The sequence below is a fragment of the Streptomyces sp. XY006 genome (assembly GCF_002237655.1).
GTDB classification, from domain to species: Bacteria; Actinomycetota; Actinomycetes; order Streptomycetales; family Streptomycetaceae; genus Streptomyces; species Streptomyces levis.
This window is the reverse complement of the sequence record NZ_NOKT01000006.1, coordinates 172,088-264,215: the sequence shown is the minus strand read 5'-3', so window position 1 is coordinate 264,215 and position 92,128 is coordinate 172,088. Positions and strand designations below refer to the sequence as shown.

Sequence of the window (92,128 nt, the reverse complement as noted above, 5' to 3'; positions counted from 1 at the left end):
ACGAGCGGCCACGCGGCGGGCCCGTCACCTCGGAGCCGCGCCCGCCGGCGCCCGCGCCCGCGCCCGCGCCCGGGCACGCCCCCGACCCCGACCCCGCCGCCCCGCCGCGACCCGAGCGGTCCTCCTCCCTCACCTCCCGCATGGACCGCGGCTCGGCAGGGGCGGCGGCCGGACTCGCCGTGCTCCTCCAGCCGTGGGGCCTCGTCGCCGCCGGAGCCACCACGGTGGTGAGCGCCGACACCTCCCATGCCACGACCTGGCCGGTCCTGCTCGCCTTCTGCCTGCTCGCCAGCAGCACCCTGCTCGCCGCGGAGCTGTACGTCGTGTTCAGACCGGCGCAGGCGCGCAGCCGACTGCTCAGGCTGCGCACCTGGATGCAGAACCACGCGGAACGGGCGATCGTCGCCGGCAGCATCGTCATCGGCCTGTGGCTGACGGGCCGGAGCATCTACGGGCTGGCCTGACCACCCTCGGCGCCCCGCCCGACGGCCGGGCCGGGTACGGGGCCCAGCGACACCAGGGTGTCGTGCCGCGCTCCCGCGACCCGCCCGTCCTCGGTGGCGGGCTCCAGCCGGCCGTCCCCGCGGACGACGAAGAGCGGGTCGTGGCCCGGCGGGAGCGCGTCCGACGCGGGCTGCAGGTGGAAACGCGCGCCGCCTTCGTGGCGGGCCGCCAGGACGCGACGGACGAGACCCCGGCCGAACAGGGTCTGCCCGGAGCCGTGCAGCGCCCCCACACCCCGGCCGCCGGGCGACGGACCGACCCGGTACACCGGCCCGTCCACGCTGTCCCGCAGGACCACCGAGACGAGTGCGTTGAAGTCGTCGTCGTCCGTCAGCAGGTACACCGAGGTGATGCCTTCCAGCCGGGCCCGCGGATCGGTGGCCACGGCCGGCAGTTCCTCGGCGGCCGGTTCGATGCCCGCCGCCTCGATCCTGGCCCGCTGCTCCGCCGGCCCCGCCCACATCAGCACGTCGACCCCGGCGGTACGCAGCGCCCGGGCGAGGTCCACGGCCCACGGGTCCCCGCCCAGCAGCAGCGGCCGGGCCCGCGGGGCGCCCACCAGGCCCAGCCGCCCGGCCACGGGCCGCGCGGTCAGCCCGTAGACGAGGACGGTTCCGACGATGACCAGGAACGTGACCGGGAGGATGGTGCCGGCGTCGCGCAGCCCTTCCGAGGCGAGCGCTCCGGCGAAGGTGGTGGCCGTGGCCGCGGCGACGATCCCGCGCGGGGCCATCCAGCCGACGAAGGCGCGTTCCGCCGCCGCGAGGTCCGTCCTCGATGTGGACAGCAGCGCGACCAGGGGCCGCACGGCCAGCACCAGCGCCCCGACCAGCGCGAGGGCCGGCAACAGCACCGGCACGAGGCTGCTCGGCGTCACCGTGGCGGAGATGGAGACGAAGAGCAGACCGATGATCAGCCGGACGAGCGTCTCGAAGAACGGCCGCCGTACCGGCATGTCGAAGCCGGGGACGTTCGCGGCGATCAGGCCCGTGACGATGGCGGCGATGAGCCCGGTGTCGTCGTACACCGCGTCGCAGCAGGCGGCCACCACCACGACGACGGCCAGCTGCGCGAGCGTGCCGAGGGTCTCCCCGAGGCGCAGCAGCTGCAGCGTGAGCCAGAGCAGGGCAGCACCCACCACGCCGCCCGCGAGCCCGACGGCGATGCCGCCGAGGAACGCGCCGACCCGGAAGTGCCCCGGCTGCAGACCGCCGGAGACCAGGGAGTGGAAGACGACGGCACCGAGGATGCCGCCGACGGCGTCGATCAGGGAGCCCTCCCACACCAGGACGCGGCGGACCTTGTCCGACGGCCGGACATGGTCGAGCAGCGGGCCGACGACGGTCGGCCCGGACACCACGAGGATGACGCCGATCATGCTGGCCACGGCTGCCGGCACGTCGAACAGCACCGGTGCCAGAGCCATGACCGCGGCCCAGGTCAGCACCACCTGGAACACCAGCAGCCGGACGACCGCCCTGCGGGTCGCGCCCTTGAGCAGGCGCAGGTCCAGACCCAGTCCGGCGTCGTAGAGGATGAGCGCCACCGACAGCGACACCAGGGCCGAGAAGTCCTGGCCCACCAGCTTGTCCGGATGGACGACGTCGGTGAGGGCTCCGGCGGTGAACCCCGCGGGCAGCAGGACGATCAGGGCCGGGATGCGCAGACGGCTCGCGAGGATCTGGGAGCCCACGGCCAGGGCCACCGTCAGGGCCAGGCCCAGCAGGATCTCGTCCTCGCTCACCGTGCTCCCGTCCCGTCCGGTGCCGTCGCCGGGGGGCGGGCCGCCCCCGAGCCCCGGGCCGAGCCGGCGGGCTCAGCCGCGCGCGGCACGGTTCCGGGCCGGCTCGGCGGCCGGTGCGGCCGGTGGCCCTGCGGGCTTGCCCAGCGCGGGGACGGCATGACCGGCGGGAAGCAACTGGACCGTGACGAAGGACGCCACGGCGGCGAGGATCACGACGGGCGTCATCCCCGTGTCGCCGAGGACGAGGACGACCAGCACCACACTGCTCACCGGCAGGCGCAGGGTGGCCGCGGAGGCGGCCGCCATGCCCGCCGCCATGCCGGGCACGATCCCCAGGCCGGGCAGCGGCGCCAGCAGCACGCCCAGCGCGGCGCCGAGGAACAGCGACGGGAAGATGGGACCGCCGCGCAGACTGCCCAGGCACAGCGCGTAGGCCGCCGCCTTGCACAGCAGGACCGCGACCAGGGCGCCCACACTCCAGGCGTGCGGGTTCTCGGCGAGCCGGCCCAGGGTGGCCTCGCCGGACGACGCCACGTCCGCCGGCGTCCGGTCCGTGGTCAGCGCGTAGACCGCGGCGCACCCTCCCGCCGCCAGGGCACAGACGGCCGTGTGCACGACGGGGCGCCGCGCGACGAACGCCGCCGTCAGCCGCCCGGCGTCCAGGACGAAGTGCAGGGCGAAGGCGATCCCCACGGCCATGAGGACCGACCACACCACGTCGCCGGTGTCGAGGCGGGGCGCGGAGACCCCGAGGTCCACCGACAGGTTGCCGGTGGACAGGCCGGTCCAGCGGCCGAACCCGGTGAAGACCAGCGAACCGATCCCGCTGGACAGCAGTGCCGGCAGCATCACCGCGAACAGTTGCGGGCCGCCCACGCCCGCCACCTCGATGAGGATCACTGCGCCCACCAGCGGGCTCCCGAAGATCGCCGGCAGTGCGGCCGCCGCCCCCGCGGCGCCGAGCAGCGCCGCGCTCTGCGGATTCACGGGGGCCCGGGCCAAGTGGGCGAAGAGCAGGGCCAGACCGCCGCCGAGCGCGATCAGCGGAGCCTCGGGGCCCAGGGTCGCCCCCAGCGGCAGGCTCGCCAGGGCGGCGAGGATGACGCCCGGCAGGGCGGCCGGCACCATTCCCGGCGCGTGCAGACCGGCGGCGGGGACATGGCCGCCCGCTCCCCTCAGGTGCCGGACCACCAGCCCGACCGCCAGCCCGGCGAGGGTGAGCAGCGGCAACGGCCACCACCACGGCGGGCTGTCCCAGCCCAGTTGTGCGGGCAGTTCGTCCCAGAGCTGGTGCTCCAGCTCGTGCAGACCGGCCAGGAACCAGAAGGCGGCCAGCGAGACCGGGACGCCGATGAGCGCGGAGAAGACGAGCGCCTTGCGGTACGCCGGACTGCGCAGCAGCTCCCGCAGGCGTTCGGCCTCCTCCGGCTGCGTGCCGCCGCCGGGCGCGGACGGGCGTTCCGGCTCCACGCCGATTCCCTCCGCCTCAGCCGAGGAGCCGGCTCTTCTGGGCCGCGAACTCCTCCTCGGTCAGCACCCCTTGCGCCTTGAGGTCGGCGAGTTGCCTGAGCTGTTCGATCCTGGTGGTCATGGCGTCGTCCGGCGGTGACGCGGCGGCGCTCTGCGCCGGGGCGGCCGGCTGGGGTGCGGCCGGCTGCGCCGCGGGCTGCTGGTAGGCGAGCGCGCGTGCGCTGTCCTGCTCGGCCCAGCGGCCGGCCTGTCGCCGCGAGACGCGGTTGGACACGGCTGTGGCCGTGCCGGAGATGACGGCGGTGCGGGCGATGCCGCGAAGGAGTCCTGGCATGTCACTCGTCTCCCGGGTCGGGTGCGAGAAGAGGCGGCGCCGGGCCGGCGCACGCCCTCGTCTCACGGGGTCGTCACGGCTCCGCCGGGTGCCGCCTCGACGGCGTCCAGCGAGGCCAGCAGCGCGTCCGCGGGGATACGGCCGCTCGCCACCATCTGCGCCCCGCCCCGTCGCAGCGCACGGGCCAGGGGCGCGGCCCAGACGTTCTCGTACACGAGGACGGCCGCGGAGTTGCCGGGCTCCAGCGCGGCGCCCGCCTCGTCCAGGTCGCCCTGGTCCAGCAGACCCGAGGAGGCTCCCTCGAACACCGTGAGCTCGGTCTCCTCTCCCAACTCCCGCAGCTCCACCCCCACGACCGATCCGTCGGTGTCCTTCCGGACGAAGACGAGGTCGAGGATGCGGATGACACCGCGTTCGACCAGGTCGACGAGGAGGGGGAGGCCCTCACCCGTCATACGGCTGCCGGGGAACTCGACGATCAGGTAGTCCACGGGCCCCATGTCCTCGATGTCCTGCTGCATGGCCACTCCTTCGAGGTGGGTTCGGCCTCGGCCACGCCTCCTGGGGCGCCGGTCGGCCTCGGCGCGTCCGGAAGGACGGCTCCTCAAGCCATTGCAGCACTCGGCCTGGGCCCCTGCATGTCCGGACGGCGGCGATCAGTGCGCGGCGGCTCGCGTCGGGGAGTCGGCGGGCGGCGCCTGGGGAGCGTCCAGGAATTCGCGGATCGCGAAGCCCACGAGGGTGAGCACGGCGGTCCACACCACGACCGCCGTGGTCGGGTAGCTCCAGGTGAACAGGACGACGACGGCGATCAGCAGGATGGCCGCACCGATCCAGCGCTTGAAGCGGTGGACGAACCGCCCGACCCCACCGAGACGCAGCCCCGCCGACGTCGCCACCTCGCGCAGACCGCCGATGCTCCTGCGGCAGCCCGTGCGGGTGAGGACGGCGATCCGGGACGGCCCGGCGAGGAAGGCGCCGGCGGCGGTGAACAGGGCGACCGCGGCGAGCGCGCGCACACCGGCGCGCAGGAATCGGACCAGCGCGTCGTAGACCGAGCCCGCGGCGCCCTGCGAGGTACCCGGGGGCAGGTGGTCGAGATAGACGTCGCGGGCGACGGTGAGGCCGATCCCCAGCACCAGCATGGCGACGAACACGGCCAGCGCGGCCCCGATCAGCGCATGACGGCGGTTGAAGGCCACGAAGACTCCCGCGGCGGCGACCAGCAGTGTGATGACGGGCAGCCAGCCGCCGAGGATCTGCAGGACGCGCACGTAGGTCTTGATGTCGCCGACGTCCTCGGAAGCGAAGACCACGAAGTTCGTCTGCACGTCCGGGATCTTCTCGGCGACCGAGAGACCGGCGTCGACCAGGCGCTTCTTGACGTCGGCGACAATCGGTCCGAGGTCGACGACGACCTCGTTGTTCTCCAGCTTGACCACGCTGTCGGACTGGCCCGTCAGCGCCTTGTCCAGTGCCGCGTGCGCCCTGCGGTTGGCGTTCACCCACACCGTCTCGAAGGCGCTGCTGGTGACCACCCGTTCCACCGTGTTGCCGACCAGTTGCTTGAGTCCGCTCTCGATCGGGCCGTCGAGGTCGTTCAGCAGCTGGGCGACCCGGGGCGGGACACCCTGCTGTGCGGCCGCGTCCGTCAGCTCCTTCACCAGCGCGTCCACGTCGATCTGTGCCAGGACGGCGTTGGTGATCCGGTTGGTGGCCGCCTGCTGCACATCGGGATCGCTCGCCAGCGGGCCGACGGTTTCGACGTAGCGGTCCGTGTCCTCCACGACGCTGTTCGCCCAGACCGCGACGACGGACAGCAGGGACAGCAGCGCGGCGAGGAGGATGAGCAGGACCGAGCCGAGCGAACGGAACGGGTGGTGCCGGGCAGCACGGGAAGCCCCGCCGCTCTCCAGGGCGTTGACCCGCTGTCGCAGGTCGTCCAGCTCGTCGCGCTCGCGGGCGGAGAGCTCTTCGTCACCGCTGTGGCTCATGGCCACCAGCAGATCCGTCGCGGGCGCGGTGCGCGAGCCGGGTGCAGCCGGGCGGGTGACCTGGGGGAGGGGCGAAGGTCACAGAATCATATCGGGCGTTTCGGGCTTCGATCTTCACGGAAGGCTCACAAGTTGGCTAAGTTGGGCACCGCGTGCACGACTTCCGCCATCAGGCAGGCGATCTCGTGCACTCCCGGACGGAAGGAGCGCGCTTGCCCATGGCGCCGGAACGAACCTCGCGCCCCGAGTTGGCCGACATGGAAGAGCCGAGTCCCGAAGAGGTCCGGCGGTATGTCGACCGCCTCTACGACCGGGCCGAGAGCGACACGGGCACCTTCAACGCGACCCGCGCCGCGGCGATCCCGCGCCAGCGGGGTACGGCCGTCCGCGGCCGGTCCGAGGACGACGTCGAACCGGCGATCGGAACCCTGGCCCGGCAGTGGTTCGACGCCGCGCGGGCCAAGCTGGGCCCCACCGTCTCGGCGTCGCAGCCGGACCGGAGGCCGCCGGCGCTTCCCGAAGGTCCGCCCCGGGCGGCACGCCCCGAGCGCTCGGTGGAAGCGCGCCCGGAACCCCTGGCCCTCGAAGCACCCAAGGCGCCCACCGGGGTCGCGCGCGAGCTGCCCGCCGGGCCGGAGCGGACGCCGGCCACCGGTTCCCTCCCCCAACTCCCGCAGCAGCGCGTCTCATCCACAGTGGTGGGGGAGTCCCGGTGGGACGAGAGCGAGTGGCGCACCGGCGCACAGCCGGTGCCGGGCGGGGGCGACGCGGCGGCGTGGCCGGTGTACGAGCCCGCACCGGCGTCCGCCCCGGAGACGGGTGCGCTGCCCACCGTCCCGGAACCCGCCCCGGCTGCCTACCTGGCGGATCTCCCGCTGAGCGGGGCCGAGTTGTACGGGGACGTGCCCGCGACCGGCGCGCCCGCGCCGTACGCCGACCTCGCGGGAGCGGCTCTGCCGGCGGACCCCTCCGCGTACCTCACCACCGGTTCCCCGGTCGACGCGCTCACGGCGACGTACGGCGCAGGTCTGCCGGACGTCTCAGCGGTCCTCGAAGCTCCCGCTCCGACGGTGCTCCCCGCGTCGGCCGTCGCGCCCGCCCCTGCCGCCCCTGCCGCCCCGACGGTGCCGGCCGGTTCCTGGCCGGCGCCAGCGCCAGTGCCGTCACCGGAGGTCGGTCATCGCACCCAGGCCGAGCGCGTGATCGCCTTCGCCCGGGCACAGATCGGCCGGCCCTGTGTGTGGGGCGCGGTCGGTCCGGGGTCGTACGACGCCCCCGGGCTCACCCAGGCCGCGTGGAAGGCCGCCGGTGTCACGCTTCCCCGGAGCGCCGAGGCCCAGTGGACAGCGGGCGTGCAGGTCCCGCTCGCCGAGGTCCGGGCCGGAGACCTGGTCTTCTTCCACGACGACCTCCGCCATGTCGGCATCTGGAGCGGCGACGGCATGATGATCCACGCCCCGGGCCCGGGAGCGCTCATCCGTGAGGAGTCGGTGTTCTTCGCGGGCCAGTCGGAGATCAGGGGCGCGGTCCGCCCGGCGTGACGCGGCCGGAGGGAAGTGAGACGCGGGGTTCCGCCATGTCCCCGGGGGAGTCGGGGCACTTGAGGGCTCATGACACTGCCCAAACCCCTGAAGAACGCACTGATCGTCGCGCTGACCTATGTCTGTGTCGTCTTGATCATGCGCTACCGAAGAGACGGCATGGACTGGGGCCCGGCACTCCTGATCGGCCTGCTGGTCACGCCCCTCGCTCTCCTGCTCTCCGCGGGCCGCGACCGGCTCATGGCCAAGGCGACGAGTGCGGGACGACGGGCGCGGGCCCGTCGCCGAGGGGAAGCGGCCGAGTGACGCGGGGCCGGCGCCACACCGCGACACACGGGGCGGCGCCCCACCGCGCCACACCGGGCGGCGCCAGGACGCGGCGCCGGGACGCGTGCCCTGGTGCGGCGCCGGGGCGTGTGTCGCGGAGTGACGTCCGCGGCTTCAGCGCACTGATCGGCGTCGGGCAGCCGTGACCAGGTCCGCGACGGTCGCGAGCTTGGCGCGCGGTCTGCCGTCGCGTCCGCCGCGCAGGCGCTCGGCCCGGTCGATGGCCGCCAGGCCGCGCGCGTCCACGAGCCGGGGCGCGCGGCGCCGGGCCAGGCGCCGGAAGGCCTTCGCGGGCCGGGCGGGCGCGGGAAGGACGCCCTCGACGGCGTCGGCGAGCAGACTCGTCACGGTCTCGGCGGCACACGCCCGGTTGGCGCCGATGCCTCCCGACGACCCCCGCTTGATCCACCCGACGACGTAGGCGCCCGGCAGCCCGGCCACCCGTCCCTTGTCGTGGGGAACCGTACCGGTCGTCTCGTCGAACGGCAGTCCCGGCACCGGTGTGCCCCGGTAGCCGATGGCTCGCAGCACCGTCGTGGCGGACACCGACGTGTCGCCGCTCGCGCCGGTCACGCGTACGGCCCGCACCCTCGCGTCGTCGCCCCCGACGATCTCCGCGGGCGCGGAGTGGAAGCGCAGCACGATACGGCGGCTCGGGCCCGGCGACTGTGACCAGTCCACCTTCTCGCGCCGCACGTCCCGCAGCACGGCGGCGAGTTCGTGCGGCCCGGCGGCGTCGATGGCGCTGCCGATGCGGGGGTCGTGGTCGTCGACGACCAGGTCGACGCCGGGCAGGCCGGTCAGGGCGAGCAGTTCGGGCCGGGTGCAGGCGGCGTCCTCCGGGCCGCGGCGGCCCAGGAGCACGACCTCGCGGACGGCGGCGTCGCGCAGGGCGCGCAGCGCGTGGTCGGCGATGTCGGTGCCGGCCAGCCGCTCCGGGTCGCTGACCAGGATGCGGGCCACGTCGAGGGCGACATTGCCGTTGCCCACCACGACGACGCGTTCGGCCGACAGGTCCACCGCGTCGGGGGCCACGTCGGGATGCGCGTTGTACCAGGCCACGAACGTCGTCGCGGACACGCTGCCCGCCAGGTCCTCCCCGGGAACGCCCAGCCGCCGGTCGCCCGACGCCCCCACGGCGTACACCACGGCGTCGTGGTGCTCGGCGAGTTCCTGCGCCGACACGTGCGCGCCGGCCTCCAGGCCCAGCAGCATCCGTACCCGGGGATGGGTGTGGAGGCGGGCGAAGGTGTCGCCGATCTTCTTGGTCGTGGGGTGGTCGGGCGCGACTCCGTAACGCACGAGGCCGCCCGTCACCGGCAGCCGGTCGATCAGCGTGACCTCGGCGTTGGTGTGCAGGAGCAGGTCCTGGGCGGTGTACATCCCGGCCGGCCCCGTGCCGACGACGGCGACGCGCAAGGGGCGGAAGTCGGCCGGCAGCGCACGGTCGAACGTCGGCCGGTCCCAGGCGTGGAAGTTCGGGCTGTCCGCGGCGGGTTCGGGCGTCGGGGTGCCGGCGAAGTAGGCGGCGTTGATCTCGGCGTACGCCTTCTGCGGGCCGGTCAGCTGATCCACGGGGACGACGGCGTCGACCGGGCACGCGTCCGCGCACGCGCCGCAGTCGATGCAGGCCCGGGGGTCGACGTGCAGCATCTCGGTGCTGCCGAAGGCCCGTTCCTGTGGTGTCGGGTGGATGCAGTTGACCGGGCAGACGGCGACGCAGGTGGCGTCGGCGCAACAGGTCTGGGTGATGGCGTAGGTCATGGGGTCCGCTCTGTTCGAACAGCGCTGCCGGCGGGCCGGTCAGATCAGGTGGGCACGCTGGTAGAACACCAGGGCCGGTTTGGTCAGCAGCCCGGCCGAGGCCAGGAACTCCATCAGGCCGGCGCAGCTGGAGCGCATCATCGCCTTGTGGTGCTCGTTGGCGCGGGCCTCGGCGAGTGCCCGCTCGGCGTCCAGTCCGGCGTGGGCGTACACGGACTTGTTCACCATGCTGGTCACGATGACGTACGCGGCGACGGCGATGACGAACGCGTGGATGTGCCGGCGGACCGGCCCCGCCTTCTCCAGGTGCCGCCGCGTCTCCTCGCGGGCGAACTTCATGTGGCGGGACTCCTCGACCACATGGATGTTGTTGATGGTCCTGACGAACGGCACGACCCGCTCGTCGCGCATCCAGTCGCGCTGCATGACGTCCAGGACCTCCTCGGCGACGAGGATCGCCGCGTACGCGGCCTCCCCGAACGCCAACGTCTTGAACACGCGGCCCAGTTCGATCGCCAGGCGGGGCGGGCGGTAGGCCGGTGCCCCGAGCTTCTTGGCGCCGCGGGCGAACATGATCGAGTGCCGGCACTCGTCCGCGATCTCGGTGAGGGCCCACTGGACGGTCTCGTCGGTCGGGTCCTCGGCGTAGACGTCCCGGAGGATCAGCTGCTGCAGGATCATCTCGAACCAGATGCCGGTGCTGGCCACGGAGGCGGCTTCCTGCCGGGTCAGCTCCTTGCGCTGGGCTTCGGTGAGCTCGTTCCAGTACGAGGTGCCGTACAGGGTGCTCCATTCCGGGCTGGCGCCGTGGAAGTCCTTGTCCAGCGGCGTCTCCCAGTCGACCTCCGTGAGGGGGTCGTAGGACAGTGTCGCGGCCGAATCGAGCAGCCGGCCGGCGACTTCACCGGCCTGGGTGCCGTGCTCGACTCGCGGCCGGGCGGTGCTGCTTGCCATGCTCCCAACTCCTCAGTCTCGAGTGACGGACCGTCTCCGTCGTGGCGCATGCGATCGCGGGGGCTCCGGCAGCGTCCCGAAGCCGGAGGGCTCCTTCGTCCGTCCGCGCGGAGACCGGGGGTGTGCCGCCGGGCGGGACGGGCCGAGGGCAGCGTGCGGTACGCGTCGCCGCCCGGCCCTTGTTAGACGGAATGTATAACAAGGGGGCGCGCTGAGCCTACCCCCGAGTAAGGAGGAGTACGCCGGATCTTCGCGGACCCGGCGTTGTCAGTGGTGGGTGCGATGCTGGCCTGCATGGACTGGGCGGAGATCATGCGGGGCCGGGTGTACGGCGCCGATCACGACGATGCCGGGCCCCGGCCGGACCGTGTCTACGCAGAACTGGTCGGCGGCCCGCTGGACGGGCTGCTGCTGGACGTCACCGGCCGGCCCGAGCGGGAGCTGCGCGAGGGAGTGGCCCTGCGCACCGAGATAGGGGCCCACGGCCCGGGCGGCCGTGCGCGGTACGCGCTCCGGACGGCGGACGACCGTCACCTGGACTGGCGGGGCGACAGCCCTTGACCCGCCTCCTTCGCGGCGACGCCGGCCATCCCTGAGCCGGCCGCTTCGCGGCGCCGCCGACAGCCCCTGAGCCGGGCTGTCGGCGGCGACGGCGACCGTGCGCCCCGCCCCTCCTGGCGCGACGGGCGGGGCCGTGTGGAGCGGGGTCGGACGGAGTGGGGCCGTGCGGAGCGGGGTCAGCTGGTCGGGAAGTCGTCGGGCGTGCGGATCTGGTCCCTGATCCACACCCCGGCCTGCTTCAGCTGAGCCGTGCCGGTCCAGGGGCCGTTGGCGTTGCAGGTGCCGGGCTTGAACACGGCGCCGGAGCGCTCGTCGTCGGAGAAGTTCCAGTTGACCCAGCTGATCTTCTTCGCCGCCATCAGGTCGAGGTAGCGCTTGGCCATGGTGAAGTCGTTCGCACCCTCACCGGCGGAGTTCTGCGTGCCGAACTCGGTCACGAACACGGGCAGTTTGTCGGCGGCGCGCGACAGGGTCGCGAGGTACTCGTCGCGGTGTGAGGACGCGTAGAAGTGGAACGTGTACGCGATGTTCGTGGCGTTGACCGGGCTGGCCGTGATCTCGTTCTCGTTGCTGCCGTCGGAGACGCCGAGCGAGGACCAGGCACGGGTGCCGACCAGGACCGGGGTCTCGGGGTCCTGCTGCCGGATGACCGGGATCAGCTGCTCCGCGTAGGACTTGATCCTCGACCAGCTCACGCCGTTGGGCTCGTTGGCGATCTCGTACAGCAGGTTGGTCTTGCTCCCGTGCCGTTGGGCGATCTCGGTGAAGAAGGTCCGGGCGCGGGACAGGTTGTGGTGGGGGTCGCCCGGGGTGAGCTGGTGCCAGTCCACGATGACGTAGAGGCCCCGCGCGGTGGCCTGCTCGATCAGACTGTGCACGAGGTCGGTGAAGCGCCGGGGGTCGGTCTCGTAGCCGCCCTCCTGTACATAGGTGGACACGCGCAGGACATCGGCGTTCCAGTCCTTGGCCAGGGCGTCGAGTGATCCGCTGGTGAGGCACTGGCTGTACCACTGCGTGCCGTGACTGCTCATGCCGCGCAGCTGTACGGGCTTGCCGTACTGGTTGCACAGCTTGGTGCCGCACACCCGCAGCTGCCCGTTGACGGCGGCGGGCGTGTCGCCGGCCGGGGCGCCGGGGGTGTCCAGGGAGAGGTGGTCGACGTTCGGGCCGCCGCCGGAGGTGGTCGCGGTCGCCCTGATGGTGTTCGCCCCGGCCTTGAGGTTCACGGTGAGCGTGCTGGTGCTCCAGGTGGTCCACGCGCCCGTGCCCGGGAAGGCCCGGCCGGCCGAGACCACCGCACCGTTCACCGCGATGTCCAGGGGGCGGTCGGTGGTGGTGCCATTGGCGAAGCGCAGGGTGAGAGCGGCGGGGCCGGCCTGCGGTGCGTTGACGCTCCACTGCACGTAACTTCCCTGTGCGTTCTCGTAGTTGACGAAGCCGCTGCCGGTGAAACCGGCGTGGTTGGACTCCACGGCCCCGCGCGAGATGGTGGCGGACTCCGCTTCGTACACGGTGGCGGCCCGGGGCGTGGGGGTGGGTGCCCTGTCGTCAGGGGCGGCGGCCGTGGCCGGAAGGGCGGCGGCCAGGGCCAGAGCCAGGGTCACGGCACCGGCCGTACCGGCGCGGCGCAGGGCGGGATGGGACGAGCGTAGCCAACTCATGGTCAGACTCACTCCATCGAGGTGGGGGGTAGGGCGGTCGCGGTGCAGAGGGCCGACCGCGTCTCCCTGGAAGGAAGGAAACGTTCCTAACTATTCAAAGGAGTAGCGCACGTTCAGCATGCTGAGCAAGAGGCGGGATGGCTGTCATGTGCACGGGTCGCATTCCCGGGTGCAAGAAGCGGCCGGCTGGGTACCTGCGTCCGGCGGCCCGTCGTCGGCGGGCGGACGAGCGGTGCGAGTGTGCGGAGTGGGGAGTTCGAGGTGGGACTGCGCGAGGTGGGGGACGTCCGGACCTTCAAGGGCTGTGCCCGGATACTGGCGGGCCGCTACCGTCTGGACACGCTCATCGGTTCCGGGGGAGCGGCCGACGTGTACCGCGGCCTCGACCTGCGGTTGCGGCGGCCGGTCGCGGTGAAGGTCTTCCGAACCGGCACCGGCTTCGACACGGAGGACGCCTTCCGCAGCGAGACGGTCATCCTGGCCCGGTTGCAGCATCCGGGACTGGTGACCGCGTTCGACGCCGGGCACCACGGCGGTGACGCCTTCCTGGTCATGCAGCTGATCGACGGGCCCACCCTGAAGTCCCGCCTCGCCGAGGCCCCCCTGTCGTGGGAAGCCGCGGCCGCCCTCGGCACGGCGCTGGCCGATGCCCTGGCGCACGCCCACGAGGCGGGGATCGTCCACCGGGACGTCAAACCGTCCAACATCATCCTGGACTCCGCCGGCCACCCCCATCTCACGGACTTCGGCATCTCCCGGCTGCTGGACGCGACCACCCGCACGGCCACCGGCACCCTGACCGGCACGGCGGCCTATCTCTCTCCGGAACAAGTGCTGGGCCGTCCCGTAGGCCGGCCCGCGGACATCTACGCCCTCGGCCTGGTCCTCCTGGAGAGTGTCACCGGCCGGCTCGAATACGACGGCGGTCCCCTGGAGTCGGCCATCGCCCGGCTGCATCGCCCGCCGGCCCTCCCGGACTTCCTCCCCGACGGCTTCGCCACCCTCCTGCGGGACATGACCGGACTGGACGAACAGGACCGCCCCACGGCGCGCGACTGCGTCCGGGCCCTGACCCGGCTCGCGGGCACGGCCACGACGGTCCCCGCCGCGTCCGGTGCCCGGCCGGTGCTCAGCGTCGTCGAGCCCACCGCCGCTTCCGGCCGCACCGATGCCACGCACCGGAGCGCGCCGACCGCCGCGAGGACGCCCTGGGTCCCGAGCGCCCCGCCGGCCGGCCCGCGGCAGACGTCCCGCGTCACCTCCCTGCGGGGCCGCCTCCGCGTCCAAGGGGCGGCAGCCGCACTGGCCGCGCTCGTCGCCGCCGGCGTCCTGGCCACCGACGGCTCCGCACGTCACGACACCGCCGACGGAGCCGCGCCGGAGGCGGCCCCGACCGCCCCCGATCAGGCCGACTCCGCCACGCCCTCGGACACTCCGGCGCGCCACGAGACCACGCCCTCCGCGTCGTCGGCCCGGCCCTCGCGCAGCGCTTCGGAGCCCACCTCCCAGCCCGTCGAGGCCGCCCCCGCGCACACCGAGTCCGCCACGCGTCCGGACTCCACTGCCCGCAGGCCCGCGCAGCCGGCGGCCAAAGCCGAGACGAAGGCCAAGATCAAGGCCGACTCCGACGCCAACGCCGACGCCGACGCGGCGGGCCAGGGCAGGGAGAAGGCCCCCGCCCAGCCGGATGCGGCGTGGACGAAGCGGGCGGGCAAGAAGGCGGCCCACGCCAACTAGGAGGCACACTCCAACTAGGAGGCGAACGCGCCACCCGGCGCCGCTACCGGGGCGACTTGTGCGGGGCTGCTTGCTCGACGGTCTTGCTGCGGACGCCGAGGAGATCGGTCACCGCCCGTGCCGGCAGCCCGTCCGACCCTCGCTCCTCCAGTACGTGGAGCGCGCTGCGCTCAGTACATGGACCGCGCGCTCAGTACATGGACCGCGCGCTCAGTACATGGACCGCGCGCTCAGTACATGGACCGCGCGCTCAGTACATGGAGCGCGCTTCGATCACGGTCGCGCGGCTCTGTTAGGCCGCGTTGTCGTGGTCGGCCTCGTCCGGAGACCCCATCGGGCGTGTCGGCCCCTCGTCCCGCACCGCCCTGCGTCCGGGCTCCGTCTCGTCCAGTTCCCAGTGATGCCGGCACTCCTCGCACCGGGGACCGTCCACCGCCACGTCGAGCACCTCCCCGTTCGGGCAGTCCGTACCGTCTCCGCGGCCCACACAGGCTTCCTCGCCTTCCCCCATGGAGCGACCGTGCGCCGCCCGGTCGCGTCGGGGCAGGGCGCCGACGGGGCGCACAGGCGCTCAACGCCCGTACGACGCCTCAGCACACGTCAACAGCCCCACCGGCGGCGCCCGATGGGGCGGGCAGGGTGCCGTCCGAGCCCGGAGTGGCCGTTTCCTATCACACGAGGTCCACGCCGCATCGGCCGGTCCGGGTGATGCGCAGGCGGTGTGTTGTGACGATGATGGGGAGGTGGTTGAGAGAAGCGGAAAACGGGGGGAGGCGCCCGGTGACGCGGGGCGTCGCACGGCGGGCGTCGCGGGCGCCCCGGCGGGAACGGTGAAGGAGCCGCCGGCCCCGCCGCCGGGGCCCGTGCCGGGACGCGGCAGCGGCAGCGGCACCCCCCATCGGCCCGTGCCCGGCCCCGCCCTCCTGGGCCGGCAGGCCGAAGTCGCCCACGTCCTCGGCCTGGTCGGCGAGCGGCGCACCGAGCAGCGGCTCCTGCTCCTGCTCGGTGAGGCGGGCACGGGCAAGTCGAGACTGCTGGCGGCCGCCGCCGAACACGCACGGGACAGCGGCGCGCTCGTCCTGGCGTCCCAGGGCATCGAGGCCGAGTCGCGGCACTCCTTCGCGTCCCTGCACCAGTTGCTGCTCCCCGTCCTCGCCGGGACGGCCACGCTGCCCGGCCATCTGCGCACGGCACTGGAGACCGCGTTCGGCATCGCTCTCGACGAGGGACCACCCGACTCCATGCTGTTGCGCACGGCCGTCCTGACGCTGCTGGGCGGCGTCTCGGAGCGGCAGCGCGTGCTGCTGACCCTCGACGACGTCCAGCACGTGGACCGGGACTCCCTCGACGTCCTCGGCTTCGTGATGCGCCGCCTCACGGCGCACGACGTGACCGTCCTGATGACCGCACGCGGATGCACCGCCCCCGCCGGACTCCCGGCCGACCTGCCCGCCGTACTGCTGGGGCCGCTGACCGAACAGGCCGCCGCCGAGCTGATGGACGCCCAGCCGCACGCGCCCACCGGCCGGACCCGCATCGAACTTCTGCGACAGGCCGGCGGCAACCCGCTGGCCATCATCGAACTGTGCCGCGCCGCCGGCACGGGCGGCGCCGGCGTCCTGCCCGGCGGCGGCCTGCCGCGCACCGAGCGCATCCAGGAGCTGTACGCCGCCCGGCTGCGCGCGCTGCCGGAGACGGCACAACGGCTGATCCTCTACGCCGCCGCGTCGCAGGGCGAGGACCTCGCCACCGTCATGACCGCCGCCGGTGCCGGGTCCGATCTGGCGGCGTGGGCCCCGGCCGAGGAGATCGGCCTTGTCGCCGTCATGGACGGGCAGGTGCACTTCCGGCACCCCCTGGTCCGCGCGGGCGCCTATCACGCGGCACCGGCCCACGTACGGCAACAGGCGCACCGGGACCTGGCGGCCGCCCTCACCGCCGAACCGGCCCGCCGCGCCTGGCACTTGGCGGCGGCGTGCGTCGGCCGGGACGAGTCCGTGGCGACGGCCCTGGAGGACACCGCCGAACTCGCCGAGCGGCGCGGCGGCTTCTACGCGGCGGGCCAGGCGCTGCAACGCGCCGCCGAGTGCAGCCCGGCACCGGCCGACCGGGCGCGCCGCTACACCAAGGCCCTCAGGGCCGCCCAGAACGTCGGAGACCCCCTGTGGGTGTCCGAGCTGTACGACCAGATCACCGCGCTCACCGAGGACCGCGACCTGCTGGGCATGGCGGCCTGCGGCGCCGGCATGGGACTGTCCCTGTTCGGGCACCAGCGGCAGGCGTTCCGGGTGGTGACGAGGGCGCTGGAACCCGAGCCGCCCGCGAACGGCATGACCGTGGTCGCGCTGACCAGTATTCTCGCCGCGATCGGTTACCAGTCGGGCCTGCCCGAGATCAGGGATCCGGTCACGGCCGCGCTGGAGGGCGCGGGGAGCGACGGCCACGCGACGCCCTACGCCGAGCTGGCGACGAGCGACAGCTCCGACGCGGTGCGGGCCGCCTCCCTGGCGGGCGCCGACCCCACCCGGGCGCCCGAGCTGTTGCGGCGCATCCGCCAGGAGCCGGCCGTGCGGGAACCGGCGCCCGACATCGCCGAGATGACACGGCTGCTGGGGCTGGGCGGGGTCGCCTGGTACGCCGACGAGTCCGACCTGTGCGTCGAGGCACACCGGCAGGGATACGCCATGCTCAGCGCCTTCGGCGCCATGGGCTCGGCCGCACCCTCCCTCGCGGCGGTGGGCGCGGCGCTGATCGACACGGGCCGTTGGGCGGAGGCCGAAGAACACCTCGACAGGTCCGCCGCGTTGGCGGCGGTGCACAAGTGGGCGCACCTGCAGAGCGACGTCGAGGCCCTGCGGACGACGCTGCGGGCCCTGCGCGGCGAGAACGCCGGCAGTCCGGCCGACTCCGCCTGGACGGCCGTCGGTCTGGAGGAGAACCGGGCGACCCACGCCCGCCTCCTGCGCGCCGCGGGCACCGCCGCCGCGGCGGCCGGCGACTTCGACGGCGCCTTCCGGCATTTCCGGTCCCTCTTCGCCGAGAACGGCACCCCGCTGCACTACTTCCTGTCCCCCCGGTTGATCGCGGACCTCGCCTCGGCCGCCCAGCGGACCGGCCGGGAGCGCGAGACCGCGCCCGTCGTCGAGGTCGTACGCGCCGCGGTGGGGCCCCGGCCCACGACGCGCATGACGCTGCTGCTGCACCACGCCGCCGCGCTGACCGGTGCGCCCAAGGACGCCGAGCACCACTTCCGGCTGGCCACGGTGAACCCCGTGGGCGACCAGTGGCCGCCGGCCCGGGCGCAGGCGAGGCTGCACTACGCGCAGTGGCTGCGCAGGAGACGGCGCCCGCTGGACGCCCGTCCGCTCCTCGTCACGGCGCTGGAGACGTTCACCCGGCTCGGCGCGGCCGGCCTCGCGGAGGAGGCACGGATGGAGCTGCGGGCCAGCGGCGTCACCACCGGCACCGCCCCCGCCCAGGCCGACCCGCTGGCCGAACTCACCGCGCAGCAGCGGGAGATCGTACGGCTCGCCGCGCGAGGGCTGCGCAACCGGGAGATCGCCGAGCAGCTGCTGCTGTCTCCCCGCACGGTCAGCTCCCACCTCTACAACGTGTATCCGAAGCTGGGCGTCAGCAGCCGCAACCAGCTCCGCGGCCTGTTCGAGGACCTGTGAGGCCGCCACCGGGAGCAGTAGGGTGGCGGCACTTCCGCGGCGCCACCTCGCACGCCGCGGCCTCGCACGACGACGCGGCGCACGCCGTGGTCCCCCGGTGCGAGGCCATGGAGCGACCACCCGTGACCGTGCAGGGAGCCGTGTGAACCCCGAACCCCCCGTGGACGACGGCGGGCACGAACTCCCCGCCGTCGTCCTCGACCCGCTCGTCCAGCGGTTCGTGGACGCGTCGGCCGCACCGCCGTACCTGCACCAGCTCGGCCCGTCCGACGGGCGCCAGGCGTTGCTGGAGATGCAGGGCCTGGCCTTCGACGACTTCGCCGTGGACGCCGAGTTCGCCGTGGCGCCCGTGGGCCCCTCGGGGTTGGTGGGCTTCTGGCTGTTCCGGCCGGCGCGCACCCCCGGGCCCCTGCCCGTGGTCGTGTACCTGCACGGCGGCCGGTGGATGCTCGGCGACGCGCGGACCCACGCCCGGATGATCAGCGAGCTGGCCACCCTGAGCGGCGCCGCCTTCGTGGTGCCCGAGTACACCCGCACGCCGGAAGCCCGCTACCCGGTCGCGCTGGAGGAGTCGTACGCGGTGCTGACCTGGCTGACCGGGCAGGCGGCCGCACTCGACCTGGACGTCCGCAGACTCGCGGTGGCCGGGGACTGCGCCGGTGCGACCATCGCCACGGCCCTCACCATGCTGGCCAAACAGCGCGGCGGCCCGCGCATTCGCGCACAGCTGCTCTACTACCCGCTGACCGACCCCGACTGCGACAGCGCGTCGGCGGAGCAGTTCGAGTCCGGCTACCTGCTGACGCGGGCGGCCGTCGAGTGGTACTGGCAGCAGTACACCGACGACGAGCGGGAGCTGGCCGAGCCGACGGCCGCGCCACTGCGGGCCACCCCCGAGGACCTCGCGGGGCTGCCGCCCGCCCTCGTCGTGTCGGCGGAGGCGGACGTCGCACGGGACGAGGGCGAGCAGTACGCCCGCCTGCTGCACGAGGCGGGCGTGCCGGTCACCGCCGTACGCTACCTGGGCACCGTGCACGACTTCGTCTCCCTGACGCCCTTGCGCAACAGCCCGCCCACGCGGGCCGCGCTGCGGCAGGGCGGCCACTTCCTCGCGGACGCGCTGGCCGGCGGGAGAAAGCCACCGTCAACTTACTGATGCCTGGCGAGGAAGCGCTTGCCAGGCTGAGGGGCGTCCCGCTGTCCGCCGTGCCGCTGTGGAGAAGCCCTGATGAACAAGCCGACCCCGCCGTACGGGGGCATCGCGATCGTCCCCGCCGTACCGGAGGAGGGGGACGAGGAGTTCCTCCACCTGGGGATGATCGTCCGTACCTCGGCGGTCACCACCCGGGAGGGCGACCAGGTCGTCCTGGAGCCCAAGGACCTCGTCTTCTGCGATCCGGCCCGGCGCGACGAGCCGCAGTTCGACCACGACTGCCGCATGACGGTGTTCCGCATAGCCCGCCGTCACCTCGGCGTCTGCGCGTCGGACCTGGACCGTGTCCTCGGGGCGACCGTGCCGGGCCGCGGACACCCGGGCGCGCTGGTGTCGGACTTCCTGACCGCGTTCGCCGCCGAGGCGCGGTCCCCGAGGCCGCTGATCGGTGACCGGCTCACCCGCAGCGCCCTGGATCTCGTCGCCGTCCTCGTCATGGAACTCCTGGAGACGGAGACCGCACAGGAGGCGTCACGCGCGGAACTGGCCGGCCACGAGCTGCTGTCCCGGATCCGGGCCTACATCGACCGGCGATTGACGGAGCCGGACCTGTCGCCGGGATCGATCGCGCGCGCCCACCACATCTCGGTCCGCTACCTGCACAAACTCTTCCAGAACGACGGCACCACGGTGGGCCGGTGGGTGCGGCAGCGAAGGCTCGACTCCTGCAGGCGCGAACTGAGCCGGACCCGCAGCCGCGGCATCACCGTGGCCGCTGTCGCGAACCGCTGGGGCTTCCCCAGCCCGGCCCACTTCAGCCGCACCTTCCGGGAGGCATACGGCATGACCCCCAGCCAGTGGCAGGCCCTGGCGACCTCGGGCACCGGGTCACCCACAGCCCACTGACCGTCCCGGACCACGGCGAGGATCCAACGGCCCTGCACGCCGTCGGAGTTCAGGCGATGGACGCCGAGATGATGGCGGAGACGGCCAGGTTGCAGGAGGCGGTGACCCAGACCGCGGGGTGGGGCTCCGTCTCGACCAGCGTCGCGCCCAGGCGTCCGGGCGTGATGAGGTCCACCACCAGGAACGCCACGGCCATCATCACCAGACCGAGCAGCCCGAAGGCCGCGGTCGAGACCAGTCCCTTGCCGAAGTCCTCGTACGTCGTCCAGATGGACGTGAAGACGATGCCCCCGATGCCGAGCAGCGCTGAGCTGAGCACCATCGCCGCGTTGCGGTTGCGCTGCTCCCAGATCTGTCGGCCGAGCTTTCCGGGCGTCAGTACGTCGACCAGGACGATGCCGAGGACGAGCAGGACCAGCCCCAGGCCGCCGTACGCGGTGGCCCGTCCGAGTCCGTTGACGATGTCGCTCATGGGGTTGCCGACTCCGTGGTGTGAGGGATCGTGAGTGATCGCGGTCAAGGAGAGGCAAAGGTAGCGCACGTGTTCGGCCTGCTGACCGGCGCCCGGACGGAAGGCGAGCGGACCCCGTCGGCTCAGGTCGTGGACGGGGTCCGCTCGGTGGCGTTGCCGCGGGGTCAGGCGGTGTGCAGCCTCAGACCGTAGCGGTTGAGGATCTCGTTGACGGGCTGGTGCCAGGTCTGGCCCCCGGTGCTGCAGTTGCCCCAGCCGCCGGAGGTGACGCCCTGCGCCTGGTCACCGCTGATGAAGGAGCCGCCGGAGTCACCGGGCTCGGCGCACACACTCGTCTTGGTCATCTGATGGACCGCGCCCTGGCTGTAGTTCACCGTCTCGTTCTTCGCCAGCACGGTGCCGCAGTGCCAGCGGGTGGTGGAACCGGAGCGGCAGACGGAGGCCCCCACCGGGGCTTCGGCGGAGCCGCGCACGAGCTGGTCGGGGACGGTGCCCCAGCCGAGCACGACCGGTACGGTCCACCAGCCGCTGCCGACGTTCACCCACGCGTAGTCGTTGTCCGGGAAGGACGAGCCCTGGAAGTTGCCGACGTAGGACCGGTCCCAGCCGTAGACGGCCGAGCCCGGCGAGCCGCAGTGCCCGGCGGTGACGAAGCCGCCGTGCACGGAGAAGCCTATGGAGCAGCGGACGTTGCCGGTGTAGTAGGGGTCGCCGCCCACGGTGCCGGCGGCGAACGTGCGCGGCGCGGCCGGGGTCTGACGCACCGTCACCGGACCCGCCTCGCGGGCCCGGGCGAGGAAGGCCCGGACATCGTTGTCGTCCCGCTGCGCGGCGACGACGTTCACGACGACGGTGTTGGCCTTCGCGTCCACGTGCCAGCTGCCGACTCCGTCGGGCGCGGAGAGGGCGTCGAGGCGCTTCTTCGCCGCGTCGAGCTGCGCCGCGCTGTGGCGCACCAGGCGCACGCTCGCTCCGGTCGCGCGCACGGCTTCGGCCCGTGCGGCGCTCGTGACGGCGACCGTGAGCCGGCCGCGATCGGCGTCGAACCAGGAGCCGGCGTACGCCGAGCCGGCGGCGCCGCGCGCCTTGGCCTCGACGGCCGTCGCGGTCTTCTCGGCGGCCAGGCGGCTCTCCGCCTCGTCCCGGGTGAGCCCCAGGTCGCGCTGCATCGCCGCCAGGAGCTCGGGGGAGGCCGGTGCCTGCCGCGAGGCGGCGGGGGCGTCGGCGGCGGAGGCCGGCAGGGCGCTCGCGGTGGCCCAGGTGCCGAGGAGGAGGACGGCGGACAGTCCGGTGCGCAGGAGTGTGATGCGTCTCAAGGGAATGACCCTTCGTTGTTCCAGCAGGGTGGGGGAGGAACAGCAGTGCTTGAGAGCGCTCTCGGTCGTGCGCGGCAGATCCTAGCCCGTGATCATGGAAGGGTCTATACCTGCTGTGAACGCCGTGGCTCACCTGACGGAACCGGCCACACAGTCACCTCGTTGGTGTCCATGGAGTGCCACTGCTTCCCCAGGGACCGCACGGGCCGGAGGAGTTCCGGACAATGGGGGAAGGGGCCGGGACGCCGTACCCGCCGGACGTCCGAGAGCAGTGACGGCGGGACGGGGACATGGACGACGGCGAACCGGCCATCCCGGGTCTGCTCCCTGCTCGCCGTCGCGGCCTGCCCGGAAGGGCACTACTGGCACGGCCGTTCCCCCGGCAGCATCGCGGCCTGCTTCTATCCCACCGCCACTCAGTGGAACGCCGGCGCGCCCACGGCCGCCTACCAGGACGTCACCAGCAGCTACCAGAACCTCGGGCCCAACAGCCGAGGCGCCGACTACGTCCACAACACGCGCAAGCCTTGTGCGTGAACCCCAACACCACCGCGGTCTTCAACTCCGACTTCACGGTGACCGGCATCATGATCCAGACCGCGTCCAGCTGCCCGTAGGGCCGGGGACCGGCCGAGTGGACCGGGGCGACGGCCGGGCGTGCATCCCGCGGTACGGGGGACACGGGGCGGTATGGCGAGAAACAGCGGGAACAGAACGTTGGCGCAGGCCGGGCAGGAGGGAGGGGCATCGGAGGGGACGGCGCTCAAGCGTGCGCTGACCACCCCGCTGCTGTACTTCTTCATCCTGGGAGACGTGCTCGGTGCCGGGGTGTACGTCCTGGTCGGGCAGGTCGCGGCCGACGCCGGCGGAGCGGTGTGGGTACCCCTGGTCGTCGCACTGCTGCTGGCGCTGCTCACCGCGGCCTCCTACGCCGAGCTGGCGACGAAGTATCCGCGGGCGGGCGGAGCCTCCCACTACGCGACGCGCGCCTTCGGACCCTTCGCCGGCTTCGTCGCGGGCTTCTGCATGCTGGCCGCGGGCATCGTCTCGGTCGCCGCGCTCGCCCGCGGCTTCGGCGGCGACTACCTGTCGGCCTTCGTGACCCTGCCCGTGGGGCTCGTGGCCGTGGTGTTCCTGGCCCTGCTCGCCCTGGTCAACACGCGCGGCATCAAGGAGTCGACCCGCGCCAACGTCGTCGCCACCGTCGTCGAGGTGGGCGGACTGGCCGTCATCGTCGTGCTCGGCGCATGGCTGCTGCTGCGCGGCGACGGCGACGTAGGGCGGCTCACACAGCTGGGCACGCCGGAGAAGGGCGCGGCCGCGGCCGTGCTGAGCGGCTCCGTTCTGGCGTACTACTCGTTCGTCGGGTTCGAGACCTCGGTGAACGTCGCCGAGGAGACCCGCGACCCGCGGCGCTCCTACCCACGCGCGCTGTTCGGCGCCCTCGCCACCGCCGGTGCCGTGTACGTGCTGGTGGGCCTTGCGGCCTCCGCGGCTGTCCCGACCGATCGGCTCGCCGGATCGAGCGGGCCGCTGCTGGAGGTCGTCCATGAGGCGGGCGGCGTACCGCCCCGCCTGTTCAGCGCCATCGCGCTCGTCGCCGTGGCCAACGGCGCCCTCCTCACCGGCATCATGTCCTCCCGCCTGGCCTACGGGATGGCGAAGGACGGGCTGCTGCCCGCGGCGCTGACCAAGGTGCTGCCGGGCCGTCGTACGCCGTGGGCCGCGATCGCGGTCACCACGCTGCTGGCGATGCTCCTCGCGCTCACCGGCAGCGTCGCCACCCTGGCGTCCACCCTGGTCCTCCTGCTGCTTGTCGTCTTCCTCATGGTCAACACGGCGGTGCTGGTCCTGCGCCGGGACCCGGGCGAGACCGACCACTTCCGGGCCCCGACGGCACTGCCGGTGCTGGGCATCGCCTCGTGCCTCGTCCTCGCGACGCAGATCGAGGCCCAGGTGTGGCTGCGCGGGCTGGCGATCGTGGCGGCGGGCATGGTGCTGGGCGCACTCACCGCGACACGGCGCACCGGACGGACGGGCCGGGACCCGCGGGACGCCGGCTGAGGGGCCATGCGAAAACCCGGGTGGAGACGCGGCCGATCTCTTCCCGTTCGGGAGTGCCGCTCGATGCCCGGATAGAGACGGTGGCCGAGGGTACCCGGGCGGCTCTGTGGAGGGAGGCGCCCGTGGGCGGGAGCGGCGCGATCCGGCACGAGCACCTGCGGCTCGGGGACACCTTCTCCGACCATGAGGCCGAGGCCGAGGCCGACGAGCGGGAGGGCGGGGGGCCCGGATCATGAGCGCGCCCGACGTGTCCCGCGGCACCGTCCGTACCGCCGACGGACATGCGCCCACCACCTCCGGGCCCGTCGCTCTGGTCGAGGCCGGATTCCGTGCGCTGGCCCGGCTGCGCCGGGCCCCCGCCCTGCACCCCCAGGGGCTGACCTGCGGCGGCGAGGTGGAGGTGGTGGACGACGGGGGCGGACCATGGGACGTGCCCTGGCTGGACACGCCCCGGCGGCTCGACGTCACGGTCCGCCTCTCCCGCGCCGGCGGTCTGCCCCGGCGGCTGCCGGACGGGCTGGGCCTGGCCGTGCGGGTGACCGACGCCGACGGCCCGGACCGCACCCTCGACCTCCTCATGACCGGCAGTGGCCGCGGCCGGGCCGGACGGCATCTGCCGCTGCCCCGCGCCGACGCGCTGCGCGGCCCGTACTCCAGCCTGCTCCCGTACCGGGTGGCCGGCCGGTCCCGACTGCTGGCGGCCTTTCCCCGCCGGACCCGGCAGGCGCCGGTCCCCGGAGACCCCCGGAGCATGGCCGCCGCCCTGGCCGACGGGCCGCTCGTCTACGACCTGTGCGCCGAGACCGGCGACCGGGCCTGGCGGCGGTTCGCGGTGCTGACGGTGCGGACCGTGCTGCCGGTCGGGCAGAAGGACACCCTGGACTTCGACATCTACCGCCACAGCGTGCGCGGGTTCGTCCCGGGCGGTGCCCTGGCCGCGACCCGCCGTGCCGCCTACCGCGGATCACGGTCGGGCCGGAACCGTGCGTGATCCCCGCCGGTGCCGCGGTCGGCGGCGTCCCGGCCGACCGCACCCGGCGCGCAAGTCCCTGCCGAGGGACGCGTCTTCCTGACAGATGTCAGGACGACGCCGAACGGCGGGCCCAGTACGTTCCCTCCGGGCCTCACGGAACCACGGGGCTGCGGAATCCAGCGGAAGGCACGAGGAGCCCGTACGTCGTCCCGTGCCTCGTCAGGAAGGAACGGCGTGTCCGGACTCAAGAGGTACGCATCCCTCGCGGCGGCAGCCGTGGCCCTGTTGACCGCGGGTCTGGCCGGCCCGGCGGCCGCGCAGACCACGCAGGCACCGGGGGTCTTCGAGGTACAGGCCCGCGCCGCCGGCCTGAGCAGCGCCGGCGCCGACGCTCTCCAGGCGAAGGTGGACCGTTACCTCGCCCGCCACGGCGGACGGCAGGTCGCGGCGAACGAGATCGTCAGGGCGGACGGTGCCACGCTGACGGTCACCGTTCCCGGCGAGAAGTCCGTGCGCGATCTGAGGACGACGGCCGGTACCCGTGCGGCGACCCAATGGGAGTGCGACTACGGCTACTTCTGCATGTACCGGCAGCAACTCGGCCTGGGCGACCGGCTCGCCTTCTACCACTGCCAGGACTACGCGCTGCAGTACTGGACCGGCTACGGCTCCTACTACAACCACCAGACCCCCGGCACACGCGCCCTGTTCAAGGGGCAGAACCGCAACGTCATCTTCACCACGCCCGAAGCCACCTACAGCGAGCCCAGCTACGACTGGACCCACGTCTGGTTCGTCCGCCCCTGCTAGACACGGCAACGGTCCCCGTAACGGCGGACTTCGCCGATGCGGTGGCCGGTCCGGGCGGCGATCATTGCCGGTGGTGCGGCGGCGGCGACGCGTCGCAGCGCACACCGGCCTCGTCGCCCGCGGGACGGTCCAGGCCCTGGAGCCGGGCGCGGACCTCGTCGGCTTCGGGGCGGCCCAGTGCCTCCAAGGTGATCAGTGCGTGCTGCCACGCGGTACGGGCCCTGGCCGTCTCGCCGGTCGAGTGCAGCACGTCGCCGAGACGGGCGAGGGTGCCGGCTTCGTTGGGGGTGTCCTGGAGGTGGCGGAACAGACCGATCGCGTACCGGTAGCAGGTGGTCGCCGTCCGGTCGTCCCCGAGCCCGTGGTGGGCGTACCCCAGGGTGTTCCAAGTGGCCGCCTGCCACCTGAGGTTGCCGACCTCCCCGTGCAGGGTGAGGGCGTACCAGCACAGGGCGACGGCCCGTCTGTGATCGCCGAGCATGGTGTGGCACCAGGCGATCGCGGAGATGCTCTGGGCCGTGCCCGCGCGGTCTCCGGCCGCCCGGTACAGAGCCAGGGCCCGCTGGGCGTGGTCGCGTGCCTGCCGGTTGTCGCCCTTGCGGTGCAGTGCCATGACGAGGAGGAGACAGACACCGGCCTGTGCGGCGGTGTCCCCGAGCTTGCCGTACAGCTCGAAGGCACGGTCGATGTGGCTGCGGGCGTCCGCGTGGCCCAGCTGGGTGTAGGCCGCGCCGAGGCACTCGTGCGCTCTGGCCCGGCTGGCGAGGTCGCCGCGCCGCTCGGCGGCGGGCAGCGCCGTGTGCTGGACGGTGACCTGGTCGTGCCAGTAGCCCCTGCGCTCCAGGTAGGGCTGGAGCAGCCAGGCGAGTTGCCATGCGTGGGAGTCCAAGCCGGTCTCACCGGCCAGGTGGACGACGGCCATGAGCACCTTGTGCTCGGTGGTGAACCACTCCACCGCCTGCCCGTGGTCGACGGGCTCCTCCGGCAGCACTCCCGCACCGAGGGGGCCGGGGTCGACGTCCGCCCGGTGGGGAGCGATCAGTCGGGCGGCCGCCCGGGCGGAGCGCAGGTAGTGCTCGCACATCCGGTGCAGGGCGGCCCGTTGCTCCTCGGCCGGGGTGTTCGGGTCGAGCAACTCGGCGGCGTAGGCGCGCAGGAGGTCGTGCAGGACGTACCGGCCGGGTTCGTGCTCGGTGAGCAGGTGCGCCGTGGTGAGCTCGGTGAGCAGCGGCCGGGCCTCGCGGGCGGGGAGCCCGGCGAGCGCGGCGGCGACCGGTTCGGACACGTCGGGCCCGGGGTGCAGGGCGAGCATCCTGAAGAGGCGTGCGGCCGGGGGAGTGAGCACCCGGTACGACCAGGAGAACACGGTCCGCGCGTCGCTGAACGCGTCCATGTCCCGGAAGCCTTCGAGGCTGCCGTGCGTCCGGCGGAGCACGGCGGCGATGGAGGCGAGGCTGAACGTGGGGTGCGCGGCGGCCCGCGCGGAGACCACCGCCAGCGCCAAGGGCAGCTTCGCGCACAGGGTGACGATCTCCTGCACCGCGTCCGGCTCCGCCGCGACCCGGTCGGGGCCGAGACGGCGGGCCAGCGCTTCGCGCGCCTCGGCGGCCGTGAGGGGCCCGAGGGCGAGCGGACGGGCACCGCTCGCCGCGACCAGGCCCCGCAGCTGGTCGCGGCTGGTGATGATGACCAGACAGTGCGGCGCGCCCGGCAGCAGGGGCCGGACCTGCTCGGCGTCCCGGGCGTTGTCCAGCACGATCAGCATCCGCTTGTCCGCGATGAGGCTGCGGTACAGGGCGGTCTGGGCGTCGAACCCCGCCGGGATCCGCTGGGGTGCCACCCCGAGGGCGTCGAGGAAGCCCCGTACCGCCTCGGCCGGGCTCATCGCGGACTCCTCCGGGCCGAAGCCGCCCAGGTTGACGAAGAGCTGGCCGTCGGGGAACCGGTGGGCGATGCGGTGGGCCCAGTGGACGGCGAGGGTCGTCTTGCCGACACCGCCCATGCCGTTGATCGCGCTGATCACCACGGTGGAGGCGGGGTGCCCGCCCGGCTCGGGGAGCAGCGCGAGGGCGCGGTCGAGTTCGGCGCGGCGCCCGACGAACGTGGGCAGATCGGCGGGGAGTTGGGCCGGCCGGGTGAGGGCGGGCGGGGGCGCCGCCGCCTCGGCCGCCGAGGGTACGTCCTGGGGCCGGGGGACGTCGTCGGTGGTGTCCGGCCGGTCGTGTGGCGGCCCGTCGGTTTCTCCGGTGGCGACGTCCGGCAGGTCGTCCGGCACACCCCCTCCGGTGAGCGGGAGCCGGGTCGCCGAGGCGCCGTCGCCCGGCTCCGGGAGGGAATCCGGAGCCGCGTTCGGGCAGAGCGCGGAGGTGTCGTGGCGGAGGACGGCCAGGTGGATCCGCCGCAGGGCGGGGCCGGGTTCCAGCCCGTGGTCCCGGGCGAGGAGCCGACGGACCGCCTCGTAACGCTGCAGGGCCTCCGCGGTCCGGCCGGACAGGTAGAGGGCGCGGATCAGCAGGCTCCACGCCGTCTCGCGCAGGGGATGTCCGGCGGTCAGTTCCTCCGCGACGACGACGGCCTGTTCGAGTTGGCCCGCCCGCGCCATGGCCGTGGCGCGTATCTCCTGTGCGGCGAGCCGCACTTCGTCGAGCCGGGCGATCTCCGCCAGGGCGAACGCGCGGTCGTCCGCGTCGGCCAGCGGTGCTCCGCGCCACAGCCCCAGCGCCGTCTCGATCTGCCGGCGGGCGCTCGCCACGCTCCCCTCGTCGAGCAGCCGCCGCCCCTGCGCCACGGCCTGCTCGAAACGGACGCTGTCGCGGGCCTCCACGGGGATGCGCAGGGCGTACCCCACCGGATCGCTGACCAGGACACGTGACCGGCCGCGCCGGCGACGGTCCGGTTCGAGAGCGGCCCGCAGCCTGCTGATGTGGGCGTGCACCGAGGAAACGGCACCGGCCGGGGGACGGCCCTCCCAGAGGTCCTCGCACAGTCGGTCCATGGCCACGGAGCGGCCCTCTTCCAGCAGCAGACGGATCATCAGCACCCGCCGCATACGGGGCCCGAGATCCAGCGGCACACCGGCGCGGACCACTGTCAGGGGGCCGAGAAGTCCTATCGCGTAGTCGGATGCGGGACCTGACGCATTTCGGCCTTCTGTGGAATCGTTTTTCGTCATGAACGCTCAGGGCCGGCTCTTTCGCGGCGCCGGCTACCTCCGTTTCTCCCCTTCTTGGCGCGCGGGACAAGCAGCGCACAAAGCGTGTTTACGCGGTCGTCACGTTTCCTTGAATGTCACCGTGTCCCGCACCCGCCCGAACCTGCCCGTGGGACAAGAGCCGAGCGTTCCTCACGCAGCGGACTGCAAGAGGAGAGCAAGACGTGACCAAGACCCCCCATGCAGCATACGAGGTGAGAGCGGAACGCGAAGTGCCCTGGTGAAGGGGGTCCCTGCATGATTGACGCTGAATCGCCCTTGTCAGTTTGCGACATGTGCGGTAAGCGATTTCACAAGGAAGGCGCGGGCGGTGCGGGGACCAGGAAAACGCCTCCCAGATATTGCTCGAATGCGTGTCGTCAGCGCGCCTACCGTCGGCGGCTGAAAACCGACGCGGTGAGCGGAGCGGCATCACCGGGAATGCCGGACCGATTGAGCAGCTTCATCGGCCGGGCCGACGAACTGGTGGAGTTGCGGCGCCTTCTGCGTACCACACGACTGCTGACCCTGACCGGTCCGGCCGGTGTGGGCAAAACCCGCCTGGCGCTCGAACTGGCCGGGCTCGAACAGCGGGGCGGGCGCAGCGCGGTGCACCTGGTGGATCTGGGCTCGGCCGGCACCGGGGAGCAGGCGCGCAAGCGGATCCTCGCCGGCCTCGCCGACGCCGGAGCCGAGGCCGGGGCCGGATCCCAAGCCGGGACCGGATCCCAAGCCGGGGCCGGCTCCCGAGCAGGCGAGGAAGAGGGAGACCCGGGCGGGGCAGAGGACGGCCCGAGCGCACTCCCGGCCACGCGCGGTGCCCCGGACGCCGAGGGGGAACGGCTGCTGATCCTGGACAACTGTGAGCACCTGCTCGACGCCTGCGGTCCGCTCCTCGGCGAGTTGCTCCCCGGCCGTCCGGAACTGCGCGTGCTGGCGACCAGCCGCGAGCCGCTGCGGCTCCCCGGCGAAACGGTGTTCTCGGTGACCGGTCTCGGACTGCCCGACGCGGAAGGCGGTGGCTCACCCGGCGCCCTGCTCGGCTCGGACGCCGTCCGGCTCTTCGTCGACCGGGCGCGAGCCGCTTCCAGCGCGTTCGAGCTCACCGAGGACAACGTGGCGCACGTGGCCACGCTGTGCGCCGGCCTCGACGGGCTGCCCCTCGCGCTGGAACTGGCGGCCGGCCTCGTCCGGGCCTTCCCGCCGGCCGCGCTGTGCGACCGCCTGGACGACCGTCTCTCCCTGCTGACGTGCGGCTGGCGTACGGCCGACCCACGCCACCAGAGCCTGCGGTCCGCGCTCGCGTGGAGCTACGACCTGCTGACACCGGCACAGCAGTCGCTGTTCCGGTCGCTCTCCCTCCTCCCGGGCCGTTTCGGGCCGGGCGAAGCCGCGGCCCTCGCCACGGGCGGCGGCATCCCCCCTGCGGCCGTACCGGAAGTGCTGGCCGCCCTGGAAGCCAAGTCCCTCATCATCGCCTGCGCCGACAGGGGAGGCGCCGCCCGGTTCCGGATGCTCGCCTCGATCCGCTGTTACGGCCGCGAGCGGCTCCGCGACGAGGGGGAGGAGGCCGCGGCGATCGACCGGCTCGCCGATCGGCTGACCCATCTCGCCCGCCCCCTGCGGGAGACGGCGATGACACCCCTCGCCACGCGTCGCCGGCTGGCCGAGGAGCGCGACACCCTCACGTGCGTGCTGGACTCGCCGATCACCGGCGACGACCCGCGCCGGCTCCTGCTCGCCGGTGCGCTGGGCGTGGCGGACCTCCACCTGGGACGGGCCACGGGGCAGGCGCGGGCCCTGCTGGCCGCGGCCCTGGACGCCACGGACCCGGGAGCCGACGACCGCGGTGTCGCCCTCGCCACGGCGGCGGGTCTCGCGGCGGAGCAGGGAGAGCCGGACGAAGCGATCAGGCTGGCGGCCGAGGCCGTCGCACGCGAGCGCCGACGTGCGCACCGGAACGACCGCCTGCTCTGCCGGGCCCTGCTGGTGCTGAGCGCCGCACGGACGCGCCGCGGCGACCAGGGCACGGCCGCGGACCTCCGGGAGTGCCAGGAGCTCGCCGCACGCGTCGGGGACCCGGTCGCGACCGCGTTCTGCCTGACCCTGCTCGCCTGGCAGTCGCTCCCGGCCCGCGACCTCACCCGCGCGGCACGTCGGCTCGACGAGGCCCTGCCGGTGCTCAGGGCCCACGCGGCGCCCCTGCCGCTGCGCATGACGCTGTTCGCCGCGGGCGTCCTGGCCCTGGAACGGAACGAACCCGCGCGGGCCGAGGCACACTTCACCGAGGCCCTGCGCGGCACGACCCACCCGGGCGGCGGGCGCCTGGCGCTGTGGGGGCTGGCCGTCGCGGCGGTGCGCGAGGGGCGCCACGAGCGCGCGCTGCGGCTGTGCGCGGCCGCCGAGACACACGGCGAGACCGCGATCGCCGCGCTGCCGCCCTGGTTCCGGACCCGGGTGGAGCAGGCGGCGGACACGGCGCGCCGGGCCCTGCCGAAGGCCCGGGCCGAGAACGCGCTCGCGGCGGGAGCGGCGCTCGCGTCACGGCAGGTCCTCTCCTACGCGCTGCACGGACGGCCGGGAGCACCAACCGGGTCGCAGAACGTGGTGGGCGGCACCGCGGGCGCGACCGCCGGCGACGACCCGCTCAGCCCGCGTGAGTGGGACGTCATCACCCTGGTCACCACCGGGCTGACCAACCGCCAGATCGCGGCCCGTCTGCACCTGTCGGTGCGCACCGTCGAGACGCACGTCCGCAACATCCGCACGACGCTCGGTCTGCGCTCGCGGACCCACGTGGCCGCGTGGGCGGCCAGGCAGGCGGGATGACGTACATGATCGCCGAGACCACCGGAGCGAGGGCATGAACCGGGCGGAGAACAGGGCATCGGCCTGGATACGGCCGATGGGGCCGCGCGCAAGGGGGCGGGGACACCTGCGTCTCTTCTGCTTCCCGTACGCGGGAAGCGGCGCCAGGGTGTTCCGCGGCTGGGCGGAAGCCCTGCCGGACGACGTGGAGGTGTACGGGATCCAGCTGCCCGGCCGTGACGACAGGCTGGCGGAAAGACCCCGGGACGACGTCCCGGAGCTCGTCGCCGAGCTGGTCGCGGCGCTCGAGCCCTGCGCCGACGCTCCGTTCGCCTTCTTCGGCCACAGCATGGGTGCCCTGCTGTGCTGGGAGACCGCCCGGTCCCTGTGGCGCACGCACGGTCTGCTGCCCCGCCACGTCTTCGTCTCCGGCTGCCGGCCGCTGCCCCTGGTCGGCGACCGGACGGCATCCGGCGCGGTCGCTCCCGCACCGGCCGACGACGCTTCCGGTTCCCGCGGCATCGCTCCCGTGCCCGGCGACGACGAACTGATCGAGCAGCTGCGCACGTTGGGCGGCACGCCGGAGGAGATCCTCGGTGACGCGGGCCTGATGAGCGTGGTGCTGCCGGCCTTCCGGGGCGACACCACCCTGCTCGCCCGCTACCGCCACGCACCGGGGGAGCCGCTGCCCTGCCCGGCCACCGTGTTCGGCGGGGACCGGGATCCACGCGTCGCTCCGGAGGAACTGGCCGGCTGGACCGAGCTGTTCGAGCGGACGCCGGACGTGTGCGTGCTGCCGGGCGGCCACTTCTTCCTGCACACCCAGCGCGAGCGGCTGCTGGCGGAGATCGAGGCACGCCTGGTGAGAGGGCGCGCACCGCGTCATGTGTGAGGGTCGTGTGACGTAACGGCGGTGATTGCGGATGTGGTCGCTCCTCGTGCGGCGGATTCTTGCTACAGCACGACGCTCCAAGGTTCAACCGGAGGACGACCACCCGCCATGCACCCTTTCGACGACGCAGGGGGCGCGTGCGTGGACCTGGCGAACCGCGCGGAGTCCGCGCGCCCCACCTCCCCGCCGACGGCCTGCCACTCCCGCTGACCGCCGGCCGCCCCCCCAGTCCTCGTCCCCCCTGCCACGACCGCGGGGTCCGGCCGGCCCGCGCCCGCCGCCTTCCCGCCCGGCGAAGTCGCCGACGGTACCCATCTGTCCTGCCGCCCGGCGGGCGTCGCGAAGATTGGATGAGCAGTGTCCGGTACTCTGCCCCGCAGTTGGCCCCTGTCGTCGGCGCAGCGCGGGATCTGGTTCGCGCAGCAGCTCGATCCCCGGAGCCCGGCGTACAACACCGCGGAGTACCTGGAGATCGACGGCCCGGTCGACGTTCCCGTACTCGAAACCGCTGTGCGGCGGGTCGTCGCGGAGACCGACACGCTCAATGTGGGCTTCGTCCAGGACGACCAGGGTCTGCGCCAGGTGTACGGCCCGGTGGGCGACTGGCCGTTCGCCGTGCTGGACGTCAGCGCCGAGCCCGACCCGCGCGCCGCCGCCGAGAGCTGGATGAGGGCGGAGACGGCCCGGCCGGTGAGCCTCGACGCCGGCCGGACCTTCACCCTGGCGCTGTTACGGACCCGGCCGGACCGGTACTTCCTCTATCTGCGGGGACACCACCTGGTCACCGACGGCTTCATGTGCGCGCTGTTCGCGCACCGGGTGGCCGAGGTCTACACGGCCCTGGTGACCGGCGCCCCCCAACGCCAGGACGACAGCGGCTCGCTCGACCTGCTCCTGGCCGACGACGCCGCCTACCGGGGCTCGGAACGTTTCGCGCGCGACCGCGACTACTGGACGGACCGAGCGGCCGGCCGGCCCGACGCCGTCACCCTGGCCGGACGGGCGGGCGACCTCTCGCACGGCTTCCTGCGGCACACCGCACACGTCACGCCCGCGACCTCCGACGCCCTGCGCGCGCTCGCCCGCCGGTCCGGGGTGGGCCTGCCGGTCCCGCTGATCGCCGCCACCGCGCTGTACCTCAGCCGCATGACCGGCGCGGAGGAGGTCGCCCTCGGTGTGCCCGTCGCCGCGCGCACCGGCACCGGACGCGGCCTGCGCGGCCCCATGTCCAACGAACTGCCGCTCTGGCTGGACGTCCGGCCGGATATGAGCGGCCGCGACCTGATGCGCCAGGTGTCCTACGAGACCCGGCAGTTGCTCAAGCACCAGCGGTACCGGTACGAGGACCTCGGCCGCGACCTCAACACCACGGGCAGCGGCCGCCGCCTCGTCGGCCCGACGATCAACATCATGGCCTTCCCCTACGACCTGGTCTTCGGCACGGCCCGCGCCACCACGCACAACCTGTCGATCGGGCCCGTGCACGACCTCTCCGTCCGCTTCGACGGCCGCGCGGGCGACGGCACGCTGCGCCTCGACTTCGACGCCAACCCCGCCCTCTACGATGCCGCCGCCAACGCAGCCCACCAGCAGCGCTTCGTCCACCTGCTGGAGAACCTCGCGAGCACCGACCCGGACCGGCCCGTCGGCGGGCTCGACCTGCTGCTCCCGGGCGAGCGCGACCTCGTGCTGCCGGCTCCGGCCCCCTCCACCGCCGCCGGCGGGGAGGCCGGCACCCCGGCCCGCGCCCTGCCGGAGCTGTTCGAGGCCCAGGCGGCCCGCAGGCCGGATGCCGTGGCCGTGATCTCCGGGGACACGGAGCTGTCCTACGCGGAGCTGAACGCACGCGCCAACCGGCTGGCTCGCCTGCTGGTGCGGCGGGGAGCCGGACCGGAACGGCTCGTCGCCGTGGCGCTTCCGCGCTCCACCGACCTGGTGGTGGCCCTCCTGGCGGTGGTGAAGACGGGCGCGGCGTACCTGCCGGTCGACCCCGCGTACCCGGCGGACCGGATCGCCTCGGTGCTCGGCGACGCCGCCCCCGTGTGCGTCGTCACCACGACGGACCTGGCCGCGCGGACCTCGTCCGGGGCAGCAGCTCCCGTACTCCTCGACGAGGAGACCACCGTCCGTGCCCTCGCCGGCGAGTCCGCGGACGACCTGGCCGACGCCGACCGGACCGCCCCTTTGGACCCCCGGCACCCGGCGTACGTCATCCACACCTCCGGCTCGACCGGCACACCCAAGGGAGTCCTCGTCCCGCACCGCAACGTGGTGCGGCTGTTCACCGCCACCGAGCAGTGGTTCGGGTTCGGCCCGGACGACGTGTGGACGCTGTTCCACTCCTTCGCCTTCGACTTCTCCGTCTGGGAGCTGTGGGGGCCGCTGCTGTACGGCGGCCGGCTGGTCGTGGTCTCGCAGGAGGAGTCCCGTTCCCCCGAGGCCCTGCTCGACCTGCTGGTGTCCCGGCGGGTGACCGTGCTCAACCAGACGCCGTCGGCGTTCTACCAGCTGATGCGCGCCGACCGGGACGCCCCGGAGCGCGCGGCCGGTTCGGCACTGCGGTTCGTGATCTTCGGCGGTGAGGCGCTCGACCCGGAGCAACTGCGGGACTGGTACCGGCGGCATCCCGACGACGCGCCGCGGCTGGTGAACATGTACGGCATCACCGAGACCACGGTGCACGTCACGTACGCGCCGCTCGGCGGGGACGACGCGGACACCTCGGCGCACCGCGGCATGATCGGCGAGACGATCCCCGACCTGAGCGCCTACGTGCTCGACGCCGGGTTGCGGCCGGTGCCGCCCGGTGTCGTCGGCGAACTCTACGTGGCGGGCGCGGGTTTGGCGCGTGGGTATCTCGATCGCCCGGCCCTGACCGCGGGGCGGTTCGTGGCGAACCCCTTCGGCCGCCCCGGTGAGCGGATGTACCGGACCGGGGACCTGGCCCGCCGCGCCCAGGACGGCCGGCTCGCCTACGCGGGACGCGCGGACGACCAGGTGAAGCTGCGCGGCTTCCGGGTCGAGCCGGGTGAGATCGAGGCCGTGCTCGTCCGGCACGAGACCGTGGCCCGGGCCGTCGCGGTGGTGCGGGAGGACCGCCCCGGCGACAAGCGGCTGGTGGCCTACGCCGTCCCCCACGCGGGCGCCCGGCCCGACCCCGAGGAACTCCGGGCGCACACCGCCCGCAGCCTGCCCGAGCACATGGTCCCGGCAGCCGTCGTCGTGCTCGACGCGCTCCCCCTGACCGTCAACGGCAAGCTCGACCGCGCCGCCCTGCCCGCCCCGGTGTTCACCGCGCGGGAAGGGCAGCGCCCGGCGCGCGACGCGACCGAGGAACTCCTGTGCGCCCTGTTCGCCGAGGTCCTCGGCGCCGACGGCGTGGGCGTCGGCGACAGCTTCTTCGACCTCGGCGGGGACTCCCTGCTGGTCACCCGGCTGCTGAGTCGGATCCGGGCCACGCTGGGCGCCGAACTGCCCATCCGTACCGTCTTCGAGACACCCACGGTGGCGGGCCTCGCCGCCGCGCTGCAGCGGGAACGCGGACACGCGCGCCCGCCCGTACGGTCCGTCGAACGGTCGGAAACCCTGCCGCTGTCCTTCGCCCAACGCCGGCTGTGGTTCCTGAACCGGCTGGACGGGCCCGAGGCCGGCGCCGCCTACAACATGCCGTTCCTGCTGCGACTGGAGGGCGCACTCGACCCGGAGGCCCTGCGCGCGGCGCTCACCGACGTGGTGGCGCGCCACGAAAGCCTGCGCACGGTCTTCCCGGAGACCGACGGGGCACCACGCCAGGTCGTCCTCGACCCCGGGACGAGCACCGTCCCCCTGCCGATTCGCCCCCTCGCCCCCGCGGAACTGGACGAGGCACTGGCCGCCGGCGCCGCCACCGGCTTCGATCTGACCACCGAAACACCGCTGCGCGCCGAACTGTTCGCCTGCGGCCCGGACCGGCACGTGCTGCTGGTGGTGGTGCACCACATCGCGGGCGACGCGTGGTCCATGGTGCCCCTGGCCCGCGACCTGTCCACGGCCTACGCCGCCCGCCGCCGCGGCGAGGCCCCGCAGTGGCTCCCGCTGCCGGTCCAGTACGCGGACTACGCGCTGTGGCAGCGCCGACTCCTGGGGGACGAGGGCGACGCGGACAGCGTCGTCTCCCGGCAGGTCGCCTACTGGGCGCGTGCCCTGGCCGGCCTCCCCGCCGAACTGGACCTGCCCACCGACCGCCCGCGCCCCGCCGTCGCCGGCCACCGCGGCGGCACCGTCCCGCTGCGCATCGACGCCGACCTGCACGGACGGCTCGCGGCCCTGGCCGAGCGCCACGGCGTCACCCTGTTCATGGTGCTCCAGGCCGGTCTTGCCGCACTGCTCACCCGGCACGGCGCGGGCACCGACATCCCGATCGGCTCGCCCGTCGCGGGACGCACCGACGACGCCCTCGACGACCTGGTCGGCTTCTTCGTCAACACCCTGGTCCTGCGCACCGACACCTCGGGCGACCCCGCCTTCGGCGAGCTGCTCGCCCGGGTCCGCGAGACGGACCTGGCCGCCTACGCCCACCAGGACGTGCCCTTCGAGCACCTGGTCGAGGTGCTCAACCCGGCCAGGTCGCTGAGCAGGCACCCGCTGTTCCAGGTGATGCTGACCTTCACCAACGGCTTCGACGCCCGCATCGAACTGCCCGGCCTGCACGCCGCCGCCGAACCGCTCGACCCGGGAGCCGCCAAGTTCGACCTGGCGCTCAACCTGACCGAGTCCACCACCGGCCACGGCACTCCGGGCGGCATCGACGGGCACGCCGGGTACAGCGGCGACCTGTTCGACCGGGCCACCGTCGAGGCACTCGTGGGCCGCTTCACGCGCCTGCTGGACGCCGCCGCCGCAGAGCCGGACCGGCCCATCGGCGCCCTGGACATCCTCGGCGAGACCGAACGGCACCGCATCCTGACCGAGTGGAACGACACCGGCACGGCGGACACCGCGCCCCTGCTGCTGCCGTCGCAGTTCGAGCGGCAGGCCGAGGCCACCCCGCACGCCCGCGCACTGGTCGCACGGGACGCCGAGTTGACCTACGCGGACACCGACGCGCGCGCGAACCGCCTGGCCCACCTGCTGATCTCCCGGGGCATCGGCCCCGAGCAGATCGTCGCCGTCGCGCTGCCCGGCTCCGCCGCACTCGTCGTCACCCTCCTCGCGGTGCTCAAGTCGGGCGCCGCCTACCTGCCCCTCGACCTCGCGCACCCCGCCGCCCGCATGTCCCACCTGCTCGCGGACGCCGCCCCCGCCCTGCTCGTGACGACCACCGAGGCAGCCGCCGGCCTCCCGGAAACCCCCGGCACCGTCCGACTGCTGCTCGACGACCCGGCTGTCACGGGCGGGTTGCGGCGGCAGCCCGCGCACCGCCCCACCGACGCCGACCGCGTCACCGCCCTGCTGCCGGACCACCCCGCCTACCTCATCCACACCTCGGGCTCCACGGGCACGCCGAAGGGCGTCGTGGTCGCACACCGCGGCCTGGCCGCCTACGTGACCCGCGCCCGGCGCACCTACACCGGCCTGGACGGGACGGTGCCGGTCCCCACCTCGCTGTCCTACGACCTGTCCGTCACGGGCCTGTACGGCGCGCTGACGTCCGGCGGTTGCGTCATCGTGGCCGAACTGGACGACGACCCCTGGCTGACGGCCCGGTTGACCCGCACCCCGGCGACGTTCATGAAGGCCACCCCGAGCCACCTGGGCATCCTCGCCGCCCTGCCCTCCGGGTTCGCCCCGGTCAAGCAGCTCATGCTCGGCGGCGAGACTCTGCCGGCCGGACCGCTGCGCGCGTGGCGCGAGAAGCACCCCGACGTGACCGTCGTCAACCACTACGGCCCGACGGAGACCACCGTCGGCAGCCTCGACCTCCACCTCGCTCCCGGCGAGGAGACACCCGGCCCGGTGGTCCCGGTCGGACGCCCGATGACGGCCATGCGGGCCTACGTCCTCGATGCCCGGCTCCGGCCGGTGCCGCCCGGCGTGACCGGAGAGCTGTACCTCGCAGGGCCACAGCTCGCCCGCGGCTACCTCAACCGTCCCGGCACCACCGCCGAACGGTTCCCGGCGAACCCCTTCGGCCCGGCGGGTTCCCGTATGTACCGCACGGGCGACCTGGCGCGCTGGACCGCCGACGGGCAACTGGTGTTCGCGGGCCGCGCCGACGAACAGGTGAAACTGCGGGGACACCGGATCGAGCTCGGCGAGATCGAGGCCGCCCTGTCCGGCCACCCCTCGGTGGCATCGGCGGCGGTCACCGTCCGCGAGGACCGTCCAGGCGACCAGCGGCTGGCGGCCTACGTCGTCCCGGCCGGCCCCACCGGCGCGGACCCCCGGGACCTGCGCGCCCACCTGGCCGGCCGGCTGCCCGAGGTCATGGTCCCCACCGTGTTCACCACCCTCGCCGCGCTGCCGCTGACCAGGAACGGCAAGGTGGACCGGCGGGCCCTGCCCGCACCCGCCCGGGCACACGCGAACCCGGGCCGGCCACCGCGCACCCCGGAGGAGGAGATCCTCTGCGGGCTGTTCGCCGAACTGCTGGACGTCACCTCCGTCGGCGTCGACGACGGGTTCTTCGCCCTGGGCGGCCACTCCCTGCTCGCCACCCGTCTGGTCAGCCGCATCCGCACCGTCCTCGGCGCCGAACTGCCCATCCGTGCCGTCTTCGAGACACCGACGGTCGCCGGACTCGCCGGCCGGCTGGAGGCCGCCCGCGGCCGCAGGCGCCCCCCGCTCCGCCCGTTCGCCCAACGCCCGGCAGCGGTACCGCTGTCGTTCGCACAACGCCGGCTCTGGTTCCTGCACCACCTCGAAGGGGCGAGCCCGAACTACAACCTGCCCTTCGTCGTACGGCTGGAAGGCCCACTCGACCGGGCCGCGCTCGCCGCGGCACTCGACGACCTCGTGGCCCGGCACGAGGTGCTGCGCACCGTCCACCCCGATGTCGGCGGCACCCCCCGCCAGGTGATCCTCACCCCCGGGCAGGCCCGGCCCGGACTGCCGGTCACCGGCGTGGACGAGCACGGGCTCACCGCGGCCGTGGCCGCCGCCGCGTCCCACCGCTTCGACCTGACCGCCGAACCACCCCTGCGAGCCGAGCTGTTCGCGCTCCAGTCGGACGTCCACGTCCTGGTGGTCGTCCTGCACCACATCGCCGGGGACGGCTGGTCCAACGGACCGCTGGCCCGGAACCTCTCCGAGGCCTACGCGGCCCGCTGCTCCGGCCGGGCCCCGGCGTGGGAGCCGCTGCCCGTCCAGTACGCGGACTACACCCTGTGGCAGCGGGAACTGCTCGGCCGCGAGGACGACCCCGACAGCGTCATCGCCAAGCAGCTCGCCTACTGGTCGCAGGTCCTCGACGGGCTGCCCGAGGAGCTGAGCCTCCCCACCGACCGGCCCCGCCCCGCGGTCGCCGGCTACACCGGCGGGGTGGTACCGCTCTCCGTCGACGCCGCGCTGCACGCCCGCCTGGACGCGCTGGCCCGCACGTCCGGCGCGAGCCTGTTCATGGTCCTCCAGGCCGGACTCGCGGCACTCCTCACCCGTCTCGGCGCGGGCACCGACATCCCCCTCGGCAGCGCGATCGCCGGACGCACGGACGACGCGCTCGACGACATGGTCGGCCTGTTCCTCAACACCCTGGTCCTGCGCCTGGACACCTCCGGCGACCCGCGCTTCGACGAACTGGTGGCCCGGGCCCGCGAGACCGCCCTGCGCGCCTACGCCCACCAGGACGTGCCCTTCGAGCACCTGGTCGAGGCGCTCAACCCGCCCAGGTCCCTCGCCCGGCATCCGCTGTTCCAGACCATGCTGACCCTCCACAACAACGCCGAGCCCCGGCTGGACCTGCCTGGCCTGCGAGTGAGCCCCGCCCTGGCCGAGGCCGGCGCGGCCAAGTTCGACCTCACCTTCGACCTCGTGGAGGCTCGAGGACCGGCCGGCGAGCCGGAGGGACTCGGCGGCCGCCTGGAGTACAGCACGGACCTGTTCGACCATGACACGGTCGAGCTGCTGGCGGCCCGTTTTCTGCGGGTGCTGGCAGCGGTCGCGGATGAACCAGGGCGCCGCGTCGGGGAGTTGGAGATCCTCGATGGTGCCGAGCGCGAGCGGGTGCTGGTGGAGTGGAACGACACCGCGCGGGCGGTGCCCGGGGCCACGCTGCCTGAGCTGTTCGAGGTGCAGGTGACCCGGACGCCGGACGCGGTGGCCGTGGTGACCGAGGATGTCACGCTGACGTACGCCCAGTTGAATGCCCGGGCGAACCGGCTGGCTCATGCGCTGATGGCGCAAGGGGCTGGTCCGGAGCGGGTGGTGGCGGTCGCCCTGCCGCGTTCGGCGGAGCTGGTCGTGGCGCTGCTGGCGGTGCTGAAGTCGGGTGCGGCGTATCTGCCGGTCGATGCGGAGTATCCCGCGGAGCGCATCCAGTCGATGCTGGACGAGGCCCGGCCGGTGTGCGTGGTGGACGATCCGGCTCAGGTGAGGCCGGCGGGCGAGTGGCCTGAGACCGATCCGGTCGTGTCCCGTGCGTCGTCGCATCCGGCGTATGTGATCTACACGTCGGGTTCGACGGGGCGTCCCAAGGGTGTGGTGGTGCCGCACGCGGGGATCGTGAACCGGTTGGTGTGGATGCAGGCGGAGTACGGCTTGGAGCCGGGTGAGGGGGTGTTGCAGAAGACTCCGTTCGGCTTCGACGTGTCGGTGTGGGAGTTCTTCTGGCCCCTGACAGCCGGTGCGCGGCTGGTGGTGGCGCGTCCGGACGGGCACAAGGACCCGGCGTATCTGGTGTCGGTGATCCGGGAGCAGGCGGTCACGACGGTGCATTTCGTGCCGTCGATGCTGCGGGCTTTCGTGGAGGAGCCGGGTGCGGCCGACTGCACGGGCCTGGTCAGGGTGTTGTGCAGTGGGGAGGCGCTGCCGGCGGATCTGGCGGAGCGCGCGCGGGCGGTGCTGGGGCCGAAGTTGCACAACCTCTACGGGCCGACCGAGGCGTCCGTCGACGTCACGTCCTGGGCGTGCGCTGAAGGTGCGCGGGGTGTGGTGCCGATCGGCCGGCCGGTGTGGAACACGCAGGTCTACGTCCTGGACGACTGCCTCCGCCCTGTGCCGCCCGGCGTCACAGGGGAGTTGTACCTTGCCGGTGACCAACTCGCCCGTGGCTATCTGAACCGGCCGGGTCTGACGTCGGAGCGGTTCCTGGCCGATCCGTTCGGCTCCACCGGCTCGCGGATGTACAGGTCCGGTGACCTGGCCCGATGGCGGGCGGACGGGGTGCTGGAGTTCATCGGGCGGGCGGACGACCAGGTCAAGCTGCGTGGTTTCCGCATCGAGCCGGGTGAGATCGAGGCCGTGCTGACCGGGCACGAGGACGTGGCGCAGGCCGTCGTCGTCGTGCGGGAGGACCGTCCCGGGGATCAGCGCCTGGTGGCCTACGTCGTCGCCGTGCCGGGTGCGGTGCCGGATCCGGACGGGCTGCGAGCGTATGCCGCTCGTGTCCTGCCGGAGTACATGGTGCCCTCCGTGGTCATGTCGCTGGAGGCGCTGCCCCTCACCTCCAGCGGAAAGCTGGCCCGCCGGGACCTCCCCGCTCCCTCCCTGGTGACGTCCGAGCGAGCCCCGGGCACGGCCATGGAAGAGACCCTGGCCGGGCTGTTCGCCGAGGTGCTCGGTGTGCCCGAAGTCGGTGTCGACGACGGGTTCTTCACGCTCGGCGGGCACTCGCTCCAGGGCATCCGGCTGATCTCCCGCATCCGCTCGGTGCTCGGCGCGGAGCTGTCGGTACGGGACCTGTTCGAGGCACCCACGGTCGCGGGCCTGGCGGCCCGGATCGACACCGGGGGAGAAGTACGACCGGCCCTCCGGGCCGTGGCCCACCGCCCGCACGTGCTGCCGCTGTCCTTCGCCCAGCGCAGGCTGTGGTTCCTGCACCGGCTGGAAGGGCCCAGCCCGACCTACAACATGCCCTTCGCCCTGCGCCTGCGGGGCGGGCTGGACCACGCCGCGCTGCGTGCGGCCCTCGCCGACGTCGTGGCACGCCACGAGGTGCTGCGCACGGTCTACCCCGAGATCGACGGCACCCCGCGGCAGGTGATCCTCACTCCGGAGCAGGCCGCTCCCGCGCTGCCGGTCACCGAGGTGGACGAAGCCGGACTCGCCGACGCGCTGACCGCCGTGGCCGGCCATGGGTTCGACCTGACCGACCGGACGCCGTTCCACGCCGAGTTGTTCGCCCTGGGCGCCGACGAGCACGTGCTGGTACTCGTCCTGCACCACATCGCCGGGGACGGCTGGTCCAACGGACCGCTGGCCCGAGACCTGTCCGAGGCCTACGCGGCCCGCTGCTCCGGCCGGGCCCCGGCGTGGGAGCCGCTGCCCGTCCAGTACGCGGACTACACCCTGTGGCAGCACGACCTCCTCGGCCGCGAGGACGACCCCGACAGTCTGATCTCCCGGCAGACGGCGTACTGGGCCGAAGCACTGGCGGAGCTCCCGGAGGAGCTCGCGCTCCCCGCCGACCGGCCTCGCCCGGCGGTCGCCGGTCACCAGGGCGGACGCGTGCCGTTCGCCTTGGACGCGGCGGCACACGCCCGGCTCCGCGAGCTCGCCCGCGACTGCGACGCCAGCCTGTTCATGGTGCTGCAGGCCGCGCTGGCCGCACTGCTCAGCAGGCTGGGCGCGGGCACCGACATCCCGCTCGGGACGCCGATCGCGGGCCGCACGGACGCGGCGCTCGACGAGGCGGTCGGCTGCTTCGTCAACACCCTCGTCCTGCGGACCGACACCTCGGGCGATCCCGCTTTCACCGACCTCGTCGCCCGCGTCCGGCGGACCAGCCTGTCCGCCTACGCCCACCAGGACGTGCCCTTCGAGCACCTGGTGGAGGCCCTGGACCCGGTCAGGTCGCTCGCCCGGCACCCCCTGTTCCAGGTGATGTTGGTCCTGGACGACCACGCCGGGCCGCGGCTCGACCTGCCCGGCCTGCTGACGGACCCGCTGCCGCTCGGGACATCGGCGGCGAAGTTCGACCTCTCCTTCACCGTCGCCGACCAGAACGACGAGAGCGGTGAGGCCGCCGGCCTCAGCGGTTCCCTCGACTACGCGAGCGACCTGTTCGACCACGACACGGCCGAGGACCTGGCGGCCCGTTTCGTGCGGGTGCTGGAGGCGGTGGCCGCCGAACCCCATTGCTCCATCAGGGAGGTGGAGATCCTCGACGGTGCCGAGCGCGAGCGGGTGCTGGTGGAGTGGAACGACACCGCGCGGGCGGTGCCCGGGGCCACGCTGCCGGAGCTGTTCGAGGCGCAGGTGACGCGGACGCCGGATGCGGTGGCCGTGGTGACCGAGGATGTCACGCTGACGTACGCGCAGTTGAACGCCTGGGCGAACCGGCTGGCTCGTGCGCTGATGGCGCAAGGGGCTGGTCCGGAGCGGGTGGTGGCGGTCGCGCTGCCGCGTTCGGCGGAGCTGGTCGTGGCGCTGCTCGCGGTGCTGAAGTCGGGCGCGGCGTATCTGCCGGTGGACAGGGACCAGCCGGCGGAACGCGTCCGTTCGATGCTGGACGAGGCCCGGCCGGTCTGTGTCCTCGATGATCCGGCCCAGGTGCGGGACACAGGTCAGTGGCCGGTCACGGACCCCGTTGTGGTGCGCGACTCCTCGCATCCGGCGTATGTGATCTACACGTCGGGTTCGACGGGGCGTCCCAAGGGTGTGGTGGTGCCGCACGCGGGGATCGTGAACCGGCTTGTGTGGATGCAGGCGGAGTACGGTCTTGAGCCGGGTGAGGGGGTGTTGCAGAAGACTCCGTTCGGCTTCGACGTGTCGGTGTGGGAGTTCTTCTGGCCCCTGATAGCCGGCGCGCGGCTGGTGGTGGCGCGTCCGGACGGGCGCAAGGATCCCGCGTATCTGGCGGCGGTGATCCGGGAGCAGGCGGTCACGACGGTGCATTTCGTGCCGTCGATGCTGTGGGCTTTCGTGGAGGAGCCTGGTGCGGCCGACTGCACGGGCCTGGTCAGGGTGTTGTGCAGTGGGGAGGCGCTGCCGGCGGATCTGGCGGAGCGTGCGCGGGCGGTGCTGGGGCCCAAGTTGCACAACCTGTACGGGCCGACGGAGGCGTCCGTCGACGTCACGTCCTGGGCGTGCGCGGAAGGTGCGCGGGGTGTGGTGCCGATCGGCCGGCCGGTGTGGAACACGCAGGTCTACGTCCTGGACGCCCACCTGCGGCCCGTACCGCCCGGCGTCACAGGGGAGCTCTATCTCGCCGGGGAGCAGCTCGCCCGCGGTTACCTGGACCGCCCGGGTCTGACAGCCGAGCGGTTCCTGGCCAACCCCTTCGGCGAACCAGGGTCCCGCGTGTACCGCACGGGCGACCTGGCCCGGTGGCGGGCGGGCGGGGTGCTGGAGTTCGCCGGGCGGGCGGACGACCAGGTCAAGCTGCGTGGTTTCCGCATCGAGCCGGGTGAGATCGAGGCGGCGCTGGCCGCGCATGAGGACGTGGCGCAGGCCGTGGTCGTGGTGCGGGAGGACCGTCCCGGGGATCAGCGCCTGGTGGCCTACGTCGTGGCGGCGCCGGCGGCGGTGCCGGATCCGGACGGGCTGCGAGCCTATGCCGCTCGTGTCCTGCCGGAGTACATGGTGCCCTCCGTGGTCATGTCGCTGGACGCGCTGCCCCTCACCTCCAGCGGAAAGCTGGCCCGCCGGGACCTGCCCGTCCCGGACGCACCCCTCGTACCGGCCGTCGGCCGGGCTCCGCGCACGGCCGTGGAGGAGATCCTGGCCGGGCTGTTCGCCGAGGTGCTCGGTGTGCCCGAAGTCGGTGTCGACGACGGGTTCTTCGCCCTGGGTGGCCACTCGCTGCTGGCCACCCGGCTGATCTCCCGCATCCGGTCGGTGCTCGGTGCGGAGCTGTCGGTGCGGGACCTGTTCGAGGCGCCGACGGTGGCGGGACTGGCGGCCCGGACCGACGCGAAGGAGGGCGGCCGTCGGCCGGCCCTGCGCGCGGCCCACCGTCCGGACGTACTGCCGTTGTCCTTCGCCCAGCGCAGGCTGTGGTTCCTGCACCGCCTGGAAGGGCCCAGCCCGACCTACAACATGCCCTTCGCCCTGCGCCTGTCCGGCGACCTGGACGCCGCTGCCCTGCACACCGCCCTGAACGACGTCGTCACCCGCCACGAAACCCTGCGCACGGTCTTCCCCGAGGCCGGCGGAGAGCCGCGGCAGGTCGTCCTCGGCCCGGACGAGGCGGCCGTGGAGCTCGCGGTCCGGCAGGTCGGCGAGGACGAGCTCACCGGGGCGCTGGCCGGCGCGGCCGGGCACCGGTTCGACCTGACGACCGAAACGCCCCTGCGCGCCTTCCTGTTCGCCGTACGGCCGGACGAGCACGTGCTGCTGCTCGTGATCCACCACATCGCGGGGGACGGCTGGTCGAACGCTCCGTTCGCCCGGGACCTCTCGACGGCCTACACCGCCCGCTGCTCGGGCCGGGCGCCCGCGTGGGAGCCGCTGCCCGTCCAGTACGCCGACTACGCGCTGTGGCAGCGCGACCTCCTCGGCGACGAGGACGACCCGGACAGCGTGATCTCCGCCCAGATCGCCCACTGGGAGCGCACCCTGGCGGGCCTGCCCGAGGAACTGGAGCTGCCCACCGACCGTCCCCGCCCGGCGGTGGCGAGCCATCGCGGCGGCAAGGTGCTGTTCACGCTGGACGCGGACCTGCACCGACGGCTCGCGGACCTGGCGAGGCAGCGCGGAGCGACCCTCTTCATGGTCGTGCAGGCCGGACTCGCGAGCCTGCTCGGAAAGCTCAGCGGGGCCACGGACATCCCGATCGGCAGTGCCATCGCCGGACGGACCGACGAGGCCCTCGACGACCTCGTCGGGTTCTTCGTCAACACGCTCGCGCTCCGCCTGGACACCTCCGGAGACCCGACCTTCGCCGGGTTGCTGGAGCGGGTCCGCGAGACCGACCTCGCCGCCTACGCCCACCAGGACGTGCCCTTCGAGCAGCTGGTCGAACTGCTCAACCCGGTCAGGTCGGCGGCCCGGCACCCGCTGTTCCAGGTCATGCTGACGCTGCAGAACAACGCCGACCCCGAGTTCGCCATGCCGGGCCTGCGGGTCACGCCCGACGTCGCCGACGTGGGCGCGGCCAAGTTCGACCTGCTGTTCAGCCTGACGGACCGGTACACCGACGACGGCACCCCGGACCGGGTCGACGGCGTACTGGAGTACAGCGCCGACCTGTTCGACCACGGCACCGCCGAGGCGCTGACGGCCCGCTTCGTCCGGGTCCTCGAAGCCGCGGCCGCCGGGCCGGACCGGCCGATCAGCACCTTCGACCTCACCGACGGCGCCGAGCGGGAGCGCCTGCTCGTGACGTGGAACGGCACCGTGTCCGACGCCCCGGAGACCCTGCTGCCGGCGGCGTTCGAGACGCAGGTGGCGCACACGCCCCACGCGGTCGCCGTCACCGACGGCGGCACCGACCTCACCTACGCCGAGCTGAACACGCGGGCCAACCGGCTGGCGCATCTGCTCATCGCCCGCGGGATCCGTCCGGAGCAGGTCGTGGCGGTCGCCCTGCCCCGCTGCGCCGACCTCGTCGTCGCGCTGCTCGCCGTGGTCAAGGCGGGCGCCGCCTACCTGCCCTTGGACCCGGCACACCCGGCCGCGCGGCTCCGCCACATGCTGGACGACGCCGGTGCGGTCTGCGGACTGACCCTGAGCACGCTCACCGCGGACCTGCCGGACACCGGGCTGCGCTGGCTCGCGCTCGACGCACCCGACGTGCTGCGGACGGCCGAGGAGCAGCCGGAACACGATCCGTCCGACACCGACCGGCAGGCGGGGCTGCGGCCGGCGCATCCCGCGTACGTCATCTACACGTCGGGCTCCACGGGCCGCCCCAAGGGTGTGCTCGTCGAGCACCGCGCCCTCGCCGCCTACCTTGACTTCGCCCGCCGGGACTACCCCGGCACGGCCGGCACGGCGCTGCTGCACTCGCCGGTCTCCTTCGACCTGACCGTCACGGCGCTGTTCGCGTCCCTGACCGCGGGCGGACGCGTACTGGTCGGCGACCTGTCCGACGGATCACCGGCCCCCGGCCCGTACACGTTCCTCAAGGCGACCCCGAGCCACCTGGCGCTGCTCGGCGCCGCACCCGGTCAGGATCCTGCGGTCACGGACCTGGTCGTCGGCGGCGAGCAGCTCACCGGCGAGCAGCTCGCGGCGTGGCGGCTGTCGCACCCGCGGGCCACCGTCGTCAACGAGTACGGACCGACGGAAGCCACGGTCGGCTGCATCACGTACCAGGTGCGGCCCGGGACCGCGGTCGCCGACGGCCCCGTGCCCGTCGGACGGCCCGTCCCGCACACGCGGGCGTACCTGCTCGACGCCGGGATGCGGCTCGTCCCGCCGGGCGTGACCGGAGAGCTGTACCTCGCCGGGGCGCAGCTCGCCCGCGGCTACCTCAACCGGTCCGGACAGACCGCCGAGCGGTTCGTGGCCGACCCGTTCGGCGGGCCCGGGGCCCGGATGTACCGGACCGGAGACCTGGCCCGCTGGACCCCCGGCGGCGAGCTCGTCTTCGTCGGCCGCGCCGACGAACAGGTCAAGGTCCGCGGCTACCGCATCGAACCGGCCGAGATCGAGGCGGTCCTGAACCGGCACGAGGGCGTGGCGCAGGCCGCGGTCGTCGCCCGGGAGGAGGAACCGGCCGGCACCCACCTGGTGGCCTACGTCGTCCCCGCGCCGGACGGGCGGCGGGACGGGGACGCGGCCCGGGCCCAGCTCGGCGACTGGCAGGAGGTGTACGACTCCCTCTACGGCACCGAGCACGCCGCGGCGCAGCCGGCCCCGTTCGGCGAGGACTTCGCCGGCTGGACCAGCAGCTACGACGGGGAACCGATCCCGCTCGCGCAGATGCGCCGGTGGCGGGACGCCACCGTCGCACGCATCCGCGAACTGCGGCCGCGCCGCGTGCTGGAGATCGGCGTGGGCAGCGGCCTGCTGCTGTCCCGGCTCGCGCCCCACTGCGAGGCCTACTGGGGCATCGACATCTCGGCGGACGCCGTCGAACGGCTGCGTGCCCAGGTGGCCGAAGAGGGACTGGCCGACCGCGTCCACCTGCGAGTCCAGTCCGCCTCGGACGCCGAGGGCCTGCCGGCCGGCCACTTCGACACGGTCGTCGTCAACTCGGTCGCCCAGTACTTCCCGGACGCCGGCCACCTCACCGAGGTCATCGGCACGGCTCTGGAACGACTGGCGCCCGGCGGTGCCCTGTTCCTCGGTGACCTACGCGACCTGCGGACCCTGCGCCTGCTGCACACCGCGGCCCAACTGCGCCGCGCCACCCCCTCCGCCGACATCACCGCCGTACGCCGCGCGGTGGAGCAGGCGGTGCAGCTGGAGAAGGAACTGCTCCTCGACCCCGCGTTCTTCACCGCGCTCGCCGACCGGCGTGACGACATCGCCGGCGTCGACCTCCAGGTCAAGCGCGGCGGCTATGTCAACGAGCTGAGCCGCTACCGCTACGACGTCGTACTGCACAAGCGGCCCGTCACCGGGCTGCGGCGGCTGACCGCGGCCCCCGAACTGCGGTGGGGCGACGACATCACCGCGACGGAGGCCCTCGAACGGCACCTCACCGGCCACCGCGCGCCCGCGCTGCGGGTCACCGGCGTGCCGGACGAACGGGTCGCCGACGAGGCCGCGGCCCTGCGCGCCCTCGACGAGGGACGCCCCCTGCCCGAACTGCTCGAACTGCTCGGGCCCGCCGAGCGGTCGGCGGTCGCGGGTCTCGGCCCGGACGACTTCTGCGCACTGGGCGAACGAACCGGATACCGGGTCGCCGTCACCCGGTCCGGTGGCGACGCCGAGCGCCTCGACGTGCTCTTCGTGGACCCGGCCGCCACCGCGCTCGACGGCGTCCACCGCCCGGACTCGGCCGCCACCGCGCTCGACGGCGTCCACCGCCCGGACCCGGCGGCCGCGGCATCCCCGGCGGCCCTGGCCAACGACCCCGCCGCGGCCCGGCGGCGCGGCGAACTGGTCGCCTCCCTCACCACGTCGCTGCGGGAGCAACTGCCCGCGTACCTGCTCCCGTCCGCCGTGGTGGTCCTCGACGCGCTTCCCCTCACCGCCCACGGCAAGCTCGACCGGGCGGCGCTCCCCGCGCCGTATCTCGGCTCCCCGGCGGGCTCCCGGCGGCCCGCGACCCACCGGGAACAAGTGCTGTGCGACCTGTTCGCACAGACCCTGGGCGTGGCGGCGGTCGGCGTCGACGACGACTTCTTCGCCCTCGGCGGGCACTCGCTGCTGGCCACCCGGCTGATCAGCCGCATCCGCGCCACCCTCGGTGTCGAACTCGCCGTCCGCACCGTGTTCGAGGCACCCACGGTCGCCGGGATCGCCGAGCGGCTCAGCGACCCGGACGCACACCCCGACCAGGTGCGGCCGGCCCTGCGGCCGATGCCCAGGCCCGAGGTGCTGCCGCTGTCGTTCGCGCAGCAACGCCTGTGGTTCCTGCACCACCTCGAAGGACCCAACGCGACGTACAACATGCCGGTCGCCCTGCGGCTGCGGGGCACGGTGGACGAGCAGGCGCTGCGCGCCGCGCTGGCCGACGTCGCGGCGCGCCACGAGAGCCTGCGCACCGTGTACCCGGCGACGGACGGCGTGCCCCGCCAGCTCGTCCTCGGCGCGGCCGACGCCCGCCCCGAACTGATCGTCCGGCACCTCGACGGGACCGGGGCGGAGGCGGCCGTACGCGAGGCGGCGCGCTACCCCTTCGACCTCGCGGCCGACCTGCCGCTGCGGGCGGAACTGCTCACTCTGGGCGAGCGGGAGCACGTCCTGGTCGTCCTCGTGCACCACATCGCCGGCGACGGATGGTCGATGGCCCCGCTCTCCCGGGACCTCGCCACCGCCTACGCCGCGCGGATCCGGGGCGAGGCACCGGCCTGGGCGCCGCTGCCCGTCCAGTACGCGGACCACACGCTCTGGCAGCGTGCCCTGCTCGGCGACGAGGACGACCCGGACAGCCTGTTCGCCCGGCAGGTGGCGTACTGGACCGAGACCCTGGCCGGCCTGCCCGAGCAGCTGGACGTCCCCGCGGACCGGCCCCGCCCCGCCGTGTCCACCTACCGCGGCGAGATGCTCGGCTTCGACCTCGGACCCGACCTGCACCGCCGCCTGGCACACCTCGCCCGGGCCCACGAAGTCAGCCTCCACATGGTGCTGCACGCCGGCCTCGCCGCGCTGCTGACCAGGCTCGGCGCCGGCACGGACCTGCCGATCGGCAGCGGGACCGCCGGGCGGCGCGACGAGGCGCTCGACGACGCGATCGGCCTCTTCGTCAACACGCTGGTGCTGCGCACGGACACCTCGGGCGACCCGTCGTTCGGCGAACTGCTGCGCCGCGTACGGGAGACCGCGCTGACGGCCTACTCCCACCAGGACGTGCCCTTCGAGCACCTGGTGGAGGTGCTGAACCCGGTCCGCTCCCCGAACCGCCACCCGCTGTTCCAGGTGGCCCTGGTGCTGCAGAACACCCCGGCGGCCGGCCTCACCCTGCCCGGCGTGGACGTCACGCCCGAGCCGGCCGGTTCCGGCACCTCACGGTTCGACCTGTTCTTCAGCGTCACCGAACGGCCCGCGCCCCAGACAGCTCCGGCCGGTTCCTTCGGCGGGGTGCGCGCGACCGTGGAGTACAGCACCGACCTGTTCGACCGGGCCACCGTCGAGGCGATGGCCGCCCGCTGGATCCGGCTGCTGGAGGCGGTCACCGCCGACCCGGCACGGCCCATCGGCCACGCCGACCTCCTCGCGCCCGACGAGCGGACCCGGCTGCTGGGCGCGTCCGACGACCCGGTCGCCCCGGCCTGCCTGCCGGTGCTGTTCGAGGCACAGGCCGCCCGGACCCCGGACGCCCCGGCCGTCGTCGCCGACAACCTCACCCTGTCCTACGCCGAACTGAACGCCCGCGCCAACCGCCTGGCCCACCTGCTGATCTCGCGTGGCGTCGGACCCGAGCAGACCGTCGCGCTGGCCTTCCCCCGCTCCGCCGACCTCATCGTGGCGGTCCTCGCCACCCTCAAGGCCGGGGCGGCCTACCTCCCGCTGGACATCGGCTATCCGGCCGAGCGCCTCGCGTTCATGCTCGGCGACGCCCGCCCGTCGCTCCTGTTGAGGGGCGGCATCGGCGACGCCGAGGTACCCGGAGCCGACGGCCTGCCCCGGCTGGACCTCGACACCGAGCGGCAGTCCACGGCGGAGCCGCACGCCCGGGCGGACAGCAACCCGGGCGACGCCGACCGGGTGGCGCCGCTGACACCGGCCGGCCCGGCCTACGTCCTGTACACGTCCGGCTCCACCGGCCGGCCCAAGGGCGTCGTCGTCACCCACGCCGGTGCGGCCGGCCTCGTGGCGAGCCAGACCAGGGCCTTCGACGCCGGGCCGGGCAGCCGGGTGCTGCAGTTCGCCTCGCCGAGCTTCGACGCGGCGTTCTGGGAGCTGTGCATGGCCCTGCTGACCGGAGCGGCCCTGGTCGTCGCACCGGGCGAGCGGCTGCTGCCCGGACCGGACCTCGCCGCGCTGATCGCCGAGCACCGCGTGACCCATCTGACCGTGCCGCCGGTCGCCCTCGGGGTCATGACACCCGATCAGCTCCCGACGGTGACCACCCTCGTGGTCGCCGGCGAGGCCTGCCCGCCGGAGACCGTCGAGGCCTGGAGCAGCGGCCGGCGGATGGTCAACGCCTACGGGCCGACCGAGTCGACCGTCTGCGGCACGATGAGCCGGCCGCTGTCCGGCGGGGGCGGCGTCCCGCCCATCGGGACCCCGATCCTCGGCACCCGCGCCTACGTGCTCGACGCCGGGCTGCGTCCCGTGCCGCCGGGCGTCGTGGGCGAGCTGTACCTGGCCGGGGCGGGCCTGGCCCGCGGCTACCTGGGACGGCCGGGCCTGACCGCCGAACGCTTCCTGCCCTGTCCCTTCGCGGAGCCGGGAGCGCGCATGTACCGCACCGGGGACCTCGCCCGCTGGAACGCCGACGGCGACCTGGAGTTCGCCGGGCGCGCCGACCAGCAGGTCAAGGTCCGGGGCCACCGCATCGAACTCGGCGAGGTGGAGTCGGCGATGACCGCCCACCCCGGCGTGGGGCAGGCCGTCGCGGCGGCCCGCCGCGACGGGCCCGGCGGCACCCGCCTCGTCGGGTACGTCGTACCGGTCGCGGAGACGGACGAGGCAGCCGTCACGACCACCGCAGGCGCGCCGGACGGGCCGGAGCGGGTGCTGGGCGCATGGCGCGAGCTGTACGACACCCTGTACGCGTCGCAACCCGCCCCGTTCGGCGAGGACTTCACCGGCTGGAACAGCAGCTACGACGGACAGCCCATCCCGGAGGCCGAGATGCGGCAGTGGCGGGACGCCACCGTCACGCGCATCCGTGAACTCCGGCCCGGACGCGTCCTGGAGATCGGTGTCGGACGCGGCCTGATCCTCTCCCGGCTCGCCGGGGAGTGCGAGGCGTACTGGGGCACCGACCTGTCCGCGGCGGTGATCGAGTCCCTGACGGCCCAGGTCGCCGCGACACCGGCACTCACCGGCAAGGTGGTGCTGCGGGCCCAGCCGGCCGACGACACCACCGGGCTGCCCGAGGGCTTCTTCGACACCGTCGTCCTCAACTCGGTGGCCCAGTACTTCCCGGACGCCGCCTACCTGACCGAGGTGATCGGCAAGGCGCTGCGCCTGCTGGCACCGGGCGGCGCCCTGTTCCTCGGCGACCTGCGCAACCTGCGGCTGCTGCCCACGTTCCGGGCGGCCACCGGAAACACCGCGCAGGAACGGGAGTTGCTCGTCGACCCGGACTTCTTCCCGGCCCTGGCCGGCCTGCTGCCGGAGGTGGCCGCCGTCGACGTCCGCCTCAAGCGCGGCCACCACCACAACGAACTGTCCCGCTACCGCTACGACGCCGTCCTGCACCGGGCGCCGCTGGCGGCACCGCCCCGGCCCTTCGGCGACGCGCCCGTGGTGCGCTGGGCGGAACTGCCCGGGGGAGTGGAGTCACTCGCCGCGCTGCTGGAGGCCGACCGGCCGGACTGGCTGCGGGTCACCCACATTCCCAACGCCCGGCTGGCGGGCGAGACGACCGCGCTCCCGGTGGCCGCGGTGGACCCGGAGGCCCTGTGCGCGCTGGGTGAACGGCTCGGCCTGTGGGTCGCCGTCACCTGGTCGGGCACGGCCGGAGCCGACTGCTTCGACGCGCTGTTCGCCGCCGGGGACACCACGGGCGCGGTCACCGGTGGCTATGTGCCGACGCTCTCCGGGGCGACGGACCGGGCCTCGCTGCGGGACTTCACCAACGACCCCGCGGCGGCGACCGCGGCACCGGCGGACCTGGGCACCTCGGTGCGGGCCCTGCTCCGGGAGCGACTGCCGGAGTACCTGGTCCCCTCCGTCGTCGTGACGCTCGACGCGTTGCCGCTCACCCCGAACGGGAAGGTCGACCGCAAGGCGCTGCCCGCACCGGAGTCCTCCGGCGCCCCGGCGGGCCGCGCGCCCGCCACCGCACACGAACGCCTGCTGTGCGACGTCTTCGCCGACGTCCTCGGTCTCCCGGCCGTCGGAGTCGACGACGACTTCTTCGACATCGGCGGCGACAGCATCGTCTCCATCCAGGTGGTCAGCAAGGCCCGCGCCGCGGGGGTCGCGATCGCGCCCCAGGACGTGTTCCTGCACCGGACCGTGGCGGAACTGGCCGCGCACGCCGGAACGCTCGGCGGGGAGCCGGCCGAGACCGAGACGCCGCGGGCGGGCATCGGCACGGTGCCCCTCACCCCCGCCCTCCACGCGCTGCGCGAGCGGGACGCCGATCCCGGCACCCGCTACGAGGCGATGACCGTGGAGCTCCCGGCCGGTCTCGACGCGGAACGACTGGAAGCGGCCCTCCAGGCCGTCCTCGACCATCACGACATGCTGCGCGCGCACCTGACCCGGCTGCCCGGCGCGGCAGCGCGGCCGGGCCCGGACGAGTGGCTGCTGGAGGTGACGCCGCCCGGCACGGTCCGGGCCGCCGACCGGCTCCACCGCGTCACGGCCACGCCGAGCGAGGACCTGACCGGCGTGGAGGACCTGACCGGCGTGGAGGAGCGGGCGGCGTCGGCCCGCCTCGCCCCGGAGTCCGGGGTGATGCTCCAGGCGGTCTGGTTCGACGCGGGGCCGGACCACCCGGGGCGGCTGCTGCTGGTGCTGCACCGGATGGTCACGGACCCCGAGTCCTGGCGGATCCTGCTGGACGACGTCGCCACCGCCTGCGCGGCGACCGCCGGGGGCCGGCGGCCCGAACTCCCCCCGGTCGGCACGTCGTTCCGGCGATGGGCCCAGCACCAGCGCGCCCGGGCCCAGGACACGCGACGGACCGAGGAACTACCGCGCTGGACCTCGATCCTGACCGAGCCGGGCCAGCCGGAACAGCCGGGCCAGCCGGAACAGCCGGGCCAGCCGGGCCAGCCGGGCCAGCCGGGCCAGCCGGGCCAGCCGGAACAGCCGGACCAGCCGGAACAGATGGAGACGCCGGCCGGGGCCGGCACGCTGACCCTCGCCCTGTCCGCCGAGCGCACCGAGGCGCTCCTCACCACCGTCCCGGCCGCCTTCCACGCCGACCCCGAGGACGTGCTGCTGACGGCGTTCGCGCTGGCGGTTGCCGACTGGCGGCGCCGCTGTGGCCCGGACGACCCGATCGGCACGGACGACACCCCGGGCATCAAGGGCGACTCCGTGCTGACCGACGTACGGCGCCCCGGCCGGGCCGCCGGCACCGAAGGCGTCGACCTCACCCGCACGGTGGGCTGCTTCACGGCCGCGCACCCGGTCCGCCTCGACCTGTCCGGCGTGGACTGGAACGACCTGTGGAGCGGCGGGCACGCCGCCGGGACGGCGCTCAAGCGCGTCAAGGAAGAACTGCGGTCCCTGCCGGACGGCGGCCTGGGCTACGGCCTGCTGCGCCACCTCAACGCCGAGACCGCCCCCGTGCTCGGCGCCCGGCCCGCATCACGGGCCGCGTTCCACTACCTCGGCCGGCTGCCACAGCTCCCCTCCGGCACCTGGCCCGGTGAGCCCGGCACACCGCCGGAGTACGGCGTCGAGGTCAGAGCGGCCGCCGTCGAGCATCCCGACGGACCACGGCTCACCGCCACCTGGTGCCGGCCGCTCGGCCCCTCCACGGACGCCGAACTGCGGGACCTGGCCGACACCTGGGCGCGCGCACTGGACGCGCTCGCCGCCCACGCCACCCGGCCCGACGCCGGTGGCCGCACCCCGTCCGACGTACCGCTGGTCCGGCTGAGCCAGGACAAGCTCGAACGGCTCGAAGCCGCATGGAGGAGGAAGCGATGACGCAGTCGGATCCGCGGGCCGAGCTGGAGGACATCCTGCCGCTGGCGCCACTGCAGGAAGGGCTGCTGTTCCACGCCCTCTACGACGAGGCGGCCCTCGACCTCTACACCCTTCAGATGGCCTTCGACCTGGAAGGCGCCCTCGACGCCGAGGCGCTGCGCGCCGCCGCCCGCGCCCTGCTGCGGCGCCACGCCAGCCTGCGGGCCGGCTTCTGGCACGAGGACCTCGACGAGCCGGTGCAGATCGTCCCGCGCGAAGTGGCACTGCCCTGGCAGGACGTCGACCTCACCACGGCGGCCCCGGCAGGACGCGAGGCGGAGGCGGAGCGCTTCGCGGAGGCGGACCGGCTGCGCCGCTTCGACCCGGCCCGCCCGCCCCTGCTGCGGTTCACGCTCCTGCGGCTCGGGCCCAAGCGCCACCGCTTCCTGCTGACCGCCCACCACCTGGTGCTGGACGGCTGGTCCGTGCAACTGCTGCTGGACGAGCTGTTCCGCCTCTACGCGCGAGGAGGCCGGGAGGACGGCATGCCCCCGGCGGCCCCGTACCGCGACTACCTGGCCTGGCTGGCCGGCCAGGACCGGGCGGCCGCCGAGGACGTCTGGCGCGACGTGCTGAAGGGCGTCGACGAACCGACCCGGGTCGCCCCGTCCGACCCGTCCCGCACCCCGGGCCTGCCCGGCCAGGTCCTGCGCGACCTGCCGGACGGTCTCGCCGACGCGCTCGACGGACTCGCACGCCGCGAGGGCCTGACGCTCAGCACGGTGTTCCTGGGCGCCTGGGCGATCGTGCTCGGCCAGCTCACCGGCCGGGACGACGTCGTCTTCGGCACCACCGTGTCCGGGCGCCCGCCCCAGGTGCCCGGAGCCGAGAAGATGATCGGCCTGTTCGCCAACACGCTGCCCGTCCGCGTCCGGCTCGACCCGGCCGAACCGCTGACCGGGATGCTGGCCCGCCTGCAGCACGACCAGACCCGTCTGATGGCGTGCCAGCACATCGGTCTGGCCGGCATCCAGCGCACCCTGGACTCCGGAGAACTCTTCGACACGGCCACCGTGTTCGAGAACCTGCCGGCCGGGGAGAGCGGCACGGCCGCCGCCGCACGGGGCAGCGGACTGCGGGTCACCGCGAGCCGGAGCCACGGCGTCACCCACTACCCCCTCAACTTCATGGTGATGCCCGGCAGGCCGCTGCGGCTGCGCCTGGACCACCAGGACGACCTGTTCGACCGCGGCACCGCCGAGGCGATCATGGGCCGGGTGGTCAGGGTGCTGCAGACCGCGGTCGCGGACCCGGGACGGAGGATCGGCGCCCTGGAGATCCTGACGCCGGACGAGCGGGCCCGGGTGCTGGTGGAGTGGAACGGCACGCCGGCCGAACCGCCGTCGACCCTCGTGCCCGAGGCGTTCGCGGCCCAGGCCGCGCGCACGCCGGACGCGCCGGCCGTGTCCGACGGCCGCACGCGGTGGACGTTCGCGGAGCTGGACGCCCGGGCGCACCGGCTCGCGCTGCGCCTGGCCGCGCACGGCGTCGGGCCCGACACCCTGGTCGGGCTCTGTGTGCGCCGGTCGGCCGACATGATCGCGGCCGTGCTGGCCGTGTGGAAGGCCGGCGGGGTGTGCGTGCCGCTCGACCCGGGCTACCCCGCGCAGCGGCTGGCGCTCATGCTCGCCGACGCGGCCGTGCCCGTCGTCGTGACCGAACGGGCCCTGACCGGAGTCCTGCCGGTGAGCCGGGCCGACCTGGTCCTGCTGGACGCGGACGACCTGCCGGGCCCCGGCCCGCTGCCGCCGGGCGAGGACGACACGCCGAACCCCGGCTCCCTCCCGGGCACCGGGCTGCCGGCGGTACGCGGGGACAACGCCGCGTACGTCGTCTACACGTCCGGGTCGACGGGCGTGCCGAAGGGCGTCGTCGTGACGCACCAAGGGCTGGCCAACCTGTTCGCCAGCCACCGCGACCAGGTGTTCGCGCCTGCCGCGGACAGGGTCGCCGCCACGGAAGGACGCCGGCTGCGGGTGGCGCACACCGCCTCGCTGTCGTTCGACGCCGCCATGGGACAGCTCCTCGGCCTCGTCGCCGGCCACGAACTGCACCTCGTGGACGACGACACCCGCCGCGACGCCGTCGCCCTCCTGGACCACGTACGCGAGCACGGCATCGACTACCTCGGCATCACACCGTCGCTGCTGCGCGAACTGGTCGCGCTCGGGCTCCTGGACGGCCCCGGCCACCGGCCGGGCGTGATCCTGCTGGGCGCCGAGGCCACCGGGGCGGCGCTGTGGGAGACGCTGCGCGCGTACCCGGACACCGAGGTGCACAACTACTACGCGCCGAGCGAGTGCACGGTGGACGCGGTCGGAGCCCGGGTGCGCGACAGCGACCGTCCGGTGATCGGCCGGCCGGTGCACGCCATGCGCGCCTACGTGCTCGACGCACGGCTGCGCCCGGTGCCGCCCGGCGTCGTCGGAGAGGTCCACCTGGCGGGCGCCCAGCTCGCCCGCGGCTATCTGAACCGGCCCGGCCTGACCGCGCAGCGGTTCGTCGCCGATCCGTTCGGCGCGCCGGGCGCCCGCATGTACCGGACCGGCGACCTGGCCCGCTGGACGGCCGATGGGCTGCTGGAGTTCGCCGGGCGGGCGGACGAGCAGGTGAAACTGCGCGGATACCGCATCGAGCTCGGCGAGGTCGAGGCGGCGCTCGCCCGGCACGCCACGGTCGCGCACGCGGTCGCCGCGGTCCGCGAGGACCGGCCCGGCGACCAGCGCCTGACGGCCTACGTGGTGCCCGCGCCCGGCACCACCGTGCACCCGGGCGAACTGCGGGAGCACATCGCCGCGACACTGCCCGAGTTCATGGTGCCGGCCGCCGTCGTCGTCCTCGACGCGCTGCCCCTCACCCCCAGCGGCAAGCTGGCCCGCCGCGAACTCCCGGCCCCGCGGCCCGGCCTGCACGGGGCCGCGGGCCGGGAGCCGCGCAGCCAGACGGAGGAGATCCTGTGCGGTCTGTTCGCCGAGACACTCGGGGTCGCGCGCGCCGGGATCGACGACGACTTCTTCGCCCTGGGCGGGCACTCGCTGCTCGCCACCCGGCTGATCTCCCGCGTCCGCGCCGCGCTCGGCGCCGACCTCGCCGTACGGGACGTGTTCGAGGCCCCGACGGTCGCCGGGCTCGCGGCCCGGCTCGACGCACCCCGCGAGGGCACCCGGCGACGGCCGCCCCTGCGGCCCGCACGGGAACGGCCGGACGAGATGCCGCTGTCGTTCGCCCAGCAGCGCCTGTGGTTCCTGCACCGGCTGGACGGCCCGTCGGCCACCTACAACATGCCGTTCGCGCTGCGCCTGACCGGGGACCTCGACGTCCCGGCGCTGCGCAGCGCCCTGGACGACGTGGTCGCCCGGCACGAGACCCTGCGCACGGTCTACCCGGACACCGGGGGCACACCACGCCAGCACGTCCTCGACCCGGCCGAAGCGGCGGTCGACCTGCCCGTCCGGCCGGTGGACGAGGCCGAGCTGGCCGCGGCGATCGCCGCCGAAGCGGCCCACCCGTTCGACCTCACGGCCGAACCACCGCTGCACGCCGTCCTGTTCGACCTGGGCCCGGGCGAACACGTCCTGCTGCTCGTGCTCCACCACATCGCCGGCGACGGCTGGTCCAACCGCCCCTTCGCCCGGGACCTGTCCGCGGCCTACTCCGCCCGGCGCACGGGCCGGGCCCCGTCCTGGGCGCCGTTGGCCGTCCAGTACGCCGACTACACCCTGTGGCAACGGCGGTTCCTCGGCGCGTCCGACGACCCGGACAGCGTGCTCTCCCGCCAAGTCGATTATTGGCGCGAGGCGTTGGACGGGCTGCCGACCGAACTGGAGCTGCGGCGGGACCGGCCCCGGCCCGAGGCGCCCGGCCACCGCGGCGACACGGTGCCGCTGCGTCTGTCACCGGACGTCCACGCCCGGCTCGTCCGACTGGCCCGGGAGGGCAACGCGAGTCTGTTCATGGCCGTCCACGCGGTCCTCGCGGCCCTGCTCACCCGGGAGGGCGCGGGCACCGACATCCCGATCGGCACACCGATCGCGGGACGCACCGAGGAAACCCTCGACGACCTCGTCGGATGCTTCGTCAACACACTGGTGCTGCGCACCGGCACCGGTGGCGACCCCAGCTTCACCGACCTGCTCGGCCGCGCCCGGGAGACCGGACTGGCCGCGCACGCCCACCAGGACGTGCCCTTCGAGCACCTGGTCGAGGTGCTCAAGCCGGACCGTTCCGCGGCCCGGCACCCGTTGTTCCAGGTGATGCTGACCCTCCAGCACGCCGAGGACCTCGCGGTGGACCTGGACGGCCTGCGCCACCGGCCCCTGGAGGTGTCGTCGCGGTCGGCCAAGTTCGACCTGCTGTTCCGGCTCGCCGAGCGGCACACCGAAGACGGCCTGCCCGGCGGCCTGGAGGGCGGCGTCGAGTACAGCACGGAGCTGTTCGACCGGCGGACCGTGGAGGACCTGGTGAGCAGGTTCGAACGGCTGCTGGACGCCGTGACCGCCGACCCCGACGAGCCGATCCGGAGGCTCGACACCCTCGCCCCCGAGGAACGCGAACGCGTCCTGCGGACGTGGAACGACACCGCGACGCCCCTGTCCCCGCTGACCCTGACCGAGATGTTCGAGGCGCAGGCGGCCCGCACACCCGACGCGCCCGCCCTGGTCGCGGCCGGCGTCACCCTCTCCTACGCCGAGCTCGACGCGTGGGCCGGCCGGCTCGCCCGCGCCCTGACGGCACGCGGTGCCGGACCCGAACGGATCGTCGCCGTCGCCCTGCCCCGCTCGGCCGAACTGGCCGTGGCCCTGCTGGCGATCCTCAAGTCCGGGGCCGCCTACCTGCCCTTCGACCCCGACGACCCGGCCGAGCGGATCCACGCCGTCCTCGACGACGCCCGGCCGGTCTGCGTCCTCGACGACCCCGTCCAGGTCCGCGACCTCGGTCAGGTCCGCGACCCCGGCGCCCGGCCGGACGAGGGCCCCGGCGACCGGCCGGATGAGGACCCGGGCGACACCGTCCGCACCACGCCGCCGACGTCGTCGCACGCCGCGTACGTGCTCTACACCTCCGGCTCCACCGGCACGCCCAAGGGCGTGGTCGTCCCGCACGCCGCCGTCGTCAACCGGCTGCTCGGCCTCCAGGCCGAGTACGGGCTGGAGCCGTCCGACGCGGTGCTGTACAAGGCGCCCGCGGCGTTCGACGCGTCCGTGTGGGAGTTCTTCTGGCCCCTGACCACCGGCGCCCGGGTCGTGGTCGCCGACCCCGGCGGGCAGCGGGACCCGGCCTACCTGGCCGCCACGATCCGCCGGCACGCGGTGACGACCGTGCACTTCGTGCCGTCGATGCTGCGGGTCTTCCTCGACGAACCGGCCGTGGCCCGCTGCACCGGCCTGCGCCGCATCCTGACCGGCGGCGAGCCGCTCCCGGCGGACCTGCGCGACCGTGCCCTCGGCGTGGTGCACAGCCTCGGCGCGGCCCTGCACCACCTGTACGGGCCGACGGAGACCGCCATCCACGCGACCTCCTGGACATGCGCGCCCGAGCCGGCCACCGGCCCGGACCCGGACCGGCGCCCGGCCCCGATCGGACGGCCCGTCACCAACATGCGGGTCTACGTGCTGGACGCGGGCCTCGGCCCGGTGCCGCCGGGCACGGTGGGCGAGGTCTACCTGGCCGGCGCCCAGCTCGCCCGCGGCTATCTGAACCGGCGCGGCCTCACGGCCGAGCGGTTCGTCGCCTGCCCCTTCGGCGCGCCGGGCGAGCGGATGTACCGGACCGGGGACCTCGCCCAGTGGACCGCGGACGGGGTGCTGCGCTTCGCCGGCCGCGTCGACGACCAGGTGAAACTGCGCGGGTTCCGCATCGAGCTCGGCGAGGTCGAGGCCGTACTGACCCGGCACGGGACGGTCGCCCGGGCCGCGGCGGCGGTGCGCGAGGACCAGCCGGGACAGCGGCGGCTGGTGGCCTACGTGGTCCCAGCGCCGGGCGCCGAGCCGCGTGCGAGCGAGCTGCGGGCCCACGCCGCCGCCGCACTGCCGGAGTTCATGGTGCCGGCCCAGGTGGTCGTGGTGGCCACCCTGCCGCTGACGGCCAGCGGCAAGCTGGACCGGCGGGCCCTGCCGCAGCCCGGCCCGCGTCCCGTGACGTCCACGCGTCCGGCGCGCACGCCCGAGGAGGAGATCCTCCGCGGTCTGTTCGCCGACGCCCTCGGCCTGGCCGGAGCGGGCATCGACGACGACTTCTTCGCCCTGGGCGGAGACTCCCTGGCGGCGATCCGGCTGGTGAGCCGCGTCCGGGACACCATGGGCCTGGACCTGTCGGTCCGGGACCTCTTCGCCGCGCCCACGGTCAGCCGCCTGCTGGAGCGGCTGCGCCTCGGCGTCCGGGGCGACGCCTTCGACGTGCTCCTCCCGCTGCGCACCACCGGCACGCTCCCGCCGCTGTTCTGCGTCCACCCCGCAGGCGGCCTCAGCTGGTGCTACACCGGGCTGCTGCGGCTGCTGGGACCGGACCGTCCCGTGTACGGGCTCCAGTCCCGCGGTCTGGCGCGCCCCGAGGAGCACCCGCGGTCGATGGAGGAACTGGTCACCGACTACGTGGCGCAGATCCGGTCGGTGCGGCCCAGGGGCCCGTATCACCTGCTGGGCTGGTCGTTCGGCGGACTCGCGGCCCACGCCGTCGCCGTCCGCCTCCAGTCCGAGGGCGAGGAGGTGGCCCCGCTCGCCCTGCTCGACTCCTACCCCCGCGATCCCGCCGCCCCGGTCGCCCCGGTGTCCGAGCAGGACGTGCTCGCCACCCTGCTCGACTTCGCCGGACACGCCGAGGAGGCCGCGGGCGACGGCGAACCCCTGCGGATCGCCGACGTCATGGAGATCCTGCGCAGCGGCGGCGGGCACCTGGCGGACATCGAGGAGAGCCGCGTCGAGGCCCTGACCGAGGTCTTCACCGCCAACACCAGAATCGCGGCGGCGCACGCGCCCGGCCGCTTCGACGGTGACGTCCTGCACTTCACGGCCACGGCCGGACGTCCGCCCGGGCTGCCCACGGCGGCCCTGTGGGAGCCCGCCGTCACCGGGCGCGTCGAGCGCCACGCCGTGGAGTGCACCCACCGGGAGATGTGCCGTCCCGAGCCACTGGCCCGGGTCGGACGCGTGCTGGCCGAGCGGCTGGACGCACACCCCACCACCTGATCAGACCCGAGGAAGAAGGAAACACAGCCATGACGAACCCCTTCGAGAACCCCGAGGCCACCTACCTGGTGCTGGTCAACGACGAGGGCCAGCACTCGCTCTGGCCGTCCTTCGCCGAAGTCCCGGCCGGCTGGGAGGTCGCACACGGGGAGGACTCGCGCGACGCCTGCCTCGCCTACGTCGAGGAGCACTGGACCGACATGCGCCCGAGGAGTCTGGCGCGGGCCATGGACGGGGCGGCTTCCTGACGCGTCGGCACGGACGCACCGGATCGTGAGGAGGACCGTTTTGCCTACGCACCGACCCCCCGTCGCCGGCGGCGTCGAGGAGGTGACGTTCACGCTGACGGCACAAGAGAGGGACCAGTTCCGCAAGGTCGCCGCCGAGGTGGCCGACGGGCTGCCCCACCCGGGCCTGGCCGACCCGGCGCTGCTGGACGACCCCGGCGTGCTCGCGGACATCGAGATCGCGGCGCGCTGGCTCCCGCCGCGCCTGGCCCGGGAGCTCAGCCGCTTCCGCACGCGGGGCAACGCGCACGGCACCCTGATCGTGCGGAACCTGCCGGTCGACGACGACCTGCCGCCGACGCCCGCCGACGGAGTGGCACCGGACTGGGCGCGGCTGCCGCTGGCCACCGTGGCCCAGCTCGCCACGGTGTCCTGGCTCGGGGACGTCATCGCCTACGCGGACGAGAAGTCCGGCCGCCTCGTCCAGGACATCGTGCCGGTCCGGGGTGCCGAGCGCCGGCAGGAGAACAGCGGCAGCGTGATGCTCGAACTGCACACCGAGGACGGCTTCCACCCCTTCAAGCCGGACTTCGTCACTCTGCTGTGTCTGCGCGCCGACCACGAGCGCCGCGCGCTCACGTCCACCGGCGCGATCACCCGGGCGCTGCCCCGGCTGTCGGCCGGGTGTGTCGCGACGCTGCGCCGGCCGTCGTTCCGGATCCGCCACAGCAGCTCGTTCAGCGGCGCGGGCGCGGGCGCGGGCGCGGGCGTAGGCGAAGGCGCTGTCTCGATGCCGCTGCCCGTGCTGTCCGGGCCGGACACCGAGCCCGAGCTGACCGCCGACTTCCACGCCATGGAAGCGGACGACGAGACCGCGGCCCGGGCCCTCGACGAACTGCGGGACGCCATGCTCGCCGTCCTGGTGGGCACGGTGCTCGACGCGGGCGACCTCATCGTCGTCGACAACCGGGCCGCCGTACACGGCCGCACCGGATTCCGGCCCCGCTACGACGGCCAGGACCGGTGGCTGCGGCGCTGCTTCGCCGTCGCCGACCTGCGCAGGTCCCGCGGCCTCAGGACGTCCGGGTCCCACGTGTGCGCACCCCTGCCGGCGGAGGGACGCCCGTGACGACCGGCCCGCTCGTCGGCGCGGCGGGGTCCGGCGCCGCCGCCCGGGCGCCGGGGGAGGCCGCCCCGGCGGTGCTCGCCGTGCGGGACCTGCGCAAGTCCTACGGCGAGTCGCCCGTCCTGCGCGGCGTCGACCTGGAGGTCCGGGCCGGGGAGATCGTGTCCCTGCTCGGGCCCAACGGCGCCGGCAAGTCGACCTTCGTGTCGATCGTGGCCGGGCTGCGCCGGGCCGGCTCCGGCTCGGTCACCATCGCCGGCGTCGACGCGATCGCGCAGCCCCGGGCGGCCCGGCGGATGACCGGCCTGGCACCGCAGGACCTGGCCGTCTACCCCGTGCTGAGCGCACGCCACAACCTGCGTCTCTTCGGCGAGTTGGCCGGCCTGCGCGGCAGGGAGCTCTCCCGGCGCATCGACGAGGTGGCCCGGGCGCTGCGCATCGAACCACTGCTGAACCGGCCCGCGGGCCGGCTCTCGGGCGGCCAGAAGCGCCGCGTGCACACCGCGATGGCGCTGCTGCACCGGCCGCGGCTGCTGCTGCTCGACGAGGCGACCGCGGGCGCCGACGTCGAGACCCGCACGTACCTGCTCGACGTGGTGCGCGAGCTGGCGGCGGACGGCTCGGCCGTCGTCTACTCCACCCACTATCTCCAGGAGGTGGAGATGCTCGGCGCGTCGGTCGCCCTGCTCGAAGCCGGCACCGTGATCGCCCGCGGCCCGGTCCGGGACCTGGTGGCCGGGCACTCCACCCCGGCAGTGGAGTTCCGGTTCGCCGGACCGGCGCCGCTCGTGGTGGCCGAGCCGGGCCGTGAGGACTTCGCCGTCCGCCGGGGCGACCTGCTGCGCATCGTCACGCCGGACCCGGCCGCCACGATCGCGGCGACGATCCCCGCCCTGGGCGAGGACGCCGGGCGGCTGCGGGGCGTGGAGATCGTGCAGGCCAGTCTGGAGACGGTGTACCTCGCCCTGACCGGACGCCGGTACGCCTCCGGCGGGCCGTCGTGAGGGGCCGCGCCGGCGTGGCCATCCTGCGCCACGAACTGCGGATCATCGGCACCATGCCGGGCACGACCCTGTTCGGGATCGCGATGCCGATCGTGCTCGCGGCCCTGACGCAGGGCCTGTTCACGAGCGCCGTCCCGGCCGGCAGCGCCGACGGCACCGGCGGCGCCGAACTCGCCGTCCCCGGCATGGCGGTGGCCTTCGCCGCCCTCGGCGCCGGGCGGTCGGGCTTCGCGTTCTTCCGCGACTACGGCTGGGGCACCTGGGACCGGCTCCGGGCCAGTCCGGCCTCGACCCTGGACATCGTCGTGGGCAAGGTGGCGCCCTGGGTGCTCATGTCGCTGGTGCAGATGCTCGGGCTGTTCGCCGCCGCGACACCCCTGCTCGGCTTCCGGGTCTCCGGCTCCTGGCCGGCCCTGGTCCTGGTGGTGTCCGCCACCGCGCTGTGCCTGTGCACCTTCGGCGCGCTGATGACCGCCGTCTCCCGCACCTCCCAGCAGCTCAACTCGATCAGCGGCGTCTGCGGGCTGGCGTTCGCGGCACTCGGCGGAGCCCTCGTCCCGCTGTCCGCCCTCCCGGACTGGGTGGGTACCGTCGCCCCCGCCTTCCCGACGTACTGGGCCGTGCGCGGACTGCACGCGGTCGTCCTCGACCAGGGAGGCCTGCCCGACGTGGCCGCCCCGACGGGAGCGCTGCTCGCCTTCACCGCCCTGTTCGCCCTCCTGACGACGGCCCGGTTCCGCGCGGGGGAGAGCAAGGTGTACTGGGGATGAGCGGCACGGCCGGCGCCCCATGTCGTTCGCACTGCTGTGCGTGACTCCGTAGGATCTCGGCGCGAGGCGATGCCGCAGTGGTCGTGTGCTCGCTCAGGAAACCCGGAGAACCCCATGCGCCGTCCCTTCGTGCTCGCCGCTGCCGCCGCGCTGCTGTGCGCCGGCTGCTCCACGGCCGACGCCGGAACCGGCGGCGACTCCGCCGCCGCCTCACCGTCCGCCGAGGCGTCTTCCGGCCCCCGGTCCACCGTGCGAGCGGCCGTCGCGGCGCTCCGCGAGAGCCGTGCCGCGTTCCGCCAGGAGATCGAACTGGAGGGCGAGAGGAAGGTCTACGGCCTCACCGTGACCGGAGACTTCGACTTCGCCGCGGACCGGGGCCATCTGGCGCTCGACCTCCCCGGCGGCGCCATCGACCACAGCGACCAGGTCTTCGCGGACGGCAGGATCTACCTCAGCGGGGTCCAGGGCATCGGCGAGGACACCTGGGGGGTCATGGACCGGGACCGGGCGGAAGCCCACTACCTGCTGCGGGCCCCGCTCAACGACCCCGAGCACCTCCTGCAGCAGATCGCCGCGATGCGCGAGGTCTCCCGGGAGGGCGAGGAGAACGTCCAGGGCGTACGCACCGTGCGCTACCGAGGCATCCTCGACCACCGGACGCTCACCTGGCGCATGGCCCCGGACACGCGCACCACGATGCAGCAGGCCCGCGATGCCCTGGGCGGCGACCTCCCGGTCTTCGCCGACGCCTGGATCGACAGCCGGGGGCGGCTGGTGCAGACCCGCACGCAGGTGAACATGTCCCGTACGCGGTCGACGCTGACCATGAGCCTGTCCGACATCGGCGAGCCGGTCCGCGTGACGGTTCCGCGAGCGGCGGACACGGTGCCCGTCAGCGAGGTCGGCGGCATCCTGAACGGCTGAGCCCCGGCGGTCAGGGGGCCGCTCCCCGCCCGGGGCCCGCGCCTTGTCAGGGCGCCTGCTCCTCGTCAGGGCGCTGAACGCCCCCGCCCGGGGCGATCAGCCCCGACTCGTAGGCGAAGACGACCGCCTGGACCCGGTCGCGCAGATCCAGTTTCGACAGGATGCGGCCGACATGGCTCTTGACCGTCGTCGGGCTGAGGAACAGCCGGGAGGCGAGCTCGCCGTTGCTGAGGCCCGTGGCGAGCAGCCGGAGCACTTCGAGTTCGCGCGGGGTCAGGGCGGACAACTCGCGGTGCGGGGCGATGGTCCGCGGCTCGTCCGGGCGGGCGAACCGCTCGATCAGCCGCCGCGTGATCGTCGGCGCGAGGAGAGCGTCGCCGGTCCGCACCAGGCGCAGGGCGGCCACGAGGTGTTCCGGGGAGACGTCCTTCAGCAGGAAGCCGCTGGCACCGGCCGTCAGCGCGGCGTAGACGTAGTGGTCGAGGTCGTACGTGGTGAGGATGACGACCCGCGTTCCACCGGGCCCGGCGTCCCCGACGATGCGCCGGGTGGCCTCGATGCCGTCCATCTCCGGCATCCGGATGTCCATGAGGACGACGTCGGGCCGCGTACGGCGCACCGCGGCGACGGCCTCGGCCCCGTCGGCCGCCTCGGCCGTCACCTCGATGCCGTCCGCGGCCAGGATCATCCTGAAGCCGGTGCGCACGAGGGCCTGGTCGTCGGCGATGACGGCGCGCAGCGGCGTCCGTTCCCCGGTCATGCCGCGCTCCACGGGATGCGGGCCGCCACCCGGTAGCCGCCGGCCGGTGTCGGACCAGCCGTCAACTCGCCCTCGTAGACCGCCAACCGCTCGCGCAGCCCGATGTGGCCGCGGCCGGTGCCCCGCACCGGCGGGGAGTCCCCGGTGCCGCCGGTGTCCGTGACCTCGATCTCCAGACAGGTGCCGGTGTGTCCGACGATGACGGACGCCCGTGCGCCGCGGGCGTGCTTGAGCGTGTTGGTCAGTGCTTCCTGTACGACGCGGTACGCCGCGAGATCCACCCCCGGCGGCAGCGACACCGTGACGTCCACGGGCGTACCGGCGGCCCGCACGCGGGCGACGAGCGCGTCCAGCTGCGCGAGCCCGGGCTGTGGCTCCAGGCCGTCGGGCCGTTCGTGGTGCGGTCCGGCCAACAGGCCCATCACGTGGCGCAGTTCGGCCATGGCGGCCCGGCCGCCCGCTTCGACGGCCAGCAGTGCCTGTTTCGACTGCTCGGGCGCCTTGTCCATCACTGTGCGGGCCGCGCCGGCCTGGATCACCATCACGCTCACATTGTGGGTCACCACGTCGTGCAGCTCGGCGGCGATGCGGGCACGCTCCTCCTCGACGGCGCGGCGGGTGGCCTCCTCCTGCGCGGCCTGCAGCTCCACGACCCGCTCCCGGCCGGCGGCCAGCCGCAGTTGCAGGAAGCGAACCAGGCTGGCCAGCATTCCCGCGACCAGGAGCACGAAGCCCGGGCTGGACCATCCGGGCAGCAGAGGATCCGCGTTGCGGAAGGCGAAACCGGACAGCGCGGCGGCACCGACCAGCACCACGATGGCCGCTGTCCGGTACCGGCTGTAGACCACGGCGCTGTAGGCGCCGACGACACAGGCCAGCACCGTGATCCAGGAGGCCGAGCCGCCGACCGCCAGTGCCCCGGCCAGCATCACCACGAACGCGGTCAGCGGATACCGGCGCCGTGCCGCCAGCGGCAGCGTCGACAGGACGACCAAGGGCCAGGAAACGGCGGTTGGTTCGGCCTCCGGGGGAAGCCGGCCGGGGCCGGGCGGCGAGGGCGGGGCCGGGATCCCCGTCGCGGGGTCCACCGAGGGGGGCTCCAGGGACACCGGCCCCTCACCGGGATACCGCACCGCCACGAACAGCGCGACGACGGTCATCACGCACGCCAGCACCACATCGGCCCGCACGGCCGACCGGGACAGCGGTGCGGCCGCTGCCTCCGGACGCAGCGCGTCGACGAGTTGCCGAGGCCGGCTGTGCCGGTCTTCCGTCTCCATCCGTGCATTGTGCTGTGCCGCGCGCCCGCCCCGCGTCCGCCTGCCCGCCCAACGGCATTGCCTCACAGGCCTCCTCCTCAGGTAGGAGTCCGCGGCGGAATCCTCCGCGGGAACGAACCGATGTCGGTTCCACGGCCGAGGCGCCCCGGGGCACGGCACGCCTAGGTTCGCGGCGCAGGCAACGGCACGTGCCGCTCGCGACCGCCAGAACGGACAACCCTCATGCAGCAAGTGATCGAACTGAAGGGCGTGGCCAAGCGCTACGACAGCGCCGGTGCGCCGGTGCTCGGACCGCTCACCCTCGACGTCGCCCAGGGCGAGGCCCTGGCCGTCACGGGCCCTTCCGGCAGCGGCAAGTCCACGCTGCTCCACCTCGTCGCCGGCCTGGACCAACCGACCGACGGCACGGTGACCGTGGCGGGGCGACGGATCGACCGGCTGAGCGAGCGCGCCCGCGCCCGGTTCCGTCGCGAACACATCGGCATGGCCTTCCAGTTCTTCCATCTCCTCGACGACCTCACCGTCACCGACAACATCCAGCTCCCGGCCCGGCTGGCCGGCGCCGGCCGACGTGACGCCGCGGCCCGCGCGGATGAGCTCATGGAGGCGCTCGGCATCCGGAAACACGCACGCGCCTATCCGGGGCGGCTGTCCGGAGGCGAACGCCAACGGGTCGCTGTCGCCCGGGCCTTGGTCAACCGGCCCGCGCTGCTGCTCGCCGACGAGCCCACCGGCGCGCTCGACAGCGCCTCGGGCCACGACGTCCGCGAGCTGCTGCGGGAGCTGCACCGCGCCGGCCAGACCATCGTGCTGGTGACGCACGACCTGACCCTGGCGGAGGCCTGCGCGAGCCGCACCGTTCACCTCGTCGACGGCCGCATCGCCCTCGACTCCCGTGCGCAGGCCGTCCGATGAGCCTGTTCGGCACCGGCGCGATCGGCCGGATCGTCCGCTCCGGGGTGGGCCGGCGGCGGGTGCAGACCGCGGTGATCGCCGTGGCCACGATGATGGCCGTCGCGTCGGCCGTCGTCGCCGGGTCGCTGATGGTCGCCGCGACCGCACCCTTCGACCACGCCTTCGAACGACAGCGGGGTGCGCACCTCACCGCCCTGTTCGACCCGGCCCGGACGATTGCGGCGCAGCTGGCCGGAACCGGGAAGCGGGCCGGTGCCACCGCAACCGCGGGGCCGTATCCGTCCCTGGTGTTCCGCCCGGTGGACCGGGCGGGCTTCCGGCTGCCGGCGCTCACCCTGGCCGGGCGTCCCGGCCCGGGCGGCGCGGTGGACCGCCTGGATCTCAAGTCCGGCCGCTGGGCCCGCGGTTCCGGCGAGATCGTGCTCGACGCGTCCTTCGAGGGGCCCGCCCTCGGCATCGGCGCCACCGTCAGGGCCGGGGACACCGCGAACGCCCTCACGCTCACCGTCGTCGGCTTCGCCGTGTCGGTCAGCCGGACCGCCCAGGCCTGGGCCACGCCCGCGCAGGTCGCCGCACTGGCCCCGGCGGGCAGCCCCGTCACGCGTCAGATGCTCTACTGCTTCGACTCCGCGGACACGAAGGAACAGATGCGTGCCGCCCGGGAGAGGCTGACCGGCTCCGTGGGCGCCCGGGCACTGCTGGGCACCCAGTCCTGGCTGGACACCAAACGCGCCGCCGAGCAGGGAGCGGCGGCGACCGTCCCGTTCGCGACGGCCTTCGGCCTGCTCGGCCTCGTGATGTCGGTGATCATCGTCAGCGGTGTGATCAGCGGTGCGGTCGGCACCGGCCTGCGCAGAATCGGCATCCTCAAGGCCATCGGCTTCACCCCGGGCGAGATCGTCCGCGCCTACGTGGCGCAGGCGATGCTCCCGGCCGGTGCCGGCATCGCCCTGGGAGTCGTCCTGGGCAACCTCCTGGCGGTGCCGCTGCTGTCGGAAACCGAGGCGCTCTACGGCAACATCCCGCTCGCGGTGGCCTGGTGGGTGAACGTCACGGTTCCGGCCGCCGCCTCGGTCGTCGTGGGACTCGCGGCACTCGTGCCCGCACTGCGGGCGGGAGGACTGCGCACGGTCGACGCCCTCGCGGCCGGCGGATCGCCGCGCACCGGACGCGGCCAGTGGGCACACCGGCTGACGGGGCTGCTGCCCCTGCCGCGACCGGTGACCTACGGTCTCGCCACCCCCTTCACCCATCCGGTCCGTACCCTCGCGATGCTGCTCGCGGTGGCGTTCGGCACGGTCGCGGCGACGTTCGCGGTGGGCCTGACCTCTTCCCTCACGGCGGTCGGCGCCGCCCAGGACCCCGAAAGCCGTGCCGCGGTCACGGTCACGACCACCCGGGCGAACACCGCCGCCCCTCCGCCGCCTCCTCCAGCACCGGGCGGCCGGCCCGGCCCGCCCCTCGCACACGGCCACGCGGCAGTGCCGTCGCCACGCGAGGCTGCCGATCCGGCGCAGGTGCGGGCCGCCGTCACCGCGCAGACGGGCACCGAGTCGTACTACGCCAAGTCCGAGACCGAGGTCACCGCGGCCGGGATCCCCGAGTCCCTCCAGGCCACCTTGTACGAGGGCGATGCGCGCGGCGGCAGCTACGCGATGATCTCCGGGCACTGGATCACCGGCAGGGGGCAGGTGGTGGTCCCGACGCGTTTCCTGGAACGGACCGGCACCACGGTCGGTGACACGGTGCGGGTGACCCACGAGAAGGAGACCGCGCGTCTGCGGATCGTCGGCGAGTCCTTCGACACCTCCGGCGACGGACTGCAGATCCACGCGGCCCTGGCCGACTTCCCGTCGGCCGAGCCCACCACCTTCCTCGTCGACGTGAAGGCAGGTGTCTCCGCCGACGAGTACGCCCGGAAGGTCGCCGCGGTCGTCCAGCCGCTCGGCGGCGACGCGACCACCAACGCCCCCTCGGGGCAGGAGGGCGTCATCCTCGTGATGTCCGCGATGGCGGCGCTGCTCACGGCGATGCTGGTCTGCGTGGCCGGCCTCGGCGTGCTCAACTCCGTGATCCTGGACACCCGCGAACGCGTCCACGACCTCGGCGTGTGCAAGGCGATCGGCATGTCCCCACGGCAGACCACGAGCCTCGTGCTCGCCCCGGTGACCGCCATCGGGGCGCTCGGCGGGCTGCTGGGCGTGCCGGCGGGATACGCGCTGCACGGGCTGGTCATGCCGGTGATGGGCCGTGCCGCGGGCACCGTCCTGCCGCCGGCGGTCCTCGACGTGTACGAGCCGGTGCAGCTTCTGCTGCTGGGCCTGGGCGGGGCCGTGCTCGCGGTACTGGGCGCACTGGTCCCGGCGGGCTGGGCGGCCGGGACACGTACGGCCACGGCACTGCGCACCGAGTGACGCACGGCGGAGGGAGAGTCGCCGTGCCCGCCCCCGAGGGTTGTTATGACGGTGGTCATGATGGATGCTGCCCCTTGGCGTTCGCCGCAACGGAGCAGTCGAGCCGGGAGGACCGGAAGATGAGCGACAGCGTCGCACGGGCGATGTGGGAGAGGTTCGAACCGGTCCACCAACTGGTCTACTTCACCGCCGAGGTCCGCGAGGCCATGGACGCTCTCGGGCTGCGGGGCTACTGGATGGGCTATTTCGCCCAGCGGGCGGCGCCTCTGGGCCCGGCCCCCGCGTCCGTCGTCTCCAGCTGCTTCTACGTCTTCCACCCGGACCGGGTGGCCAGAGCGCTGCCGGACGCCTGGGCTCTGGCTTCCCCGCAGCAGGTGATCGAGGCGCGCGAGCGAGCCGTGGACGCCGCGATGACCGGCCTCTTCGGTGCCGAGGTCATCGCCTCCGCCGAGCTGGCCGAGGCCGCCGACCTCGCCTGGGAGGCCGCCCGCGCCGCGGACACCGCGGGCCGGGTGCTCGGCGCGGCCAACCAGGCCCTGCCCCGCCCGGCCCAGCCCCACGTCAGGCTGTGGCAGGCCCTGACCACCTTGCGCGAACACCGCGGCGACGGCCATGTCGCCGTGCTGGTGGGCCGTCGTCTGGGGCCGGTCGAGGCACTGGTCCTCAAGAGCGCGACAGGTGAGACCGACGCGGAGTTCCAGCGGCACATCCGGCAGTGGGACGCCGGGCAATGGCGGCTCGCGCAGGCGGAGTTGCGCGGGCGCGGCTGGATCGACGGGGAAGGCCGCCTCACCGGTGCCGGAGCGGCCGCGCACGACGCGATGGAGGCCGACACGGACGACGCGGCGGCCGTGCCGTGGCGGACGCTGGGCGCCGACGGCACCACCCGCCTCGCCCACCTGCTCGAACCGCTCGCCCGACGCGTCCTGGACTCCGGCATCGTGCCGGCCGGCAACCCGGTCGGACTGACGCGGACCACCTGGGGCACCACCGGCTGACCCGGTCGCGGGGGGCGGGCGGATGGTCCGTGCGGGTGCACCCCGAGGCGGTCGGTGCACGGTGGGGTAGGTCCTTCCCATGAAGGCACTGGTGATCAACTGCACCCTCAAGAAGTCCCCCGAGCCGTCCAACACCGCGGCCCTCGCCCAGGTGGTCGGCGAGTGGCTGGCGGAGCACGGCGGCGTGGAGGTGGAGCACCTGCGCGCCGTCGATCTCGATGTCCACCCGGGTGTCGTCAGCGAAGCGGTGGCCGAGGGCGACGACTGGCCCGCCGTCCACGCCAAGCTGGTGCAGGCACAGATCCTGATCATCGCCTCCCCGACCTGGCTGGGCCGGCCGTCGTCGGTGGCCCAGCGCGTCCTGGAGCGCATGGACGCGATGCTCTCCGAGACGGACGACGACGGCCGCCCCGTCGCCTACAACCGCGTCGCGGGCGTCGTCGTCACCGGGAACGAGGACGGCGCGCACCACGTGATCAGCGAGATCAACGGCGCCCTGTGCGACATCGGCTACACGATCCCCGGACAGTCGTGGACCTACTGGCACCTCGGCCCCGGCCCCGGCCCGGACTACCTCGACGATCAGCGGGGGCACGACTGGGCCCACAAGACCGGCCGGGCCATGGCGGCGAACCTGTACGGCACGGCCCGCGCCCTGGCCGCTCACCCCCTGGGCGCCCCGCCGCAGTGACCTCGCGGAGCGGCGAAGGTCGCAGCGCGGCCCGCCCGGCATAACCGGCCGGATGCGGGGGACTAGAAGGTGGCTCGGGGTGCCCGGGGGCAGCCGAGGTGTCACATGACCGGAGTACAGCCAGGTCCTCGTCGTGCGGTCAGCCGCCTGGGGGAAGGGCTCTGAGGGGAGAGGCGTCACCATGATCGTTCCGGCGGAAGGGCAGCTGAGGGCTGCGCTGGCCCGATTCGCTTCTGCTCGTATCGAGCACGACGTGCGCCCCACCGGCCGCACCAGCCGGGCACTCGAAGACGCCACGTACACCCTTTGCGTGATGACCGGATCCCGCACGCCCGAGCAGGCCCTGTCGGCAGCCGACGCCCTGCTCGCACAGTACGGGGCCACCCGGTCGGGTGCCTCGACGGAGGACAAGACGCTGGCCGCATAGAAGGCCGTCAGGCAGGGGGCAGCTGCCGCCGGGCCTCGGCCGCCGAGGTGTCCGTGGCGAGGGCGGCCTTCCGTACGTCGGCGCCGGCCCCGGCCTTCCGTACGGCTGCCGCCAGCTTCCGCGACTGGCCGAGGTGCTCGATCAGCGCGGACCGCAACAGCCGGTCGAAACGCGGACCCCGGGCCGCCCGCAACGCCCGCATCTCCCGCGCGTCGACCATGCCGGGCATGTCGTGCCCCTCGTGCGGGTTGTCGTCGGGTACGCCCCGGGCAGCCAGCAGGGTGCGCAGGACCGCGAGCCGGTCCCGGTGCCGTACGGCGGTCTCGGCCGCCCAGTCCTTCATGCGGGTGCTGCCGCTCCGCTGCGGCGCGAGTTCGAGAATCCGCCTGGCCTGGTCGTCCATGGCGATCGTCAGCTGGAGCCAGCCGACCTCCGTGGCGTTCGGAGCGCCCGGTGAGGTCGCGCCGGCCGCCGGACGTGGTGCGGCCGGATGGGCGGAAGGCGGCGAGGACGCGCACCCCGACACGGCCAGCGCGCAGAGCAGAGCAGCGACGGCGAGGTTCCTCGTACCGCCGCGCGAGGGGTCCGTCATCGCCGCTCCTCGGTTCGTTCGCCGTGTCGGGGCTGATCGGTGGGGCTTCGAAGGGATCAGGAGGGGTTGCCGTCCGCGCCGCACTTGACGATGGCGTTGATGCAGGTGGTGACCCGGCGGGCGAGTTCGTTCTCCGGCCAGGCGTTGAAGAAGTCACCGTGCATCGTGTAGCCGGGCCCGGAAGCCAGTCGCAGTCCCTGGGTGCTCCCCGAGACGGGGTAGCGCAGGACCTGGCGCAGTTTCGGCACCGGCACGGGATGGCTGGCCGGGCAGGCTCCGTTGACCGGGTAGGACATGTGGCTCTTGTGGTCCGCGGAGTCCAGGTTCCTGCCGTCCCAGCACTGCGGGAAGTCCAGGTAGGACTCCAGCATCGATCCGGCCGGGCAGGTCACGAAGTCCTTCGAGGGGTTGACCTCCCCATGGTGCAGGCAGGACCAACGGGCGATCGACGTGGGGTCGTCGACGCCGGTCGACTTGGCGTTGCCGGCCACGATGCGCAGCCCCTGAGGGAACGGACGGATGCGCTGGATGACGTCGTCGCGCACCCCCTCGCCCAGGTAGTAGAAGGTCGTGCCGGTGGGCTCCACGGGCTGGTCGTCGCGGTAGAGCGTGGGCACCCAGTACGACGACGTGTCCACCGCCGGAGCGCAGGTCGAGGACGAGCCGAGCAGGTCGGTGACGTCGGTGTGCGCGTTGGTCACCCGGCTGCCGAAGAAGCTGTGCATGTGGGACGCCCCGGGCAGGCCGGGGAAGACGATCGGATCGTCGGGGAGCCGGTGGCTGTAGGGGCACTCGGCGAGGAACTCCGCCACGCGGACCACCTGAGCGGCCTGCGGCGCGGCGTCGAGTGCGGTGGAGTCCGCATCCGGCCGGGGTGCACCGGCGCCGCTGAACAGGGTGGCGCATAACAGGGCCAGGGCCGCCAGGGCGGTCGGCCAGGCGCGTCGCCTCAGCGGACGGTCCGTGGGCGGGCGGGGGGAAGCTTTCGGCACAGCACTCCTCCTAGGGAAGTGGTGGGGGCTGTCTCCCGGAACCGGTTCCGGAACCGGTTCCGGGTCTGGCGAGAGTGAACGGCACTGTCATGTCGGCGTCAATACTTCTCGTAGTGATCGGTACATTCCGAAGCTCGGACGTCTTCAACGGTTGACGCCGGCACCCGGTGCTCCCTTCCACCGCTCGCGAGGCGCCACGGCCGAGCGCGCCGGTCGACCCGGCGCCGCCGCATAGGGTGTTGCCGTCGGAGCCGGCCGCCGGGGGAGGTATGTCATGCGGGTCACCATCGCGGACGTGGCTCGGATCGCGGGCGTGAGCAAGACGACCGTCTCCCGCGTCCTCAACACGCGGGGCGAGGTGGATCACGCCACACGCGCCCACGTCCGGGAGGTCATCGAGCGGCTCGGATACGTGCCCAGCTCGGGCGCGGTGGGCCTGGCCCGGGGAAGCAGCCGTACGGTCGGCATGCTGGTGCCCTCGCTGACCTGGCCGTGGATGGGGGAGGTCTTGCAGGGCGTCGTCGACACCGTGGAGGAGGCCGGGTTCGGGCTGCTGCTGTTCACCTGCAACCGGGGCACCGACTCGGTCGCACGGTTCACCAGCCAGGTCTCCGCCCGCGCCTTCGACGGACTGGTCGCCGTGGAGCCCGAGGACACCCTGGCCATGCTGACGGCGCTGCACCGCAAAGGGCTCCCCGTCGTGCTGATCGACGACCGCGGCCGCCATCCCGAATTCCCGCACGTCACCGCGGAGAACCGTGAGGGAGGTGCCGCGGCCGCACACCATCTGCTGTCCCTGGAGCGGCACAGGCCTCTCGTCGTCGCGGGGCCCCTGCGCTTCGGCTGCGTCCGTGACCGACTCGACGGCTTCGGCGGCGTGTATGCCGAAGGCGGCCACCCGCTGGACCCCGCGCTCGTGGTGGAGAGCGACTTCACCGAGGCCGGCGGCCGCGCGGCCGTGCGTCGACTCCTCGGCGAAGGCCACACCTTCGACGCCGTCTTCGCCCACAACGACCTCGCCGCCATCGGTGCTCTGGCGGCCCTGCGCGCGGCCGGTCTGCGCGTACCCGACGACGTGGCCGTGATCGGCTTCGACGACATCCCGATGGCCGGCCTGACCCACCCCGCCCTCACCACGGTCCATCAGCCCATGCGGACCATGGGGGAGACGGCGGCGCGGATGCTCCTCGCGCAGTTGACGGGCGAGGAGCCGTCCAGGGCGTCCGCCGTGCTGCCCACGTCCGTCGTCGTCCGCGAGTCCACGGTCGGCCCCTGAACTGTTTCTTCGGCGCTCTTTATTGACGGGTTCATGCCCTGTCAGTTTAATCAGGCCTTAACTTAAGGCAGTTGGACGGTGCCGATCGCCGCACTCGTCCCTTGTCTTCGCCTTCAAGGCGTGAAGGTGAGCACCCCCCACAGAGAGGTCATGCCATGACCCGGCTCCTCAGACTCCCGCTCACGCGCGGAACCCCCGCCCGGCGGCGGCCCGGCGCAGCGACGACCGTCCTGCTCCTGGCCCTGGCCCTGCTCACAGGGCCCGGCCTGACCGCACCGGCCGCGGCGGCGGGGGAGCGCGTCGACGTCTGGCTCACCACGACGTCGGACTCGGCGGGCCGCAACGTCACCCGCGGACTCGCCCAGCAGACCCCCGTGAACTTCGGCTCCCCCGGCGGCAGCGCCGACCAGACGATCAGCGTCAACGAGTCCACCACCTACCAGCAGTTCGAAGGTGGCGGCGCCTCCATCACGGACACCACCGCCCACCTGCTGCGCGGCGGCGCGATCAGCGCCTCGACCCGTGACACCGTGATGCGCCGCCTGTTCTCCCCCACGGACGGCATCGGCCTCTCCTTCGTCCGCAACCCCATCGGGGCCTCGGACCTGTCCCGGCCCGGCCACGTCTCCCTCGACGACACCTGCTGCGACCTCAACGACTTCGGCGCCAACGGCTACGACACCAACGTCCGCCTGCTGACCGTCCAGGCCAAGCAGCTCAACCCCGCGCTGCGCGTCAAGGGCGTGCCGTGGAGCGCGCCGGGCTGGATGAAGGACAACGGCCGCATGGACCAGATGGGCTGGCTGAAGTGGGAGTACTACCCCATGTACGCCCAGTACCTGGTGAAGTACATCCAGAGCTACCAGGCGGCCGGCGTCGACATCGACTACCTCTCGGTGCAGAACGAGCCGAACTGCTGTCAGGCCGGCAACCCCACCGCCATGAACTACCCCGGGATGAGCTGGAACGCCTCCGGGCTGATCGAGTTCACGAAGAACCACGTGTACCCGGCCTTCCGCGCGGCCGGCATCGACACCAAGGTCCTCGTGCACGACTGGAACTACGGGGACTACCCCACCATCGGAGCCCCCATCCTGGCGGACGCCGGTGTGCGTAACGACCCCCTCTTCGGCGGCATCGCCTGGCACGGCTACGCCGGGGACCCCGCCGTGGGCAGCCAGGTGCACGACCAGTACCCGAACGTACGGCACTTCAGCACCGAGCACTCCGGCGGCACCTGGATCGGAAACCAGCACAACGAGGACCTGGCGGACATCATCAACTACGCCCGCAACTGGAGCAGCAGCCTGGTCAAGTGGAGCCTGGCCCTGAACCAGAACATGGGACCGCACAACGGCGGTTGCGGCACCTGCACGGGTCTGATCACCGTCCAGGAGGGCGGGCCGCGTGCCGGGCAGGTGGACTACACCGTCGAGTACTACACCACCGGCCACCTCACCAAGTTCGTCAGGCCCGGCGCACACCGGATCGCCTCCACCGCCGGCACCGCCGTGCCCAACGTCGCCTGGCGCAACCCGGACGGCTCCAAGGCGCTGATCGCGCACAACGGCAGCGCCTCGGCCCGGTCCGTCCGCGTCGACTGGGGCGGCCAGTCGTTCCACTACACACTGCCCGCCCGCACGACCGCCACCTTCACCTGGTCCGGTACGCCGTCGGGCAACCCGGGCGGCGCCACGGGCAGCCTCGTGGGGCTGGCCGGCAAGTGCCTGGACGTCGCCGGCGGCAGCAGCGCCGACGGCACGGCGGTGCAGCTGTACGGGTGCAACGGCTCGACGGCCCAGCGCTGGACGGTCGGTTCGGACGGGACGGTCCGCGCTCTCGGCAAGTGCCTGGACGTCAGCGGGGCCTCGACGGCCGACGGAGCCCGGGTGCAGCTCTACACCTGCAACGGCACCTCGGCGCAGCAGTGGTCGTACAACTCGTCCACCCACGACGTCGTCAACACCGGAGCGGACAAGTGCCTGGACGTCACGGGCAACAACTCCGCCGACGGCACACCCGCCCAGATCTGGACGTGCACCGGTGGGGCGAACCAGAAGTGGACGCTGAACGCGGCCTGACCCACGCGGCCGGGCCCCCGGGGGCCCGGCCTTCCCGCTCACCCGCCGCCCGGTCAGCTCGTCCTGGGCTTCGTCACCGGTCGGAGCCGCGGGCGCGCTGCGCCTCGTACAGATTGCGAGGACGCACCACGTCGGTCGTCCCGTACAGCTCCAGACGGCTGTGCAGGTCACCGGCGAAGTCGGGCGCGTCGATCTGGTCGAACTCACGGACCTCGTTGATGCCGACCGTCGCGGAGAACGGGGCCAGTCCGTCGATCTTCATCAGGCCCGCGCGCCCATTGGTCACACGGATGTTCCAGTGGGTGAACCGGGCCCCGAACAGGGGACCGGCGCTGGCATCACCGCCGTGGCGGCCGTTGTTGTGCACCGTGATATCGGTGCGGACGTTGGCGAAGGGCATGCCGCGGTGGCTGTCGAAGGTCCCCATCCGCATGTCCCCCCTCGACCAGACGTTGTAGGAGGACAGGCCCTCGACATTGATGCCGTGCAGTTGGGTGCCGCCGGGAGCCGGGGTGGTGCGCTCCTCGATGGTGAAGTCCTCGATCAGATTGTCGTGTGAGCCATCGCGGCAGAAGTACGGGTGGTGGGTGCCCCGCCCCGTGACACGGGTGCGGCGCAGGGTGCACGCGGACGCGGCGACCAGACCGAAGCCGTTGTCGGTGTGCCGGACCGTCACGTCGTCCACCCAGCAGTCGTACGCGCACTGCAGCACGACGCCGTTGTACCCCAGGTCGAGCAGATGGGGCCGCTGCGGAGTCTCCACCACCTCCAGGGTCAGCCCCTCGACGCCCGCGCCGGTCAACTCCGGTACGTGCGTGGTGAGCAGCGGCTCCCACTCGGGGCGCAGGTCGAGCGGGAGGGGACGCTCCAGGGTCACCCGCCGCCCCCTGACCCGGGTCACGCGGACGGGCCACTCGTAGGGCACGTACGACAGCAGCTTGCTCTTGTCGCTCCACGTGTAGCCATCGGGGCCGGTGCCGTCGCCCGCCATGCGCTTGAGCAGGGTGTGCCCGGCGTCGTCGGAGAGCCGGAGCAGCACCAGCGCGCCGGGGCGCAGCGTGGCCGGGTCGGCCACCGTCACCGTCGTGTCGCCCCTGCGCGCGGGGGTCACTGCGGTGAGCGTCCGCCATTCGTCACGCCGGTTCCCGGTCCAGCCCTCGAACGGCCACGCCTGCGCTCTGATCGCGGAGGTCAGGGAAGCGAAGCGGGCCTCGGGCGCCAGCCAGATGAGCCCACCCGCCCACGACCAGGACGATTTGTCGCCGCCGTAGCGGGAGCCGTACGCGCCGATGAGCTCGGTGAGGTTCTTCGCCGCGTACAGCGTCGTACGGTCGCTGCCCGCGCCGCGCAGGACGACGTGGGAACGGCCGAGGCGGATCAGGTCGTCGATGCGGAAGGTGCCGGGCGGGATGACGACCGTGCCGCCACCGGCCCTTCCGGCGGCGGCGATGGCACGGTTGATGGCCGGGGCGCAGTCCGTGCGGCCGTCCGCGACGGCGCCGAAGTCGCGGACGTCGGCGACCACCGGGCGGCGGGGCAGCCGCGGCGATCCGCCACGGAAGCCCGCCCGTCCGACGAACGGGATCTGCGGATGCCGGTACGGGTCGCGCGTGAACTCGCCCCACAGCTCCGGCACATGACCGGGTGCGGCGGGAGCGGCGGGCGCGGCGGGCGCGGCGAACGCTTTTCCGCTCCCCGCGAGGGCACCGGCGGCGACGGCCGCGGCCGCGGCACTGCCGAGCAGCGTGCGTCTGCTGATTCCGGGGGTGGTGCCGGACTCGATGCCCTCCATCTCGCCAACCTCCTGATCACACGCAGGACGCCTTCGAGCAGGGAGCCTGGCACACGACCGGAGCCCAGTACACCCACGTGCACGACGTTTATGTACGTGAACGGCGGGTCGGGTAGGTGGGCTTCAGTGGGAGCCGGTCTGCTGGATGCTGTCGCCACGGTTGTTCAGGGCGATGTAGGTGCCGATGCGACGGAAGTCGTTGATCACGCCGAAGAGGCTCTTGTTCGTCGGCAACAGAGCCCTCAGGGCGGGCTTGTCGGCCAGGCGGGCGTCCAGCATCTCCTTGTAGGCGTTGTAGACCCGCGCCGTGTAGTTGGGTTCCTTCGCGGCGTTCATCCGGTAGTCGTTGGTGACCGCGATGGACGCCAGGTCCATGAGGTAGCAGTCGAACAGGTCGGTGACGTCCGAGGCCTTCGCGCCCTCTTCTCCCGACTGCGCCTGCCGGGCGAGGGTCTCGGCCATCTCCACGACGATGGTCCGGTAGATGCCGTGCCGCGTGCTGCTGGGGAAGGCCGCCATGATGTGGTCCGCCTGCCCGGCGCCCCGGGTGCTCATGGTGCGGGGCGTGGCCAGATCCGCCAGCCCCGGCACGGGCAGCGGAATGTCCTGGAACATCGACTCCTCGTCGGGGATGTTCCCGTTGCGGGAGGCGAGCGGGTGCAGGCCGATCTCATGGGCCAGCATGCCCATGAGGTAGCCCGTGTCGTACTTCTCGAAGTAGTAGCTGGCCAGATTGATCTGCACGCCCTCGTCGCCCATGTCCCGTACGTCGGCGGGAGTCTCCGTGGTGCGGACGTGCAGGGTGATGCGGACGGGACGGGAGCCGACGTAGGCCCGGATGGTCGGGTGCTCCCGGAGCAGCTCGATGACCCGGACGGCCTTGTCGCGGTACTTCCCCTCGGTGTGCCTGAGGTTGGTGAACTCGTAGTTCCCCGACCGGAAGGGGGTGGCGACCGGCTGCGGGGCAGCGGGGCCGGGGTCGGGGCCGGGGTCGGCGTTCTGCGGCATCTGGGCCGGCACTTCCGTGGCCGGTGTACCGCTCGTGGGGGCGTCGGCAGAGGGCAGGGAGACGGGGTCGACCCAGACGGCGGAGCGCGGGGTCGCAGTGGCTCCGCCTCGGGTCTCCGCCCAGGTCCGGTCCGTGTCCTGCTCGCCGGAGCCGGGCAGGGGCTCGACGTCGCCGATCAGTGCCTGCAGCAGCTGCAGATGACGGCCGCGCAGACCGGCCGCGGCGAGAGAGGCGTCCTCGGGAGCCTCCTCCAGGGCGCCGAGGAGGCTGCCGGGGATGTGGGGACGGTGCGGGGTGTCGGCGTCGCGGTACTCGTCGCGCAGACCGAGCTGATGGGTGAGCTCGTGCACCAGGTGGACGGGGTCGGCGTCGGTCCACCAGGTCGTCTGGTCCATGGTGCGGTCGAGGCCGGCCAGGTCCACGGTCAGGTGCGGCGACTTGCCGGTGGTGCCGGCTCCGGCGGCGGGGTCGACGCGTTCGACGGTGATGTGGAGGCGGTCGCCACCGGGGAGGAGGTGGCCGGGGGCGTTGAGGAACTCGTGCACGCCCGCCTGGAGCTGGGCGAAGACGCGGGCGGCATCGTCGTCCGTGCCGCGCAGGGCGATGCGGACGGTGAGGTCGGTGACGGGTTCGCCGTCGTAGGTGAACCGGCGGGCGTCGAAGCCCGAGCGGACGACGAACCGCGGACGCCGGTCGCGAGCCCTGCGGGGTGGAGTGTCGCTGGTGCTGGTGCTGGTGCTGGTGCTGGTGCTGGTGGCGGTGCCGGATGCGGCGGGCGACGGCGCCGGGTTGTCGGCCGCGGGGGCGAGGCGGGGGCGGGTCCCGCCGGAGTCGCCGCCCTGCTGCGGTGGGGCGGTCTGGATGCTGTCGCCCTGGTTGTTGAAGGCGAAGCTGGCTCCGAGGCCGAGGAAGTTGTTGGTGACGTTGTACCAGCTCTTGTTCGCAGGCAGCAGGTCCCGCACGGGGCTGTCGGCCGGCAACTGCGCGGCGAACTGCTCCTTGTAGGCGTTGTACACCCTGGCCGTGTAGCGGGGTTCCCAGGCCGCGTCCTTACGGCGGTCGTTGGTCACCGCGATGGTGGCCAGGTCCATCAGGTAGGTGTCGACGAGGTCGGTGACGTCCTTGGCCTTGGCGCCCTCCTCGCCGTTGCGGGCGTCCTCGGCGAGGACGTTGGCCATGGTCAGGACGATGTCGCGGTAGATCCCGTGGCGGATGGTGTGAGGGAAGGCGGCCATGATGTGGTCGTCCTGGCCGGCGCCCTCGGTGTTCATGAAGCGGGGTTCCTTGAGCGTCTCCAGGCCAGGGACCAGCAGAGGCATGCCCCGGTAGAGGTCCTCCTCCTCGGGGATCTTCGTGTTCCGGCCGGCGAGGGGGTGGAGGCCGATCTCGTGGGCGAGCATGCCCATGATGTAGCCGGTGTCGTACTTCTCGAAGTAGTAGCTCGCGAGATTGATGTCGACACCGTCGTCGCCGCGGTCGGTCACGTCGGCAGGCGTCTCCGTCGTCCGCACGTGCAGGGTGATGCGGACGGTCCGATCACCCACGTAGTCGCGGATCGTGTCGTGCCTGCGCAGCAGCTCGATGATGCGGATCGCCTTGTCGCGGTACTTCTCGTTCGTGTGCTTGAGGTTGGTGAACTCGAAGTTCCCCGACTTGAACGGGGCGAGGACCGGCTCCGCTGTGGCAGGCGTGGTGTTGTTGGATTGCGGCATACGGGGCGCGACGACGCCGGTGGTGGCCGGTGCGGATGCGGTGGGTTGCTGGATGCTGTCGCCGCGGTTGTTGGTGGCGATGGCGGTGGCGAGTTGGGTGAAGTTGCGGGCGACGCCGAACAGGGTCTTGTTGGAGGGCAGGAGGTTTTTGAGGGTGGTGTTGTCGCCGAGGGTGTCGCGTAGTTGGTCTTTGTAGGCGTTGTAGACGCGGGCGGTGTAGTTGGGTTCTTTGACGGCGTTGAGTCGGTAGTCGCTGGTGACGGCGATGGAGGCGAGGTCCATCAGGTAGGTGTCGAACAGATCGGTGACGTCCTGGGTTTTGGCGCCGGGGACGCCGGCGCGGGCGCGGCGGGCGAGGACGTCGGCCATGTCGATGACGATGCTGCGGTAGAGGCGGTGGCGGATGGTGGCGGGGTAGGCGGCCATGATGTGGTCGCGCTGGCCTGCCGTTTCGGTGTTCATCACGCGCGGGGGGTTGAGGTCGGTCAGTCCCGGCACGGTCAGGGGCATGCCCTGGTAGGCCTCCTCCTGTTCGGGGATGTCGGGGTCCCGGGACGCCAGGGGGTGGAGGCCGATTTCGTGGGCGAGCATGCCCATGATGTAGCCGGTGTCGTACTTCTCGAAGTAGTAGCTGGCGAGGTTGATGTCCACGCCGTCGTCGCCGCGGTCGATGACGTCGGCCGGGGTCTCCGTCGTCCGTAGACGCAGGGTGATGCGGACCGTGCGGTTGCCGATGTAGTTCCTGATCGTGGTGTGCTCGTCGAGCAGTTCGGCGATGCGGACGGCCTTGTCGAGGTAGCGGTCCGTCTGGTTGAGGTTCGTGAACTCGAAACGGCCCAGCTTGAACGGCCGCAGCAACGGCTCCGCGGCCGTGGACGGTGTGGCCGTGCCGGTGCCGGACAGCGTGCTCAGGTCGGTCGCCTCTTCCTCCTCCTGGATGGTCGGCTCAGGGGCCGGGGTGCGTGGCAGGAGGGGGACGACGTCGCCGCCGCGGCGGCGCAGGCGCAGGTGCGGGCTGTCGGAGGACGGGCCCGCGTAGGTGTGGGCGGTGCCGTTCTCCTCGATCAGGGTGATGGTGGTGCCGGTCGCGGCGGCGGCCCACCGCGCCACCGCACGGTCGGCCTCAGGGCTCCACGGGGCTTCGGACAGGTGCCGGCGCAGATGCCCTTCGAGGGCCTCGGGGCTCGGTGCGGGGGCGCCCCGCCTGGTGCGCAGGGGCGGGGGCGAGAAGAGCGTGGCGCGTTCGGCCGGGTCGCCGGGCAGGCCGTTGAGTCGCATCAGCAGCGAGGGTGTGGCGTCGGCGCGGGTGCGCAGGCGTGCTGCCTCGCGGTGGTGCAGTCCGGGCTGCTCGGCGGCCTGGCGCAGGGCGGTGGAGAGCGCGCCGAAGAAGCCGTTGCCCCGGCCGGTGTGCGGTCCCTGGGTGTAGGTGGCGCCGTCGGGTGCGGTGAGGACGCCGTCGCGGTCGAGGCGGTAGCGCGGGCCGGAGGTTGTGGCGGGCGGCATCCAGGGCGGCGTGGAGTGGCTGCGGTGCGGGGTGGGCCGCGGGGCGGCGGTGTCCGTACCGGGAGTGGTGAGGGCGGGGGCCGGCAGTGGTGTGGTGACCGGGGGCGGGGTGCCCGGGGGCAGGGCGGCGTGGAAGAAGTCGCCGGCGGCGAACAGGACCGGGTCGGTGGCCGGTCGTACGGTGGCCGGATCGGTGCCGTGCGGGAGGAAGAGCTGACTGCGGCCTTCGCCGGTGACGACGGTGAGGGGCGTGCCCAGGACGCGGGCGGCGAGGGCGGGCAGCAGGTCGGCGCCGCCGTGGTCGCCGGCACGGCGGCCGGGCGGGGTCTGCTCGCCGTCCACCGGCTGGGCGCCGGTGTCCTGCCGTGGTTCGCTCGCGAACGGGCGGGACAGGGCGAGGACGGCCAGGGCGACACGCTGGTCGGGGGTGGGCCAGAAGGTCTGCGGGAGACGTCCGAACGCGTCGAACTCGGCCTGCTGGGCCGGGGTGAACTGAAGCCCGGCGGTGTCGATCTCGTCCTGGGTGAAGGTGTCGGCGGAGTCCAGGGCGAGCGAGTCGAGCAGGTCGTGATTGCTGTCCTCGCCCAGTGCCCAGGCGAGGCGGTCGCGTGCGGCGCCCACGGCCTCGGCGGTGATCGCGGGGTCACCGGGGGCGGCGCTGAACCGGTCGGCGAGGTCGGTCCCGAGCAGATGGGCCAGTCGGCCCCGGTCGGCCGCGACGGCGAGCAGCGCGTGGAAGAACGAGGCGCCGTCGTGCGGCACGTCGTGCACCTCGCGCACGGTGGCGCCGTCCGGTGAGGTGAGGATGCGCGGAGTGGAGTCGGTTGCGGCGCTGACGGTGTAGGGGACGGGTGCCTCGGAGCGCCAGGCCGGCTCGGTGTAGGCGGGCCGTTCCGGTGCCGGGGTGGTGGACTGGCCGCGGTGGTGGGCTGTGAGGCGGGTCGCGGCGAGGTGCAGGCGGTGGTGCTCCGCCGCGGCGGCGTCGGTGCGCTGCTCCCAGAGACGGGCCTCGTCTCGGGCGGCCTGCCAGGCGGTGACGGCCGGTGAGGTGGGCACGGAGGCCGGGTCGGTGGAGGGGGCGCCGAGCGCTGCCTGTTCCTGCGGGGTGAGGTCGAGCCAGGTGTCGCGGGCGCGTGCGCGGGCGTCGTAGTAGCGCTGTTCGGCCGTGGCCAGGTCGGCGGCGGCTTTCGCCTGGGCGTCCCAGGCGGCGCTCACGTCGTCGGGGTAGGTGGTGTCGTCGAGGAGGCCGTAGTCGCGGGCGATGTCCTCGCGCAGCCAGACCAGGGCGGTCGTGCGGGCCTCCGCCGCGCGGGGGCCGCGCCGGGCCTTGCCGAGGGCGTGCAGCGGGCGGCTGTCGGTCACCTGGTGGTGCACCTCGGAGACCGCCAGCCAGCTCACCGGGACGGCGAAGAGCATGCTGCGGTCGGTGACGACCTTGAGATGGGTGCCGAGGGTGGTGTCCGCCGAGCCCTTGAGGGCGGTGCTGTCGTTCGCGCCGCCGATGGGGACCGTGGCGCCGGGGTTCGTCACACCCGCGTTGCTGTTGCCCGCCAGCGGGGAGGTGCCCACCGCGCCCTCGACGTTGTCGGTGATGCCGGCTTCCAGGGCGTCGGAGGTCTTGCGGCGCTGCATGGCCTCCATGCGCGGCTTGTTCTCCACGGCGAGCAGACGGGCGCCGGTGCGGTGCATCTTCGCGTAGAGGCGGGAGTCGGCGGTGTGGGACTGGCCGAGGAGGCGGGCGGAGGACTGGGTGGGCAGGGGCGAGCCGTCGGGGCCGAGTGCCTCGCGGAAGCCCGCGGTCAGGCCGCCTTGGGAGGTGGCCTCCAACTGGGCCTGGGCGGGGGCCGTGCCCAGGCCGGTGAGCGGGGTGAGGCGGGCCAAGCGCACACGGGCGGCGAGCAGGTCACCGCTGTGGCGGCGGCCGAGGTCGCTGTCGCCGAAGCCGTCGGCGCGGGCGGTGGCGAGGGTGAGGCCGTCCTGCACGTTGGCCGCGCCGAGGATGTCCACGGCGAGGATGCCGGAGCCGATGCGGTCGTCGAAGGGGAGGACGTCGGAGTCGGGGGTGTGGAGGTCGGCGGTGTCCGGGCCTGTCGTGGTGCCGGTGCCGGTGCCGGTGCCAGTGCCCGTGCTGGTGCTGGTGCTGGTGCTGGTGCCCGTGCTGGTGCCAGTGCCCGTGCTGGTGGTCGTGCGCCAGGCGGCGATGGCCTCGGGGCGGGCCCGGTCGGCGGTGAGCAGCGTGACCGCGCGCTCGGGTTCGGGCACCTCCTGCTCGGTGAGCGCGGTGTCGGAGCCGTCGCCGTTCGGGGTGAGCAGGCTGGCCGGGAGGATCTCGTTGAGGGTGCCGACCGCGGCGCCGACCCGGGGGGCGAGGGGCGTGCCGCTCACGTCGGTCATGGTGACCGTCAGCACGTAGCTGGTGACGATCTCGGCGTGCGCCTGGGTCGTGGCGATGTTCGGCATCGCGGTGCTGCCGTGGGTCTCGGTGCGGGCGCTGGAGCGCTGTTTGGCCGCGGTGCCCTGCGCCGAGGGGCTCGCGGTCAGGACGTTGGCGCTGTCGCCCGCGGCGCGCTGGCCGCCGCTGAGCGTCACGTCGGCGCCGCGGTCCTGGGACACGGCGGTGGCGGTGTCGCGGGCGATGGTGCGGTAGTCCTCCAGCTCGAAGCCGGTGCGCAGCCGCTCGACGGTGGTGGTGACCGGGGTCAGCTTGAAGTGGAGCTGGGCCGGGCTGCCGCCGACCGGCAGGTGGTGCGGGCTCCGCCAGGTGCGGTGGCGCACCGGCAGGGTCATGCCGTCGGTGGTCAGTTCGTGCAGATGGGCGCGGAGGAAGTCGGGGGAGAGCCGCTGCAGGACCTGTTCGCGGTCGTGGGAGGGTACGCCGATCTTCTCGAGCTGGGGCAGCAGGTGCTGCGCGGCACGGCTCGCGTCGAGCCGGCCGCTGGGATGGGTGGGGAAGCGCCGGCCGCGCAGGAAGCCGGGCAGCCGGTAACCGCCGCCGAGGTTGCGCGGGGTGGCGGTGCCCAGGCCGTCCGGGGCGAGTCCGGCCTCGATGGCGTCCTGCATGGGCAGGTGGAACATCACCGCGTCGCGCACGCGCTGGAGCGCTGCGGCGGCCCGGCGGGGGGCCAGCCGGCGGCCGAGGTGCTCCGACAGGCGTCCGGCGGCGGAGCTGATCCTGCCGCCTGCGCGGGTGCCGGCCAGGCCCATCGCGGCCGTCCAGCGGTCGCGCACCGCGACGGTCTCGACGGCGTCGGCGACCACCAGGTACATGCGCCCGGCGAAGGTGAGGGTGGTGTTGCGGCCCCGGGTGAGGGTCTGCGCCATGCTGCGGCCGCGGCCCCAGGCGTACTGCAGGGCGGTCGAGTAGCTGCCGACCACCGGCTGCTGCCCGGGGGCCTGCTGGAGCGGCATGTCCGAGCCCTGGAGGCCGAGGGTGGCGTGCGCGACGGTGCTGGCGCTGCCGAGGACGCGGTGCTCGTTGCCGATGGTGGCTTCCAGGCTGGCCGGCTTGGGGTCGCTCTTGACGCGCAGGTTGTGCAGTTCGCCGCGGATCGCGGCCTTGAGGTAGTGGGTCTGCAGCGGTCCCGCGCCGGTCAGACCGGCGATGCGGGAACCGAACGGGCCCAGGTACTGGCCGAGTTGCCCGGCCACACTGAGGTTGGCCATGGCCCGGCGCAGTGCCGTGCGGGCCGGGGCGCCGGGCGCGCCGACGTGCCAGGAGGAGCCGGTGGCCCGGTCGGCGGTGTCCTGCATGAGCTGCTGGCGCTGCGGGCCGCCCTCGGTGCTGAGGACGACGTGGGGTGCGCTGAGCAGCTTGAGGGTGAGGCGCTGGTCGGCGGAGTCCACGCGGGACAACGGGCGGGCGCCGTCGAGGAGTTGGTCCGCCTCGGTGCTGGAGAGCCGGCGTGGCGCGCCGGTCGTGGGAGCGGGCGCGGGCCGGCCGGGCGGCGGATCGGCGGGGGCGTGGCGTTCGGAGCCGTGGGCGGCGGGCACGGCGAGCTCCACCCGGCCCACGGTCTCGCTGCCCTGGGCGAACAGGGGCCGTTCCTCGACCTTGCTGACGAAGACGCCGGCGCCGAGCAGGCCGACGGTGGCCAGGCGCGCCCAGCCCCGGGGGCGGCGGTGTCCTTCGAAGGTGGCGCCCAGTTCCACGCGGTAGCTGTAGAGGTCGGCGCCGTTCTGGAACGTGAGGTGGTCATGGGCGACGGCGACGGTGTTCCGGGTGGCCTTCTGCTCGGTCTTGGCGTAGCGGGCGCCGAGGGTGACGTTGCCGGTCTGGCGGGGCAGTCCGGCCTCGGGCACCTTGTCGTGGTCGCGCGGGGAGATACCGAGTTCGACACCGCCCGAGAGCGTGACGGACGCCTGCTGGCCCTGGCCGGAGATCTCGGTGCCGATGACCGCGTTGCGCAGGGAGCGCTCGCTCATGGTGGTCTCGAACTGCCGGTCGCTGAGCCGGGCCCGCAGGATGAGGGTGTGGTGGCCGCGGCGGACCTTGCCGTCCTCGGTGAGGGTGACCGGGACGCCGGTGGTGGTCAGGTCGTCCAAACTCTGCGCCAGGCTCGGCCGGTTGAGGGCTTCCCGGATCTGACGGTCGTTGTGCAGCGCGGTGCGCATCCGGCCGTCGCCGTACCAGAACTTGGCCAGCCGCGGGTGACGCAGCATCAGCGGCGGGACGAACAGGGACGGGTAGGAGCGGTACAGGGTGTCGAGGACGGCGTCCGTGAAGGCACGCATGGGGTCCGGCGGCGCGGGCTGCTGAGCCGTGTCCTGCAGCGGGGTCTGAGCCTGGATCTGGGCCTGGGCCTGGGCCTGGGGCTGTGGTTGTGGTTGTGGCTGGGCGGGGTCCTGCGGGGCCGGCGGCCGGTTCTGCGAGCCGGGTCGTGGCTGCGGCTGTGCCTCGGTCCCGGGCCGGGGTCGCGCCTGGGTCTCGTTCTGCGTCTGCGGCAGGCCGGTGCCGCCGGAGTGAAGGGTCTGAAGGGTCTGCGGACGGTCGGGGCGGAAGCCCTCCGCGCGGACCTGGCCACTGAGGTGGACGGGGTTCTCCCGGGTGAGGTACCACGGCACGGGCGGCTCGGCGTCCGGGTGAGGTCCTGTCCGGCCCGGCGTGCGGGCGTCCCAGCCCGCGAGGCGACGCGCGTCCTGCGTGGCCATCCAGTCCAGACTGACGACCCGGACCGGGCGTGCCGCCGACGCCGGCTCGCCGGGCATGCGCACCATCAGGGTGCGCTCGACCCGGTACAGCGCCATCGGGTGGTTGCGGATCCGGCCGGTGGTCTTGCGGGCCGCGTCCGCGCCGAGGTAGTGGCCGCGCCCGCTGGTGAGGTCGGCGCGGACCAGCGGCCCGCCCTGGAGGCGTACGTCCGTCTCCGGGCCCACGAGGGTGTAGTTGGGGCCCGCGGTGACCTGGACGCCGAAGCGGGTGTCGCGGACGTGCCCGCGCTCGTTCTGGTAGGTGGTCTGGGTGAGGTCGCGCAGTTCCGCCTTGACCGACTCGGTGACCAGGGTGGCCCGGTGCGGCACCGACCGTTCGACGATCAGGTGGCCCAGCGGATGCTGGCCGCTGCCGCGGGTCAGCTCGGGCCCGGTCACCGGGCCCGTCATCCGCCCGAACAGGGCGAGCAGCCGGGTGGGGCGGACATAGGAGACCACCGTGCGGTGCGCGGAACTGCCGGGCCGGGCGGTGGAGATCGCCAGTGCGATGTCCTCCGGCGGGTCGATCAGGTGCAGGCCGGTGATGTCGGTGACCCGCGGCTCCGTCCCGTCCGGGAAGCTGAGCGTGCGAGGAGCGCGGCGCGGGCCCTGGAAGGGCACGGTGAGGTCGTCCGGCAGCCGCCAGCTCAGTCCGTCGCGCATGCCGAAGCCGGCCGAGTGCACCTGCGTGCGCCGCCACGCCGGGCGCGGGGCGGCGGAGCCGGGCTCGCCGGTCGCGTCCGGCGGTGCGGCGGTCTTCGGGGCCTCGGTGACGCGGTCCACGCGTACGCGGTAGTACACGTCGTCTAGGTGCAGGTGGGAGCCCTCGTGGGCGCGCCACTCGGTCTGGTTGTACGCCTGGGTGCCCTGGGCGTAGTCGGTTCTGCGGGTCCAGCCCAGGGAGACGCCGATCTTCAGCAGCCAGTTGAGCGGGGGGCCCATGCTGAGCGCGCCGGCGATG

At 73.6% G+C, this 92,128-nt stretch carries 46 protein-coding genes (1 of these 46 only partly in view); 27 read left to right on the top strand and 19 right to left on the bottom strand.

Features of this window, described 5'->3' with window-relative positions:
* Positions 1–464: GAP family protein (locus CHR28_RS09810; protein ID WP_179272371.1), on the top strand; the 464-nt coding region annotated here is incomplete at its 5' end.
* On the opposite strand, the gene CHR28_RS37690 is transcribed toward CHR28_RS09810, so the two are convergent.
* The 5 genes from CHR28_RS37690 to CHR28_RS09785 all read right to left on the bottom strand — a co-directional run bounded on the left by CHR28_RS37690 (position 449) and on the right by CHR28_RS09785 (position 6,046).
* Complete coding sequence (locus CHR28_RS37690; RefSeq protein WP_094053121.1) at positions 449–2,248, bottom strand: cation:proton antiporter; 1,800 nt, start codon at positions 2,246–2,248, stop codon at positions 449–451. The two genes, CHR28_RS09810 and CHR28_RS37690, sit on opposite strands and share 16 nt — an antisense overlap.
* A 72-nt stretch (positions 2,249–2,320) precedes the next feature.
* Entirely contained in the window at positions 2,321–3,718 is a 1,398-nt protein-coding gene (locus CHR28_RS09800) for a chloride channel protein (protein WP_256984193.1), read from the bottom strand.
* Positions 3,719–3,734: 16 nt separating this feature from the next.
* The gene (locus tag CHR28_RS09795) at positions 3,735–4,052 is read right to left on the bottom strand and encodes an SHOCT domain-containing protein (protein ID WP_094053120.1); all 318 of its coding nucleotides are present in this window, start codon (positions 4,050–4,052) and stop codon (positions 3,735–3,737) included.
* 62 nt (positions 4,053–4,114) lie between these two features.
* Positions 4,115–4,573, bottom strand: a complete 459-nt coding sequence (locus CHR28_RS09790) for a DUF6325 family protein (RefSeq protein ID WP_179272370.1) — start codon at positions 4,571–4,573, stop codon at positions 4,115–4,117.
* Between the two features lie 135 nt (positions 4,574–4,708).
* A complete protein-coding gene (locus CHR28_RS09785; RefSeq protein WP_256984192.1) occupies positions 4,709–6,046 on the bottom strand; it encodes a hypothetical protein in 1,338 nt (445 codons plus the stop codon).
* A 218-nt stretch (positions 6,047–6,264) separates the two neighbouring features.
* On the opposite strand from CHR28_RS09785, the gene CHR28_RS38255 reads away from it, so the two are divergent.
* Positions 6,265–7,587 (top strand): C40 family peptidase, encoded by a 1,323-nt coding sequence (locus CHR28_RS38255; RefSeq protein ID WP_256984191.1) that lies wholly within the window; start codon positions 6,265–6,267, stop codon positions 7,585–7,587.
* A 69-nt stretch (positions 7,588–7,656) separates the two neighbouring features.
* The gene (locus tag CHR28_RS09775; RefSeq protein WP_094053119.1) at positions 7,657–7,893 is read left to right on the top strand and encodes a hypothetical protein; all 237 of its coding nucleotides are present in this window, start codon (positions 7,657–7,659) and stop codon (positions 7,891–7,893) included.
* 135 nt (positions 7,894–8,028) lie between these two features.
* On the opposite strand, the gene CHR28_RS09770 is transcribed toward CHR28_RS09775, so the two are convergent.
* Positions 8,029–9,678 carry an FAD-dependent oxidoreductase gene (locus CHR28_RS09770; protein WP_094053118.1) on the bottom strand — a complete coding sequence of 550 codons (1,650 nt, stop codon included), beginning with the start codon at positions 9,676–9,678 and terminating at the stop codon, positions 8,029–8,031.
* Between the two features lie 39 nt (positions 9,679–9,717).
* A complete protein-coding gene (locus CHR28_RS09765) occupies positions 9,718–10,632 on the bottom strand; it encodes an AurF N-oxygenase family protein (protein ID WP_094053117.1) in 915 nt (304 codons plus the stop codon).
* Positions 10,633–10,926: 294 nt separating this feature from the next.
* Here CHR28_RS09765 and CHR28_RS09760 point away from each other — a divergent pair, with 294 nt between their 5' ends.
* The gene (locus CHR28_RS09760) at positions 10,927–11,193 is read left to right on the top strand and encodes a hypothetical protein (protein WP_094053137.1); all 267 of its coding nucleotides are present in this window, start codon (positions 10,927–10,929) and stop codon (positions 11,191–11,193) included.
* A gap of 176 nt (positions 11,194–11,369) precedes the next feature.
* Here the strand turns inward: CHR28_RS09760 and CHR28_RS09755 are convergent, their stop codons facing one another.
* The gene (locus tag CHR28_RS09755; protein ID WP_094053116.1) at positions 11,370–12,854 is read right to left on the bottom strand and encodes a cellulase family glycosylhydrolase; all 1,485 of its coding nucleotides are present in this window, start codon (positions 12,852–12,854) and stop codon (positions 11,370–11,372) included.
* Positions 12,855–13,115: 261 nt separating this feature from the next.
* Here CHR28_RS09755 and CHR28_RS09750 point away from each other — a divergent pair, with 261 nt between their 5' ends.
* Positions 13,116–14,591, top strand: a complete 1,476-nt coding sequence (locus CHR28_RS09750; RefSeq protein WP_256984190.1) for a serine/threonine-protein kinase — start codon at positions 13,116–13,118, stop codon at positions 14,589–14,591.
* Positions 14,592–14,883: 292 nt separating this feature from the next.
* Here CHR28_RS09750 and CHR28_RS09745 read toward each other — a convergent pair whose 3' ends face one another.
* Positions 14,884–15,078 (bottom strand): hypothetical protein, encoded by a 195-nt coding sequence (locus CHR28_RS09745; RefSeq protein ID WP_256984189.1) that lies wholly within the window; start codon positions 15,076–15,078, stop codon positions 14,884–14,886.
* A 418-nt stretch (positions 15,079–15,496) separates the two neighbouring features.
* Here CHR28_RS09745 and CHR28_RS09740 point away from each other — a divergent pair, with 418 nt between their 5' ends.
* From CHR28_RS09740 to CHR28_RS09730, 3 genes are all read left to right on the top strand, one after another.
* Positions 15,497–18,265 (top strand): ATP-binding protein, encoded by a 2,769-nt coding sequence (locus tag CHR28_RS09740; RefSeq protein WP_256984188.1) that lies wholly within the window; start codon positions 15,497–15,499, stop codon positions 18,263–18,265.
* Between the two features lie 142 nt (positions 18,266–18,407).
* The gene (locus CHR28_RS09735; RefSeq protein ID WP_256984187.1) at positions 18,408–19,421 is read left to right on the top strand and encodes an alpha/beta hydrolase; all 1,014 of its coding nucleotides are present in this window, start codon (positions 18,408–18,410) and stop codon (positions 19,419–19,421) included.
* A 72-nt stretch (positions 19,422–19,493) separates the two neighbouring features.
* On the top strand, positions 19,494–20,324 hold the full coding sequence (locus tag CHR28_RS09730; protein WP_094053113.1) for a helix-turn-helix domain-containing protein: 831 nt from the start codon (positions 19,494–19,496) through the stop codon (positions 20,322–20,324).
* A gap of 49 nt (positions 20,325–20,373) precedes the next feature.
* Here the strand turns inward: CHR28_RS09730 and CHR28_RS09725 are convergent, their stop codons facing one another.
* Together CHR28_RS09725 and CHR28_RS09720 are read right to left on the bottom strand one after the other, a co-directional pair.
* Positions 20,374–20,796: a DUF350 domain-containing protein gene (locus CHR28_RS09725; protein WP_086603835.1), complete on the bottom strand. Its 423-nt coding sequence runs from the start codon at positions 20,794–20,796 to the stop codon at positions 20,374–20,376.
* Between the two features lie 164 nt (positions 20,797–20,960).
* The gene (locus CHR28_RS09720) at positions 20,961–22,112 is read right to left on the bottom strand and encodes a S1 family peptidase (protein WP_094053112.1); all 1,152 of its coding nucleotides are present in this window, start codon (positions 22,110–22,112) and stop codon (positions 20,961–20,963) included.
* Between the two features lie 717 nt (positions 22,113–22,829).
* Between CHR28_RS09720 and CHR28_RS09715 the strand changes: the two genes are divergently transcribed.
* Together CHR28_RS09715 and CHR28_RS09705 are read left to right on the top strand one after the other, a co-directional pair.
* Complete coding sequence (locus CHR28_RS09715; RefSeq protein ID WP_094053111.1) at positions 22,830–24,176, top strand: APC family permease; 1,347 nt, start codon at positions 22,830–22,832, stop codon at positions 24,174–24,176.
* Between the two features lie 232 nt (positions 24,177–24,408).
* A complete protein-coding gene (locus CHR28_RS09705; protein WP_256984186.1) occupies positions 24,409–25,167 on the top strand; it encodes a phosphodiesterase in 759 nt (252 codons plus the stop codon).
* Positions 25,168–25,300: 133 nt separating this feature from the next.
* On the opposite strand, the gene CHR28_RS38940 is transcribed toward CHR28_RS09705, so the two are convergent.
* Positions 25,301–25,372: a hypothetical protein gene (locus CHR28_RS38940; RefSeq protein WP_107473117.1), complete on the bottom strand. Its 72-nt coding sequence runs from the start codon at positions 25,370–25,372 to the stop codon at positions 25,301–25,303.
* 11 nt (positions 25,373–25,383) lie between these two features.
* On the opposite strand from CHR28_RS38940, the gene CHR28_RS09700 reads away from it, so the two are divergent.
* Positions 25,384–25,959, top strand: a complete 576-nt coding sequence (locus tag CHR28_RS09700; protein ID WP_094053109.1) for a hypothetical protein — start codon at positions 25,384–25,386, stop codon at positions 25,957–25,959.
* A gap of 61 nt (positions 25,960–26,020) precedes the next feature.
* Here the strand turns inward: CHR28_RS09700 and CHR28_RS09695 are convergent, their stop codons facing one another.
* On the bottom strand, positions 26,021–29,032 hold the full coding sequence (locus CHR28_RS09695; protein ID WP_179272369.1) for an AfsR/SARP family transcriptional regulator: 3,012 nt from the start codon (positions 29,030–29,032) through the stop codon (positions 26,021–26,023).
* 570 nt (positions 29,033–29,602) lie between these two features.
* Between CHR28_RS09695 and CHR28_RS09690 the strand changes: the two genes are divergently transcribed.
* The 9 genes from CHR28_RS09690 to CHR28_RS09650 all read left to right on the top strand — a co-directional run bounded on the left by CHR28_RS09690 (position 29,603) and on the right by CHR28_RS09650 (position 67,538).
* Positions 29,603–31,978 (top strand): ATP-binding protein, encoded by a 2,376-nt coding sequence (locus CHR28_RS09690; protein ID WP_094053107.1) that lies wholly within the window; start codon positions 29,603–29,605, stop codon positions 31,976–31,978.
* A 76-nt stretch (positions 31,979–32,054) separates the two neighbouring features.
* Positions 32,055–32,849 (top strand): thioesterase II family protein, encoded by a 795-nt coding sequence (locus CHR28_RS09685; protein ID WP_179272368.1) that lies wholly within the window; start codon positions 32,055–32,057, stop codon positions 32,847–32,849.
* A gap of 357 nt (positions 32,850–33,206) precedes the next feature.
* Positions 33,207–56,264: a non-ribosomal peptide synthetase gene (locus CHR28_RS09680; RefSeq protein ID WP_094053105.1), complete on the top strand. Its 23,058-nt coding sequence runs from the start codon at positions 33,207–33,209 to the stop codon at positions 56,262–56,264.
* Complete coding sequence (locus CHR28_RS09675; protein ID WP_179272367.1) at positions 56,261–63,487, top strand: amino acid adenylation domain-containing protein; 7,227 nt, start codon at positions 56,261–56,263, stop codon at positions 63,485–63,487. Before CHR28_RS09680 ends, CHR28_RS09675 begins: the two co-directional genes overlap by 4 nt.
* 29 nt (positions 63,488–63,516) lie before the next feature.
* Positions 63,517–63,735: an MbtH family protein gene (locus CHR28_RS09670; protein WP_094053103.1), complete on the top strand. Its 219-nt coding sequence runs from the start codon at positions 63,517–63,519 to the stop codon at positions 63,733–63,735.
* 40 nt (positions 63,736–63,775) lie between these two features.
* Complete coding sequence (locus tag CHR28_RS09665; protein WP_094053102.1) at positions 63,776–64,843, top strand: TauD/TfdA family dioxygenase; 1,068 nt, start codon at positions 63,776–63,778, stop codon at positions 64,841–64,843.
* On the top strand, positions 64,840–65,844 hold the full coding sequence (locus CHR28_RS09660; RefSeq protein WP_179272366.1) for an ABC transporter ATP-binding protein: 1,005 nt from the start codon (positions 64,840–64,842) through the stop codon (positions 65,842–65,844). The genes CHR28_RS09665 and CHR28_RS09660 overlap by 4 nt, the downstream gene beginning before the upstream one ends.
* 14 nt (positions 65,845–65,858) lie before the next feature.
* Positions 65,859–66,614: an ABC transporter permease gene (locus CHR28_RS09655; RefSeq protein WP_094053100.1), complete on the top strand. Its 756-nt coding sequence runs from the start codon at positions 65,859–65,861 to the stop codon at positions 66,612–66,614.
* A gap of 114 nt (positions 66,615–66,728) precedes the next feature.
* Positions 66,729–67,538, top strand: coding sequence for an LppX_LprAFG lipoprotein (locus CHR28_RS09650; RefSeq protein WP_094053099.1), 810 nt, complete (start codon positions 66,729–66,731; stop codon positions 67,536–67,538).
* A gap of 46 nt (positions 67,539–67,584) precedes the next feature.
* Here CHR28_RS09650 and CHR28_RS09645 read toward each other — a convergent pair whose 3' ends face one another.
* Positions 67,585–68,298 (bottom strand): response regulator, encoded by a 714-nt coding sequence (locus CHR28_RS09645; protein ID WP_094053098.1) that lies wholly within the window; start codon positions 68,296–68,298, stop codon positions 67,585–67,587.
* On the bottom strand, positions 68,295–69,578 hold the full coding sequence (locus CHR28_RS09640; RefSeq protein ID WP_094053097.1) for a sensor histidine kinase: 1,284 nt from the start codon (positions 69,576–69,578) through the stop codon (positions 68,295–68,297). Before CHR28_RS09640 ends, CHR28_RS09645 begins: the two co-directional genes overlap by 4 nt.
* A gap of 222 nt (positions 69,579–69,800) precedes the next feature.
* Between CHR28_RS09640 and CHR28_RS09635 the strand changes: the two genes are divergently transcribed.
* The 5 genes from CHR28_RS09635 to CHR28_RS09615 all read left to right on the top strand — a co-directional run bounded on the left by CHR28_RS09635 (position 69,801) and on the right by CHR28_RS09615 (position 75,023).
* Entirely contained in the window at positions 69,801–70,493 is a 693-nt protein-coding gene (locus CHR28_RS09635) for an ABC transporter ATP-binding protein (RefSeq protein ID WP_094053096.1), read from the top strand.
* A complete protein-coding gene (locus tag CHR28_RS09630) occupies positions 70,490–72,907 on the top strand; it encodes an ABC transporter permease (protein ID WP_094053095.1) in 2,418 nt (805 codons plus the stop codon). The genes CHR28_RS09635 and CHR28_RS09630 overlap by 4 nt, the downstream gene beginning before the upstream one ends.
* Positions 72,908–73,026: 119 nt before the next feature.
* Positions 73,027–73,905 (top strand): SCO6745 family protein, encoded by an 879-nt coding sequence (locus tag CHR28_RS09625; RefSeq protein WP_094053094.1) that lies wholly within the window; start codon positions 73,027–73,029, stop codon positions 73,903–73,905.
* Between the two features lie 79 nt (positions 73,906–73,984).
* Positions 73,985–74,596, top strand: a complete 612-nt coding sequence (locus CHR28_RS09620; RefSeq protein WP_094053093.1) for a flavodoxin family protein — start codon at positions 73,985–73,987, stop codon at positions 74,594–74,596.
* A gap of 181 nt (positions 74,597–74,777) precedes the next feature.
* On the top strand, positions 74,778–75,023 hold the full coding sequence (locus tag CHR28_RS09615; RefSeq protein ID WP_094053092.1) for a DUF5133 domain-containing protein: 246 nt from the start codon (positions 74,778–74,780) through the stop codon (positions 75,021–75,023).
* Between the two features lie 7 nt (positions 75,024–75,030).
* Here CHR28_RS09615 and CHR28_RS09610 read toward each other — a convergent pair whose 3' ends face one another.
* Both CHR28_RS09610 and CHR28_RS09605 read right to left on the bottom strand, forming a co-directional pair.
* Positions 75,031–75,615, bottom strand: coding sequence for a DUF305 domain-containing protein (locus CHR28_RS09610; protein WP_094053091.1), 585 nt, complete (start codon positions 75,613–75,615; stop codon positions 75,031–75,033).
* 56 nt (positions 75,616–75,671) lie between these two features.
* Positions 75,672–76,607, bottom strand: a complete 936-nt coding sequence (locus CHR28_RS09605; protein WP_094053090.1) for a DUF1996 domain-containing protein — start codon at positions 76,605–76,607, stop codon at positions 75,672–75,674.
* A gap of 274 nt (positions 76,608–76,881) precedes the next feature.
* On the opposite strand from CHR28_RS09605, the gene CHR28_RS09600 reads away from it, so the two are divergent.
* Both CHR28_RS09600 and CHR28_RS09595 read left to right on the top strand, forming a co-directional pair.
* Positions 76,882–77,883 carry a LacI family DNA-binding transcriptional regulator gene (locus CHR28_RS09600; protein ID WP_094053089.1) on the top strand — a complete coding sequence of 334 codons (1,002 nt, stop codon included), beginning with the start codon at positions 76,882–76,884 and terminating at the stop codon, positions 77,881–77,883.
* 155 nt (positions 77,884–78,038) lie between these two features.
* Positions 78,039–79,964, top strand: a complete 1,926-nt coding sequence (locus tag CHR28_RS09595) for a lectin (protein WP_094053088.1) — start codon at positions 78,039–78,041, stop codon at positions 79,962–79,964.
* Between the two features lie 73 nt (positions 79,965–80,037).
* Here the strand turns inward: CHR28_RS09595 and CHR28_RS09590 are convergent, their stop codons facing one another.
* The gene (locus CHR28_RS09590; RefSeq protein ID WP_094053087.1) at positions 80,038–81,756 is read right to left on the bottom strand and encodes a glycosyl hydrolase family 28-related protein; all 1,719 of its coding nucleotides are present in this window, start codon (positions 81,754–81,756) and stop codon (positions 80,038–80,040) included.
* A 123-nt stretch (positions 81,757–81,879) separates the two neighbouring features.
* Positions 81,880–92,128: the 3' portion of a WXG100-like domain-containing protein gene (locus CHR28_RS09585; protein ID WP_143655796.1), read on the bottom strand. It continues 5,780 nt past the right edge of the window; 10,249 of the gene's 16,029 nt are visible here — the last part of the coding sequence; the start codon falls outside the window, past its right edge; the stop codon is at positions 81,880–81,882.

What these genes read in the sequence shown, in the direction of transcription:
- CHR28_RS09795 (WP_094053120.1), bottom strand. Translation starts at nt 4,052, where the DNA reads ATGCCAGGACTCCTTCGCGGCATCGCCCGCACCGCCGTCATCTCCGGC.
- CHR28_RS09790 (WP_179272370.1), bottom strand. Translation starts at nt 4,573, where the DNA reads ATGCAGCAGGACATCGAGGACATGGGGCCCGTGGACTACCTGATCGTC.
- CHR28_RS09785 (WP_256984192.1), bottom strand. Translation starts at nt 6,046, where the DNA reads ATGAGCCACAGCGGTGACGAAGAGCTCTCCGCCCGCGAGCGCGACGAG.
- CHR28_RS38255 (WP_256984191.1), top strand. Translation starts at nt 6,265, where the DNA reads ATGGCGCCGGAACGAACCTCGCGCCCCGAGTTGGCCGACATGGAAGAG.
- CHR28_RS09775 (WP_094053119.1), top strand. Translation starts at nt 7,657, where the DNA reads ATGACACTGCCCAAACCCCTGAAGAACGCACTGATCGTCGCGCTGACC.
- CHR28_RS09770 (WP_094053118.1), bottom strand. Translation starts at nt 9,678, where the DNA reads ATGACCTACGCCATCACCCAGACCTGTTGCGCCGACGCCACCTGCGTC.
- CHR28_RS09765 (WP_094053117.1), bottom strand. Translation starts at nt 10,632, where the DNA reads ATGGCAAGCAGCACCGCCCGGCCGCGAGTCGAGCACGGCACCCAGGCC.
- CHR28_RS09760 (WP_094053137.1), top strand. Translation starts at nt 10,927, where the DNA reads ATGGACTGGGCGGAGATCATGCGGGGCCGGGTGTACGGCGCCGATCAC.
- CHR28_RS09755 (WP_094053116.1), bottom strand. Translation starts at nt 12,854, where the DNA reads ATGAGTTGGCTACGCTCGTCCCATCCCGCCCTGCGCCGCGCCGGTACG.
- CHR28_RS09730 (WP_094053113.1), top strand. Translation starts at nt 19,494, where the DNA reads ATGAACAAGCCGACCCCGCCGTACGGGGGCATCGCGATCGTCCCCGCC.
- CHR28_RS09725 (WP_086603835.1), bottom strand. Translation starts at nt 20,796, where the DNA reads ATGAGCGACATCGTCAACGGACTCGGACGGGCCACCGCGTACGGCGGC.
- CHR28_RS09705 (WP_256984186.1), top strand. Translation starts at nt 24,409, where the DNA reads ATGAGCGCGCCCGACGTGTCCCGCGGCACCGTCCGTACCGCCGACGGA.
- CHR28_RS09685 (WP_179272368.1), top strand. Translation starts at nt 32,055, where the DNA reads ATGGGGCCGCGCGCAAGGGGGCGGGGACACCTGCGTCTCTTCTGCTTC.
- CHR28_RS09675 (WP_179272367.1), top strand. Translation starts at nt 56,261, where the DNA reads ATGACGCAGTCGGATCCGCGGGCCGAGCTGGAGGACATCCTGCCGCTG.
- CHR28_RS09670 (WP_094053103.1), top strand. Translation starts at nt 63,517, where the DNA reads ATGACGAACCCCTTCGAGAACCCCGAGGCCACCTACCTGGTGCTGGTC.
- CHR28_RS09650 (WP_094053099.1), top strand. Translation starts at nt 66,729, where the DNA reads ATGCGCCGTCCCTTCGTGCTCGCCGCTGCCGCCGCGCTGCTGTGCGCC.
- CHR28_RS09645 (WP_094053098.1), bottom strand. Translation starts at nt 68,298, where the DNA reads ATGACCGGGGAACGGACGCCGCTGCGCGCCGTCATCGCCGACGACCAG.
- CHR28_RS09640 (WP_094053097.1), bottom strand. Translation starts at nt 69,578, where the DNA reads ATGGAGACGGAAGACCGGCACAGCCGGCCTCGGCAACTCGTCGACGCG.
- CHR28_RS09635 (WP_094053096.1), top strand. Translation starts at nt 69,801, where the DNA reads ATGCAGCAAGTGATCGAACTGAAGGGCGTGGCCAAGCGCTACGACAGC.
- CHR28_RS09630 (WP_094053095.1), top strand. Translation starts at nt 70,490, where the DNA reads ATGAGCCTGTTCGGCACCGGCGCGATCGGCCGGATCGTCCGCTCCGGG.
- CHR28_RS09625 (WP_094053094.1), top strand. Translation starts at nt 73,027, where the DNA reads ATGAGCGACAGCGTCGCACGGGCGATGTGGGAGAGGTTCGAACCGGTC.
- CHR28_RS09620 (WP_094053093.1), top strand. Translation starts at nt 73,985, where the DNA reads ATGAAGGCACTGGTGATCAACTGCACCCTCAAGAAGTCCCCCGAGCCG.
- CHR28_RS09615 (WP_094053092.1), top strand. Translation starts at nt 74,778, where the DNA reads ATGATCGTTCCGGCGGAAGGGCAGCTGAGGGCTGCGCTGGCCCGATTC.
- CHR28_RS09610 (WP_094053091.1), bottom strand. Translation starts at nt 75,615, where the DNA reads ATGACGGACCCCTCGCGCGGCGGTACGAGGAACCTCGCCGTCGCTGCT.
- CHR28_RS09600 (WP_094053089.1), top strand. Translation starts at nt 76,882, where the DNA reads ATGCGGGTCACCATCGCGGACGTGGCTCGGATCGCGGGCGTGAGCAAG.
- CHR28_RS09595 (WP_094053088.1), top strand. Translation starts at nt 78,039, where the DNA reads ATGACCCGGCTCCTCAGACTCCCGCTCACGCGCGGAACCCCCGCCCGG.
- CHR28_RS09590 (WP_094053087.1), bottom strand. Translation starts at nt 81,756, where the DNA reads ATGGAGGGCATCGAGTCCGGCACCACCCCCGGAATCAGCAGACGCACG.